The sequence below is a fragment of the Streptomyces sp. NPDC001700 genome (assembly GCF_053596435.1).
On the sequence record NZ_JBSFGE010000002.1, the window covers coordinates 55,484 to 168,133 of the forward strand.

Here is a 112,650-nt window from a genome sequence, read left to right on the forward strand (position 1 = left end):
CGATGACCGCACCGGCTTCCAGACCGCTGGAGACCAGCGTGACCGTCGCGTAGACCATTCCCGTGGCAAAGGCAATCGAGCCCACCCACTCATACCCAGGGCTCACCCGCTTCACCAGTTCACGAAAAGCCGTCACGAACACGATCAGGAACGCGAGCGCGACAATCCCGATCAGCAGCCTGGTCAGGACGTTCCAATCCGGCGGGGGACCCGAGTAGATGAAGTACAGGGGCACTTCGATGATGATGGCGGCAGCGGTGGAGATGCCTGCGATACCAGTCATACGTCTGGCAAAAGTCTCGTTCATGAGTGCCCCCGGTTGTCGACCTCGTCGGTTCGACTGCTGAGACGGAAGGGCAATCCCGACGCGACCGCTTCCCTGATAATCAGAACGAGATCGCGGCGCCTCGATGACCGGGACAGCGCTGAGTAGTTCACACCTTTCGAGAGGAAGGCCCGCTTTGACGGTTTTTAGAGAAGTGATTGAAATCAAGCACTCGGCGAGATAAAGCCCCAGGTCAGCTCCTGTGGTCCCCGCGCACGCGGGGTTGGTCCCGAAGACCGCTCTTCGGAATGCCGCGGACCCCGGTGGTCCCCGCGCACGCGGGGTTGGTCCCATCATCCGCCCCGTCCCGCAGTCCGGCTACTGGTGGTCCCCGCGCACGCGGGGTCCCTCCCGCCATTCAGCATATCTGGAGCAAGGAAAGTGGTCCCCGCGCACGCGGGGCTGGCCCCCGGGAGGCGCTCAAGGGGTTGCTGCGGCCGGTGTGGGCTCCCGAGCATCGATAGAGCCGTAAGAACAGGCTTACGGCCATGGTCGAAGATGCGCACTAATCATGCGTTCGATTGGCCACTGCGAGACCAAATTCGATCGCCTCTCGACAACCTCGGTCGTTCCATGTCCCCTTTCGGGACATCGCTCACTGTTCAAGGCTCCGTCATGTCAAATACCGCCATGACTCAAGATCGCCCCACCCCCGGGGTGCCATTCGGGCGCTTGTCCCCCGCCGCACGGCGGGCGTGGGGCAAGCACGAACGGACGACCGACGAATGGCTGCCGCTGTGGCGGCATATGTCGGACAGTGCGGCCGTCGCGGGGAAGTTGTGGGACGAGTGGGTTCCGGGGAACGTCAAGGCGCTTGTCGCCGAGGGGTTGCCGCAGGGGGCGGAGGATGCGCGGCGGGTGGTGGTCTTCACGACGGCCGCGCACGACATCGGCAAGGCGACACCGGCCTTCGCCTGCCAGGTGGATGGTCTGGCCCAACGGATGCGTTCGGTGGGGCTGGATATGCCGGACCAGAGGCAGATCACCGTCGACCGGCGCATGGCGCCGCACGGGCTGGCCGGGCAGTTGCTGGTGCAGGAGTGGCTGGCCGAGCGGTTTGGGTGGAGCAGTCGGGCATCCGGGCAATTCGCCGTCGTGGTGGGTGGGCATCATGGGACGCCGCCTGAGCATCAGCAGATCCATGACCTCCGCCTGCACCCGCATCTGCTCCGCACCCCCGGCGCAAGCGAAGCCAAGTGGCGTGCGGCGCAGTACGAGTTGATGGACGCCTGCGCGCAGCTCGCGCAGGTGGAGGACCGGCTCGCCGACTGGCAGGCGGTGCGGTTGCCGCAGCCCGTGCAGGTGGTGCTGACCGCGCTGGTCATCGTCGCCGACTGGATCGCCAGCTCAGCCGAGTTGTTCCCCTACGACCCCGCGTCGTGGGCGCCACCGCACAGCGCGGAGGGAGAGGCGCGGCGGCTGGAGGCCGCGTGGGCGGGGTTGGATCTGCCGGGGCCATGGGCGCTCGCGGAGCCGGATCTGTCGGCGGAAGAGCTGTTCACAGAGCGCTTCGATCTGCCGGACGGCGCCGAGGTCAGGCCGGTGCAGGCGGAGGCCGTGCGGATGGCGCGGCGGATGCCCGCCGCCGGGCTGCTGATCGTCGAGGCGCCCATGGGCGAGGGGAAGACGGAAGCGGCCTTCGCGGCGGCGGAGATCCTGGGCGCCAGAACCGGAGCCGGAGGGTGCCTGGTCGCGCTGCCGACACGGGCGACGAGTGATGCCATGTTCCCCCGCCTGCTGAACTGGCTGGACCACCTGCCGTCCGACGGCCCCCGATCCGTCGTCCTGGCGCACGCCAAGTCGGCGCTCAACGACCTCTGGGCAGGGCTCATACGCGCCGGACATCGCAAGATCATGGCGGTGGAGCCGGACAGCCCGGACCAGATCCCCGCACCGGGCAAGGCCCGCAGGTCCAGCCCAGCCGGGCTCCACGCCCACCAGTGGCTGAGGGGACGCAAGAAGGCCCTGCTCGCGTCGTTCGCCGTGGGCACCATCGACCAGGTGCTTTTCGCGGGGCTGAAGACCAGACATCTGGCACTGCGGCATCTCGCGGTCGCGGGCAAGGTCGTCATCATCGACGAGGTCCACGCGTACGACGCCTATATGAACGCGTATCTCGACCGCGTGCTGGAGTGGCTGGCGGCCTACCGGGTGCCCGTCGTCCTGCTGTCCGCGACCCTGCCCGCGGAGCGCAGACGGGAACTCGCCGCGGCGTACTCCGGAGAGAGCGGACAGCCACCGGACGTACCCGAGGACGCGTACCCACTGATCACCGCCGCGGCGCCCGGTTCGGCGGTTCTGACGGCGCGGCCGCCCGCCGCCTCCGGGCGTCGGACCGACGTACGGCTGGAGAGGCTGGACGACGATCTGCCCCAGCTCGCACAGCGGCTGGAGCGCGAACTGCGCGACGGCGGCTGCGCGTTGGTCGTACGGAACACCGTCGACCGGGTACTGGAGGCGGCCGAGCAGCTACGGGAGCACTTCGGCACGGACGCGGTGACCGTGGCGCACTCCCGGTTCCTGGCCGCCGACCGGGCGCGTAACGACACCGAGCTGCGGCAGCGTTTCGGGCCGACCGGCGACCGTCCCGCCGGGCCGCACATCGTCGTGGCCAGCCAGGTGGTCGAACAGTCGCTGGACATCGACTTCGACCTCCTGGTCACCGACCTCGCCCCGGTCGACCTCATGCTTCAGCGGATGGGACGGCTCCACCGCCACCCGCGCACCCGCCCCGCCCGTCTCGCCCAGGCCCGCTGCCTGGTGACCGGCGTCGGCTGGCAGGCCGACCCTCCCGAGCCCGTGCAGGGATCACTCGGCGTCTACCAGGGGACGCACACCCTGCTCCGGGCGCTCGCCGTCCTCGGTCCCCATCTGGACGGCGAACCGCTGGTGCTGCCGGACCACATCAGTCCGCTGGTCCAGGCCGCGTACGGAGAGCAGACGGTCGGCCCCGCGCACTGGGCCACCGCGCTGGACGACGGCCACCGGGCGTACAAGGCCCAGATGGTCAGAAAGCAGGACCGGGCCGAGACCTTCCGGCTGGGGCCCGTCCGCCGCGCCGGGCGGCCGGTGTTCGGCTGGCTGGACGCCAACGCCGGGGACGTGGACGACACCCTCACCGGGCGTGCCCAGGTGCGGGACAGCGAGGAGAGTCTGGAGGTCCTGGTCGTCCAGCGGCAGCGGGACGGTCGGCTGACCACCGTCGGGTGGCTGGACGGCGGGCGCGGTGGTCTGGATCTGCCGGAACACACGCCTCCGACGCGCCGGGCGGCCGAGGCCGTCGCCGCGAGCGCGCTGACCCTGCCCTGGCAGTTCTGCAAACAGTGGGCGATCGGCCGGACCATCGCCGAGCTGGAACGGTTCGTGGTTCCGGCGTGGCAGGTGAAGGAATGCCCCTGGCTGGCAGGCGAGTTGCTGCTCGTACTCGACGAGGATTGCCGGACCAGGCTAACCGGCTTCGACCTCACCTACAGCCGTACCGATGGGCTCCGCGTAACTCCGATCGGTACGGCAGACGACGCGAAAGCGGAGCGCGCGGAGACGGTAGGGCCCGCCTTCGATCTGGTCTCGCGGCCCTGGATCCCGGCGCAGCGCTTCGACGGGACCACGGTGGAGCTGTCGCTGCTGGAGGTGTTCCGCCAGGCACATGAGCTGTGCCGTCTGGTGGGTGATCTGCCCACCCAGGAGTTCGCCCTGCTCAGACTGCTTCTGGCGATCCTCCACGACGCGGTCGACGGGCCAGTGGAGATGGAGGACTGGGAGAAGCTGTGGCAGACGGAGGGCGCCGACACCTTCGCCGCCGTACCGGACTACCTCGACCGCCACCGTCATCGCTTCGACCTTCTGCACCCCAAGCATCCGTTCTTCCAGGTCGCGGGGCTGCACACGGCGAAGAACGAGGTCGCCTCGCTGAACCGGATCGTCGCCGACGTCCCGAACGGCGAGCAGTTCTTCGCGATGCGCCGACCGGGCGTCGACCGGCTCGGCCTGGCCGAGGCCGCCCGCTGGCTTGTGCATACGCACGCCTTCGACTCGTCCGGGATCAAGTCCGGGATGGTGGACGACGACCGGGCGAAGGGTGGGAAGGTCTATCCGCTGGGCGTCGGCTGGGCGGGCAACCTCGGCGGCGTCTTCGCCGAAGGCAGCACGCTGCGCGAGACGTTGCTGTTGAATCTGATCGCGCTGGACGAGGACATCCTGGTCACCGACCGGAAGAACGACCTGCCGGTCTGGCGCCGTGATCCGCTCGGCCCGGGGCCGGAGGGCCAGGGCTCACGTGGGCCCTCCGGCCCGCGCGACCTGTACACCTGGCAGTCCCGACGGCTGCTGCTGCACACCGAAGGTGACGCCGTCACCGGGGTCGTTCTCGGCTACGGCGACCCCCTCGCGCCACACGACCGCTGGAAGCGGGAGCCGATGACGGGCTGGCGGCGCAGCGCGGCCCAGGAGAAGAAGCAGGGCCGCCCGCTGGTCTATATGCCGCGCCAGCACGACCCCGGCCGCGCCGCCTGGCGCGGCCTGGCGAGCCTGCTCTTCGCCCAGCGGTCGGATACGGACACCACCGGGCGGGGCACCCCGCAGAGCCTGCCCGCCGGGGTGGTGAAGTGGCTGGCCATGCTCACCACCGAGGGAGCGCTCTCGGAGGACGCCCTGATCCGTACGCGCCTGATCGGGGCGGTGTACGGCACCCAGCAGTCCGTCGTGGACGAGGTGATCGATGACGGGGTCACGCTGCCGGTCATCCTGCTGCACGAGGAACATCCGCTGCACGGCGCGATGGCAGTCGCCGCGGTCGCCGACGCCGAGCGGGGCGTGACCGCGCTGGGGCACCTCGCCGGGAATCTGGCGCGCGCCGCGGGACAGGACCCGGCGCCGGGCACGGCGGCCGCCCGCGACCTGGGATTCGGGGAACTGGACGGTCCGTACCGGCAGTGGCTTCAAAGGCTCAGAACGAGCGATGACCCGGTGGCGGCGCGCGCCGAGTGGCGGTCCACGGCGCGCGGCATCCTCCGCCGCCTCGGTCGGCGCCTGCTCGACGCGGCGGGCCCGGCCGCGGCGGAGGGGCGGGTGGTCGAGGTCCCCCGGGTCGGCAAGCGCTGGGTCGACGACTCCCGCGCCGACCTGTGGTTCCGGAGCAGCCTCAACAAGGTGCTGCCCGCCGCCCCGTCCTCCCAGGGGCCCGGGGACGCGCCCCCGCCCGCTGATCCCGACGACTCGACGGAGCCCACGGCATGACGACGACCGCTGAACGGCCCGAGCCCGCGCAGCCCACCCCCCAGTCGTCCGCGCCCGGTCCCCGCCATACCCCCGGCCCGGCCGGACGGGCCGCGGCCCGCTGCATCTCACGTCTCCAGCGCCGTTACCGCCAGGACAATCCCGCAGCCGTGGCCCAAGTGGCCAGGCTGCGGCGCGGCGCCGGGCGCACAGCGCACGCGGTCCAGGACCACTGGGGGCTCGGCGGTCTGGACGAACTGGCCGACATCCTGGCCGATGGCGCCACGCGGGTGCGGCGCGAGCACGCCGAGGAGGCGGTGTATCTGGCGGTGACGCTCTGGGCCCTGCACCAGCAGTCCGTTCGCGACCACGATATGCACCACCCCGAGGGCACGCTGGGCCGCGCGGTCCGAGGTCTGATGCGGAAGAAGAACGAAGGGACGTCGCGGGCCGATGACGACCCGAACGGACCGGTCCGCAAGCGCCTCGTACGGGTGGGCACCGCCACCTCGCTCGAGTCGGTCGCCGTGCGGCTACGGGAGATCGTGCTGCTCCTCCGGGACGTCAAGCTGCCGCTCGACTACGCACGGCTCGCGGATCAGCTCTACCGCTGGCAGTCGCTCCCGGAACGGGCCGCCGTGCGACGGGAGTGGGGGCGGGAGTTCCATCTCGCCGCCCCTCGCGGCGCGCACGCCGACGACGCGTACGACGACGTGTCGGGCGAGTGACCCTCGCCCCGTGAGCCCCCGTAGGCTCGTCGGCCCCGTCAGCCGCGTCAGCCCCGTCACCTTATGACCACGACAAGGAACTGAGTCTTCGTGACCAAGACCATCCTCGACATCCACATCCTGCAGACCGTCCCGCCGAGCAACCTCAACCGCGATGACACCGGCACGCCGAAGTCCGCCGTCTACGGCGGCGTGCGACGGGCGCGCGTCTCCAGCCAGGCCTGGAAGCGCGCCACCCGCAAGGCGTTCTCCGGTCTGCTGGACGATTCCGAGCTGGGCGTGCGGACGAAGAAGGTCGCCGAGGTGCTGGCCGGGCGGATCGCCGCCCTGGATGCGTCCCTGACTCCCGGGGTGGCGTACGAACTGGCCGCGGAGACCATGCGGGCGGCGACCGGCTCCAAGATCGAGGTCCCGAAGCGCAAGGCCAAGGGCGACGAGGACGACCAGAGCAAGGCCGCTCCGGAGTCCGCCTACCTGATGTTCCTGAGCGCGCGCCAGCTCCGGGGGCTCGCCGAGCTGGCGGTCGAGGGCGGCAAGGGCGGCGACCTCGCAGCGCTCAAGGACTTCCTGAAGGCCAAGGAGAACAAGTCCCGCGCCCGGCAACTGGTCGACACCCAGCACTCCGTGGACATCGCGCTCTTCGGCCGCATGGTGGCGGACGCGACCGACCTCAACGTGGATGCGGCCGCACAGGTGGCCCACGCCCTCAGCGTGCACGCGGTGGAAGTCGAGTCGGACTACTTCACCGCCGTCGATGACAAGAACACCGACGCCGAAATGGGCGCCGGAATGATCGGCTCGGTCGACTTCAACTCCGCCACGCTCTACCGCTATGCCGCGGTCGATGTCGACCGGCTCCAGGAAAACCTGGGCACCGGTCTGCGCGACGGCCAGTCGCCCGCCGAGCCCACCCGGCGGGCCGTGGCCGCCTTCCTCGAAGGCTTCATCACCTCCCTGCCCACCGGAAAGATCAACACCTTCGGCAACCACACTCTCCCCTCCGCGGTGATCGTCAAGCTCCGCGCACGGCGCCCGATCAGCTTCGTCGGCGCGTTCGAGCGGCCGGTGCCCGCCGCGGAGTCGGGAGGCTTTCTGCTCCAGAGCTGCGAACAGCTCGCGCGGTACGTGCCCGACCTGGAAAACACGTACGGGCTGACCGGCGAAGCGCACAGCTGGGTGCTCCGGGTAGGCGAAGAGACGAAGGCCCTCGCCGCGCTGGGCGAGGAGGTGGGGCTCGCCGAGCTGGTGACGGCCGTAGGAGATGCCGTAGCCGCGCGGCTGGAACCCGACCCGGAGGACGCGCCGGAGTCCGTGGCATGAGTGTGCTGCTGCTGCGGCTCGCGGGCCCCCTTCAGGCATGGGGATCCGCGGCCCGCTTCACCCGCCGCACCACCGAACGGGCCCCCACCAAGAGCGGTGTCGTCGGACTCCTCGCCGGAGCCCTCGGGCGTGACCGGGACGCGGACCTGTCCGACCTGGCCGCGCTGGAATTCGGCGTACGCATCGACCAGCCCGGCACCCGGCTACGGGACTTCCAGACCGCACACCACGCCGACACCGGCAAGGCCATGCCGCTGTCGGAGCGCTTCTATCTCGCGGACGCCGTGTTCGTGGCCGGGGTGAAGGGTGAGACCCGGCTGATCCACCGGCTGCACGAGGCGCTGCACGACCCCGTGTTCCTGCCGTACCTCGGGCGCCGCTCCTGCCCTCCCGCCCGGCCGGTCACGATGGGTCCGCCCCGGGAGACCGGCCTCGAACAGGCACTGGTCGAGGCCGACTGGCAGGCGTCCGAGTGGTATCGCGAGCGACATCGGCCGGATCGGCTGGAGCTGCTGCTCGACTGTCCTCCCGGACACGCCCCGGAGATGACGCTGCGCGATATCCCGCTGAGCTTCGACCCGCGCCATCGGCAGTACGGGCTACGGGGCGTCCGCAGCTATCACACTCCGCTGCCCCAGCCCCATGATCCGACCACCCTGCTTCGGCCCGCCGCACCGAGGAACCCCTGATGTATCTGACCCGCTTCCGCCTCAACACCGGGCGCTCCGACACCCGGCGGCTGCTCGGTTCGCCCCACATGCTGCACGGCGCCGTGAACATGTCCTTCCCCGAGCCGCCGTCCCGCGACGGATCGGGCCCCCGGGTGCTGTGGCGTGTCGACCGCAACGGTCCGGCGGAGACGCTGCTGTTCATCGTCAGCCCGGCCAAGCCCGATCTGACCCATCTCGTCGACCAGGCGGGCTGGCCTGCCGCGGACGAGCCGTGCTGGACGACCTTCGCGTACGGCGACTTCCTCGACGCCCTCGCCAAAGGGGACACCTGGGCGTTCAGGCTCACCGCGAACCCCGTCCACCACATCCGCCGCGAGGACGACAAGGAAGGCGAGCGCACCAAGCGCGCCGCGCACCAGACGCCGTACCACCAGATGCGGTGGCTGCTGCAGCGGCAGCACCGTGCGGGGTTCGAGGTCGTCCAGAAGCCGGTGGAGCGCCGTCTGCTGGAGCGGGGCGACGAGCACGAGCTGATCGTCCGGGACCAGCGTCCGCTGCAGTTCCGCAGGCCCCCGGCGAAGGCGGGCCGCGACGACGTACGGTTCACCAGGGTCACCTTCGACGGCCGTCTGCGCGTCACCGACCCCGATGATTTCCGCCGCACCCTCACCTGCGGCCTGGGTAAGTCCAAGGCGTACGGCTGCGGGCTGATGACACTCGCCCCGTCAGGCTCGGGTTCGGGTTCGACCTCGGGCTCGGGTGTGCGATGAGCACCGTCAGCCGCCGCGGCGCCTCGTCACCGCGCGAACTCACCCGGATCGGAGACCGGCTCTCCTTCGTCTACCTGGAGCGGTGCACCGTGCACCGCGATTCCAACGCGATCACGGCCGAGGACACGGACGGGGTCACCCACATTCCCTCCGCCACCATCGGCACCCTGCTCCTCGGCCCCGGCACCCGGATCACCCACCAGGCGATGTCCGTCCTGGGCGACTCGGGGGCAGGTGTGGCGTGGGTCGGCGAATACGGAGTCCGCTACTACGCCGGTGGGCGGGCCCTCACCCGTTCCTCCGGCCTGGTCGAGGCGCAGGCCACCGCGTGGGCGAACCGGCGCACCCGGCTGGAGGTCGCCCGCGCCATGTACCGGCTGCGCTTCCCGGACGACGACCCCGCCGAGCGCACCCGGCAGCAGCTGCTCTCCATGGAGGGCAAGCGCCTCAAGGATTGCTACCGCCGCGAGTCCGCCCGCACCGGCGTGCCGTGGCGCCGCCGCGAATACCACCGCGCCGACTTCTCGGCCGGGGACGCCCCCAACCAGGGCATCACGGCGGCCGCGCAATGCATGTACGGCATCGCGCACGCCGTCGTCGCGGCCCTCGGCTGCTCCCCCGGCCTCGGCTTCGTCCACTCCGGCCATGAGCGGTCCTTCGTCCTGGACGTGGCCGACTTCTACAAGACCGACGTCGCCATCCCGGCGGCCTTCGACGCGGCGGCCGAGGGGGAGGCGGATGTCGCCACCCGCACCCGCCGGATGTTCCGGGATCGCATCAACGAGACGAACCTGCTGGACCGTTGTGTACGCGACATCAAAGACCTGCTCGGCTACGACGGCACCCGCGACACCACGGACGCGGCCTCTGCCGCTGTCGCTGACGCTGACGCGCAGGACCGCGTAACCCTCCAGTCCGACGGCGACCTCCACGTCGAGGGAGGCCGCAACTACGGCGACGAGATCATCTGGTGACCGTCATCGTCCTGACGAACTGCCCGGCCGGACTCCGCGGTTTCCTCACCCGCTGGCTCCTGGAGATCTCCCCCGGCGTGTTCCTCGGCTCGCCTTCAGCCCGCGTACGCCAAGCCCTCTGGGACGAGGTGCGCCAGTACGCGGGCCAGGGCCGCGCGCTGCTCGCCTACCAGACCAACAACGAGCAGGGCTACACGTTCGAAACCCACGACCACACGTGGCACCCCACCGACCACGAGGGCCTGACCCTCATCCACCGCCCCAACCCCAACGCCCCGCGCACCCCGCAGCGACGCTCGGAAGTCCCGCGCCAAGGCTGGAGCAAGGCGTCCAAGCGGCGGAGGTACGGCGGCCGATAGCTGCGGGAACTGCCCGAGGGGGCGGTCAGAGGTCTACTACGAGGCGGGGGGACTGGGCTCGGGATACGCAGGGGTATATGCGGTTCGCGGGGGCGCCTATGTCGTCGCGGTGGTCGGGGGCGCCGTCGATGACGGTGAGTTCGCAGCTTCCGCAGACGCCCTCGCGGCAGCCGGACGGCACCGGGTATCCGGCGTGGGTCAGGGCGTCCAGCAGGGTTTCGTCGGGGGGTACTTGGACCGTGCGTCCGGACCGGGCGCATACGGCCTCGAACGGGGTGTTGGGGGCGAACGTCCTGGTCAGCGGGTGGAATCGCTCCACGTGGAGGCGTTCGGCGGGGAACGTGGCCTCCACCTCGGCGAGCAGCGGCGCGGGGCCGCAGCAGTAGATCAGGGTGTCGGGGGCCAGCGCGGCACGCAGGGCGGTGAGGTCCGGTCTGCCGTGGTGGCGGGTGGCGACGATCCGTACGCGGTCGCCGTGGAGGGTGCGCAGTTCGTCGGCGAAGGGCATGGTGGCGGGCGACTGGCCTACGTACACGAGGGACGCCGGGACGCCCGTCGCGGCCGCCGCGCGCAGCATCGGCAGGATGGGGGTGATGCCGATGCCGCCCGCGAGGAAGAGGTATTCCGGGGCGGGTACGAGCGGGAAGTGGTTCCGTGGCAGCGACACCTCCAGGGTGCGGCCCGGGCGCAGGAAGCGGTGGATGTACTCGGAGCCGCCCCGGCTGAGGGGGTCGTACCGTACGGCGACCCGGTAGGTGTCACGGTCCGCCGGGTCCCCGCACAGCGAGTACTGCCGGGTCAGCCAGTTCGGGAGGGCCAGGTCGATGTGGGCTCCCGGTTCCCAGGGCGCGAGCGGGCCGGTGGCGCCGCGCAGGACGAGGGTGACGACGCCCTCGGCTGCCTGCTCGATGTGGTCGAGGGTGGTGTGTTGGGTCTGGTGTGTCTGCTGGGTCTGTTGCATCGGTGTTCACCTTGTGGCGTGGTCAGTAGAGCTTCCGGTAGCCGTCCTGGAGCATGCCGTCGAGGACTTCCGTGTCGATGGCGAGTCCGAACTGCGCGGCGGCGATCTCGCCGAACGACGGCATCTCGTCGGCGAGGGTCTGGCTCGCGGGGTCCCACAGGCGGGAGCGGATGAGCGCGCGGCCGCAGTGGAAGTAGGCCTCCTCGACCTCGACGACGATCGCCAGGTCCGGTGCCTTGGCCTCGGTCCGCATCCGGGCCAGGACATCGGGCTCGTCGGTGGGATAGCCGCGGCCGTTGACGCGCAGCGTCTCCCGCATTCCGGGGATGAGGAAGAGCAGCCCGACGCCGTCGTTCTCGGCGAGGTTGCGGAACGAGTCGGCGATCTTGTTGCCGGGCCGGTCGGGGAGCGCGAGGGTGTGGTCGTCGAGGACCTTCACGAACCCCGGGTAGTCACCGCGGGGTGAGCAGTCGGCGCGCCCGGCCGCGTTCGCGGTGGCGAGGGTCAGGAAGGGCGAATGGGCGATGAAGCGGCGGAAGTGGTCGTCGATACGGTCGAGGATCTTGGCCTCGGTCATGGCATCGGGTTCCCCGAGCCGGGCGCGGACCTCGGCGGGTGACACCCGCCGGGGGCGGGCAGGGGCTTGCGTCATGGCGGCTCCTTCCGGAATGGGTGGGCAGGGCACAGCGGGTGCGTTTCCGGTGGCGTCGTCCGGTGGCGTTCTCCGGTGGCGTCGTCCGGTGACGTTCTCCGGTGACGTCCTCGGGTGGCGTTCTCCGGTGGCGACGTCCGGCTACGGACCCGGCGCGCGTCCGCAGGGCCGCCGTTGGCGGTCGTCACCGCTCAGCCGCAGCTCATGGCATCATTGTGAGTAATCATTCAGGTTCTGCGCCACTCGCTTTCGCGGGGTCGTCCAGGAGGTGTCATGACGTCAGGCCGCCGTGGACTTCAGCCACGTAAACAGCCACGCCAGGCCCGAGCCGAACTCACCCGGCAGCGCATCCTCGCCGCCGCTGCTCACGTTTTCGCCGAGTACGGCTACGCCGCCGGGACCACCAATCGCATCGCCGAGCAGGCCCGGATCTCGATCGGCTCGCTGTATCAGTACTACCCGAACAAGGACGCGATCCTGGTCGAGTTGGCGTCCCGTCACCTCGACGCCGGGGAGGCCGCCACCCGGCACCGTCTGGACGAAGAGGAGCCCGAATCCCTTGAGGAGATCATCCGGGGAATCGTGCGCACCGTGATCGAGAACCACGTCGACGACCCGCAACTGCTCCGCGTCATGTACGAACAGGCGCCACGCTCGCCCGAGTTGCTGGAGAGAGTCGCCCAGCACGAGCGGGAACGTATCGACTACACCCGGGAGTTGCTGGAGCGCCACCCCGAGGCCCGGGTCGAGGACACCGACGTCGCCGCCCGGCTCATCGTGGCCTCGGTCGAGCTGCTCATCCACCAGCTCATCGCGTCGCCCCACTCCGTCGATCCCACCCGGCTGGAGAACGAACTCGTCGCGATGATCACCCGCTACCTCACCCTCGGCTAGGCGGCGGGCGCAGTCCGCGCAGCAGTACGGTGAGTCCACCGATGAACTCCCGCTCGGCGCTGACGCTCCGCGCGTGCCGCGCGGTTTCGCTCATGTACGGGAACTCGTCCGGCGGCAGGGCGGCGACGGCGACCGTGCCCTCGCCGGACAGCGGCCCGAGGTGTTCCAGCTGGATTGCCCCGATGACGTAACCGAGCAGGCTGCGCAGCGCGATGACCCGCCGTTCGCCCGTGAAGCCCGCCTCGGTGAGGATGGCGAGCACGGTCTCCGCGTGGCGCAGCACACTGGGGGAACGGTGGCGGTGGGCGAGCGTCAGCGGGACGACCTCCGGATGGGCGCCCACGGCGTTGCGCAGGCGCCGCATCATGACCTCGACGCGCTCGCGCCATGGCTCGTCCGGTGGCGGCGGCTCGGTGTCGACGGCGCCGAGCACCAACTCGACGACCAGCCGCTCCAGCTCATCGCGGTCCTGAACGTACCGGTAGAGGGCCATCGTGCTCAGCCCGAGCTCCTTGGCGACCGTACGCATCGACAGCCCGGCGAGCCCGTCGCGGTCGATGACGGTCAGCGCGGCGGCGGAGATCTGCCCAGGGGTGAGGGAGCGGGGTCGTGGCATGAGGGTTGACAGCGTACGGCATACGCCTACGCTCTTAGGTGTACGGCATACGCCTACGGAGGGGGGAACCGCATGTCCCAGTCCCGCACGCCCCGACAATGCACACCCCTGCAACGCACGTCCCGGCCACGCACGGTCCTGCGCCCCGGCGACCAGGTCACCGCCCGCGAGCTGAGCCCCGTCACCGGACCCGCGCTCACCGTCCCCGCGCCCGACGGACGCCTCACCCACCTGCAGTTCCGCCGCTTCTCGGGCTGCCCCGTCTGCAATCTGCACCTGCGTTCGATAGCCGTCCGGCATGCCGAGATCGAGGCTGCGGGCATCCGCGAGGTCGCCGTCTTCCACTCCCCCGCCGACGAGCTGCGGCCGTACGCGGACACGCTTCCGTTCGCCCTGATCGCCGATCCCGGCAAGCGCCTGTACGCCGAGTTCGGCGTCGAGTCGGCGCCCCGCGCGCTGCTGGACCCCCGGGCGTGGCTTCCCGTACTGCGGGCGCTTCTGCGCAGTACGGCGATGCTGGCGCGCGGGCGCGAAGGCCTGCCGTCCCGGCGCCAGCCACACGGCCGCCTCGGCCTCCCCGCGGACTTCCTCATCGCCCCCGACGGGACCGTCCTGGCCGCGAAGTACGGCGAGCACGCGTACGACCAGTGGTCGGTGGACGAGCTGCTGGCGTCGCGGATCCTGCCATAGTGAGCCCATGACCGACGCGTACGAGCGGATGATGCGGGCCAACCAGGCGAACTGGGATGCCCGGACCCCCGTCCACCTCGCCAGCCGGTTCTACGGGCTGGACGGGGCCGACGCGGCCGACGGGACCGAAGACGTCGGCGAGGCGCCCGACCCGTCCCGCTGGTTCGCCCCCTGGGAGTGGGACGACCTCGGCGAGCTGGCCGATCGCGACGTACTGCATCTGCAGTGCCACCTCGGCACGGACACGATCGCCTTCGCACAGCGCGGGGCCCGGACCGCCGGCCTCGACTTCTCCGCGGCGTCCGTGGCGGCGGCGACCGGCATCGCGGCGCGCGCGGGCCTCGACGTGACGTACGTACGGGCCAATGTGTACGACGCCGTGGAAGCCCTCGGCGGACGGCGCTTCGACGTCGTCTACACCGGCAAGGGCGCCCTGTGCTACCTGCCCGACCTGGACCGCTGGGCCGGTGTCATCGCCGAGCTGCTGCGCCCCGGCGGCCGCCTGTACGTCGTGGAGTTCCACCCGCTCCTCAACGCCCTGGGCCCGAAGCCCGCCCCCGGAGAGGGCCCCGAACTCCTGCTCCGCCACGACTACTTGGGCGGCTCCGGCCCCGTACACCGCGACGCGACCCACACCTACACCGACGGCCCGGCCGTCGAGGGCGCCACCGACAGCTACGAGTGGATGCACGGCCTGGACGATGTCGTCAACGCCCTGACCGGAGCGGGTCTGAGCATCCGCCGCCTCCGCGAAAGCCCCGAACTCCCCTGGCCCCGCTGGCCCCAGATGACCCGCACCCCCTCCGGCTGGTGGCAGCTCCCGGAGCCCCGGATCCCCCTGCTGTACGGGCTCCTGGCGTCCCGCTAGAGCGACCGCTGCAGAAGCAGCGTGTCGATCCACCGGCCGTGCTTGTGGCCGACGGCGGTCAGCCGCCCGGCGTCGGTGAAGCCGAAGCGCCGGTGCAGCGCGGCCGAGACATCGCTCCCGGTGTCGGCGATGACCGCGATCATCCGCTGCTTCCCGGCCCGGGTGGTTTCGGCGATGAGGGACTCCAGCAGGGCGCTGCCCAGCCCCCGGCCGGTGGCGTCGGGGGCCAGGTAGATCGTGTCCTCCACCGTGTACTGGTACGCGGGCTTCGGCCGCCAGGGACTGGCGTACGCGTACCCGGCCACGGCCCCGGCCCCGCCCCCGGACACGTCGGCGACCAGGAAGGGCAGGCCCCGACCGGTGAAGGCGTCCAGCCGCTGTTCCCAGTCGGCGACGGTGGGCGGAGTGCTGTCGAAGGTGATCACGGTCTGCTGGACGTAGTGGGCGTAGATGTCGGCCACGGCCCTCAGGTCGGCGCGGGTCGCCGGACGGATGAGGGTGCTGTGGGCCCGTTCGGGGTCCGGGCCCACGGACGGGTTCTCAGGCATCGCAGACAAGAGGAGAGTCACCTTCGGCTCGGGCGCGGGGGCTCAGGCCGCGGCCGGGATGCGGTGGGGCTGCGGCTCGGCTTCGACCTCTTCGCGGATCGTACGGCAGCTGCGCGAGATGAGGCGGGAGACGTGCATCTGGGAGATGCCCAGCTCCTCGCCGATGTCGGCCTGGGTCATGTCGCGGAAGAACCGCAGGTAGAGGATGTGCTGTTCGCGCTCCGGGAGCCGGTGCAGACAGGGCTTGACCGCTTCGCGGGCGATGACCGTCTCGTAGCGGGCCTCGGGGCTGCCGAGGGTGTCGGCCAGCGAGTAGCCGTCGTCCGAACCGGCCAGCTCGACGTCCAGGGACAGGGAACGGAAGCTGTCCATGGCCTCCATGCCGGCGAGCACGTCCTCCTCGTCCAGACCGGCGGCCTCGGCGATCCGCGCCACCGTCGGGGAACGGTCGGCGCCCGCCGTGGCGGCCAGTTCCTGGAGGGTGGCGCGGACCTTGTTCCGCAGCTCCTGCACCCGCCGGGGAACGTGCACATCCCAGCTGCAGTCGCGGAAGTACCGCCTCAGCTCCCCCACGATCGTGGGGATCGCGTACGGCTCGAACGGGCCGCCGCGCTGCGGGTCGTAGCGGTCTACGGCCTTGACCAGGCCCATCGCCGCGACCTGCTTCAGGTCGTCCAGGTTCTCGCCCCGGTTGCGGTAGCGACCGGCGAGGCGGTGGGCCATCGGCAGCCAGACCGCGACCAGTTCCTCGGCCAGGAGGTCCCGCTCGGGACCCTCGGGGGCCGCGGCCAGCCGTTCGAAGTCGGCCGCGGTGTCGGGGGCGTCGTCGTGACGATGACGGGTGCGCGCGGGTGTGGTGCTCGTCAGTGTCATCTGTCCTGCTCCCTGCTCGTCGCTGTTCAGCAGAGCGGGAAGCCAACACGGCACATCTGGGGCCCACTGCGCGTACGCGCGGCTCCCGCCAGGTGTGCCTGCTTTCCGAAGCACCTCGATCACTGACTCTTCTAGCCCGGCGCGCTGACGTCAAACCGTTCCCGCGCGGAAGACCTGGCCGACTTCTCCGGCTACCGGGTCTGATCAGCGGGTTGTGTGGGCACCTCCGTTCACGTTCAGCACCTGGCCCGTGATGTGGCGGGCCGCCGGGGAGGTGAGGAAGGCGACCGCTCCCGCGATGTCCTCGGGCGAGCCCGGGCGGCCCGTGGCGGTGGAGGCGATCAGCCGCTCGCGGGTCTCGTTCGCCAGCTGGTCGCGGAAGAACTCGGTGTCGGCTATGTAGCCGGGGGAAACGACGTTGGCGGTGATGCCGCGCGGGCCGAGCCGCGCGGCCAGGTCGAGGTTCCAGGTGGCGAGTCCGGCCTTGGACGCGCCGTAGGCACCGGCTCCCTGGTCGGCGGCGATCGACCCGATGTGCACGACCGCGCCGCCGGAGGCGAGCCGGTCGTCCACGCACCGTGTCGTCAGCGCGGCGGTGACGAGGTTCGCGTCGAGGTTGGCGCGGAAGTCACGGGCGTAGGAGGCGAGGTCCGACTTTCCGTCGGCGTCGAAGTCGGTGTTGCCTCCGGCGTTGTTGACGAGCACGTCGAGCCGGTCGGGCAGCTCGGCCAGCAGCTCGGTGAGGGCCGAGGGTTCCGTGTGATCGCAGACCAGGGCGCGGACGCCCGTCTCGTCCGCCAGCTCCTTGAGCGGGCCCGGGCGGCGACCGGTGACGATGACCCGCTCCCCCTGCTCCGCGAAGTGCCGGGCGATCGCGCGGCCGATGCCCGTACCGCCGCCGGTGATCAGAACGTCGCGTGACATAAGCTGGACTCCCATCGCATGTTCAGGCCTAAATTTAGACCTAAAAACGTTAACTCGGGAGAGGCACCATGGCAAACGAACCCAAGGTGGAGGGCGACGACGGGCAGCGGGCGGACGACACCGGGCCCGACCTCGCGCGGGACATCGCCGAGGCCTGGGAGCGGGAGCGGCCCGGGACCCCGGTCTCCTCGATCCAAATCGTCACGCCGGTCTGGCAGCTGGCCAAGCTCTTCGGCGACGACCGGCGCCGGGTCCTCAATCGGGCCGGGGTGGACGCCGCCACCCTCGACCTGCTCAGCGTCCTGCGCCGCAGCGGACCTCCGTACACGCTCACCACCCGCGAGTTGAGCCGCCGTTCCCTGGTCACGGCAGGCGCCGTCTCGCAACGCACCACCCGCGCCGAACGCGAGGGGCTGGTCACCCGGCGGGCCGTCCCCGGCCGCCTCCGTACAGTCGAGGTCACGCTGACCCGGGCGGGCCACGACCTGGTCGAGGCGACCGTCGACCAAGTGCTCGGCCGCGAGGCCGAGTTGATCGACGGTCTGACCCCTGACGAGCAGGCCCACCTCACCTCGCTGCTGCGCCGCCTCCTCCAGGACGTACAGCACCGCCTCGGCGACAGCCGGATCACCCATGTCGGCGAGGAGTGACGCCGAACCGCTACGGCGCCGCCACCGGCTCCTCGGTGTTCTCCGTACGGTCGGCGAGCTTGAGCCAGACCACTCCGGTGATGATGACGCCCAGCCACAGGGCCTTGGCCCCGGTGAGCGTCTCGTCGAAGAAGGCCGGGCCGAGGACCGCCGCGTCGACCGCGCCGATGCCCGCCCAGACGGCGTAGCCGATGCCGACGTCGATGGTGCGCAGCGCCACGCTCAGCGCGTAGAGGGTCAGCAGGAAGAACACGACAGCGACCAGCGACCACGTCAGACGGGTGAAGCCCTCGCTGCCGCCGACGGAGAGCGCGTAGCCGACCTCGAACCCTCCGGCGAGGAGGAGCATGAGCCAGGCCTGAGCCGGGTTGTTACTGGGGTTGGGCATGTCCGTGAGTGTCCTTTCGCGGGAATTCGCGGGAGTTGGCGGGAATTCGCGGGGATGGGTCAGGTGGTGGCGGGAGGCTCAGGCGCCACCGCTGAGCTGGAGGCCGACGACCCCGGCGATGACGACGGCGATGCCCAGCGCCTTCCGCCAGTTCAGGCGCTGGCGGAAGTAGGTCGCGATGGCACCGCTGACCAGGGTCGCGATGGTCCACTGACGGTTGGTGAAGCCCGCGGCCTTACCGGCCGCGATGGCGACGGTGATCTCGAAGATGACGGCGACGGCGAGGTAGAGCCAGTGCGCGGGGAGGTCCTTTCAGAGGAACGACGGTCGGCGCGGTCCGGGCGTCGAGGCTCCGCCCCATCGGAAGACGGTCTCCTACGCGTCGGCCGCCTCGTCCGACCAGGCCATGTGGGGCCGGATCCTCACCCTGCACGCACAGGTGGAGCATCAGCTCACCCAGGCCCTGCAGCGCAAGCACGGCATGGGGCTCTCCGAGTTCCGCGCCCTGGAGTGTCTCGTCCAAGCCAGCGACGGCGAGCTGCGCATGCAGGAACTCGCCGACAAAGTCGGCCTCGGACAAAGCTCGGTGACCCGGCTGGTCGGCCGCCTCTTCTCGGCCGGGTTCGCCTTCCGCGACCTGTGCCCCGACGACAAACGCGGTGTCTACGCGGTCATCACCGACGACGGCAGGCAGCGCTACGCCGACGCGCGCGGCACCTACTCCGAGGTCCTCAGCGCGGCACTGAACACCGCTGGAGCCACCCCGGAGCTGGCCGGTACCGTACAGGCGCTGCGCAGCGCCCTCTGAGCCGCGCCGCGCACGCCACCGCGCGGCGGGCCAACTCCGCCAGGCCGGGGCCTACTCCGCGGGCCGCCGCCACAGGGGCTGACGGCGCAGGGCGGGCAGCCACTGGGAGGGCAGTGCGCTGTGCTCCCGGAACACCGCTGCCAGCTCGGTGACGCTCATGGTCGGGAGGTCGCGGGCCCGGGCGTCCTTCCAGGCCCGGGTGAGCGTGTCGAAGAGTTCGAGGACCGCGGGTGGCCGTACCCAGTACACGTTCTCCTCCGCGACGGTGTACGCACCGGCGTTCACCTTCGTCTTCGGGGAGGCGAGAACGCAGAGGGAGTCACCTGGGGCGGCGGCGCCTTCCGTCTTCTCCGTCGTGCGCAGGTGGCCTCCGGCCTGCCGGGCCTGCTCGGCGCCGATCTCGCCCGTCTCCTTGGCCTGATTCTTCGCTTCCCAGATGACCCACCGGGCGCTGCCGAAGATCCAGACGGCGTCCGGCCGGGCCGCCGATCCGTCCCGGGGGTCTCCATAGCTCTTGCTGGCCCCGGCCAGGTGCCCGAGGTGGACCAGCCCGTCCTCGTACGGGTCGGGATCCGTCTGCTGGAGCCCCGCCCTGGCGGCGAGCGCCGCGTGGAAGGCGTCCGGGCCCCACATGTCCTTCGCGGCCAGGATGGCGGTCATGGCCGCCTCGTCGGTGGGGTCGAGTTCCTCGGTCGCGGCCGCGGGCGGCGCGGCGACCGAAGCGACGCGATCGAACCACGTCGTGCCACGGCTGTTGCGCCGCGCCTCACGGAAGTATCCGGCCGCCGTCTGCCGGAGCTGCGGCTCCCCGGTGGCCTCGGCCATGCGGTGGGCCACGCAGAACCCCAGATAGCTCCAGAGCGAGCTGTACCGCTTGGGCGTCTGCGCGTTGCGGAGCTGATCGGTCACGTTCTTGATGGCGGTGAGTGCGAACCGGTGGTCCTTGGACCAGAGAGCGTTCGCGGCGGCTATCTCGTGACGGACGGCCCGCTGCAGCGCCGCGGCGCCGGGGCTGTCCTGACGGACGTACGTTTCCCGGTTCCTGACGATGTCCTCTTCGACCACGTCCCAGTCGGGGCCCTGAGCGTTGAATACGGCCAGGTTCTCCCACACGTCGTCCGTGGTCTGGTCGAGCGAGGCGTCGAAGCCGACCTCCAGCTCGGCGTGAATCTCCGGGTGCATCGACGCCTGGATGTCCCGGCGGGCCAGGTGGGACGTCAGATCGCGGTCGAGGACGAGCACGACGGCGTGGTCGCGAAGATTGCGAGTCGCCCGGCCGGCGCCTTGCTGGATACGGGCGCGGATGCGCTCGTGGAGCACTTCTTCGGCGCCGACGGAGTCGTAGAGGAAGCGCTCCTGGAGGTCTCCGTTGGCCGGAAGGCCCATGAGCACCACCAGTCGGCAGTCCTCGTCCGGGAGGTCGACGCCGTCGTAACGGTTCGTCAGAAGCAGGGCGGCGGCGGGTTCCGAGGTGAAGGCGGACAGGCCGTCCTCGACCTCCTGCGCGGTGAAGGTCCGGTAGAAGTCCGGGAGACAGTGCTCACGGAAGCTGTTGGCCACGCGGGTCTCCGGCGTGAGGACGACGGCACGCCCGGCCTCCTTGATGGCCCGCTGGACGAAGGGTCCGACGTCCTCCGGCGCCGAGGCCAGGTCCTGGGTCAACTCCGGGAAGATGAACAGCCTTCGCCCGGTACCTTCCTTGTCCCATCCCGCGGGAACGGGAATGCGGTGAATCCTGGGCCGCCCGAAAGCCCGCTCCAGCTCACCGCCGGACCCCAGCGTGGCGCTCATGTAGACGCGCCGCTTGGGGCTGTCGAACGCGCGGTGCTGGAAGGTGGGCGCGATCAGCGGACGGATGAGGATCTCGCGGTAGGACACGTACGCCAGGCAGTCCGCCACATGGGTCTCGAGGAACTTCCAGGCGTGCGTCGCGTCACCGCTGACCTTGTCCTGGGCAACGGCCTCCCGGAGGACCGATTCCACGTGGCCCGCATGGGCGGCGACGGCGGCCGGAGAGGCCAGGTAGATCGCCTTGAGGTACTGGCTCCCCGGGGTCTCGGACCGCAGATGTGACAGCAGCAGAGGGTCCAGCGCGGGGCTCAGCGCGGTGAGCACGTCCATGTAGGCGCTCTCGTGCGAACCGCGGCTTATTCGCAGCCTCCAGGGCTTGGAAACGTACCCCTCGGCCGCGTGCGCGTCGTCCAGGATCAGCGCGTCGGCGGCGTCGATCCTCGGCCGCGAGTTGAACACATGGCTGTACGTGCTGACGGCTATCGCCCCACCGGCCTCATAGCGCGCCAGGTCGGCCTGGTCCCAGGAGCGTGACCGGCCGATCAGGAGCGACTTCGGGATGCCGTAGTCGTCCAGCTTCTGCGCGGTCTGCACGGCGAGCTGCCGCGTGGGACACAGATAGGCGACGCGGTGTCCCTCGGCCCGGCGCAGATACTCCGCGATCAGCCCGCCGACCAGGGTCTTCCCCGCTCCGGTCGGCAGCTCCAGCGCGACATCGCCCTTGTCGCGGAAGTCCGTATGCCAGCGCTCCATGACCTTCGACTGGTGCCCCCAGACGGAATCAGGCCCCCGGTTCCCCCGGGCCAGCAGCCGGTACAGCTGCTCCGGATCGCCTGGAACTCCGACCGGGTCCGCCTGCCTGCGCTTGAACGCCATGCCACCCCTCTCTCCCCGCAACCCTCATGCGTCGCACTCATCGTAAGAACGATGCCCTCCGGCCGCGCGGGCCGGAGGGCAGGGAGCAACGACCGGAGCTAGAACAGGCGGTTCAGGCGGAGCGAGAGATAACAGCCCCCGGCGCGGCCGTCGGTGTCGTCGCTCACCGTCACGGGGTGGCCCTCATAGGCCGTGTCGTAGGTGTCCTTGGGGCGGTAGTTCTTGCACTGTCCCCCCGCGTCGGCGCCGCCGTCGCCGTAGAACTGCACATCGAGGCCGATGTCCGAGCGACCGGACAGGGTGAAGGTGAGGTTGCACCAGCCCGCGCGGCCGTCGGTGTCGACCCGGATGAGGTCGCCGAACGTCTTGAACGGCTTGATCGGGATCGTCTTCGTGCCCCCGTTCTGGCACTGGCTGTCGTCGCTGCCGGGCTCCGCCTCCCAGGTGTAGGTGGCGTTCAGGCCCGCGAGCGAGTTCGACGGATCGTAGATGCCGAAGGCCAGCTGACAGCCGCCCGCGCGATTGTCGGTGTCCAGACGGATGGCGGTGGTCCAGTCGGGCGCGGTGACCCACCGCTCCGGCGGATTCGTCGGCCCGTCGCACTGGCCGTTCCCGTCGGGGTAGAACCGAACGCCCAGTTCGGGCGCGGCACTGGCCGAGGACGACGCCGCGTTGGCCGACGTGGCCGACGTGGCCGACAGGCCGGTCACCATCAGCAGACCGACCGCCAGCGCGGACGCCATCCGGGCGGGTCTTCTGCCCAGCTTCAGCTTTCTCACGTATGTCTCCCAGGATGTCTTCGCTTGATCAGGAAAGGGTGCAGAACCGTTCCATGAGCGTGAATGGCCATCTCTGAGTGCAATGAAGCGCAGCGCCGACAGCGCGCGACGACGATGGCAGAAATTATCCAGGGCACATCAGGACAAGCAGCAGTCCGATATCAGCCACGTAGAAGACCCCTGAACTCTTGGCCAGGGAGCGGTGCGCACCATGCCCCAGGGGCCGTGCCGGCGGGGGAACCGTCCGGCGCACTCGCTATAGCGCACGCTAACGCGTGCTTGACGCGTTGTCATTCCCCCTTGCTATCCCCCTATGTGACCCTTGTGATGGCAGCCATATCAATTGCTGGTGTAGGCGCGCTCGGGCCCGTGCTAGAAAGGGCACTTCCCCAGGTCCCGTAATGGGCAAAGTGCGCTTTGAGCAGGCTCCTGTTGTTGAACGGGCCGAATCTCGATTGTGGAAGCGATTCGACAACACGGAGCCGCCCGCGCGACTTCGCAGCGGACCGACCCGATGGAAAGCCGAGGACAGGACACTATGCCCCAGGGACAGACAGCGGAATCCATACTGACCGCACACCGCGACCGGCTGCGCCCCGTCGACCGGTGGATTCCGGAGGCCGCCCCGCTGCCGGAGCCCGCCGACGGCCAGGAACTGCTGGAGGCCGACGGCGCGTACGGGCTGCTGACCCACACCCAGGTCGAGGTCGACTCGCTGGAGGCGGTGCTCGGCCCGCTGGACCGCTGGGAGCTGGAGCCCCGGGTCTCCGGGCCCGACGAGATGGCCGCCCTGCTGACGCGGTGCAACCAGCACATGAAGGACCACGCGGAGCGCCCCGGCGCGGACTCCATGGCCGCCGTCGAGTGGCCCAGCCGGGACGTCGCCATGACCCGGGTCCTCCGTGCCTTCGGCTTCGTCCCCGAGTTCGTGATGATCGGGCAGCTCAAGGACACCGCGCTGATGCCCGAGCCGGGCAACGTCCGGGTGCGCCGGGCCACCGTCGAGGACACCGAGGAGGTCTGCGAGCTGCAGATGGTGGAGACCCGGTACGACGCCGCCGTCAGCGGCGCCGTCGAGCGCCCCAACACCGAGGCACTGCTGCGCGCCGAGATCGTCGAGCAGATGGCGGGCCCCGATCCGCTGGTCTGGGTCGCCGAGTACCAGGACAAGATCGTCGGGGTGCACCGGGGCCAGGAGCCCTCCGAACCGCAACAGGCCTGGCTCGCGACGAAGATCGCCACCTCGCCGGTCGCCCACCTGGTCGGCACGGCCGTCAAGGAGGAGTACCGCAGCCTGGGCATCGGCACCTCCATGTCCAACCACGCGCACACCGAGATGAACGCCATGGGCATCGGCGCGGCGGTCGGCTACCACGCGATGTTCAACCCGATCTCCATGCCGTTCTGGCACCGCCACGGCTGGCGGCCGTTCTGGCACCGCTGGATGCGCATTCCGGCCGTCTGACCGGCACCGAGACGAGAATCCATACGACCCTGTGGAGATATGAATGCTGGTCAAGGCGCTGGAGGAGCGGGCCGACGCGGTCGCGGACCGCCCCGCCCTCGAATGCGAGGGGGAGGAGCTGACGTACCAGGAGGCGCACGAGCGGGCCAACCGGCTCGCCCGTCACCTGGTCGCCCGGGGGGTGGGGCCCGACCGCGTCGTCGCGGTGATGCTGCCCCGTTCCACGGACCTGCTGGTGACGCTGCTGGCGGTGCTCAAGGCGGGCGGAGCCTACCTCGCGCTCGACCCGGAGTACCCCCACGAGCGGCTGGCCTTCCAGGTCCGCGACGCCGCCGCGGTCGCCCTGGTGACGTCGTCACACATCGACGCGGACCGCTCCGACCTGGGCGTTCCGCGCATCGTGCTGGACGACCCCGCGACGGCCGACACGCTGGCCGCACTGCCCGCCGGGCATCTGACGGACGACGAGCGGACCGCCCCGCCGAACCCCGAGGACCTCGCGTACGTCATCTACACGTCGGGTTCCACCGGCACTCCCAAGGGCGTCGAGATCCCCGTACGCGCTCTGCACAACCTGATGGAGGCGATGCGGGAACTGTTCTCCCTGGGGCCCGGTGACCGCATGCTGTCGGTCACCACCGCCACCTTCGACATGTCCGTGCCCGAGCTGTTCTTCCCGTACTACACCGGTGCCTGCGCGGTCATCGCGCCCCGGGCCACCGGGCAGGACCCGAGGGAACTGGGCGATCTGATCGTCCGCCGGAAGATCGACCTGGCCCAGGCCACCCCGACCCACTGGCACATGCTGGCCACGGTCAGCCCCGAGGCGCTGCGCGGCCTGCGCATCGTCATCGGCGGAGAGGCGTTCTCGGAGAAGCTGGCGGCGACGCTGCTGGACCTGGGCGCCGAGATGGTCCAGGGGTACGCGCCCACGGAGACCACCGTGTGGTCGACGATGCATCCGATCACCGCGCCCGAGGACGCGCCCGTCATCGGCAGTCCGTTGCGCAACACCCGCCTGTACGTCCTCGACGAGGAGCTGGCGCCCGTCGAGACCGGCGCCGAGGGCGAGCTGTTCATCGCGGGCGACGGTGTCGGCCGCGGCTACCTCAACCGGCCGGAACTGACCGCCGAACGCTTCCTGCCCGACCGGTTCGGTGGCGGCCAAGGCGACGGCAGCGGTAAGGCCCTGATGTACCGCACGGGCGACCTGGTGCGGATGCGCCCGGACGGCTCCGTGGTGTACATCGGCCGTACGGACCACCAGGTCAAGCTGCACGGCTTCCGGCTGGAACTCGGCGAGGTCGAGGCCGCCCTGGAACGCTCCGAGGACGTCGCCCAGGCGGTCGCGGCGGTCCGCGAGGACCGGCCGGGCGACCGGCGCCTGGTGGCCTATGTGACGCCCGCTCCCGGCCGCGTGCCCGACACCGCGACGTTGCGGACGTCCGTGGCGGACACGCTGCCGCTGTACATGGTGCCGTCCGCCGTCGTCGCCCTGGAAGAGTTCCCGCTCACCCCGCACGCGAAGATCGACCGCAAGGCCCTCCCGGCCCCCGTCGTCGAGCAGACCGCCATGGTCGAGACCCACCTCACGCAGTCGGAGCTGATGCTCAGCCGGCTCTTCGCCGAGGTGCTCGGAGTCGAGCAAGTGGGCCCGCGCGACAGCTTCTTCGACCTCGGCGGCTCCTCGGTGCTCGCGGCACGGCTGCTGGCGCGGGTGCGCTCCGAAATGGACCTGGACCTCCCGATCCGGATGCTCGTGGAGTCCCCGACTCCTGCCGAGCTGTCCCGGCGGCTGACCGGCGAGGAGCCGCAGGACTCCTTCGACGTCCTGCTGCCGCTGATGACCAAGGGCGACGCGCGGCCGTTGTTCTGCATGCGCCATCTCGGCGGCACGGCCTGGTGCTATGGCGTCCTCGCCCAGCACTTCAGCCTGGACTACCCGATCTACGGCCTCCAGTCGCACACCTTCCAGGAGTTCGACACCCCCGTCGACACCATCGCGGCCATGGCGGCGGACTACGCCGACCGCATCAGCGGCGTGCAGGCCAGCGGCCCGTACCGCCTCCTGGGCTGGTCCTTCGGCGGCATCCTGGCCCACGCCGTCGCCGCCGAGTTCCAGAAGCGCGGTGAGGAGGTCGAGTTCCTCGGGGTCTTCAACATCGACCCGTACCTCACGGAGAAGGAGGACCGGGACGAGCAGGGCCTCATCGAACTGATCCTCCGGATCAACGGCAAGGACCTCGCCGACTACGAGCGTCCCCTCCGGTACGAGGACGTCGCCGAGTTCGCCGACATGGCCACGAACTACGCCTGGCGGGGCCGGAAGAGCGCGGCCGAGACGTTCGTCGGGACCATGCTGACGGACCTCGGCGCGTGGCGGGAGCACCGGCCCGAGAAGTACAGCGGCACCATGCATTTCTTCGCCGCCGACCCCAGTCCGGTGGCCGAGGCGGCCTCCAGCGAGGCCTGGGAGCCGTACGTCGCGGGCGAGATCGTCCGCCACGAACTGGGCTGCGTACACGAGGAGATGCTCAGCAGTCCGCGCGTGCTCCGCCAGGTCGCCGAGATCGTCAGCGGCCATCTGAAGGACTGACCGGACCGGGACCCACCGCATCCCGTTTCCACCTGGGCGGTGCTCGGCGGCAGGCTGCCGCCGAGCCCGTCCCGCCCGGATCCGGGTGTGTGCCGAGTGCCTAATTCGTCATGCCCGTGGGCGGCCCCTTTTTCCTGCCGACCACCGCTGCCGGAAAACCGCCGGACGGCTGCCGGGAAACCGCCGGGAAAGTGAATCCCGCTCCCCGGGCATTCACGGGAATCGTTCGCGGACCCTTTACCCGAACCCTTCTCACCCCCTAGCCGTTTCGAGGATCCGTGTATGTGTCCCAACGCCAGAAAATCCGGAGCTGATCGTGAGAAAGCCGTTGGAGCTCAAGACCTGGACGTAGAGCTCCGGCGCAAGGAGACGCCCGGGGTCGAGAGCGTGACCCACCTCAACAACGCCGGTGCCGCGCTCATGCCCGCCCCCGTAGTGCGGGCGATGACGGAGCACTTGGAGCTGGAGGCGCGGCGCGGCGGGTACGAGGCCGCCGAGATCCAGGAGGAGGCGCTGAACCTGCCCTATGCCGCCGCCGCGGAGATCCTGGGCTGCGAGCCGGGCGACATCGCCATCACCGACAGCGCCACCCGCGCCTGGAGCCTGGCCTTCTACTCCATTCCCTTCCAGCCGGGGGACCGCATACTCGCGTCCTCCGTCGAGTACGGGAGCAACTACCTCTCCCTGCTGCACGTGGCGCGCCGCGCCGGGGCCGTCGTCGAGGTGCTGCCGAACGACGAGTTCGGCCGCGTCGACGTGGCCGCCCTGCGGGCGATGCTGGACGACCGGGTGAAGGCCGTGGTGATGACCCACGTGCCGAGCCATTCCGGCATCGTCAACCCGATCGCCGAGATCGGCGCCGCGGTCCGGGAGACCGGCGCCCTGTACCTGGTGGACGCCTGCCAGTCGATCGGGCACTTACCGATCGACGTGAAGGAGGTGGGCTGCGACTTCCTCTCCGCCTGCGGCCGCAAGTATCTGCGGGGCCCGCGCGGCACCGGGCTGCTGTACATGAGCCCTCGGGCCGCTGAGAACGTCGATCCGCTGATGGTCGGCCTGGACGGCGCGTGCTGGCTCGGCGGCGGCCGCTACGCGATCGCCCCGGGCGCCAAGCGGTTCGAGACCTGGGAAGTGAACGCCGTGGCCCGGGTCGGCCTCGGCGCCGCCCTCAACTACGCGCTGGAGACCGGGATCGAGGCGAGCTGGGCGCGTATCGCCGAACTGGGCCGGACACTCCGCCGCGAACTGCACGCCCTCCCCGGCGTCCAGCTGCTCGAGCGGGTGGACGCCGGGGAGGGGGAGCTGGCCGGCATCGTCGGCTTCACCGTCGACGGCCATGAGCCCGACGAGATCCGACAGGCGATGCACCGCTCCGACGTCAACCTGTGGGTGTCGAGATCGAACACGGCCTGCGTGGACATGGAGGACCGCAAGCTGGAGCAGACGCTGCGGGCGTCCGTCCACTACTACAACACGCACGCGGAGATCCAGCAGCTCAGCTCCGCCCTCGGGGCCTTCCTCGGCGACCCCCGCACGTCCGACGAGATCGCGGCCGCGACCGCGGCGGGCAGAGCCTGCGACGTCCTATGACGTCCTATTCGGTGCGCAGGGCCGTGGCGGTTCGGGTCCTGGCGGCCCACCCGGCGGGCAGGAGCGCGCCCAGGGTGGCGATGAGCAGGCCGCCGAGAGCGAGCGGGAGCAGCTCGGCCCCGTGGTAGACGGCGATGACGGAACGGGGGAAGCGGAGCCCCACGCTGTCGCCCATCGCGGGGAGGACCCAGCCGTGCAGGGCGACACCGAGCGGCACGCCCAGAGCGCCCGCGACGAGTCCGGTCACGGCGACCGAGGTGAGGACCATCGCGACGGTCTGCCGGGGAGTCATGCCGAGCGCCTTGTGGACACCGATCTCCCGGACGCGCTCGCGGGTATCGAGCAGCACGCTGTTCAGTACGCCGAGCGCGGCGACGGCGACGAGCATCAGCGTGAGGATCCCGGACAGCGCGATGAGCGTGGCGACCATGTCTCCCCCGGCGCCGGGCCCGCCAACCTGAGCGGTGGCGCCCAGGGGCGCCAGGTCCCTGTTCAGCGCGTTGACGTAGCCGGTCACGTCGGTGCCTGACGTGACCGCGATGTGATGGCTCGTCTCCGTCAGGTCGGGATGTGCGGCCGTGAGGGTCGAGGCGCCGGTGAAGACCTGCATGCCGTCGTTACGGGGGTCGAGGACCTCGCCGACGATCCGGACCGTGACCGGCTCGGCCAGGCCGCCCAGCGTGACGGTGTCGCCGACGCGGGTGCCGGTGGCGGCCAGGAAGGGGGTCGGGACCACGGCCTCGCCGGGCCTGTCGAACCAGCGGCCCGAGACCATCGTGTAGCCGCCCCAGGAGGCCTCGCCGGTGAAGGCGTTCACGTCGATGGTGCCGGTCAGGCCGGACACGGTCGCCCGTACCGTCGCGGCGCGGTAGTACTTCCCGGTTCCGGCGGCGGCCTTGATGGCCGCGGCGACTGCGGCGGGGTCGGCCTCGGGCCGCTTCTCCAGAGCACGCCCCGGGGGCCCGAAGTCCGGCAGCGGCGCGGGCACCGTGACATCGGCGGCGTCATGGGCCTTGGCCTTCATCACCTGGCCGAGCGAGGCGCCCATCCCCACGGTGAACGTGACGGCGATGGCGCCGAACAGGATCGCCGTGCCCATGGCCAGCGCGCGGGCGGGCCGCGCGAAGGGCCGGGCCAGGCCCAGGGCGACCGGCTGCGGCAGCGGCAGCCGTCCGGCCAGGCGGGCCGCCCACCGGCCGCGCCCCGCCGAGGCGGTACGCCCGACGGCGAGCGCGTCGACCGTACGCAGCCGGCCGGCCCGCCAGGCACTCGCCCACGCGGTCACCGCCACCAGGCCGAGCACCCCGGCGATCACCGCCAGATCGACCCAGGGGGCGACGGCCAGGGACGAGGTGCCGTAGACCTCCTCGGTCTCGGCCATGACGGGGACGGCGAGCAGATGACCGGCGAGGACACCGAGGACCGTACCGGCGGCGGCCGGGAGCAGCGCCTGGCCCACGTAGGCCCGCACGACCTGGGCCGGGGTGAAGCCGACGGCCTTGAGGACGCCGATGCGGCGCGTCGCCGTGCCGACGGCCGACGCGACGACGTTGCCGACGATGAGCGCCGACATGACCAGGCCCAGGGCGCCGAACGCGATGAGGAACGGGACGTAGACGGCGGTGTCACGCTCGGCGCTCTTCCTGACGGTGAGCCAGGACTGTTCGCCGACGGCCCCTCCCGGCGGCAGGGACTCCGTCACGGCCTCGCCGCCTTCGGTGATCTGCCCGGCGGTGCCCGCGTCGGTGAAGCGGTAGAGCATCTGGTAGCCGCCGCTGCCGGGTGCGGTGAGCGCGGGCATCTGCGACGGAACCACCCAGGCGTCGGCGGTCTGGGTGACCGATCGGGCCACACCGACCACCGTCAGGGCCGGAGCGCCGGGCAGATCGGGGAAGGCGAGCCTCATGCCCATCCTCGGGAAGAGCGAGGAGCTGGCGGACAGCACGATCTCGCCGGAGCGCGTGGGCCACCGCCCGTCGAGCAGTGCCACCTCGTCCACGTCCCGGCCGGGATCGCCCCGGCCGACCACGGTCATCGGCCACTCGGGACCCCCGTCCGACCGTGGGGTGACCGTCGCCGTACGGAACGGCCCGGCGGCGGCGCTCACCCCTTCGGCGTCCTTGGACCTCGACAGCTGCCCGGCGCCCACCTTGCCCGCGTCGAACTCCACTGACAGATGCGCGCCGTGCTGCTCCGCGAAGGCGTCGTCGAAGGGCGCGCCGGACACCACGAGCAGCGACCCGCCGAGGACGGAGGCGGCCACCGCCATCATCGTGGCGAGCCCGATCACCAGCGTCTGCACCCGGCGTCGTCCCACGCCCGAGCGCACCACCTTGCCGAGCGCGCTCATCGGACGGCCTCCGAAGCGGTGGCCTCCGGGCCGACGGCCTCCGACCGGACGACGTCTTCGGTGATCCGGCCGTCGGCGATCCGGACCGTACGGTTCGTGCAGGACCGGGCCAACTCCAGGTCGTGGGTGACCACGACGATGGTCTGGCCCTCGGCGTTGAGGGCGGTGAGCAGCCTGCTGACGTCCTGTCCTGCGGCCGTGTCCAGGGCCCCGGTCGGCTCGTCGGCCAGCAGCAGCGCGGGCCGGTTCATCAACGCCCGGGCCACCGCCACGCGCTGCCGCTCGCCGCCGGACAGCCGCCCCGGGTAGGCGCGGGCGTGCCGGTCGATGCCCAGCAGTTCCAGGAGTACCGCCGCCCGGCGGTCCGCCACGCCACGTGCCATACCCGCGAGGCGCGCGGGCAGGGCCACATTGTCGGTGACGGTCAGATCGTCGAGCAGGTTGAAGAACTGGAAGACCATGCCGATCTTCGACCGCCGGTAGAGCGCCAATGCGGCTTCGCCCAGCCGGTCCACCCGTAACCCGTCCACGGTGACGGTCCCCGTATCGGGCCGGTCCAGGCCCGCGATCAGATGGAGCAGCGTGGACTTGCCGCTGCCGGAAGGGCCGAGGATCGCGACGGCCTCGCCGGGCCGCACGGTCAGCGACGCCCCGTGCAGGGCGGGCGGGCCGTCGTCGTATCGTCGGCTCACCTCGCGCAGTTCGATCACCGGCATGGCCATGAGAAGGCTCCTCGGGTACGGGCGGTTGGCTTGCGAGAACGCTAGGAGCGGGCCCGGCCCGCGCGCGTCGCCCGCCCGGACCCCTTGCGGTACCGCGCCGGGATGAGCCCCGAGAACGTCATCCCTGCGATGTAGTCGGGCGATGTATCCGGGGCGCCGGGAATGACCACCGGGACGGACTCCGCGGGTCCGCGCGGCGGCGACAATGAACCGGTGACGGCCTTACGTACGACGCTGGAGCGGCTACCGGAAGCCGCCCGCCGGACGGTCCGCGACGCCGGGCTGCCGAGCGGTCCGCCGCTGCGGCCCACCCGGCGCGCCTGGCAGTTCGACGCGCTGGTGGCGCTGGCACTCGGCATCGCCACCGTCCACTACGGCGTCGACAACGTCGGTGTGGTCGTGAGGCGGGAGATCGCACCCGGCGTGGAGCACCTGGCGCCGCGCCCCTCCGGCCCCGGCGGCCTGGCCTTCATGGTGTCCCTCGCGGTCATCGCCTCGGGTGCCCTGGCGCTGCGCCGCCGTTACCCGCTCGCCGTGCTGTGCGTGGTGACGGCCGCGACCCTGGCGACACCGCAGAGCGTCATGCGGCTGACCTTCTACGCGTTCGTCATCGCCGTCTACAGCGCCGCCGTGTACAGCCCGTACCGGGTGGCGACCCTGGCGGCGCTGCCGGTGTCGGTCGTCCTGGTCGGCACCTCGGGGAACTCGGTGACCCCGATCGTCCCCAACAACTACATCGCCCTGCTGATCCTGGTCCCGATGGCCGTGGCCGCCGTCGGCCTGCGCACCTGGAAACTCCGCACCGACGAGGGCCGCACCCGGCTCTCCGCCCTGGAGCGCGAACAGGCCGAGGCGCTGCGCCGGGCCGTCGAGCACGAGCGGGCCAGGATCGCCCGCGAACTGCACGATGTCGTCACCCACAACGTCAGCGTGATGATCATTCAGGCGGGCGCCGCCCGCAAGATCATGAAAACCTCCCCCGAGCAGGCCGGTGAGGCGCTCCTCGCCGTCGAGGCGGGCGGGCGAGCGGCCATGACCGAGCTGCGCCACGTCATGGGCCTGCTCACCATGGCCGACCACGGCGAGGGGACGGAGGCAGACGCGGACCTGGCCGGTGCGGCGGCGGAGCTGGCCCCGCAACCCGGCCTGGACCAGCTCGAAACGCTGGTCGGACGGGTCCGGGACACCGGACTGCCCGTCGGCCTGACCGTGACCGGCCCGCCCCGCCCCCTCCCGCCCGGCCTCGAACTCGCCGCCTACCGCGTGGTCCAGGAAGCCCTGACCAACACCGTGAAGCACGCCGTGGGCGCCACCGCCGCCGTGACCGTCGAATACGGTCCGGAACGGCTCCGGGTGGAAGTCACCGACACCGGTGGGCGCCCGGGCGCGGGCACCGGAAGCGGCCGGGGCCTGATCGGCCTGCGCGAGCGCCTCGCCGTCTACGACGGAACCCTGACCACCGGACAGCGCCTGACCGGCGGCTTCCGTGTGGAGGCCCTGATCCCCTTGGAGACACCGTGACCGAGCCGCCGCCGCGTGTGCTCCTCGCCGATGACCAGACCCTGGTCCGCACCGGATTCCGGATGATCCTCAGCGCCGATGGCATCGACGTCGTCGCCGAGGCGACCAACGGGACCGAAGCGGTCGAAGCGGTCCGCCGCACCCGGCCCGACGTGGTCCTGATGGACATCCGGATGCCCGAGATGGACGGCCTGGAGGCCACTCGCCGCATCCTCACCGGCGCCCCCGCCCCCGCCCGCTCCCCCTCCCCTTCCCCCGGCACACCCCGCGTCATCATCCTGACCACCTTCGACCTCGACCGGTACGTCTACGCGGCACTGTCCGCCGGGGCCAGCGGCTTCCTCCTCAAGGACGTCACGCCCGAGCAACTGACCGCGGCCGTCCGCACGGTCCGTACCGGTGACGCCCTCCTCGCGCCCGCCATCACCCGCCGCCTCGTGCAGAGGTTCGCCCAGCGCGGCGGCGACACCGCCGCCCTCCACCGCGACCTCGCCTCGCTCACGCCGCGCGAGCTGGAGGTCCTCGGCCTGCTGGCGCGAGGACTGAGCAACGCCGAACTCGCCACCCGCCTCCACCTGGCCGAGACGACCGTCAAGACCCACATCGCCCGTATCCTCGCCAAACTCGGCCTCCGCGACCGCGTCCAGGCCGTCATCGCCGCCTACGAAACGGCTGGTCAGCGCAGGCGCGCACGAGGCCGCCCAGCAGCCCACCGAGCAGCCGTAGACCGTTGCCGAGGGCGGGGCGGGTCAGCGGAGCCCGGCGAAGAGATCGTTCTCGGGTACGGCGGCGCCGGTGGCGTCCTTGACCCGCAGGTAGGTCTCCATGCCCATCAACTCGCCGAACCTCTCCTTACCCATCTTGAGGAAGAAGATGTTCTCGCCCTGACTGGCGTGCGCGGCCAGCGCGTCGAACTTCTGACCGCTGAACGCGGTGGTGTCCACCCACGTGGTGATCTCGTCGTCGGGGAGGCCGATCTCGGCCATCGCGGCGGCCTCGGCCGGATCCGGCTCCGACATGTCCTCATCGAACTCGCGCATGGTCTCACCGAACCGCCGCATCATCGAGTGCGGCATCGTGGTCCAGTACACCTTCGGGGTCAGCGTGGTCATCTCCAGCGCCGCCATCGTGATGCGGTGGGCCTGAATGTGGTCGGGGTGGCCGTAGAAGCCGTTCTCGTCATAGGTGACGACCACATCGGGGCGGTAGTGCCGCATGAGTTCCGCGAGCCGGGCGGCGCCTTCCTCCACGGGGGTCTGCCAGAAGGACCCGGGGTCTTCGTTGCTCGGCCAGCCCGTCATCCCGGAGTCGGGATAGTCCAGCATCTCCAGATCGCTGATCTTCAGAACGTCACAGCTGGCCTTGAGTTCTTGACGGCGCATCAAGGCGACGGCCGCCGGATCGTGCCCGGGATCGCCCGGCTTGATACCCCCCGGTCCGTCACCGCAGCCGCCGTCGGTACACGTCACGAGAACCGTGCGGATGCCCTCCGCCGCGTACCGCGCGAGGACCCCTCCGGTTCCGGTGGCCTCGTCGTCGGGGTGGGCGTGTACGGCCATGAGCGTCAAGGGCCGGTCAGTCATGAAACAGTCCTCCTGCGGAAATACGTCGTGGTCCAGGTGCTCGATGCAACCGTGCCGCCGTGACAACTGTTCCCTTCGCGGGAACGCCGCCAAGATCGCTGCGATGTGGAAAGCCCCGAACCCGCCCTCGCCGCCCCGGATCTGCACGTGGTGATGTGCCGTGCGATGTGCACCTTTACCTGTACGCGGTACTGAGCTGCGCTGTTGATGGGGAGTCGAACCCCGCGTTGCTCTTCACGCGCCAGGAGTGGGCTGGAAGACCGCCAGCCCTCGGTGTGTGCACGCCTCCGAAACCGCTACCTGCTCCACATGCCCAGCTTGCTGGACCACTCAGTCCAGCAGATCGACTTCCCAGTTCGTGCGCTGGATCCGCACATCGACCTCGCGGATCTCCCGGGCGAGTACATCCGCCTGCCCGCGCAGTTCCGCGACCGGAAGCGCGGAAAGCATCATCAGCTCGGACCGAAGCTGCCGGCCGTACCCCCGCTCGCCCTTACCCGCCGCCGCGTCGGCCGCCGCGGTGACCACGGAGTGACGCAGCCGCAGGACATCCCGGCGTGCGAGGGCATCGGTGAGCGTGCCGTCCGGACCCATCTCCACGGCGGCATTGGTCCGGTTGATCCGCCGGATCAACGTTTCCAGCGCGTCCAGCACCGCACCGGCCTCGGCCAACAGCTGAGCCGCGTCCTCGGCGGGCGTCTCACCCTCCTGGTGCCGCGCACTGCTGACAACGCGCGCTCGCAGCTGCTCTACGCGGCGGGTCGCCTCCGCACGTTCCGCCAGTGCCTCAGCAAGCTTCACTGTCTCCACTTCCCCCTCCATGAACTCGCACGAGTATACGAGTGGGACCCAGCTCATACGCACCTGGATTTTGATCCGCCGGAGCCCCCGCAGGAGTCCCAGGACGAGTTCTGATACACCCCGCCCGTACGGACGGGGAGGGCGCGCATCAAGCGTGCATGGGGTGGACAGCGCTCGGCATGGGACAACGTCACATGCAGCGTGGTGAGGATGCGCGGTGTCCGTCCGGTGCTCCTTCTCGAACCCGCGCGTCTCTTCCGCCTGGACAAGCCGCGTGGGAACGTCCAAAGCAGGCCACGTAGCAGCATGGCCGAGAGGCCAGATCTGAGTCAGACGGGCGATCGCCAGCGTGTCCGAAGCGAAGGTCCTCACTGCTGCGGGAGCTCGGGAGGCGACATGGCCACGGTTGGCGCCGAGCTGCCGGATGCGGACGCCGTGCGCAGCCGGGTGAACGGCTGGCTGGACGGTTTCCTGGAGGGAAAGGCCCAAACCGCCGTGGGACTGCGGATGCCCGCCGAGGCACACCAGTGCCTGCGCGACTTCCTGGCGGCCGGCGGGAAACGCCTGCGCCCCCTGGTGTGCGTGAGTGGCTGGCAGGCCGCAGGCGGCCGCGGTGAGCTTGGTCCGGTCGTGGCGGTGGCGGCGGCGTTGGAGATGTTTCACGCGTTCTGCCTTGTCCACGACGATGTCATGGACGATTCCGCTACCCGACGCGGCGCCCCCACTGTCCACCGCCGCCTCGCGCGACACCACCACGACGGGCGGAGCACGGCGGCAGCCCGTCGTCTAGGTGCCAGCGCTGCGGTCCTCGTCGGGGACCTCGCTCTGGCCTGGTCCGACGAACTCCTGAGCACCGCTGACCTGACTTCTCACCAGCTTCAGGCGGTGCTGCCGCTGATCCATGTCATGCGCGACGAGGTGATGTACGGCCAGTACCTGGACGTCACCTCTGCCGGCCGCCCCACTGCGGATGTGGAGAAGGCACTGCGGATCGTGCGATACAAGACCGCCAAATACACCATTGAGCGGCCCCTGCACATCGGAGCCGCCCTCGTCGACGCCCCGCCCACAGTGCTGGATGCACTGAGTGCCTATGCCTTGCCCGTCGGCGAAGCCTTCCAGCTCCGCGACGACATCCTGGGTGCCTTCGGCGATCCGACAACGACAGGCAAGTCGTCCTGGGAAGACCTGCGGGACGGCAAGCAAACCGCGCTGATGGCCTTGGCCCTTCAGCGCGCCGACGCTGTCCAACGCCGAGTCCTGCTCACCCGGGTTGGCGATCCTGCCCTGGACGAGGACGGCGCCACCCGTATTCGGGACATTCTCACCGCCACCGGCGCCCTCAGGGCGACCGAGGACATGATCAGCCACCGCCGCCAGCAGGCCCAACGCACCCTGGACCACGGCCCGTTCCCGCCCACCGCGACCGCCGCCCTGCGTCAGGTCGCCGACGCCGCCGCCGCACGAACCACATGACCGCACCGAAGGTTCCGACACGTGGGTGGTGGCGTCGCGGCACCACCCACGGCCCGCGTGTAGTCAGCCCTCAGGGAGAGGAAAGGGACGCCCATGGCGCTCATCCCCAATGCTGCCAGTTCGTCGTCGCTGAAGGCCAAGGCCGACCAGATCCTCGCTGACAGTCTTGCCGACCCGTTGGGTTCGATGACCGCAACCTGCTACGACACAGCACATCTTGTCCGACTTTGGACTCGCTCGGCCGATCCCCGTATCGGGGCACTGGCCATGCCTGCTGCGGCCTGGCTGCTGCGGAGCCAGAATCCCGACGGAAGCTGGGGCGCTGGCCCTGCCCCGGCCGGCTACCGCTTCGTCCCCACGTTGGCTGCGGTCTCCAGCCTGCTCGCTGTCTCGGCCACACGCACCGCCGGGCAACTGGCAGCACCGGCTGGTGATGCCGCGCGCCGGGGGCTGCTGTTCCTCACCGCCGATCCGCACCGATTCGGCCCAGCCGGTCTGCCGGACACCGTTGCCATCGAACTGATCGTCCCCTCACTGCTGGAAGAGATCTACGAAGCACTGGAAGCGGAGCCGATCTGCCGAGAGGCCACCGGAGCGGCCAGGACTCCCACGGCACCCATGGTCACCCGCACTGGCATAGGCGGTCTGCTGGCCGACCACGGTCCATGGCGAACCCGCCTGGACTTCCTGCGACAGGCAGCGCGCCAAGGACTGGAGTACCCTCCCCAACTCGCCTGCAGCCTTGAGATCTTCGATACCCCGCCGGCCACCGTTCCGGCATTCACCGACGGACACATCGGCTGCTCACCATCAGCAACCGCAGCAGCCTTGGAATGGACTGACACAGCACCCGAGGCCGCCGCGGTCGACTATCTGGAACGCGCCGCGGACCGCCACAAGAACGGATCGCTGCAACACCTGATGCCCCTGGCCACCTTCGAACGCGCTTGGATCGCGAGCACCATGTTGCGGCTGGGCATCGCGGTACCGAAACGGACGGCCGACCAGTTGGCCGCCTACTTCACCGGAAAGCTGGCATCCGGTGGTGTCGCCATGGGACCGGGGCTTCCGGAGGACGCGGACATCACGTCCACGATGATCTTCAGCACGCACAAGCTCGGCTTGGGCGCCGATCCCGCCTGCCTGTTCACCTTCGAGCGCGAGGACTGCTTCACCAACTACCCCCAGGAACGCACCCCGTCTGTCACCACCAATGCGCACATCCTCGAAGCCCTCGGCAGCTGGTGCGAGCGGACGCCGGCTCCCGCCCGGCGCTACGCCGCCGGCCTGGACAAGGCGCGCGCCTTCCTGCTGGCTACCCAACGGGCGGACGGCGCGTGGGACGACAAGTGGCACAGCTCCCCCTGCTACGCCACGTACTGCGCCGCACTCGCCCTGCACACCCATGGTGGAACCGATGCCCGTCCCGCCGTAGAGCGTGCTGCTCAGTGGATCACCGCCACCCAGCATGACGACGGATCGTGGGGCGTTTGGTGCCCCACCCTGGATGAGACCGCTCACGCCCTGCACCTGCTGCTCAGCCTCGGTCGCCCCGCTCACCGGGAAGCAATCCACCGCGCCGCGGCCTTCCTGGCCCAAGCCCGCGATGCCGGCCCGGCCGATCCGGTCCGCACTCCCCTGTGGCACGGCAAGGAACTCTACGAGCCCCCACGCATCATCGACGCCCTCATCGCCAGCGTCCTGCACCGCTACCACAGCACATGGACCACGCGATGACCCGATGCCCGACCCTACGGGAGCATGGATGACCGCCTCACATGGCGACGCACCGGGAGCCCTGCCGCTGATCGGCCACCTCCTGCGACTGGTACGCGATCCGCTGCGATTCGTCTGCTCCTTGCCGCACTGTGCCGATCTCGTCCAGGTGCGGGTCGGCCCCTGGAAAATGATCGCAGTCTGCGACCCGGGCCTGACCCGTCAGCTCCTCGTCGATGACCGCACCTTCGACCATGGCGGCCCGTTCATGAACCGTAGTCGCCAGCTCCTGGGCAACGGCCTGGCCACCTGCCCGCACGCCGATCACCGGCAGCAGCGGCGCCTGATCCAGCCGGCCTTTCACCGCACCCGCGAAGCCGGATACGCCAGGGTGATGAGTCAGCAGGCCGCCGAATTGATCGGCTCCTGGCACGACGGACAGATGATCGACGTCTTCCCCGCACTCCAGCGGTTCACCGCTCGAACCACGCTCACCGCCCTGTTCGGCCGGACGCTGCCGCCCTCCACGCTCCGCGGAATGATGGGCGACCTCGCGATGATCGCATCCGGCCTCTTCCGGCAGATGCTCACCCCGCCGCCTCTGGACAGACTCCCCACTCCGGCAAACCGCCGCTACGAGCGAGCCCGCACGAGCCTGCGGCGTACCGTGGCACAGCTCGTCGCCGACCGCCGGAGGACCGGCATCGACCACGACGACCTCTTGTCAATCCTCATGGGAATCAAGGGCCAAAACCGTGGCGGCTCCCCTGCACCGTCGGACGCCGACATCGCCGACCAGGTCCTGACGTTCTACTTCGCCGCAGTGGATACCCCGGCCACCGTCCTGTCCTGGTCCCTGCACCTCCTGGCCCAGCACCCGCATATTCGACAGGCCCTGTGCGCGGAGGTCGACACGGCCCTGCACGGACGCGTCGCAGCCTACGAAGACCTGCCGAACCTGCCACTCACCAGGAGGATCATCACCGAGACGCTCCGCCTGTACCCACCCGGCTGGCTCCTGACCAGGGTCACCACCACCGACACCGGACTCGGCGGGATCCCCATCCCCGCAGGGACCACCGTGCTGTTCAGCGCCTATCTCATCCACCGCCGCGCTGACCTCTACTGTGATCCTGACCGATTCGATCCTGACCGGTGGCTCGAAAATCCCCGGACACAGCTGCCTCGCGGCGCCTTCATCCCCTTCGGCAGCGGCCCGCGCAAGTGCGTCGGCGAGGACTTCAGCTGGATCGAGACCACTCTCACGCTCGCCTCCATCACCGCTCACTGGACTCTCGCCCATCTCCAGGGATCCAGTGTCCGCCCAGCGCCCCGCGGCATGCTCTACCCCGAGAACCTGCACATGTGCCTCACCCGACGGCAAGGAGTCCGGTGATGCCCGAAGTCCGCATTCACCCCGTCGAGCTGCCGTTCCCGCCCCCCTCACACAACCCGCTCCAAGACCGGATTCTGCCCCCCACCCTGGAGTGGGGCCGCCGGGTCGCACTGATCGGATCCACCGCCGCTGAGAACCGGCTACGCCGCGGTGGCTACGCCGCCATGATCGCGCTCTGGGCACCCACCATCGACGACCTGCCCCGCCTGAGCCTGCTGACCGACTGGACCCTTTGGTACGGCGTACTCGACGACCAGATCGACGAGGCGTCGGCCGGCCTGCACCCAGACCGGCTCGCCGAACTCTTCCAAACCCTCCGCCGCATCACCCACCACGACAATCCCGAACCCGCACCCGCCGGCCCAACCACCACAGCGCTCGCCGACCTCTGGCACCGCACCACACCCGGTACGCCCTTCTTCTGGCAACAGCGCCTGCGCGAGGACCTCTCCAGCATCCTCACCGGCTCACTGCGCGCCGCGACCCACCGCGCCACCCAAGCCCCCATGGACATCGCCACATGCGTACAGGTCGGCAATGCCACCCGAGGCATGCGCCTGCTCCACGACCTGCAGCACCGCATACACAACCTGTACCTGCCCGACATAGTCCACGCCACCACCCCGTACCAGACCATGCTGACCGCCGTTGAGAACTACACCTCCATCAACAACGATCTCGTCAGCTACGAGCGGGAAGCCGCATTCGGAGAACTGCAGAACCTGGCGATCATCCTCCAGCGAACCCATCGCTGGACACCCCAACAAGCGATAGACCACCTCACTGAACAAAGCGGCCAGCAGATCCAGGACTACCTGGCCGCCGAAAGGGCCCTGATCTCACTCACGCGTGCCCTACGCCTCCCGGCCGACGTCATCGACTCAACCGAGCAAGCCATCCATCTGATGCGTGCCCTGCTTCACGGGGGCCACGCATGGCACTGGGGAAGCGATCGTTACCAGCACGGCACCGACATCACCGCCAACCTCCACTCGCTGGAGGACTCCTTCTGCCTCGGTCTCCCCGGAACACCATCACCCGCACCAAGGCCGCAGCCTCAGCGAACCGGTGAGATACGAGATTCCCGCGACTGAACCCCGGACCGCCCCAACTGAAGCCCGGCAACGCGACTCTTGGTCTGGCACACCATCCGTGAGTGCCTGGAATGACATGCCGACGAGCAGCACACGGTGAGCCACCACAGGTCGGGCGATCGAAGTTCGAGTCGAATGGGGTACCTGGCCGGCACGAAGTTCAGGAGGTGGCCGTAGCAGTCGACGGTGGTGGTGATGGACTCGTGCCCGAGCCTTCGTATTCGCAGGCCAGAAGGATCATTCTGAGGTGGGGCGGGTGGGACTCGGACCCACGGCCGACGGATTATGAGTCCTTTGAGGATCTTGGCGGACCTTGGCGATCAACGGCCGTTCGTGACGTCGGATCCACTCACGTCGGCTCAGACCGTGAACTCCCGGATCACCGTGTTCCGGAACACCGCCTGCCCGTCGATCGTGAAGAGGGCCAGCCCTGTATCGGACGGGTCGGGGAAGGCCTCGGTCGAGTGCACGTAGCGGCCGTCGCCTACGAACATCTCGACGGACGTGCGGTCGACGAGGATCCGCAGGCGGACCGTCCGGGCGGACAGGTCGAAGGGCGTACGGCTCTCCTGCCAGCGGCCGGAGGTGTCGGGGCTGATGGTGTAACCGCGGTTGACGAAGGCGTAGCCGCCGTAGATCCCCGCGTCGATGTGCCGCCCACCGTCCGGAGACCGCCGCAACTGGATCCCGGCACCGGCCAGTTGATCCCAGGTGATCTCGCAGGTCAGCTCGTACGCGGTACCCGTGTAGTCGAGCAGTCGCGTGCCGTCGACGGTGATGTCGCCGAGGTCCACCGTACGCGACACACGGTCGTCCAGGGCCGCCACCGGCTGGGACGCCAGGTAGTACGTACCCGACGACGTACGCTTCAGCCGCACCTCGCGGACGATCGAGTCGGTGCCGTTGAAGCCGTCGCACTCGATCGTGGGCGTGGTGTTCGCGTAGTCCCAGTGGTTCATCCAGCCGATCGCGTACCGTGCGGCCGGGTCCAGGGCCCCGTTCGCGTCGCGTTTGTCGAAGGTGACCGCCGCGTACCAGTCCCAGCCGTGGTCCAGCCACTGGGGATCGGCCCCGTCGGCGGTGAAGGTCGTGCCGTCGAAGGAACCCGTCCAGTACGCGAAAGTGCTCGGCAGCCCGGAGCCCTTGCCATTGGCGCTGACGCCCAGTACCCACTTCCAGGCCCCGTCCTCCGCCCTGATGCGGAACAGGTCGGGGCACTCCAGGACGCCGATGCCACCCTTGATGAAGCCGCCGGCGTACGTCCACGCTTTGAGGTCGGCGGAGTGGTAGAAGCCCACTTTGTCGTTCTCGGCGAGCGCCATCATCCACCGCCCGCGCTCCTCGTCGCGAATCACCTTGGGGTCGCGGAAGTCCCGTACGCCGGGGTTGGGGAGGACCGGGGCGGTGCCGTGGTTCGTGAAGGTGCGGCCGCCGTCCGTCGAGTAGTACAGGTACTGCGCCTGGGTGATCTCGTCGGGCGCCATGGTGGCGATGACGATCACCGCGCCCGCGCCGAAGCCCGCCGTACCGTCCGTGTCGACCACCGCCGAGCCGGACCAGACATCGCCATTGGGGGTCGTGTCCTTGGGCACGGCGACGCCCCGGTCGGTGAAGGAGACGAGGTCGGTGCTGGTGGCCAGGCGCCAGGCGGTGCCGGCTGTCGTGCCGCCCGTCGAGTAGTCGGGGTTGTAGAGGTAGTAGTAGTGGTACTCGCCGTTGATCCAGATCGGGCGCTGGGGGTCGTTCATCCACTGGTCGGGGACCGTGAAGTGGTACTCGGCGCGGTAGCTGCCCGTGCACGCGGCCGCCGCCGCACGGGGCACCGCCACCGCCGGTCTCCCGAGGTCCGGCAGCAGAGCACCGGCGGCGCCGGCGGCCGAGGCCGCCAGCAGCGACCGCCTGGACAGCGTCCCCCCCTGGACCCGGCGAACCCCTCTTCATGCCATGCATCATGCGGCTCCCTTCCCCGACGTCGTCGGGACGCGGCTCATGTGGCCGGAACCGTACACCTAACTCGTTAAAGGTCAAGCCCTCGCGCACCGTCCCTTCACGTAGCTTCCGACCCGCCCACATCCCTTGACAGAGCCGCGACGGGGTTCTCATCATCATGGAATCCCCCTTCGACTAACACGAGTTAGGTTCGTCGATGACCGACTCACTCCTCTCCCGCCGGGCCCTGGTGCGCTACGGCGCGTACGGCGCCGGAGCCGCCGCTCTCGCCGGTGTCGCGGCCGGCTGGGACCGGCTCACCGCCGCCGACATCCCCGGCCGGGACGACGGCTCGCTCGTCATCGCCACCCTGGGCTCCGCCTTGACCCCCGAGGCACAACGCGCCCTGCGCGACGGATTCCGCGAGGTCCACCCCGACATCAAGATCCGTATCAACCCCGTACAGGCCTACGACTGGTCGGACTTCTTCTCCAAGATCCTCACCCAGATCGCCGCGGGCACGGCACCCGACCTCGTGTACGTCGCCACCGAGGGCGTGCAGCTCTTCGCCCGGCGGCTCGGCGTACCGCTGGACCGGTGGGCGAGGCGGGACGCGGCCGAACTGCGCGAGTACTTCGCCGACGTCCACCCCGCGCTGGTCGAGTCGATGATGTGCGAGGGAAGCCTCTACCAGCTGCCGGTCGAGTTCAACGCGGCCGACATCTACCTCAACAACCGGGTCCTCGAACGCGCGGGCGCCGACCTCCCCGACGACGACTGGAGCCGTGACGACTTCACGGCGCTGCTGCGTGCGATGAAACGCAGCAACGGATCCCGGTTCACCCCGTACTTCTGGACCAACCGTCTGTGGGGCGGAGTGGTCCCCTGGCTCTTCGCCAACGGCACCAACCTCCTCTCCGAGTCCAAGGCTCCCGGGGGCGACTGGCTCTGGAACTCCTTCTATCCCGAGGCGGAGCGGCGCGGCCGGGGCGGCGGTTACCGGTGGACAACCCCCCAGGCCGACTCCGACCGCGTCGCGGAGGTCTACGACTACCTCTCCTCCCTCATCCAGGAGGACCTGTGCACCCGGCCCGAGGGCGGCGACGGCCGGAACCTCGTCGGCGTGTTCTCCACCGGCCGCGTCGGTGTCACACCAGCGGGCGGCTTCTGGTCGGGCGGCCTGCATGACGCCGGCATGAAACCCGGCGACTACGACGTCCGGTACTTCCCGCGCTGGCGCACACGGCGTCACCAGTTCGGCGCCGCCGGGTACGCCATGCTGCGCACGTCGAAGATGCGGGACGAGGCCTGGGAGTTCATCAAGTACACCGCCCGCAAAGACGTGATGACCCAGCTCTTCGCAGCCAACCAGACCACTCCGGCCCGCCGCTCCATGGTCGACGCGGCCCGCTACCGGGAGACCGGCCCGGCCCACTGGCAGGTCTTCTACGACACCCTCGACAAGATCCCCACCACCGGCCCGATCCCGGCCCCGCCGCAGGTCAACGAGGTCGAGCAGCTGCTGATCAAGCACACCGGAACCGCCCTCGCGAGCCCCGGCGCGGTGCGTCCCGCGCTGCGCCGGCTGCAGGAGGACCTGGAGCAGGCAATGGAGCGTGGAGTGTGACGAACACCGAGATCAGACCCCTGCGACCGGAGTCCGCCCGTACCCGCGAGAGCCGCAGGACCCGTCGGAGTCGTGAGGCGTCCGAGTCCACGGCCACCACCGCCCGCACCCGGGGCGCCCGCCTGCTCGCCGTACTGTTCCTCGCGCCCACGGTCGTCGGCATCGTCGTCTTCACGGTCGTACCGATCGTCGGCTCGGTCGCCCTCAGCCTCTTCCAGTGGGACGTGATCGAGGACCCGCGCTGGGCCGGAGCGGCCAACTACCGCGACATCCTCACCGACTCGACGGTCCTCGTCTCCTTCCGCAACACGCTCGTCTTCATGGTGCTCGCGGTCGCGCTGCAGCTGCTGATCGCGCTCGCGCTGGCGATCGCGGTGAACGGCCGGATGCCCAAGTGGCTGCGGTCCGTGTTCCGTTCGGCGTTCTTCTTCCCGCTGGTGCTGTCCGCCGCGTCCATCTCGGTGGTGATGAAGTACCTGTTCAACCAGGACTTCGGTCCCGTGAACTGGTTCCTCGGCACCGTCGGTATCCCCTCGGTCCCGTGGCTGACCTCGGAGAACGGGGCGATGGCGGCCGTGGTCCTGGCGTACGTCTGGCAGCAGTTCGGCTTCTCGTTCCTGCTGTTCGTCGGCGGCCTGAACAACATCCCGAAGGAGGTGCACGAGGCGGCTTCGCTGGACGGCGCGAGCGGGGTTCGCAAGCACCTCGCCATCACCCTGCCGCTGCTGTCGCCCACGCTGCTGGTGGCGTCCGTGGTCGGCATCATCAACGCCCTCCAGGTCTTCGAGCAGCCTTACGTTCTCACGGCCGGTGGTCCTGGCGACTCCACACGCACAGTCGTGATGGTCATCTACGAGACGGCCTTCGAGCAGCTCCGCTTCGGCGAGGCGTCCGCCGTGGGCGTCCTGCTCTTCGTCTTGATCATGGCTGTCACCGCTCTCCAGTTCCGGCTCAGCCGGCGTTACGTCCACTACCAGTGAGCCGGGTGAGTCAGATGAGTACGAGTTCCCTCTCGGGTCCGGCACCGGCTCCGACGCCTGGTTCCCGCACGAGCCCCACCGCATCGCGCGTACGGCGCGGCCTGGCACCCTGGGCCCGGATCGCCGGCCTGGCGCTGTGCGCCCTGTTGACGCTCGGCCCGGTCATCTGGACGGTGTCGACGTCGCTGCGCACGCCGGCGGAGTCCTTCGACCTGCCGCCGAAGATCATCCCCGCGGACCCCACCCTCGACGCCTACCGCGGGGTCTTCGACCAGATCGACGTGTGGCTGTACGCGCTGAACTCCACCCTGGTGACCGCGCTGATCGCGGTCGGTCAGATGATCACCGCAGGGCTGGCGGGCTATGCCTTCGCCCGCCTCGAATTCCGCTTCAAGAAGCCGCTGTTCGCGCTGGTCCTGGCCACGATGATGGTGCCCTTGCAGGTCACGATGGTCCCGGTCTTCCTGGAGCTGAAGACGATGGGTCTGACCGACACCCTGCTCGGCCTCATCGTCCCGGCCTTCCCGACGGCCTTCGGCACCTTCCTGATGCGCCAGTACTTCCTGGGCATGCCGAAGGACCTGGGCGAGGCGGCGATGATCGACGGCGCGAGCCCATGGCGTGTCTTCCGCTCCGTGTACGCCCCCTTGGCGGCCCCCGGCCTCGCCATCGTCGGCGTACTGGCTTTCAACTACCACTGGAACGAGTTCTTCCGGCCGCTGATCCTCGAAACCTCCACCGAGAACCTCACGCTGCCCCTGGGCCTGGTCTCCCTCCAGGGCAACCTCGGCACCGGCTCGATCTCCGTCGTCCTCGCCGGGGTCGTCCTCTCCATGATCCCCGCCGTCCTCGTGTTCGTCGTCGGCCAGCGCCCTCTGCGCGAGGGCATCACATCCGCAGGAGTCAACCGTTGAGTTCCGTGAGCCGGTCGACCGACGCCCACAGCCCGCGCTTCAGGGTCCGCCCGCCGGCCAACTGGATGAACGACCCGAACGGGCCGTTCCGCTGGGGCGGTCGATACCACCTCTTCTACCAGCACAACCCCGACGTCCCCGTCCACGCGAACGTCCACTGGGGCCACGCCTCCAGCTCCGACCTCGCCTACTGGGACGACCACGGGATCGCCCTGCGGCCGACGCCCGGCGGCCCGGACGAAGCGGGCTGCTGGTCAGGCTGCGTGGTGGACGACGGTGGTGTACCGACAGCGGTGTACTCCGGGATCGGCCACGACCACCAGGGCCTGAGCGCGATCTGTCTCGCCGTGGCCGAGGACGATGACCTGGAGGAGTGGAAGCAACTGCCGGTGCCGGTGGTCGCCGGCCCGCCACCGGGCCTGGCCGTGACCATGTTCCGGGACCCCTTCGTCTTCCGCTTCGCCGGACGCCGCTGGGCGCTGGTGGGCGCCGGCCACGCCGACGGCACCCCGTCCGTCCTGGTGTACGACTGCGAGGACCTGTACGCGTGGCGGTTCGCCGGGGTCCTGCTGGACGGCCGGGACCCGGCGGCGGCCCGCACCTTCGGTACGCGGGCGATCGGCTGGGAGTGCCCGCAGCTGTGGGAGACCCCCGGGGGCGACTGGGTGCTGGCGGTGGCGCTGTGGGACGGCGACCCGCTGAGCACCGCGTACCTCACGGGGCATCTGGTGGAGGCGGGAGACGGTGGACCGAGGTTCGTCGCCGGTACGGGCGGCGGTCCCCTCGACCTCGGCCGTGACTTCTACGCCCCCTCCGTCCTCCAGGACGCGGAGTCCGGCCGCGCCCTGCTCTGGGGCTGGTCCTGGGAGTCCCGCCCTCGCGAGGAGGTGGACCGCGCGGGCTGGTCCGGCGTCCTCACGGCACCACGCGTGGTGGACACCGACGAGAACGGCACGCTGCGGGTCGTACCGGCCGCGGAGCTCGAACTGCTCCGGGCGGCCGTCCCGTTCACGGCCACACCCGGACCGCGTCGACCGCTCCCCCTCTCCTACGACCTGCTGGTGACCGCCCGGTCGGCGGCGACGGTGAGTCTGCTGCGGGCCGCGTCCGGAGCCGAGCTGACCGTGCGACTCGACCCGGCGTCCGGCGCGGTGACCCTGGACCGCACGGCCTGGCCACGCGCCCGCCCGGACGGCACGGCCCCCCTGGTCCTGCCCACCCCGCCGGGCGGGACCCTCACCGTACGGATCCTCGTGGACGGCTCCCTGCTGGAACTGTTCGCGGGCGGCCGGGCGATGGCCACGGAACGGGTGTACCGACGCGGCGACGACGTCGCGGAGCTGGCCGTGTCGGGGACGGCCGTCGAGGTCACGGGCTGGGAGTTGGTCCCACCGAGCCCCGCATGACGACCGGGCACTCCAGCCGCCGGGTCGTGACGGGCGGCGCGGTCCCGCTGTCGATGGCGTCCAGGAGCAGGCGGGCGGCCGTCTCGCCCATCGCACGGTGCGGCAGAGCGACCGTGGTGAGGGGCGGGCTGAGGAAGGCAGCCATGTGCTCCTGGTCGTCGTAGCCGACGACGGACAGATCGGCGGGCACGTCGAGGCCCAGGCGCGCGGCGGCGTGGAGGACACCGGCGGCGACCCGGTCGTTGTAACAGACGATCCCCGTGGGCCGCCGGTCGGCGGGAACACGGTCCAGCAACCGCGACGCTCCCTCGTACCCGGCGGAGATCTCCCCTCCCGTCCGCAGGAGCCAGTCCTTCTCGGCGGTCAGCCCCACCGCCCGCAGCGCGTCACGGAAGCCGCGCAGCCGCTCCGTGGTCGCGATGTCCTCCAGACCACCCACCAGGGCGACACGGCGGTGGCCCGCGTCGAGGAGGACGCGCGCGGCGCTGCGGCCACCGACCCTCTCGGCGGGGATGACGGCGGGGAGGGAGCCGTCCTCGGGGAGGCAGTTGGCGAGCACGGCGAACGTGCGGTGCAGCCCTTCCGGGACTCGGGCGCGGCGCAACGACAGCGCGGCGTAGATGATCCCGTCGACCCTCCGGTCGAGCAGTTCGGCGACGGCCGCGTCCTCGGTGACCGGGTCCTGCCCGGAGTCGACGGTGAGCACCAGATGCTCACTGTTCCACGCCGTGTCCATGGCCCCGCGCAGCAGCTGCCCGGCGAACGGCGATGTGGCGATCTCGTCCGTCACCAGACCGATCACTGCGGTACGACGTCGGCGCAGGCCGCGGGCGACCGCGTTCGGCCGGTAGCCGAGCTGTGCGGCTGCCTTGCGGATCTTCTCCTGCGTCTCGGCGGAGAGGTTGCCCTCGGCACGCCCGTTGAAGACGAAGGACACGGCCGTGTGCGACACCCCGGCAAGCCGGGCGACATCCCGCGAGGTCGCCCGCTCAGCCCCGCCACCCCGCGTCTTCTCCACCCCGCCCATGCCCCGTCTCCGCAGACTTTGCCTGATCAGGCAAATCCTACCCGCAGGAGATGTCGCGGAGCCCGCAGCGGACCGAATGGGACACCGCGGTGGGACAGCCGCTGACCTCGGCACGCCGGGGTGCGGGTCGTCGCGCGACCGTGGCCGTCCGACCGCCGAATTTGGCTGTTCCCCGCCGACCAAGCGTCGCCCGTACGGGCACGGTGGACGTTCCGCCGTCTGCTGCAACGTGCCGACGCCGCCTACGGCGCCCAGCGGAGGGTCGTGCTGTCCCGTCGGTGCACGGCGCACAGCAGGCGCTGGACACCACGCGACGCGCGAGAGAAGTCAGTCACGGCTCGCTACCCGCGTCTGCGCGCGCTCGAAGAAGCCCGCACCCTGGCGGCCGACGGCGCACTGGACGTGGGCCTCCTCCTGGACAAGAGCAAGTACCGGCCCACGAGCGCGGCAGACGACGTCCGCGACGGTGGAGTGGATGGGTAACCCTCGCCGACTACCCCATCGACACCTCCGCCCTCGCCCGCGTCCTGCATCTTCTTGTGGCTGCCGCCGCCGAGGGAGCGGGGCTTACGCTGCTCCGCTGCGACCGCGATGTCGAAACCATCGCCCGCACGACAGGGCAGCCGGTGCGCATGATCGACCTCAGGCGGTAGTACTCCGCGAAAGCACAGCGGGTCCTGAATCCCCGGCTGGTGATGATCAGTAGACACCAACAACCTCGTACGATATCTTGTACAAGTCAAGAGAGGAGGCAGCCATGCCCATCACCGCCAGCGAGGCGCGCCAGAACCTGTTCCCGCTGATCGAGCAGGTCAACGAGGACCACGCCCCGGTTCACATCACCTCCCGCAAGGGGAACGCCATCCTGATGTCCGAAGAGGACTTCACCTCCTGGACGGAGACGGTGCACCTCCTGCGCTCCCCCAAGAACGCCCGCCGCCTGCTCGACTCCATCGCCGAGACGGAGGACGGTAAGGCTCAGCGGCGTGAGCTGATCGACCCCGACGCGGGACAGGCGTGAAGGTCTCGTTCACCTCACACGCCTGGGAGGACTACACCTACTGGGCCGAGAACGATCGCAAGATCGTAAAGCGCATCAACAAGCTGGTCGACGACACGATGCGCGACCCCTTCAAGGGCATCGGCAAGCCAGAGCCACTGAAGGGCGACCTCTCAGGTTATTGGTCCCGGCGGATCGACGACACGCACCGGCTCGTGTACAAGCCGGCCGACGACGAGTTGATCATCGTCCAGGCCCGGTACCACTACTGATCACGCGCTCCGCCGTAGCAGGGCAGACGCAGTCGGCTGGCTCAATCTCCGTTTGAGGACGACGCCCAGCCGGCTTTCAGACGACCAGGACCCGGCGCCCGCGCGTGTGCCCAGCACGGCTGTCGACGTGCGCCGCTGCGGCCTCGGCGAGCGTGTACGACTTCTCTACCGGGATGTGGAGCTTCCCCCGCGAGATGAGGCCGACGGCCTCGGCGAGCGCATCCGGCACGCTCCCGGCCACGCCGGAGAACCGGACACCGAGCCCCGGCGCACCGAGATCGGCGATGGAGATCACCTTCTGGGGATCCCCGGTCAGCTCGACGAGCTCGCGGATCACGCCCGAGCCGGCCAGATCGAGAGCCGCGTCGACATGGCCGAGCCGCCGCACCCGCTCGACCCAGCCCTCGCCGTACGTCGTGGCGAGGGCACCCAGGCTCCGCAGATAGTCCTGGTTCGCGGCCCCAGCCGTGCCGATCACCGCGATGCCGCGGTCGCGGGCGATTTGCAACACCGCCGATCCGACTCCCCCGGACGCACCGCTGACCAGCAGCGTCTGCCCGGACCGCACACCGACCTCCCGGATGACGCGCAGCGCGGTCTCCACCACGGAGGGGTATCCGGCCGCCTCTTCGAACGTCAGCCCCTCGGGCATACGGACCCAGGCCGACAGCACGGCGAACTCGGCATAGGTACTTGAGCCCTCGCCGAACACGCGGTCGCCGGCCTCGACCCCTTCGACACCCTCGCCGATCTCGTCCACCACACCGGAGGCGTCCAGCCCGACTCCGGAGGGCAACTCGATCGGATGGGCCCCCAGGACCTGGCCTTCACGAACCCTCCAGTCGACGGGGTTCACGCCCGCCGCCCGCACGGCGATGCGTACCTGACCGGGGCCCGCGTGGGGCTCCTCGGCGTCCATGAGTCGCAGAACGTCCGGACCGCCGAACTCGGCAAAGCTCACTTTCTTCATGTGACGGACCGTAACACTAACCGTTAGGTTTTAGAAACTGCTTCACTTTCATATCTGATAGCGTTTGGGCATGACCGTGCCGACTGGACGCCGTGAGCGCAAGAAGGCCGCGACCCGCCAGAAGATCGCCGACACCGCCCTGCGACTCTTCCTGGAACGCGGGTACGACGCGGTGGGCATCCGTGACGTGGCCGCCGAGGCCGACGTGGCCGTCACCACGCTCTTCTCCCACTTCGCCTCGAAAGAGGCCCTGGTGTTCGAGCAGGACGATGACTTCGAGCAACGCCTCACGCAGGCGGTCACCGGCCGGGCGCCACACGAGCCGCTCATCCCGGCGCTGCGCCGCGAGATCCTGGCCCTGGTGCGACATTGCACGACGGACAGGGCCGCCCCGGTCTGGCGCATGATCGACGCATCACCCGCCCTGCGGGAGTACGAGGAGTCGATGAGGCTGCGCCACGCGGAGACGCTGGCAACGGCCATCGCCGCCGGTCCCGATCTACCACAGACCACTACGGCCTGCCGGACGATCGCGAGGTTCGTGATCGACGCCTATTCACTGGCCCGCGAGGCGGCCGATCCGGATACCGCGGTGGACGAGATCTTCCGGATGATCGAGGCTGCCTGGGAGGTCGCCCAACCCTCCAGCGATCAGCTGCCTGCGGAGAGGTCCCCGGCAAGGAGCTGTGCCGTGAGTTCCATGCACCGCGTCCGGGCCGCGGAGAAGTCGTAGGGCATCTTGGTGACCGCTTCGAAGGCGCTCATCCGGGCGTCCTCCTCGCCGCTCGCCTCGGCGTCGTCGATCTCGAAGAGCTTCTCCTCGGCCGCGTCCAGTCCGGCCGCTTCAATGGCCTGGAGCAGGGCCTTGTGGTGGGCGCAGTGCCGCGCGGCGAGTTCCTCGACCTGCGGGTCGTGGGGGTCGACGGTGTCATCGAGGGCGGCGTCGGCCGCGTCGAGGCGGTCTGCCTCGGCCCGTAGGTCGGGGTGGGTGGCCAGGGTGATGAACACGCTGGCCTGAATCGCGGCTCCCAGCGGCCCGAAGATCCGTTCCGTGACCAGCAGGGCGTCCAGGTCGGAGGGGCGCAGTGCGCCAGATGGCAGGTGGCTGAGCCGGTCCGTGACCAAGGGGGAGAGCAAGCCCAGTGGGTTGCCCACGGCCCGCAGGCGCTGGACTGCCGCACGCTGACGCTTGATGTCGGCCTCCTGGGCGGCCAGGGTCTCCTCCAGCTGGCCCAGGACGTCCTCGATGTCCCGGGCTCGGGCTTCGTCGAAGGCGGCCCGCATGTCGTCCAGGCTGATGCCAGCCTCGGACATCTTGCGGATCCACAGCAGGCGGATCATGTCCTCGTAGCCGTAGCGGCGGCGTCCGTCTCCGCCTCGCTCGGGCTCCGGCAGCAGACCGATCTGGTGGTAGTGGCGAATGGCGCGCGGGGTGGTCCCGGCGAAGGCGGCGGCATCACCGATCTTGACCTCGCGGGGAGGCATGACGGAGGGGTACATCGCAGACAGGGCCTTTCGTGCCGTGGTGCCCTCGACAACACCACATGCCGCTACGGCACATGCAACTCCACAACACCCAGATCCTGACGGACTATCGGACGGTCCCTCGCGGCGGAGGGCGACCGCCTGTACGCCCTCTCGGGCCGGGCACCTCGCTGGTTCTGGTGGAGCACCGGGTACGGCCGCCGACAGGGTGAGCGCGGAGTGCGCCGACGGAGCGGCGATCCACTGCGCAGCAGGTCAGAAGGATTCTGCCCGCGTAGCGCGGAGTGGGGCGGGTGGGACTCGAACCCACGGCCGACGGATTATGAGTCCGCTGCTCTAACCGGCTGAGCTACCGCCCCGTAACGGCGCGTCGTGCACATCTGTGCGCGCCGTCTGCCGCAGCATAGCCGCTCATACGATCTGTTGCTTCGGCGGGCCGGTCTTGGGTGCCCGCATGCCGTGGATCAGGGCTGGATCAAGGGGTGAGCACGGCGTGAACAGGGGATGAGGGCATGAAAAAGGACCCCATCAGGGGTCCTCTCCCGTGTTGCTCCCCCGACTGGACTCGAACCAGTAACCCTCCGGTTAACAGCCGAATGCTCTGCCAATTGAGCTACAGGGGATCGCGCTCCCCCGACTGGACTCGAACCAGTAACCTGCCGGTTAACAGCCGGCTGCTCTGCCAATTGAGCTACAGGGGATTGCTCCGGGTGCCTCGACCGCGCCCCCGTCCGGGGCTCCCGGACGGCGTGCGCTCGCTGCGACACATACATTAGCGCAAGCAGGGGGGTGCTCCGCCAATCGGTATGCCCGTGGGTGATCGGAGGGTGATCTGCGGCGCCTGCGGGTAGACGTGCGGCACGGCTCCGGGGTCCGACGGATGGGACAACCAGAAGGGCAGGTCGATGCGCTACCGGCTGACGTTCATGACCGGATTGGCTGTTGGTTACGTGTTCGGCACACGGGCCGGCCGCGAGCGGTACGACCAGCTGCGCGCCTGCGCGCAGCGGTTTGCGCAGAACCCGGCGGTCCGTAATACCGCCGAGTCCGCCGCGCTGGGTGGCCGGGAGGCCGCCACGAAGGCGCTCGGCAAGGTGCGGCCGCTGCGGGACAAGATCGCGCAGCGGGAGTCGCGCTCCACGGCGGAGGAGGACGACTGGGGCACCAGCAACACCTAGCTGCCTCGGTGGCATGATCTGGTCCATGGGGATAGTCGCCGGGTTGGACAGTTCGTCCGAGAGCACACGGATCGTCGTCTGCGATACGGATACGGGTGCCGTACTCAAGCAGGGGTACGCGCCGCACCCGGAGCCGTCCTCCGGCGGTTCGCCCAATGACGTGGACCCGCAGGCATGGCTGCTCTCCCTCGGGGAGGCCGCCGAGGGCGGGCTGCTGGAGGGGGTCCAGGCCATCGGCGTCTCGGCGCAGCAGCACGGGCTGCTGACGCTGGACGGGAGCGGGGCGCTGGTGCGCCCCGCGCAGATGGGCAACGACCGGCGGGTGCAGTCCGCGGCCGCCGATCTGATCGAGACGCTGGGCGGGCGCGCGGCGTGGGCCCAGGCCGTGGGCGCGGTGCCGACCGCCGCCCAGTCGGTGGCGAAGCTGCGCTGGATGGCACGGTCCGAGCCGGACGCCGCGCGCCGGGTGGCCGAGGTGCTGCAGCCGCACGACTGGCTGGTGTGGCAGCTGCTCGGGCGCCCGCTGCGGCGTACGACGGACCGTGGCACGGCCTCCAGCACCGGCTACTGGTCGGCGGCGACCGGCGGCTGGCGGCCGGATCTGGCCGAGCTGGCGCTCGGGCACCAGGTGCGGCTGCCGGAGGTCATCGGACCGGCCCAGCCCGCCGGGCAGACGCCGGAGGGGCTGCTGATATCGGCCGGTACGGGCGAAACCATGGCCGCCGCCTTCGGGCTCGGCGTGGGGGTCGGCGACGCGGTGATCTCGCTCGGGGCCTCGGGTTCGGTCTTCTCCATCCACCACGAGGCGCTGGCCGACCACACCGGCACGATCCTCTCGTACGCCGACGCCACCGGGATGCACCTGCCCGTCGTGCACACGCTCAACGCGGTGCGGGCGCTGCGCGGTACGGCTGAGCTGCTGGGCACGGACCTGGAGGGGCTGTCCGCGCTCGCGCTGAACTCCACCCCCGGGTCGTACGGCATGGTGATGCTGCCGTATCTGGAGGGCGAGCGGACCCCGTACCTGCCGCACACCGCCGGGACGCTGACCGGGCTGCGGCGCGAGTCCATGAAGCCGGAGCATCTGGCGCGGGCCGCGTTCGAGGGCATGCTGTGCGGGCTCGCCGACGCGCTCGACATCCTGCGGGGGCGCGGGGTCGGGGTGCGCCGGGTGTTCCTGCTGGGCCCCGCGGCCGACCTCCAGGCGGTACGGGCGATCGCGCCCGCGCTGCTGGGCGCCCAGATCGTGGTGCCGCAGCCCGCCGACTACGCCGCGCTGGGCGCCGCCCGGCAGGCCGCGTGGGCGCTGGGCGCCGCGCAGGGGGCGCTGTCCCCGCACGAGCCGCCGCGCTGGCCCGCTGCCGCCAGCCAGGTGTTCGAGCCGGGCGACGACCTGGCGGTGGGGCAGGCGGTGCGGCAGCAGTACGTGGCGGTACGGGAGCAGACGCACCCGGGGGCGTTCGAGGCCGGAGCCGGGGGCTGAAGCGTGCGCGGCTAGTCCAGGTAGCCGCGGAGCTGGTCGGCGAAGGCGTGGTCGCGGAGCTTGTTGAGGGTCTTGGACTCGATCTGGCGGATGCGTTCCCGGGTCACGCCGAAGATCCGGCCGATCTCCTCCAGGGTGCGGGGGCGGCCGTCGGCCAGTCCGTACCGCAGCTGGACGACCTTGCGCTCGCGCTCGCCGAGCGTCGACAGCACGGCCTCCAGATGCTCGCGGAGCAGCAGGAACGCCGCCGACTCGACCGGTGAGGCGGCGTCGCCGTCCTCGATGAGGTCGCCGAGCGCGACATCGTCCTCCTCCCCCACCGGCGCGTGCAGCGACACCGGCTCCTGGGCGAGGCGCAGCACCTCGCTCACCCGCTCCGGGGTGAGGTCGAGGTGGACCGCGACCTCCTCGGGGGTGGGCTCGTAGCCGCGCTCCTGGAGCATCCGGCGCTGCACCCGGACGACCCGGTTGATCAGCTCGACGACATGCACCGGGACCCGGATGGTCCGGGCCTGGTCGGCGAGGGCGCGGGACATGGCCTGGCGGATCCACCAGGTCGCGTACGTCGAGAACTTGTACCCGCGGGCGTAGTCGAACTTCTCGACCGCCCGGATCAGGCCGAGGTTGCCCTCCTGGACGAGGTCCAGCATGGTCAGGCCGCGGCCCACGTAGCGCTTGGCGACGGAGACGACGAGGCGCAGGTTGGCCTCGATCAGGCGGCGCTTGGCCATCCGGCCCAGGACGACCAACCGGTCGAGGTCGAGGGCGAGTTGGCTGTCGAGGTCGGGGGCGTTCGCGAGCTTCTCCTCGGCGAACAGGCCCGCCTCGACCCGGCGGGCCAGCTCGACCTCCTCGGCGGCGGAGAGGAGCGGGATCCGGCCGATTTCGCGCAGGTATTGGCGGAAGAGGTCGGAGGAGGGGCCGGTGGTCTCGGCGCGTGCGGGGCGTTCGGCGGGGCCGTCGTCCGGTTCGGGGGCGTCGTCGGCTCCGGGGCCGTCGTCGGGTTCGGTGGCGCCTTCCGGTTCGCTGTCGGGTTCCGGTTCGGTGCCGGGCGCGGGGGCGGGTTCTGTGGCCTGCTCGGCGTCCGCTGCGGTGCGCTGGGCCCCGGCGGCGCCCGGGGCGTCCGGGGGCAGGGCCGCACCGGGCAGCGTGGGCGGTTCCGGGGGCTCCACGGCCGCCGGTGCCCGGGACTGCGGCGACGCGGCGGGGGCCGCGTCGGTGAGGATCTGGGTCTGCACGGGGGCGACCTCCAGGGTGATCGCTGCTGAGGCGGCAGAACGATCGGGTACGGACGCGCCGGTTACGCCGCCGTCCGTCCCGTACATCTTGAGCGGATCTGCGGGGGATCCCGGCCTACCCGGCCAACACCGCCGCGCTCCGAGGACTCAGGCACCACACCCAGTGTGGAGTACGACACACGCCCGCCACGAGGGGCGTGCGGGCACTTTTTGCACAGCGGCCGGTGACCGGCCGATTACGCGACGTTCCGCGCGGCCCGGCTACGGCCCGGCTGCGGCCCGGTCAGAGTGCCGCCGCGCCCTGGGTCTGGAGGGACACGGCGTACTGCTGGAGGACCCACAGCTCGTTCTGGACGGCGGCCAGATGGGCCGGGTCGGCGTGCTGGCCCAGGCGCTGCAGGGTGCCCTGGACCTCCCTGATGCGGTGGTTGACGGCGGCCTGGCGGACCCGCACCAGCTGCTCGCCCGCGTACGCCTCGTCGGCCTCGCGGCGGGTGTGGAGGGGTTCCACGGCCAGTTCGGTGACCATGGCGCGGACCGTGTCGTCGGGGGCGACCTCGCGGACGCGGCGCAGATAGTCGGCGTCGGCGCGCTCCGCGCCGCCCGCGTCCTCGACGGCGCGGCGCACGGCGGCGTAGGGCGGGGCGGTGAACTCGTCCTCGCCGTAGGCGTCGAAGGCCGGGGAGACCAGCTCGGGGCGCTGGAGGGCCAGCTTCAGCAGCTCCCGCTCGACCCGGTGGGCCGGGCTGCGGAGGTTCAGGGCGGGGCCACGGGGGCCTGCCGGGGCCTGGGCCCCGGAGCCCTGGGGTCCGCCCGGTCCGCCGGGTCCGCCCGGTCCGCCGGGCCGGTGCTGCGCGCGGCCCCGCTGGTCGGGGCGCTGGTCGCCGCCCCGGCCGCGGTCCCGCGCCCACCGGGCGAGCTGGCTGACGCGCTGGACGACGAACTGGGTGTCGAGGATGCCCAGCAGCCCCGCGAGGTGGACGGCCGACTCGTGCTGGATGGAGCTGTTCTTGATGCCCGCGACGACCGGCGCGGCCTCGTCCAGGGCGGCGGCGCGGCCGACCGCCGTGTCGAGGTTGTGGCGGGCGATGATCTGCCGGATGGCGAACTCGAAGAGCTGGGTGCGGCTCTCGACCAGCGCCTTGACCGCGTCGTCGCCGTGCGCGAGCCGCAGATCGCAGGGGTCCATACCGCCCGGGGTGATCGCGATATAGGTCTCGGCGGCGAACTTCTGGTCGTCCTCGAAGGCGCGCAGGGCGGCCTTCTGGCCCGCCGCGTCGCCGTCGAAGGTGAAGACGACCTCGGCGCCGGAGTTGTCCATCAGCAGCCGCCGCAGGATCTTGATGTGGTCGCCGCCGAAGGAGGTGCCGCAGGTGGCGATGGCGGTGGTGACCCCGGCCAGATGGCAGGCCATGACGTCGGTGTACCCCTCGACGACCACGGCGCGGCTGGTCTTGGCGATGTCCTTCTTGGCGAGGTCGATCCCGTACAGGACGTGGGACTTCTTGTAGAGCGGGGTCTCGGGGGTGTTGAGGTACTTGGGGCCGTTGTCGTCGTCGCGCAGCTTGCGTGCGCCGAAGCCGACGACCTCGCCGGTGATGTCGCGGATGGGCCACATGAGGCGGCCGCGGAAGCGGTCGATGGGGTTGCGGCGGCTCTCCTGGGCGAGGCCGGAGAGGATCAGCTCCTGGTCGGTGAAGCCGCGGCCGCGCAGGAAGCGGACGAGGTGGTCCCAGCCCGCCGGGCTGTAGCCGACGCCGAAGTGCTGGGCGGCGGCCTGGTCGAAGCCGCGCTCGGCGAGGAACTTGCGGCCGATCTCCGCCTCGGGACTGTCCAGCTGCTCGACGTAGAACTGCGCGGCCGCCCGGTGGGCCTCGACCAGGCGGGTGCGCTCGCCCTGCTGGCGGCCGGGGGTGGCGCTGCCCTGCTCGTACCGCAGGGTGATCCCGGCCTGGGAGGCGAGCCGCTCGATCGTCTCGGAGAAGGAGAGATGGTCGATCTTCATGACGAAGTCGACGGTGTCGCCGCCCTCCTGGCAGCCGAAGCAGTAATACAGCCCCTTGCTGGGGCTGATCTGGAAGGACGGTGACTTCTCGTCGTGGAAGGGACAGAGCCCCTTGAGATTGCCACCGCCCGCGTTCCGCAGCTGGAGATACTCGGATACGACGGCGTCGATCGGGACCGCGTCCCGCACCGCCTTCACGTCGTCATCGTTGATCCGTCCAGCCACGCGTGAATTCTACGGCCGGGGTCCGACAGCGATGTCCGGCACGGGTGTCCGGCACCGGTCGGGCCCCGGCCCGGGGCCCGGGGTGCGTTACGGCACGAGGGAGGTGAGCGGGACGGACGGGTCGGCCAGGGCGCCCGGGTCGGGCTGGGCGCCGCCGCGGATGAGCTGCTGGATGGGCCCGGTGACGTCCCACACGTTCACGTTCATCCCCGCCAGCAGGCGGCCGTCGCTCAGCCAGAAGGCGATGAACTGCCGCTTGCCGACGTCGCCGCGGATCAGCACCTGGTCGTACGAGCCGGGCGGCGCGTACCCGGAGTACTCCAGCCCGACGTCGTACTGGTCGGAGAAGAAGTACGGCACCCGGTCGTACGTGACGTCCTGGCCGAGCATCGCGCGGGCCGCCGCCGGGCCGCCGTTCAGCGCGTTGGCCCAGTGCTCGACGCGCAGCCGGGAGCCGGGCGCGAGGGCGGTGCGCACCGGGGTGCCCTCCAGGAAGGCGAGCGGGGCGGAGGCGGCGTCGCCCGTCGCGAAGATGTCCGGGTCGCTGGTGCGCAGCGCGGCGTCGACGGCGATGCCGCCGCCCGACGCCCGGTCCACCACGTCCAGCCCAGCGGCCTCGGCGAGGGCGGTGCGCGGGGCGGCGCCGATGGCCGCCAGCACGCTGTGGCAGGGGTGCTCCTCGCCGTCGTCGGTGAGGGCGGCGAGCACCATGCCGTCCTGGCCGGTGATCTCGGTGAGCGTCGCCCCGAAGTGGAAGCGGACGCCGTGCTCGCTGTGGAGGTCGGCGAAGAGGGCGCCCAGTTCGGGGCCGAGGACGGAGTGGAGCGGGGTCGGCTCGCGCTCGACGATCGTCACCTCGGCGCCGTAGCCACGGGCGGCGGCCGCGACCTCCAGGCCGATCCAGCCCCCGCCCGCGATGACCAGCTGGCCGTTGTCCCGGCCGAGGGTGGTGAGGACGCCCTTCAGCCGCTCGGCGTGGGCCAGGCGGCGCAGATGGTGCACGCCCGCCAGGCCGGTGCCCGGGATGTCGAGGCGGCGCGGCTCGGCGCCGGTGGCCAGCAGCAGCCGGTCGTAGTGGATGCGGGTGCCGTCGCCGAGGGTCACCGCCTTGGCGGTGCGGTCCAGGTGGGTGGCGGGCTGGCCGAGGTGGAGTTCGATGTCGGCCTGCGCGTACCAGGCGGGTTCGTGGACGAAGACGCTGTCGCGCTCCTGGCTGCCGGTGAGGAAGCCCTTGGAGAGCGGGGGACGCTCATAGGGGTGGTCGCGCTCGTCACAGATCAGGATCACCCGGCCGGTGAAGCCCTCCGAACGGAGGGTTTCCGCGGCTTTCGCCCCGGCCAGACCCCCTCCGACGATGACGAACGTCTGGTGTGCGTCGACCACTTGTTTTCCTCCTCGCTGCCGGGCGGTGCCTCTGCGTTTGCTTCTACCCCGGTCGCGTCGACCAGTCGCATCAGCCGGAGCTTTGGCCATAGGGAGCCACCGGGGAGCCTCCCGCACCAAGCGGGGCGGGGGAAGGGGGCCGTGCGGAGTGGCGGGAACGGGCCGGGTAGGGCGCGATTCCGGAGCGGTGACGGTCGTACGCGATCATGCATGACCACATGCGGTCAGGTGCGGTCATACGTGGCGCGTCGCGCGCGGGGTCGTGAGGCGGGCGTGGAGAGCGCGGGCCGAGACGTCCGTCAAGGCGGCGATCTGGTCCACGATCGCGCGCAGCCGCCCCTTCTCGTCGCCCGCCGCGTCGGCCGCGTCGAACAGGGCGCGGAACTGCGGGTCGAGCCCGTCCGGGGCGCGGGCGATCAGCGCCTCGCCCAGTTCGGCGATCACCACGCGCTGGTCGGCGCGGACCAGCTCCTGGTCGGCGCGCTGGATGACGTAACGGTCCGCGACCGCCTTGAGCACCGCGCACTCCAGCCGGGCCGGGCGCGGCACCACCAGCTCGGCGCGGTAGCGGGTGAACCGGCCCGTCCCGTACGCCGCCCGGGTCGCGGACTCGGCGGCGAGGCAGAACCGGCCGATGAGCTGGCTCGTGGCGTCCTTGAGGCGGGCTTGGGCGACGGACGTGCCGTCATAGCCATGCGGCCACCACTCCTGGTCGAGCAGCCGGTCCAGCGCCTCGGCCAGCTCGTCCGCCTCGGCGCCCGGCGCGTAACGGGCCGCCGCGACCGCGAACACCTCGCGCCGCTCGGGCTCGGCGAGCAGGCTGTTCGGGTCGAGATGGCCCGCGTGCAGGCCGTCCTCGACGTCGTGCACCGAATACGCCACATCGTCCGCCCAGTCCATGACCTGGGCCTCGAACGGCGTGCGGTCCTCGGGCGCGCCGCGCCGGAACCAGGCGAAGACCGGCAGGTCGTCCTCGTACACCCCGAACTTCGGCGAATCCGGGTCGCGGGGGTGTCCGCCGCGCGGCCAGGGGTATTTGGTGGCCGCGTCCAGGGCCGCCCGGGTGAGGTTGAGGCCGACGCTGAGCGGTTCGCCGGTCTCCTCGTCGGGGACGAACCGCTTCGGTTCAAGCCGGGCCAGCAGCCGCAGCGACTGGGCGTTCCCCTCGAAACCGCCGCAGTCGCGGGCCACCTCGTTGAGGGCCTGTTCGCCGTTGTGGCCGAACGGCGGGTGGCCGAGGTCATGGGCGAGGCACGCCATCTCCACCAGGTCCGGATCGCAGCCGAGGGCCGCCCCCAGCTCCCGGCCCACCTGGGCGCACTCGAGGGAGTGGGTCAGGCGGGTGCGGGGCGTGGCGTCCCAGGCCGGGGTGCGGGCGGAGGCGCCGAGGTCCGTGTCGGTGGCCGGGGCTGCGGGCACGACCTGCGTCTTTCCGGCCAGTCGGCGCAGCGCGGCGGAGTGCAGCACCCGCGCCCGGTCCCGCTGGAACGCGGTCCGGCCGGGGCGCTTGTCGGGCTCCTGGACCCAGCGCTCCAGGTCCGCCGCGTCATAGCCGGGGGTCGTCGGTGGTGCGGCGCTGGTGTTGGTGCCGTGGTTCGTGGTGTGACGTGTCGTACGACCTGCTCGACCTGCTCTGCGGCTCATACACCGACGGTAACCGCCCGGTACGACAGCGGAGCACTGGAGAGGGCCTGTTCGTAGCGGTGCAGCACCAGCCGGGCGACGGCCGGGTGGGCGCCGAGCGGGGCCGCGGCGATGCCGGGGGCGGCGTCCGCGCACTGGGTGGCGAAGCGGCCGGGGGCGGTGAAGTACGAGGCCACGGCGATGTGGCGGCGGCCTTCCCGGTGCGGGGCGAGGGCGCGTACGGCGTCGGCCACGGTGGGCGTGGCGGCGGAGGCGTACGCGGGGACGACCGGTATGCCGCCGAGCCGGGCGCTGAGCAGGGTGGCGGTGGCGCTGGCGTCCACGGCCGCGTCGTGGTCGCGGGAACCGGCGGCGGCGAGGACGACGGCGTGGGGGGCCTGCGTGTGCCGTTGGCTCGCCTCGCTGAGGCGGGCGTGCAGGGCCTCGGCGAGGAGCGGGTGGGGGCCTAGGGGTGCGGCGATGCGCGTGGTGAGGTGTCCGGCGGCTGCGGCTGCCGCCGGGAGGTCTTCCTTGACGTGATAGCCGCGGCCGAGGAGGAGCGGTACGAGGACGGCTTCGCCGCGGAGCGCGGCGAGGGTGTCCGCGAGGAGCGGACGGTTCAGCTCGATGTGCCCGAGGCGTACGGGCACGTCGGGGCGCAGGGCCCGGACCGCGTTCAGGAGGGCCGTCACGGTGCGCAGCGCCGCCGGGTCGCGGCTGCCGTGTGCCACGGCGACCAGGGTCGGCGGGGCGGGGCGGGGGCGGGGTGACACTGCTGTCATGCCGTGCATGACGTGACTGTGGCAGGGGCGTGTTGCGCCGCCGTTGCGCGGCCGTGACGGGTGATTGCGGCGAGTTCACGGTGCGGGTGGGGGGTGGGTGCGCTGCCGGTTTGGCGTGGGTGCCGGGGGCGGGGCCTCCGGGGCAGGGGCCTGGACGCGTATATTTTTGGCGCCACCGCCCGGAAACGTGGGGTGCGCCGGAAATAGGCGCCACAAATACACGTCGTCGTCCAGGCCCCCACCCCTGCGACCCCGCCCCCTCCGTCTCGTCGGCGACTCCCCGACACTGGCCCCGGCCCCCGGCCCGGCCCGTGGCGGGCGGCCGGGCGGGGTGGGTCGCGATCCCGCCCCCGCGTGCCGGGCGATCGGTACCCCCGGTTGTGGGCAATCGTTCCGCCGGGGCGGAACGGGTGGGCACAACCCGGCCACCGGGCCGCACTCGGCAGCGAGACCCGACCGGGCAGGAGTCAGTGGTGCCAGGCTTGGCCGTTGGTGTTGTGGATCATGCGCTGGAGGATCTTGAGGGTGGCGACGTAGTCCTCGTCGGGGATGCCGTCGTGGATACGTTCCCGCATCGCCACCTGGCGTTCCGCCGCGCGGGCGCGGAGGTCGCGGCCCTCGGGGGTCAGGCGGAGGCGCTGGGCGGTGGTGGTCAGGAGGCCACGGGACAGGAGGGCGTCGATCTCGGGTTCCAGGGCGGTGCCCACGTCCAGGTAGCCCTGGAGGACGGCCCGCACCTCGTCGCGGGTGCGGCCGTCCTCGCCGCCGTCGAAGACCTGGTTCAGGACCCACCACTGGGGCTGGCTGAGGCCGAACTCCGAGAGCCCTGCCCGGATGTAGGTCACGACCGCCTTGGAGGCGGCCCAGCTCCAGTAGCCGATGGGCTGACGGATCAGTTCGGTGTCGCTGTGTGAGTACTCCATGGCGACGAACGTAGAAGTTGAACCAAGGTTGAGGTCAAGACGCGTCGAGTTCCCGGAGGTAGGACGCGCGCGTCTCCTCGTCCAGGAACGAGGCCTGGAAGGAGTTGCGGGCCAGGGTGCGCAGCGCGGTCTGATCGAGGCCGAGGGCGTCCCGTACGGCGGTGAAGTTGTCCTCCGCGTAGCCGCCGAAGTAGGAGGGGTCGTCGGAGTTGACGGTCACCAGGAGGCCCGCGTCCAGCATGGCGGGGAGGGGGTGGTCGGAGAGGTGGTCGACGACGCGGAGGCGGACGTTGGACAGGGGGCAGACGGTGAGCGGAATCTGGTCCGCGACCAGGCGTTCCACCAGGGCCTTGTCCTCCAGGCAGCGCACGCCGTGGTCGACGCGGTCGACGCCGAGGATGTCCAGGGCCTCCCAGACGTACGCGGGCGGGCCCTCCTCGCCCGCGTGGGCGACGCACTTCAGCCCGGCCTCACGGGCCAGCGCGTAGACCTCGCGGAACTTCGACGGCGGGTGGCCGACCTCGGCCGAGTCGAGGCCGACGGCGGTGATCCGGTCGAGGTAGGGGCGGGCGGACTCGAAGGTGGCCAGGGCCGATTCGGCGGTCTCGTCCCGCAGGAAGCACATGATGAGGCGGGTGGTGATGCCGTACGTCTCGGGCGCGGCGTCGAGGGCGCGGGTGAGGCCGCGGATGACGGTGCCGATGTCGACGCCTCGGGCGGTGTGCGCCTGGGGGTCGAAGAAGATCTCGGCGTGCCGGACGCCCTGCTCGCGGGCGCGGGCGAGGTACGCGTTGGTGAGGTCGGCGAAGTCGTCCTCGGTACGGAGGACGGCCATCAGCGCGTAGTAGAGGTTGAGGAAGTCCTGGAGGTCGGTGAAGGAGTACGCGTCGCGCAGCTCGTCCTGGGTGGCGTAGGGCAGCTCGATGCCGTTGCGCTCGGCGAGCGCGAAGGCGAGTTCGGGCTCCAGGGTGCCCTCGATGTGGAGGTGGAGTTCTGCTTTGGGGAGCGGCGGCACGGCTGGGATCACCTGCTGGTTTCGCTGACGGGGAGAGTCTCACAGCCTAACGGGGCAGCGGCCCGTGGCTGAGCGGTAGGCTCGCGTCGGGAGCGCACTCAGGGACACAGGAGGTCACCGTGAGCAGTCAGCCGACCGAGGCGAGCGGCCCGCTGATTCCCATGCCGCAACTGACCCCGGACGCGCTTCGGGCCGCGGTCGCACAGATCGTTCCCAGCCGTCTGCCCGAATTGAACGAGCACCTGGCGAACGCGGCGACGAGCGCTCAGCGCACCAGCAGCGTCGGGCCGTTGCTGGCGTTCACCACGCACTGGGGAACGATCATCAACATCGAGCGCTGGCCGCAGCGCGCCGCCCGCTTCCACGCGTGCGAGGAGCTGACGGCCGACCCCCAGGCAGACGCGGACGAGGCCCGCGCCGCGGCGGGTGAGATCGGCCGCATCCTGCGGGCCGCGGGCGAGGAGATCGGTGCGTGAGCGATGTCTGGAAGTGGGAGTACGACCCGGACGCGGAACACGTCGTCGGGGGCCTTCCGCCCCATGTCGTCGCCGAGGTGGAACGGCTCGCCCATGAGCTGGCCGTCCTGGGACGCGACGCGGCCGAAGTGGGTGCCGGACACATGCTCCGGAACCTGACCTTCCTCGATGTGGGCCTGCTGTACTTCCTGCCCGTGCCCAGTCAGCAGTTGATCGCGGTGGTGCGCGTTACCTGGGCCGGATGAGGCAACCGCGCCCGTCTCCGTAGCGTCAGTGCGGGCAAGGACGGCGGGCGGAGGGAGCGGCGGGCATGCGCGGGGGACGGCGGCTACGCGCGGCGACAGGCAGCCTGAGGCTGCCGCGGACGCGGCGGGGGTGGCGGGGGGTTTTTCAGCTTGCTGTGGTCGTCAGTGTGGTGGCGCTGCTGCCCGCGACGTGGCTGCGGCTGAGTACGGAGGGGCGGGTGCGGGCGGCGGGTGGGGACGTGCCGTCGGCGCCGGTGGGGGTGGTGTTCGGGGCCGGGCTGTGGGACGGGGAGCCGTCGCCGTATCTGGCGCACCGGCTGGACGCGGCCGTCACGCTGTACCGGGCCGGGAAGGTACGGGCGCTGCTGGTCACCGGGGACAACAGCCGGGACGACTACGACGAGCCGAACGCGATGCGCGCCTACCTGGTGAAGCGGGGCGTGCCGGACCGGCGGATCGTGAGTGACTTCGCGGGCTTCGACACCTGGGACTCGTGCAGCCGGGCGCGGCGGGTGTTCGGGGTGCACCGGGCGGTGCTGGTGAGCCAGGGGTTCCACATCCGGCGGGCGGTGGCTCTGTGCGGGGCGGCGGGGGTCGACGCGTACGGGGTCGCGGTGGACGAGCCGCACGACGCGACATGGGGCTTCGGCGGGCTGCGGGAGACCGTGGCGGCGAGCAAGGCGGTGCTCGACGCCACGTTCCGGCCCGATCCTCAGTTCCTGGGGCCCCGGGAGCGGGGTATCAGCGAGGCGTTGGCGGATAACGGATAGCGGATGACAGGTGACAGATGTTGTTTTCTGTCAGCCGATTGTTGTTTCCGCTACCACCCACGCCAGATAGTCCTCATTGCCCTGCGTGATCGGCGTCGCGATCACTTCCGGCGTCTCGTAGTCGTGCGCCTCGCGGAGGTGCGCCTCCAGCTCGTCGTAGCGCGCGGCGGTGGTCTTGAACAGCACCTGCCACTCGGCGGCGGTCTCGATGGCGTCCTGCCACCGGTAGACGGAGGTCACCGGCTGGCTGATCTGCGCGCAGGCCGCCAGCCGCGCTTCCACGGCGCCGCGCGCCAGGGCCTCCGCCTTCTCGGGGGTGTCGGTGGTCGTCAGGACGGTCAGGTAGTCGGCCACGGATGCCTCTCTCCATGTCGCGGGGGTGCGAACTGGCGCGCATCACGCTAGCCGGTGACGATTGAGGGAACCCGGCGACGATCAGATCAGGCCGATCGAGGGGCACTCATGGATGACCTCACCGCGCTCGCGCGCCACCATCTGGATCAGGCGAAGGCCGATCCGCACGGGCGCAGCGCACATCTGTTCCTGCATGACGGGCCGCTGCGGCAGAGCGTGATCGCGATGGTCTCCGGTTGTCAGCTGGACGAGCACAACGCTCCCCCGGCGGCGAGTCTGCACGTACTGCACGGTCATGTGCGGCTGACCGGGAGCGGGGTGCGCACGGATCTCATCGCCGGGCAGGTGGAGCGCGTTCCGCACGAGCGGCACGGGATGGTCGCGCTGGAGGACTCCGTGGTGCTGCTGACCGCCGTGACCGCCACCGTGGGCTGCCCCACTCCCGGTGAGGACGCGGCGACCGCCTGACGGCGATCACCTTAAAGCGCGCCGCTCCGGGGTCCTCCGCGCTGACACCGGAAGCGGTGCCCCACGCCCCGGTGCGGCTGCACGGCCGCACCGGGGCGCATCACGCGAAGGGGATCAGCCGATGACCGGGGCCAGGTCGATCCGGTCGAGGTTGGGGGCGTACGCGCCCGGGTTGGCGAAGGTGACCGTGTTGGCGCCCTTGGCGAGGTCGACGGGGACGGCCAGGGTCCAGTAGTCGTTCCAGCCCCAGGTGTTCTTGAACATCACGCGTCGGGGCTTGCCCTGGCCGACCGTGATGTCCGCGCCGCGCGAGACGATGTCCGTGTTGTACGCGTGGCCGTTGTCGCGCCGCTCGTTGTTGGCGTAGCGGACCGCCATCAGGTAGCGGCCCGCCGCCGGGGCCTGGACGGTGAGGGTGGCGGTGTTGGACGCGCCGTTGCCGAGCCAGCCGACGTAAGCGCCGCCCGAGGCGTGCGTGCCGGACTCGGGCTTGGCGGTGCCGGACAGCGCGGCGCTCTCCGCCTCGTATCCGCGCACGCCCGCCGTGTCGTCACCCGCGCCCGTGACGTCCAGGGAGCGCAGCCGGACGGGGGCGGCTCCGGCCGGTGCGGCGGTGACGCGGTTGTTCCCGGCGGTCAGGTAGAGCCGCTGGGACGTCGTCGTGGTCGCGCCGTGCGCGGTGAGCTTCAGCGGGCCGCCCGAGGCGCGCGGGGTCACCGCGTAGTAGCCCTCGCGGGGCGCGTAGACGTCGAAGACGGCGGTGTCCCGGGAGCCGAGGACGAGCGCGCCGGTGCCGGTTCCGCTCGCCGAGCCGTAGTCGTAGGACGGGCTGCCGGTGGTGTCCGCGAGCGTGGCCTCGTACGCGGCGGAGGGCTGCGTGGCGGCGGTGAGGTCGACGCGGTCGAGGGTCACCTCGGCGGTGTCATGGGCCAGGGCGATCTCGTGGCGGCCCGCGGACAGGCGGACGGTGGTGTTCTTGAGGCCGCGGTAGGTCCAGTTCTCGGTGGAGGGGTAGGTGAGGGTGCGGGCCGCGCCGCCGTCGACCGTGAGCCGCTGGGTGGCCGGGCCGCCGCTCTGGTTGCCGTAGAGGACGGAGAGGTCGTAGTCCCCGGTGCGGGGCACGTCCACGGTGAACGCGACCTCACTGGTGTCCTGGTTGAGGGAACCGACGTCCTTGGTGCCAGAGGCGGCGTAGCCGTTGGCGTTGGCGACGGTGCCCTGGGTGTAGACCTTGCCCGCGGTGATCGCCGCCTCCTCCGCCTCGTACGCCGCGTGCCACGGCGCCCGCGCGGGCTGCGGGGTGCCGCTGCCCGCCGGGGTGAGCACGATCCGGTACGCGGACATGCGGTCCATGCCGGTGAGCGGCACGGTGACCGAGCCGTCCGGGCGGACGGTCAGCTTCTTCCGGGCCAGGGTGCGGGGTGCGGCGTGGGCGCCCTCGTAGCCGGACCAGGCGGCCTCCGAGACGGCGGCGGTGACCTGGCCGCCGAACACCTTCGGGTCGACATGGCCGACCGTCACGTCCGCGTCGCCCGCCGCCCCGCCGACCAGCACCTGGGCCTGGCGCTTGGCGGTGTCGTAGGAGGCGAGGCCCTGGAGGGTGTCGACGGCGTTCGCGGTGGGCGGGGTGACCTTGACGGTCCGGCCGGTCATGGTGGCGTACCAGCGGAAGAACCACCACGCGCCGTTGGGGATGTTGGCCTGGGCGACGCTGCCGGAGAGGTTGCCCGCGGCATCCCAGTACGCCTGGTCGGCGTAGACCTTGTTGCGCTCGAAGAGGGAGACCCACTGGACGAGTTGCCCGGGGACGGACAGATCGCGGCGGTTGGCGTACTCATCGATGTTGATCGGGCGAGGTGCGATCCCCGCGCGCTTCTCCCGGGCGCGGTAGTCGTCGTAGTGGCCCTGGAAGTCGCGCAGGGAGTCCGGGCCCAGCTCATGCCAGGTGGTGACGTCGGGCAGGACCTTCTCCTGCTTCGCCCAGGTCAGGAAGTCGCCCATCAGGCGGGAGTGGTACGAGGACTCGTTGGGGCCCGCGATGCGGGCGTCCGGGTCGAGGGCGCGGATGCGGTGATAGACGGTCTTCCAGTCGCGGAAGAAGCGGTCCCGGTTCTTCTCGTACGTGGCCTGGTCGGCGACGCCGAGGTTGTACCAGATCTGGTCGGGCTCGTTGAACGGGACGTAGACGAAGTGCTCGCTGCCCGGGGCGTCGGCGACGTCGGGCACGATCTTGTCGACCTTGGTGAGGTAGTCCTCGATGCCCAGGTCTTCGTACGGCCACTTGGCGTAGATGTCCTGCATCATCACCAGGACGTCGCCGCCGCCGTTGCGGAAGAACGACTTCGAGACGGTGACGGCGTCGCCGTTCGGGTGCTGGGCGCCGCCCTCCGGCTTCTGGGTGACGGTGGTGAGCTTCAGCGGCGCGAGGGCGGCGTCGGTCGGCACGCCGTCGTCGCTCAGGCCGTAGAGCGAACCGTTGGCGCCGCGCAGGACGGGGCCCTCGGGGGCGGCGAGGTCGACGGCGAGGTTCGGGGCGGCTTTAGCAGTAGCTGTGGGGGTGGTGGCGTCGGCGGGGACGGCCGCCGCCAGGAGTGCGGCGGCGAGGGCCGTGGCGGTGGCGGCCGTTCGTATGCGGCGGCTGAGGCGCCTGTTGGGCCTGCTGGATGTGCTGGATCTGCTCATGCGCGGGGGACCTCCGAGGGTGGGGTCGGCGGTAACGGGGCCGGCGGTGGGCCGGAGCTTTCGCGGACGATCAGCAGCGGTACGGAGACGGGGCGCGGCGCGACCGGTGCGGCCGCCTCCAACAGGCCGTGCAACCGGCCGAAGGCGGCCCGGCCCAGGCCCGTGAAGTCGAGCCGTACGGTCGTCAGGGAGGGCGTGAGGAACGCCGAGTGCGGGGCGTCGTCGAAACCGGCCACGCTCACCTCGCCCGGGATCGCCCGGCCCGCCTCGTGCAGCGCCCGGATCACCCCGAGCGCGAGGTCGTCGTTGCCGCACAGGATCGCGGTGACGGACGGATCGCGGGCCAGCCGCAGCCCCGCCTGGTAGCCACCGGCCGGATCCCAGCTCCCGGCCAGCGGGCGCGGCAGCGGCGCCCCGGCCGCGCGCAGCGCGTCCCGCCAGCCCGCGGTGCGCTGGCCGGTGCGGCGGGTGCTGGACGGGATGGCGACGTAGTGCACGGTCCGGTGGCCGAGGTCCAGCAGGTGGCGGGTGACGGTGCGGGCCGCCTCGCGGTCGTCCGTCCACACCCAGGGGCGGTGCCCGGCGGGCGGCCGGGACGGGGTCTCCACGACGCCCACGACCGGGAGTTCGGCGGGTACGGCGGCCAGGGCGCGGACCCCGGCGGTGTCGTACGCCATCACGATCAGCCCGCCGCCGGTGTCGGCGGCCCGCCGCACCTCGGTCCGGACGTCGGCCACGGTGTCGGATTCCAGGACGCCGATGGCGACCGTGTAACCGGCGGCGCGGGCGGCCTCCTCGATGCCCTGGAGCGTGGCGGCGTAGCCGTAGTGGGTGGTGTTCGCGGTCAGCACGGTGACCGAGCGGGCGCGTCCGCTGGCCAGGGCGAGCGCGGTGGCGCTGCGGCGGAAGCCAAGGGCCTGGATCGCGGCGAGGACGCGTTCCCGGGTGGCCGGTTTGACGCTCGGATGGTCGTTGATCACGCGGGAGACGGTCTGGTACGAGACGCCCGCGGCGGTGGCGACGTCGCGGATGCCGGGCCGCTTGCCGCCTCTTGTGTGACCGGTCACATGCACGCCAGGATTGTGACCGGTCACACAGGGGCCGTCAAGGGACTCGTCAAGCAACCGGAGTTGGGGAAGGGGCTGGCGTGCGGGAGACGTTCACATGGGGCCATACGGCGCTCACGGCGGAGTTCGCGACCGGGGCGGACGGGGTGCTCCGGCTCGTACGGCTGGGCCCGCCGGGCGATACCGCGCCGCCGGATCCCGAGGGCACGCCGGTCGTGGAGGTGCTGGCGCTCGGCCACGGCAGCGAGTGGTCCGGGCAGCGCGGCATCGAGACGGTGCTCGGCGCGCGGCTGCGATACCGGGGCCACCAGACCGGGACGGACGACGACGGCCGCTGGCACCGGCTGACGCTCGACCTCCACGACCCCGGCTCCGGCCTCACCGCCGAGGTCCGCCTCTCCTCCCCCGACGGCCTGCCGGTGCTGCGCTCCGAGGTGCGGCTGACGAACGAGGGCACCGGCCCGCTCGTCGTCCAGGCCGTCCCCCACCTCGTCCTCGGCGGCCTCCCCTCTCCCGATGCGCTCGATGTGCACTGGGCGCGCAACGAGTGGCTGGCCGAGTGCCGCTGGACCGCCGTACCGCTGCGCGACCGGATCGTGGACCTGTCGCGCGAAGCCCACGGAAACGCCAGCCGCGTCGCCCTCGTCCTCAGCAGCGTCGGCAGCTGGCCCACCGATGGCCAGCTGCCGATGGGCGCCCTCACGGAGCGCGCCACCGGCCGGGCCTGGCTCTGGCAGGTCGAGTCGCCGGTGGGGTGGCGGTGGGAGGCCGGGGAGCGGGGCGACGGTACGTACGTCGCGCTCAGCGGGCCGACCGACGCCGAGCACCAGTGGCGCGAACGGCTCGCGCCCGGCGCCTCGTTCACCACCGTCCCGGCCGCCCTCGCGCTCGCCGCGCGGGGCGGGTTCGACGCGGCGGTGGCCCATCTCACCGCGTACCGCCGGGCGATCCGGCGACCGCACCCCGACCACACCGCCCTGCCCATCGTGTTCAACGACTACATGAACACCCTGATGGGCGACCCCACCACCGAGCGGCTGCTGCCGCTGATCGACGCCGCCGCCCGGGCTGGGGCGGAATACTTCTGCATCGACGCGGGCTGGTACGACGACACCGACGGCTGGTGGGACAGCGTCGGCGCGTGGCAGCCCTCCACCCGGCGCTTCCCCGGCGGGCTGCAACTCATTCTCGACCGTATCCGTTCCCTCGGCATGGTCCCCGGGCTGTGGCTGGAGCCCGAAGTCGTCGGCGTCCGCAGCCCGGTGGCCGCCGAGCTGCCCGACGACGCGTTCTTCCAGCGCGACGGCGTACGGCTCACCGAGAACGGCCGCCACCACCTCGACCTGCGCCACCCCGCCGCGCGCCGCCACCTCGACGCGACGATCGACCGCATCGTCGGCGACTGGGGCGTCGGCTACCTCAAGCTCGACTACAACATCAGCATCGCCCCCGGTACGGACTGGGATCCGGAGCACGGCCACGCCGCCCCCGGCGCGGGCCTGCTCGGCCACGCGCGCGCCCATGAGCGCTGGCTGGCCGCCGTGCTCGACCGCCACCCCGCGCTCGTCATCGAGAACTGCGCCTCGGGCGGTATGCGCATGGACGGCTCCTCGCTCGCCCTCGCCCAGCTCCAGTCCACCAGCGACCAGCAGGACCCGCTGCGCTACCCGCCCATCGCCGCCGCCGCGCCCAGCGCGGTGCCGCCGGAACAGGGCGCGGTGTGGGCGTACCCGCAGCCCGGCTTCACCGACGACGAGATCCGCTACACGCTGGCCGGTGCGCTGCTGGGCCGGGTCCATCTCTCGGGCCACCTCGACCGGATGGCCCCGGCCCAACTGGACCTCGTCCGCGACGCCCTGGCGGTGTACCGGCGGGTGCGCGCCGATCTGCCCTCGGCCGTCCCCTTCTGGCCGCTGGGGCTGCCGGGCTGGACGGACGCGTGGGTGGCGCTGGGGCTGCGTACGGGCGATGGCCGGACGTACGTAACGGTCTGGCGCCGGGGAGGCGACCAGCCCGAACGGGCCCTCTCCCTCACCCACTTGGCGGGGCGCGCGCTGCGGATCGAACACCTCCACCCGGCGGAGTCCATCTCCGGAGCCACCTGGGCGGCGGACCGCGCCGAACTTACCGTCACCCTGCCCCACACCCCCACGGCACTCCTGCTGTGCCTGACCGCCGCCCCGCACCAACCGGCGCGCTAGGCTCGCGACATGTCTTCTGTGCTCCTTCTGGGACTCGATCCTCGGCTGGCACCCGGCATGGACGCGGACGCCGTTCTCGCGCTCATCGACACGGACATGGCCCGCCTCCGCGAGTACGGCGCCGACACCTCCACGGTGTTGCTCCCGCTCGACGAGTCGACTGACGGTGTTCGAGAAGGTCGTGAATCTGATCCGGCAGCACGCGCCCCAGGCGGCCATCGCGTTCAACACCAGCCCGGGCGACAGCGCCGAGGCCGCGCTGCGCTGGCTGTGAGCGCGGTCCGGTCAGGCGGCGGGACGTCGCAGCGCGTGGAGCACCTCGGCGTCGCTGGCCGGGCGGGCGGTGCGCAGCATGCGGCGTAGCTCGTCCCGGTCGGCCGGGCCGCTCGGGCCGCGTGCGGTCACCGTGAGCCGCATGCCGTCGCGGTGCGCCGACAGGACGATTTCGACGTTCCCGCCGCCGAGGGTGCGGGTCGCCTCGGTGATGCCGTCGGCGTCCCGCATGGTGGTGCGGCTCGCCATGAACGCCACATCGGGACGCCCGCCGCCCACCGTGCTCGGCGCGTACGGGACGTAGTGGACCCCGAAGCCATCGGCCGTCAGCAGGCCGTTGCCCTCGTCCACGCGGTATCCGGCGGGCGGATCGGGGAGCAGGAGGTCCTGGCGGGCCAGTGACGTACCGGCCATGAGGCCCCGCATCTCCTTCTCCTGCTGCGACTTGTGGGTGACGGCCGTGCCGTACGCCACCACGCCGAGCACCGCCACACCGGATATCAGACGGACCGTCACGCCCGCGATGAACAGCGCCGCCACCAGCGCGTACGGCACCCCGCACAGCGCGGCGCGCTGTGCGGGCCCGCCCACGTGCAGCGCGCCGGAGCGGTAGGCGCCGATTCCGGCCGCGAGGCCGACCGTGCCGCCGAGGAAGACCGTCACGGCCCAGCCGAGCCGCCCGCCCGCCGTGCGGCACGGCCGCACCACATGGCCCACCGGGGCCACGCCGACCGCGAGCACACTGACCATGGCGGCCGCGCCGATCCCGATCGCGGGCAGCCGCTCGACGTCGATTCCGAGCCCGTGGCTGAAGCCGATGCGGTAGGCGCGCGGCACCACCAGTGCCCCGGCCGCCCACACCAGCCCCAGGTAGAGGGCGAGGTGCGTCCATCGTTTCCCCGTGGCCTTCACGTTCCGATCATGTCAGGGCGCGTTCCCCGAACGCCTGAGTACCCCCACCCATGTCAGTCGCTACCGCCGCCACCGCCACCGCAGGAGTGGCCGCCGCTGTCGCTGTCGCCGCCGTGCTCCGACGCCCAATCGCCGAGGGCGTCGCCCAGCCGGATCAGACGGCGGCCGAGGCCGGGCGTCGACGGCGTCACCCCGCCGACGTTCCGCCGCAGCACGCCTTCCGGCAGGGCGGCGGGGCCGTTGAAGACGTACGCGGGGTACGCGCCGCTCCGCTCGGCCGCCTCCAGGTGCTGCCCGCCCGCGTAGGTGAGCCGCCGCTTGCGGGTGAGCAGGCCGCAGGAGACCAGGCGGCGCTCGATCTCCTCCACTTCGGGCGCGATCCGCACCTCGCTGAACAGGGAGTATGTCTCGCGCGACCGGCGTCGGCACAGGTCGACGACCGCGCACTCGAAGGGGTGGGCGTCGGGCTGGTCGACCGCTCCGTCGACGGCGCGCACCCGCGAGACGCGGACGCGGACCATGCCGCGCTCATGCAGCGCGACGAGGGCGACTTCCATCATGCGCCGCGCCCCGCCCGCCAGACAGGCGACGTCGTAGAGATCCAGTGTCTGCGGCACGGGCTCGGTGGTGCGCCGGAAAATGCTCCTCATCGGAATGTCCCCCTCCATCCATTCCTGCCTCCTTGTGTTCAGTTTTGTCCGGACGACAAGGTCACGAACCGTGATCACGCCAGTTCAGAGGGGAATTTGAGGTTGACGAACCACTCGCCACATCGCCTAAAGTCTTTAGGCATAGACTTAAGCACTTACGGCAAAAGGAAGGACGACCATGGCAACCGAGACGACCCCCATCACCGCGCAACTCCTGCGCGGCGCCCTCGATGTGGAGCGCACCGAGCGCGGGGTGCTGCCGCACCGGCTGCCCGCCTGGGCCCGCGCGCAGTGTGCCGACGGGCAGTTGGCCCTGGCGGAGGCTCAGCCCTCCGGGGTACGGCTGACGTTCCGTACCCGGGCCACCGCCGTCGAACTGGACGCGCTGCGCACCAAGATGGCGTACCGGGGTGCCCCGCCCCGTCCGGACGGGGTGTATGACCTGCACGTCGACGGCCGTCTGGCCGGGCGGGCGAGTGTGACCGGGGGCAACGTCCGGATGGTCGACATGACCACTTGGTCCTCGGAGATCCAGCCCGGTCCGGTCGGCACCGTACGGTTCTCCGGGCTGCCCGACCGGATGAAGGACGTCGAGATCTGGCTGCCGTACAACGAGGTCACCGAGCTGGTCGCCCTGCGCACGGACGCCCCCGTCGAGGCCGTGCCGGACGGCGAGCGCAGGGTGTGGCTGCACCACGGGAGTTCGATCAGCCATGGCTCCGACGCCGAGAGCCCCAGCACCACATGGCCCGCGCTGGCGGCCTCGCACGGTGGCGTGGAGCTGATCAACCTGGGTCTGGGGGGCAGTGCCCTGCTCGACCCGTTCACGGCCCGCGCGATGCGGGACACCCCCGCCGACCTGCTCAGCGTCAAGATCGGCATCAATCTGGTCAACGCCGATCTGATGCGGCTGCGCGCGTTCACCCCGGCGGTGCACGGCTTCCTCGACACCCTCCGCGAGGGGCATCCCACAGCGCCACTGCTGGTCGTCTCCGCCACGTACTGCCCCATCCACGAGGACACACCGGGCCCCGCCGCGCCGGACTTCTCCGGTCTCAGTGAAGGGAGGCTCCAGTTCCGGGCCACGGGCGACCCCGCCGAGCGCGCCGCCGGGAAGCTGACGCTCACCGTCATACGGGACGAGCTGGCCCGCATCGTGCGGCAGCGGGCGGCCGACGATCCGTTTCTGCACTACCTCGACGGACGCGACCTCTACGGCGAGGCCGACTTCGCCGAACTGCCGCTGCCCGACCAGCTCCACCCGGACGCGGCCACCCATCGCCGCATCGGCGAGCGCTTCGCCGATGCGGCGTTCGGGAACGGCGGCCCGTTCGGCGCCGCCGCTACGCGGACGGAGCCGTGACGAACGCGGTGGCCGCCGGGCCGGTGCCGGTGGCGGTGGCCGGGCGCAGGCCGTCGTCGGCGGTCTGGCGCGGGGCGCGCTCGCGCACGAGGTCGCGGGCGCGTACGAGGGCGGCGCGGGTGCCGGGGGCGTGGTCGTCCGGCAGGTCCCTTCAGCTGTCGCGCAGGACGGCGAACCGGTCGCGCGCCTCGCCGCCGTCCGGCAGCCGCCAGCCCGCGCTGACCTGGGCCAGGGCCGCCGCCTGCTCGGCCCCGTCCTCGTCTCGCCGGAGGACACGCGTCACGTCGAGCGTCAAGGGCCCGACCGCGAGACACGTACCGCCAGGGCTGTCGGTGACATCCGGCGCGCCGGAGGCCCTTCCCGGGATCGCCTCCGCGCCCTCCACCGCGACGGAGGGGTCGGGAGTGTCCGACTCACTCTGCATCTGCGGTGTGGCGCGGCCCTGGAGGAGTGCGAGGAGCTGGGCGACGAGCACCGGGTCATGGGTCCCGTCGTAGATCCACCGCTGCCCCAGCACCCCGTGCTCGGACGTGCCGATCACGGCGTGCTCGGCGCCGTCGAGCGGGGCGGCACGGTAGCTGAGCGGCAGGTGGTACCAGACCGGCCGCTCCCCCGACGCGTCCTCGACCACCATGAACTCGATGCCCACCTCCCCCGCCGGATCATCGAGCCGGAACCCCCCGACCCGGGACAGCTCCGGCGCGCGCCCCGCGCCCAGGTACCAGGGCCGAGCGGGGAGCCAGGGCGCCAGAAGCTCCAGCTTGGTGGGGCGCATGGTGGTTTTGTGGATGACAGCCATGCCTCATGAACGCCTTCCGTCGGCGGGGTCTTCCCCGTGGCGTCCACCTTTCCCATGACATCCACCGGCAACGCCGGTCATCACATGTAGTCCGGCATCTCGATGCCCCGGCGGCGGCGGACATGGCCACGGCGACCCGCCAGGACCGTGATCAGGGTCCAGGCCACGGTGCCGCCGATCAGACCGCCCATCCGGCCCCCGGCGTCCACGTCCTCCGCCTGCTCCATCGGCACGGTGCCCTCCGGGTCGCGGATGACATCGAGCCGTTCGCCCACCTTGGGGTCCCAGGTGTCGCCGTCGTACTCCAGCTTCTCCTTGAGCGTGCTTCCGTCCGTACGGCGGAGGGTGAAGCGATGGTTGTCGCCGCCCGTCCCGGCCGCGCTGTCCGCCACGATCACCACGCTCTCGCGTACACCGCGCCGCTCCAGGGCCGCCTCGGGCGCGTACTGGACGGCCCCGACGAGGACGAACAGCGCGGGCACCACGGCCAGTACGGCCAGCCAGGCAGCGCGGTGGAGAAGCATCAGCAGCACGGCGAAGGCCAGGCAGAGGACCACCCCGAGCGCGATGGGGACCACCTCCGAGCCCAGCGTCAGATACGCGGCGCAGGTGATGGCCGCCGCGGCGGCCCACACGAACACCACCAGCGCGAGCGTGCGCCGCGCCGATTTCCACGGACTGATGTCCTCCGGGACCAGCCCGTTCCGCGCCGCGATCCGCCAGTCCCGTATCCCCGTTGCCATCCCCGCTCCTTGTGCCGACTGCGGCCCGGGCTCTGTGCCGCCCGAGGTCTCGGGTACCTGTCTACAGCCAGTCGCGCTTGCGGGCGTACCGGGCCGCCTCGTGGTGAAGAGGCAAGTGAAGGCGGGGCGCCTCAGGCCACCCACTGGTCGTAGCCGAGCTTGACCACCAGCGAGACCACGACCACCACCAGCACCCCGCGCACGAAGCCGGTCCCGCGCTTCAGCGCCATCCGCGCGCCCACCATGGCGCCCGTCAGGTTGAAACAGGCCAGCAGCGCGGCCAGGCCCCACAGCACCCTGCCCTGGGAGCCGAAGGTCACCAGCGCGCCCAGGTTCGTGCAGACGTTGACGACCTTCGCGGTGGCCGAGGACGTCACCAGGTCCGTGCCCAGCGTCGCGGCCAGCGCGATGACCAGGAACGTGCCGGTGCCCGGGCCGAACAGGCCGTCGTAGAAGCCGATGCCAAGACCCACGCCCAGCACCGCCGTGAGGACGCGGTGGCGGGAGAGCGGACCCGCCAGGGCGGGGGCGGCGCCGAAGGCGGGGCGGAGCAGGACGAACGCGAGCACCGCCAGCAGGACGACCATGATGAGGGGGCGCAGGACGGCACTGTCGATACCGGAGGCGAGAACGGCCCCCGCGAGCGAGCCGATGGCGGCCGCGACGCCGATGCGTACGGCCATCCGGACGTCCACCGGGGTCTTGCGGGTATAGGTGACGGCGGCGCCCGTCGTACCGCAGATGGCGATCGCCTTGTTGGTGCCGAGGATGAACGTGGGCGGGAAGCCCGGCAGCCCGACCAGCAGGGCGGGGAGCAGCAGCAGTCCCCCGCCGCCCACCACGGCGTCGATCCAGCCCGCCGCTCCCGCCGCCAGGCAGAGCAGGAGCAACGTCATCAGCGGTATGTCAGGCATGACGGGGAGCCTACGAGGCGGGCTCGGGCGGGCCCCGGACGGGCCTGGAGGCGGTCGCGCCTACCGCAACTTCGGGCCGCTGTGAAGGCGTCATCCGTCACGGGTGAGAGTTTGGCAACTACCAGACGCAACTGATCAGTTGATGAGTAGTATCTGCCCGGTTCATGGCCGTGTCCCGGATGGAGGTGTCAAAGGTGCTGTCGGGGACGGTGGCCGTCATCGTGGCCTTGTCGGTCACTCTGGTGCTGGTGTTGCTCCTGGGGCTGCTGTGGGTCTCCAGACTGCGCAGAGCCGTCACCCGGGCCGAGGCCGCGACACTGCGGGAGCGCGAGGTCGCCGGGCAGGAGCGCGCGACCGCCGAGCGGGAGCGGGCCCGCGCCGCCGAGCGCGCCGAGGAGATCACCCGGCTGGCGGCCGTACGGGCGGAGCTGGACGAGGCGGCCCGCCGCGAGCGGATGCTGCGCGACTCCGTCCAGGCGTCGTTCGAGTCCGTCGCCCGCAACATGCACGCCATGTCGACCGTGCAGCAGCAGGTCCTCGACGGCCTGGAGCAGCACGTGGCCGACGCGCGGCTGATGGCCGAGGTGATGAAGGCCGACCACGCCGCCGCCCAGATGACCCGCAAGGCGCAGACCCTGCTGGTGATGTGCGGGATCTGGCCCGCCCGGCGGGAGACCCGGCCGGTGACGCTCTTCGACTGCGTGCGCGGCGCCCAGTCGAGGATCGTGGAGTTCGGGCGGGTGGAGGTGCACGGCGGGCAGTCGCTGTACGCGGTGGCACCGGCCGTCGAGGGGCTGATGCACGCGGTCGCCGAACTGCTGGAGAACGCGACGGTGTTCTCGCCGTCCCGCACCCAGGTGGCCGTCTCCGTCCGGGAGGTGGCGGCGGGCGCGGTCATCGAGATCGACGACGCGGGGCTCGGCATGCCGCTGGACGTGCTGGAGCAGGCCACCGGGCAGCTGCGCGAGGGACTGGATCTCGCCCAATTGGGAGCGGTCCCACGACTGGGGCTCGCGTGTGTCGGGCGCTGGTCGCGGGAGCTGGGGTTCGGCGTCGAGCTGTCGACGGCCTCGGCGTACGGCGGGACCCGGGTCGTGGTCTTCGTACCGCACCGGCTGCTGACCGAGCCGCTGGACAGCGCCCCCAGGGCGGACGCCGAGCAGGTGGTCATCGAGCCGGTGGCGGCGGAGCGCGCCGACCGGGACCCGGCCGGGGACGCCCCCGCGCCAGCCGCCGGCGGCCTTCCGCAGCGCCGCAACCGGCGCCGTACGACACCGCGCGACGCCTCTCGTACAGCCGCCCCGGACTCCGGCGCCCCGGGCTCCGGCGCCCCCGACCCCGGCACCCCGGGCCCCGGCGCGTGGTCCCCCGATGCCGCGCGGGCCTCCATCGCGAGCGTGGTGTCCGGCACCCGCCGCGGGCGGGCCGAGGCGGCGCAGGCCGGGGAGGACGGGGGCCATGACCGGGTGCGCGTCCCGGAGCACGACCGGGACCGGGACCAGGACCGGGACCGGGAAGATCACGAGGATCGAGAAGGAGGCCGGTAGTGGCCGGAACCATATCCAGACTGCCCGACGTTGGATGGATGCTGCGTCCCCTGACCCAGATCGCGGGGGTGCGGCACGCCGTCGTCGTCTCGGAGGACGGTCTGCGCATGGGGCACGGCTCCGCCGAGGGACTGACGGGAGAGGTCCCCGAACTGGGCGTCGCCGAGGCCGAGTCGCTGGCCGCGGCCTGCGCGGCGCTGACGGTGACCAGCCAGTCCACGGTGTCGCTGCTGTTCGGCGAGGAGGCGGGGGTGAGACAGCTGATGATCGAGTCGGACGGCGGATTCGTGCTGTTCACCTCGGCCGGTCAGGGCGCCTCGCTCGGGGTGGCCACCGGCACCGAGGCGGATGTCGGGCTGGTGGCCCAGCAGATGCAAGTGCTGGTGGCGAGAATCGGCGCCCATCTGAGCAGTCGGCCACGGGAGCAGATCAGCGCGCCATGACCGACCCCGGGGAGGAACGAACCACCGCTGCGGTGCGCCCATACGTGATCACACGGGGGCGCGCGGGTTCCTCACGGGATGCTCTGCCGCTGGAGACGCTGGTGAAGGCCTCCGGAAGCGCGCTGCCCCCGACTCTCCAGCCCGAGTACCGGCGGATCGTCCGCTGCTGTCAGGGGCTGCTGTCGGTGGCGGAGGTCGCCGCTCACCTCGGCCAGCCACCGGCCGTGGTGCAGGTGCTGCTCGCCGATCTCATCGACTGGGGGCACATCGTGGCGCGCCCGCCCATCCGGGTGGCCGAGCGCGCCGATATGGACTTGCTGAGGAAGGTGCTCGATGGGCTTGAAAGCAAGCTCTGAGATCGTGGACGACAACATGGATGACACCCACGACATGGACGACGCGACGGTCATGTACGTGCAGCCCAGCGTGTCCGGCGCGGCGAAGATCCTGGTCGTCGGGCCGATGGGAGTCGGCAAGACCACGCTGATCGGCACGGTCTCGGAGATCAAGCCGCTGTCCACCGAGGCGACCATGAGCCGGGCGGGCGCCCGGCTGGACATGCCGGTGCGGCCGACGAAGTCCACCACGACCGTCGCGCTGGACTTCGGACGGATCACGCTGGGCGGCGAGTTGGTCCTGTACCTCTTCGGCACCCCCGGCCAGCAGCGCTTCCTCCCCGCGTGGAAGGACCTGGCGCGCGGCGCCCTGGGCGCGCTGGCGCTGGTCGACACCCGCGATCTGGAGGCGTCGTTCGACGCCATCGGCCACCTGGAGGACCTGGACGTCCCGTTCTCGGTGGCCGTCAACTCCTTCCCGGACAGCGTGCTGCACAGCGAGGACGATCTGCGCTCGGCGCTCGATCTGCTCCCCCACACCCCGCTGGTCATCTGTGACGCGCGCGAGCACACCTCGTCGGTCAAGGCGCTGATCTCGCTGGTGAGCCATCTCATCGAGTCCGTCACGGAGGCGCCGTGACGACCGCGCGCCCCACCGGTACGGCCACCACCCGCGTGCCGCTGTACGGGACGGCGCTGGACGGGCCGCTGACCGACCTGTACGAGCGGATGCGCCGCGACCACGGCAATGTGGTGCCGGTCGAGATCGCGCCCGGGATCGAGGCGTGGCTCGTCATCGGCCACCGTGAGCTGCTCCATCTCACCCGCGACGAGCAGTACTTCTCGCACGATCCGCGCCGCTGGACGCCGCTGCGCGACGGCCGGGTGCCACCTGATTCGCCGCTGATGCCGCTGGTGGGCTGGCGGCCCGCGCTGCTGTTCGCGGACGGCGCGCAGCACCGCCGGATGCGCTCGGCGGTGGCCGACGCGCTGGGCCGGGTGAACGGGCACGAGCTGATCCGTACGGTGCGGGCCACCGCGGAGCGGCTGGTCGCCGGGTTCGCCGATCAGCACCGGGCCGACCTGGTCGCGCAGTACGCGCGCGTCCTGCCGCTGCAGGTGGTCACCGAGCTGCTGGGTCTTGACGCGGAGAGCGGGCCGCGACTGGTCGACGCGATCGCCACCATCGTCGCGCCCACCGTGGCCGCCACCGGCGCCAACAAGCGGATGGGCCGCATCCTGCTGGACCTGATCGCCTGGAAGAAACAGCGGCCGGGCGCGGACCTCACCTCCTGGCTGCTGGAGCACCCGGTCGGGCTGAGCGACGAGGAGGTGCTGCACAACCTGGTGGTGATCATCGTCGCGGGCAACCAGACCACCGTGAACTGGATCGCCTCCACCACGCAGATCCTGCTCACCGATCCCGCGTTCCGCTCCTCGCTGGCCCGGGGCCATCTCACCGTGGACGACGCGCTCGACCTGGTGCTGTGGCGCCAGCCGCCCACCCAGAACTTCCCCGGCCGCTACGCCACCCGGGATCTACGCCTCAGCGGACAGGACGTCCGCGCCGGGGACATGCTGATCCTGGGGCTGGCCGGGGCGAACGCCGATCCGGAGGTGCTGCCCGAGGACGGGCGGCCGGTGGTGGGCAACCGCTCGCACCTGGCGTTCGGCGCGGGACCGCACACCTGCCCGGCGCGCGATCCGGCCCGGCTGATCACGCGTACCGCCGTGGACACGCTCCGCCACCGGCTGCCCGATCTGGAGATCGCGGTGCCGGAGGAGGAGCTTCCGTGGGTCACCTCGCCCTGGTCCAAGGGGCTGGCCGGGCTGCCCGTGCGGTTCTCCGCACCGCAGCTCGCCGCCGAGGCCCCGGCGCCATCGCCCCGCAGACCCGACTCGCCCGCAGGAGACCGCAGATGACCGACAGCCGCTGCCCCGTAGCGCACGACGCCCCTGGACGGCAGGACGACCCCGCGACGCCGCACCGGCTGGAGCCCGACGACCAGCACGCGGTCAACACCGGGTTACGTGCCCGGGGGGCCGCGGTCCCGGTCCTGCTGCCCGGTGACGTACCGGCGTACGCCGTCACCCGGCACGAGGAGCTGAAGGGCTTCCTCGCCCACCCCGACGTGGCCAAGAACGCCTGCCACTTCGCCGCCCTGCAGAGCGGCGGGATCCCGGCCGGGTGGCCGATGCTGACCTTCGCCACCGTGCCCGGCATGACCACCGCCGACGGCGACGACCACAAGCGGCTGCGGTCGCTGGTGACCCGGGCGTTCACCCCGCGCCGGATGGAGGCGCTGCGTCCGGTCGTCCACGAGCTGACGGGCACGCTGCTGGACCGGCTCGCCGAAGCCGCCGACGCGGACCCGGACGGGGTGGCCGATCTGCGCCGCCACTTCGCGCTGCCGCTGCCGATGAGCGTGATCTCCCAGCTGCTGGGTGTCGACGCGGCGCACCAGGACCGGCTGCACGAGCTGTCCAACGAGATCGTCTCCACCGCCACCGCCCCCGAGCGGGTCCCGGCGGCCAACCGCGAGATGGTGGCGATTCTCGGCCAGGTGGCGGCGGCCCGGATGGAGGACCCGGGGGACGACCTGACCAGCGCGCTGATAGCGACCCGCGCGGAGGACGGGGACCGGCTCAGCGAGCAGGAGCTGATCGGCACCCTGATGCTGACGATCATCGCCGGGCACGAGACCACCCTCAATCTGATCACCAACGCGGTGCGGGCCCTGTGCAACCACCGCGATCAGCTGGAGCTGGTCCGCTCCGGGGCCGCGAGCTGGGACGACGTGGTCGAGGAGACGCTGCGGTACGACAGCCCGGTGAGCTACTTCCCGTTCCGCTACCCCACCCGGGACCTCCCCGTCGGCGACGCGGTGATCCCGAAGGGCGCGCCCGTGCTCGTCTCGTACACCGCCGCCGGGCGCGACGAGCGGGAGTACGGACCGGACGCGGACCGGTTCGTGGTGACCCGGGCGGCGCGCCATCTGTCCTTCGGCCACGGCGCCCACTTCTGCCTGGGCGCCCCGCTGGCCCGGATGGAGGCCGTGATCGCCCTCGAAGCGCTCTTCACCCGCTTCCCCGGCCTCGACCTGGCGGTCCCGGACGATGAGCTGGTGCCGCACCGGAGCTTCGTCGGCAACAGCCCGCAGAAGCTGCCGATCACGCTGGGGTAGGGGCTCACAGTCACTGCGGGGGCGCGCTGAGGGCAGCGTTGCGTCCGGGAAACGATGGTGATGCGGTCGGGAAACAGCACTCCCGCACGCTTCCTGGCATGACGAAGAGCGCACCGAAGACCGAGACCGCCCCCACGATCGTGCTCGTCGGGCACGGCATGGTCGGCCAGCGCTTCCTGGAGGCCCTGGCCGACCGGGGCGTGACGACGCGCGCCCGGGTCGTCGTGCTGTGCGAGGAGCCCCGGCCCGCGTACGACCGGGTGCAGCTGACCTCGTACTTCTCCGGCCGGACGGCGGACGATCTGTCCATGGTCGAGGACGGCTTCATGGAGCGGCACGGCATCGAGCTGCACCTGGGCGACCCGGCCGAGACCATCGACCGGGCGGCGCGCACGGTCACCGCGCGCTCCGGGCTGACCGTCCCGTACGACACGCTCGTGCTGGCCACCGGCTCGTACCCGTTCGTCCCGCCGGTGCCCGGCAAGGACAGCGAGGGCTGCTTCGTCTACCGCACCGTCGACGATCTGCTGGCCATCGAGGAGTACGCCAAGGACCGGGCGACCGGCACCGTGGTCGGCGGCGGGCTGCTCGGCCTGGAGGCGGCGGGCGCGCTCAAGGGGCTCGGGCTGACCACGCACATCGTGGAGTTCAACGCGCGGCTGATGGCGCTCCAGGTGGACGACGGCGGTGGCGCGGCGCTGCGCCGCACCGTCGAGGACATGGGGCTGATCGTGCACACCGGCGTCGGCGGCAAGGAGATCACCGCCGACACGAACGGCGCGGTGACCGCCATGGCGCTCTCGGACGGCTCGTCCATCGACACCGACCTGGTGATCTTCTCGGCCGGGGTGCGCCCCCGCGACCAGCTCGCCCGCGACTGCGGCCTGACCGTCGGCGAGCGCGGCGGCATCGCGGTCGACGAGCGGTGCCGCACCAGCGATCCGGCGGTGTACGCGATCGGCGAATGCGCGCTGACCGCCGACGGCAAGGTCTACGGGCTGGTCGCGCCCGGGTACGAGATGGCGCAGACCGTCGCCGACGACCTCGCCGCTGTGAACTGTGAGGGCTTCACCGGCGCCGACACCTCCACCAAGCTCAAGCTGCTCGGCGTCGACGTGGCGTCCTTCGGCGACGCGCACGGCACCGCCGAGGGCTGTCTCGACGTCGTCTACTCCGACTCCCGCGCGGGCGTCTACAAGAAGCTGGTGGTCGGCGCGGGCGGCGAACTGCTCGGCGGGGTGCTGGTCGGCGACGCCGACTCGTACGGCATGCTGCGGCCGCTGACCGGTTCCGTGCCGCCCGTCGCGCCCGAGCAGCTGGTGCTGCCCGCCGGGCTCGGCGCGCCCGCCGCGCTCGGCCCGTCCGCGCTGCCCGACGAGGCGGTCATCTGCAGCTGCCACAACGTCACCAAGGGCTCGATCCGCTCGGCGGTCACCGAGCACGAGTGCGTCACCGTGCCCGAGGTGAAGAAGTGCACCAAGGCGGGCACCGGCTGCGGCAGTTGCGTCAAGACGCTCACCACGCTCGTCAACGACGAGCTGGAGGCGAGCGGGGTCAGCGTCGACAAGGGGCTGTGCGGCTGCTTCGGATACACCCGCGCCGAGCTGTACGAGATCGTCCGCACCCTGCGCATCACCACCTACGCGCAGCTGCTGGAGGGCCACGGCCGCGAGGAGGCGCGCAGCGGCGACGGGTGCGAGGTGTGCAAACCGGCCGTCGGCTCGATCATCGCCTCGCTCGCCCCGACGCTCGGCGCCAGCGGCTACGTCCTGGACGGCGAACAGGCCGCGTTGCAGGACACCAACGACCACTTCCTGGCCAACCTCCAGCGCAACGGGTCGTATTCGATCGTGCCGCGCATCCCCGGCGGTGAGATCACCCCCGAGAAGCTGATCGTGATCGGCGAGATCGCCCGGGACTTCGGCCTCTACACGAAGATCACCGGCGGTCAGCGGATCGACCTGTTCGGCGCCCGGGTGGACCAGCTGCCGGTCATCTGGTCCAAGCTGGTGGACGCCGGGTTCGAATCCGGCCACGCGTACGGCAAGGCGCTGCGCACCGTGAAGTCGTGCGTGGGCCAGACCTGGTGCCGCTACGGCGTCCAGGACTCGGTGCGCATGGCCATCGACCTGGAGCTGCGCTACCGGGGCCTGCGCTCCCCGCACAAGCTGAAGTCGGCCGTCTCCGGGTGCGCCCGCGAATGCGCGGAGGCGCGCGGCAAGGACTTCGGGATCATCGCCACGTCGAACGGCTGGAACCTGTACGTCGGCGGCAACGGCGGCGCCGAGCCGCGCCACGCCGATCTGCTCGCCCAGGACCTGGACGACGAGGGCCTGATCCGGCTCATCGACCGCTTCCTGATGTTCTACATCCGCACCGCGGACCGGCTGGAGCGCACCTCGGCCTGGCTGGAGCGGATCGAGGGCGGCCTCGACCACGTACGGGATGTGGTGGTCCACGACTCGCTGGGGCTGTGCGCCGAGCTGGAGGCGCTGATGGCCGACCATGTGGCGGGCTACCGCGACGAATGGGCCGAGACCATCAACGACCCGGAGCGGCTGCGGCGGTTCGTCTCCTTCGTCAACGCGCCCGAATCGCCCGACCCGACGGTCGCCTTCGTGCCCGAGCGCGACCAGGTCAAGCCGGATCTGACGCTGCTGTCCGGCCCCACCATCCCCGTCCGTACCGCCCGCACTCTCGAAGGGACCTCGAGCCGATGACGATGACAACGACCCTGGCACCTGAGCGGATCGACCTGCGCGTGGAACTCCTCGTCGACCAGCGGTGGTTCGCGGTCTGCGACCTCTCCGACCTCATTCCCGGCCGTGGCGTGGCCGCTCTGCTGCCGGACGGCAGCCAGGTGGCGGTCTTCCTGGACCGGGCGGGCAGCCCGTACGCGATCGACAACCGCGACCCGTTCACCGGCGCGTACGTCCTCTCCCGGGGGCTGCTGGGCTCGGCGGACGGGCGGCCGTTCGTGGCCTCGCCGCTGCTCAAGCAGCGCTTCGACCTGGAGACGGGGCGGTGCCTGGACGATGAGACGGTCACCGTCCAGGCCTACGCCACGCGGACGTGTGACGCGGTGTCAGCGCAGGTCGCGTGAGACGAGCAGGCCGCACTGGACGGGGTCGCTCGCGCATCCGGCCAGCCCCGTGGCGAACACGCCGTTCGTCCCGGGGACACCGGCGATGCCGGTCACCGAGGACATCTCGCTGTGCTCGGTGACGTCGGCGGGCAGCTCCTCCGCCGACCACTCCGTACCGGTCCAGCGGGCCAGGGTGGAGTGGCGGTCGCCCGCGCTCCAGCCGCCGGTCCACAGCCGCCCGGCGCCGTCCGCGCCCGCGGCGTTGATCTGGCCGAGGGGCGGCGCGGGGAGCTGCTGCCAGCGGCCGCCGGTCCAGCGGGCGGCCATGGTGGCCCGGGGCGTGTCCTCGTTGGTGCCGCCCACCACGGAGACCGCGTTACGGCCGGTGGCCACGGGGATCCCGGCCGCCCAGCCGGTCGGGGACGGGGCCGGGACGGGCACCTCGCGGACCGTCCAGCCGCTGCCGTTCCAGTGGTGGAGCAGCGGCTTCGTCACCCCGCCGGTGGAGGTGTCGGAGGTGACCCACACGTCGTCCGGGCCGGTGCCGGTGATGCCCGAGGGGCGCACGGTCCCGCCGCCGGGTGCGGCGGGGAGGGACACCCGCTGCCACCGGGAGCCGGTCCAGCGCTCCAGGTAGGAGACCTCGGCGCCGCTCTCCGGGTTCCAGTCGAAGCCGGTCAGCCACGCCGACTTCGGGCCGAACGCGGCGATGTCGAGGGCGAAGCTCAGCGAGCCCTCGGGGGCGGGCGCGTGATCGGCCTTCCGCCACTTCTCGCCGTCCCAGTGCTGGACGACGACCGAGGTGTTGTCGTCCAGCGAGCCCGCGGCCCAGGCGTCGTCGGGCGCGGCCGCGGCGACCTCCTCCAGCCGCGCGGGCTTGCCGCCGGTGGTGGCGGGCGGCACGTCCTTCCAGGTGGTGCCGTTCCAGTGCCGGATGAGCGGGGTGGGCCCGGCGGCGCCGTCCGTGGTCCGGCCCACCACCCACGCGTCGTTGGCGCCGGTCGAGGCGACGTCCCAGAACTCGCGGGAGGCGGTTTCGCTCATCGGCGTCCGCAGCTTCCACGGGGTGGTTGCTTCTGAAGCGGCGTTCGCGGGGGTGCTCAAGGTGCTGAGGGCGAGCGCGCACAGCGCGACCACCGTGCGCGGCTTCACGGCGTCCTCAGCTGCTGGTCGGTCCACTCGGCCGTGACGGTGGCGTTGTAGCCGACCACCGTGCCCGCCGTCAGCCCCGCCTCGGCGGCCTGCGCGTTCGGCTTGACCACCCTCTGCTGGTCGGCCAGCAGGGCCCCGGTCGCCGGGTCCACGATCAGCTCCGAGCGCGCCGTCCCGTAGTCGGTCCCCTCGGTCGCGGGCAGGGCGAAGCCGATGCCCTTGCGGCCCGTCGGGTCGGTCACCTCGCCGAGCGACGCGATGCCCGGCAGCTCCGCGATGACGCGGTACGCGGCGGCCCGCACCTCGGGCTTGACCGGCAGCCGGATCAGCCCGGCCGCCTGCTGCCACATCCACTCGGTGCGGCCCTTGATCTCGCTCCCCCGGTCCTCCTCGTACAGGTCGGCCAGCGTCGCCTTCAGCTTGGCGCTGTCGCCGGGGAGTTTCCGCAGGTCCTCGTAGGTCACATTGCGCGCGCCGAGCGAGGCGATCCGGTCGCCCTGGTTGGTCCGGGTCACCGTGGGTTGCTTCTTCTTCGACCCGGTGTCCATCCGCAAGCCCAGCTTGCCGCCCGACTCGGCGGCGAGCGTCACGTCCTTCGGCGACCCGGCGGCCCGCCAGCGCGCCGCGTCGCGCTCGGTGCGCGGTACGACGCGGTCCTTGAGCCCGGAGATCCACAGGCTCTCCGTACCGGGGCGTACGCCGATGGACTGCTGGTCCGTCGCGGAGGTGAGGACCGCGAAGGCCGTTCCGGAGTGGTCGACGACGCCGGTCCAGGCCGAGCGCGTGGTCGTCTGCCAGTACGTGCCCTCGTGCGCGGCGCGGTCCGCCCGGGCGGCCACGTTCAGCAGCGCGAGACGGCCGTTCTCCGGGGTGTGCCGGGGAGAGTCGTCCGTGGCGGGGGTGGCGGAGGCGCGGGCTCCGTCGGGGCTCCGGGCGCCCTCGGGCAGGGCCACCACCACCCCGACGACGGCCGCAGTCACCGCGACGGGAAGCGCCCAGCGCCAGGTGAACGGCCGGGCGGGGCGGCGGGCTTGGGGCGCGTCCGTCGCATCCGGCGCACTGGCCAGGATGGCGATCAGGTCGTGCCGGGCGCGCGCGGAACCGGCCAGCTGGTCGGGGTCCAGTTCCGGGGGACGCGCGTCCGCCAGGGTCTTCATGACATCGGGCCGCTTGCGTGCCATGTCAGTGCTCCTTCACTGTCACTGTCGGGTGGGCGTCACGAGAGAGCCCGACCGCGGCCACGGCCCGCTCCAGCCGCCGCCGGGCCCGGTGCAGCCGCACCGAGAAGGTGGCGGTAGTGCAGCCGAGGACGCGCGCGGCCTGCCGGGGGCCGAGCCCCTGCCAGGCGACCAGCGTCAGCAGCTCGCGGTCGGCGGCGGACAGCCCGGCGAGGGCCTGCAGCGCCGCCGCGCGTTCGGTCACATCGGCGGCCACGTCGCCGACCTGGGCGCCCGCACTGATCAGGCGCTGCGCCTCCTCGGCGGCCAGCGCGTACTGTCTGCCGTCGCGGCGGCGCAGCTCGCGGGTCAGATTGCGGGCCACGCCGAGCAGCCACGGCAGCGGCGGCGCGGGGATGTCCCGCATCCGGCGCCAGGCGACGGTGAAGGTCTCACTGGTGATGTCCTCACCGACCTGCCGTCCCACCAGGCTGGATGCGTAGGCCAGTACGCGGGGGTGGCACTCCTCGTACAGGTCCCGGAAGCGTTGGGCGTCGGTCACGCGCCGTCTCCTCATCTTGGCTCTCTCACCTGGGAATGGCCGGGAGCCGCGACTTCTTACAGCGTTGTTCTCAGAAACAGCGTTGTTCGCAGAAGAGGAGAGGGATTTTCGGGGCGGCGCGGTGCCTGGACGGCGGAGGCTCGCACCGTCCAGGCGTCTGCGCGAGCGCTCAACTCGTGGTGCAGGTGAACGCGGCGGGCGCGGTGTTGGCGCCGGACCAGGTGCCGTTGAAGCCGAACGACACCGAGCCACCGGCCCCGATGGTGCCGTTGTACGCGGCGTTCGCGGCCGTCACCTGGGCGCCGGACTGGGTGACGGTGGCGTTCCACGCGGAGGTCACCCGCTGGCCGGAGGGGTAGGTCCAGGCCACCTGCCAGCCGCTCACCGGGCTCGATCCGGTGTTCTTGACGGTGACGTTCGCGGTGAAGCCGGTGTTCCACTGGCTGGTGACGGTGTAGCCAACCGCGCAGCTGCCGGTAGGCCCGGGATCGCCGTCGCCGGTCCAGCCGAGGGATTCGGCGATGCCGTAGTAGGCGGGTTTGGGGCGGTAGTTCTCGTCGTACGGGGTCGCGGCGCCCTGGCCCTCGAACACGTCCGGGATCCAGGAGTCGGAGTCGGTGAAGCCCCAGGCGGTGACGCCCTCGCAGCGGGATACGGCCACGCAGGCGTCGGTGACCGCCCGGTAGTCGGCCTTCTGCTGGGCCAGCTTGGCGTCGGTGACCGGGAGCGTCATCCGGATGTCGAGTTCGGTGACGGCCACGTCGACGCCGAGGTCGGCGAAGCGCTGCAGATTGGCCTTCATCGTGGACGGCACCTGGCCGAGGATGAGATGGCCCTGGAAGCCGACGCCGTCGATCGGCACGCCCTGCGCCTTCAGCGACTTGACCAGGTTGTACATCCCGTCGCTCTTCGCGCCGAGACCGTCGGTGTTGTAGTCGTTGAGGTACAGCTTGGCGTCCGGGTCGGCGGCTCGGGCGGCGCGCAGCGCGTCCGCGATGTACGACGGGCCGAGCTTGGTGTGGAAGAGCGACTGGCGGAAGGTGCCGTCCTCGTTGAACGGCTCGTTGACCACGTCCCAGTGGCTGATCCGGCCCTTGTAGCGACCGGCCTCGGTGGCGATGTGGTCGGTCATGAGGGTGCGCAGCTGATCGGCGGTCCAGGAGCCGTTCGTCAGCCAGCCCGGCAGCTGGCTGTGCCAGACCAGGGTGTGGCCGCGTACCTCCATGTCGTGCGCCTCGGCGAAGTCGACGATCCTGTCCGCGCCGGACCAGTTGTACGTGCCGCGGCTCGGCTCGACGGACTCCCACTTCATCTCGTTGCCGGGGGTGATGGAGTTGAACTGCGAGCCCGCGATGTCGGCGTAGGTGCCGGTCAGCTTGGACGCGGTGACGGCGGTGCCGTAGTACTTCCCCTTGGCCTCGGCGAGGTCGCGGAGCACGGGGTCGGCGGCTTGGGCCAGGGCGCTGGGGGTGGCGAGGCCCAGCAGGAGGGCGCCCGCGGTGGCGAGGCCCAGGGCGGTTCTGCGTAATACCTGCGGGTGAAGTCTCATGGCGTACGCGTCCTCCCTACGATCCGGCGAGTCCGTCGCGGAAGGCGTTGTAGGCGGGCTTGGGCTGGTAGTTGGTGTCGTACAGATTCGCCGCGCCCTGGCCCGGGAAGGTGCCCGGCACCCAGGAGTCCCGGTCGCCGAAGCCCCACACCGTGATGCCGGTGCAGCGGGCGACCGCCAGGCAGGTCCTGGCCACCGTCTTGTAGTCGGTGGCCTGCTGCTGGAGCTTGGTGGCGTCGGCGGGGGTGGTCATCCGGATGTCCAGCTCGCTGATCACGACCTCCACGCCGAGGTCGGCGAAGCGCTGCAGATTGGCCTTCATCGTGGACGGCACCTGGCCCACGATGAGGTGGGCCTGGAAGCCGACGCCGTCGATCGGCACGCCCTGCGACTTGAGCGACTTGACCAGGTTGTAGAGGGCGTCGCTCTTGGCGTTCGTGCCCTCGGTGTTGAAGTCGTTGATGAAGAGCTTGGCGCTCGGGTCGGCGGCGCGGGCGGCCCGGAAGGAGTCGGCGATGTACGACTGGCCGAGCTGGGTGTAGAACTTGGACGCGCGGAGGGTGCCGTTCTCGTTGAACGCCTCGTTGACCACGTCCCAGCGCTGGACCTTGCCCTTGTAGCGGGCGACCTGGGTGGTGACGTGGCCGGTCATGATGGTGCGCAGCTCGGTGTTGGAGAACGAGCCGTTGGCCAGCCAGTTCGGCATCTGGCTGTGCCAGACCAGGGTGTGGCCGTACACCTTCTGCTGGTTGGCCTGGGCGAACGAGACGAGGCGGTCGGCGGCGGCCCAGTTGAACTGGCCGCGGTTCGGCTCGACCGATCCCCACTTCATGGCGTTCTCGGCGGTGACGCTGGAGAACTCGCTCTTGGCGATGTTCGCGTAGGTGCCGTCGCCGAGGCGGCCGTCGTTGACGGCGGTGCCGACGAAGCGGCCGGTGCGGTCGGCGACTTCGCGGAGGGTGGGGTTGGCGGCGGCCTGGGCTGGCGCCGCCAGGCCGAAGGCGAGCGCCGCCACCGTAGCGCCAAGTGCGGCGCTGCGGGCGCTGCGTAAGCTCAGAAGCTTCATGGGAGTGTCCCTCTCTTCTCTTCACGTCTGATCCGGTTTTCCGGAAGACTTCTGCAAGGTTCCGAGGGTGCGACCGGAAAGCTAGAGGCGGGCGTGATGCCCGTCAACGGAGGAGGCGGAAATGGCTACGGAGAGCGCGGGCCCCGACGGCGGCACCAGGCCCAAGGTGACGATCACCGCCATCGCCCAGGAGGCCGGAGTGTCCGTGCCCACGGTCTCGCGGGTCGTCAACGGACGGTCGGACGTCTCCCCCGAGACCCGGGCCCGGGTCGAGGACCTGCTACGCCTCCATGGCTACCGCCGCCGCCAGACCGCCCCCGGCGACCGCGCCGCCCTCCTCGACCTGGTCTTCAACGACCTCGACAGCCCCTGGGCCGTGGAGATCATCCGTGGCGTGGAGGAGATCGCGCACCAGGACGGGGTCGGTACGGTCGTCTCCGCCATCCACGGGCGGGCGGGCTCGGCCCGGCAGTGGATGAAGAACCTGCGGGCCCGCGCCTCGGACGGGGTGATCCTGGTGACGTCCGTCCTGGAGCCGGTGGTCCACGCCGAGCTGCGGCGGCTGAACGTCCCCATCGTGGTCGTCGACCCGGCCGGTTCCCCCGCCCTCGACGCCCCCACGGTCGGGGCCACCAACTGGGCGGGTGGCATGGCCGCCACCGAACACCTGCTGAGCCTGGGCCACCGCCGGATCGGTCTCATCGCCGGACCGCCCCGGCTGCTGTGCAGCCGGGCGCGGCTGGACGGACACCGGGCGGCCCTGGAGGCGGCGGGGGTTCCGTTCGATCAAGCTCTGGTCGCACAGGGGGACTTCTACCACGAATCCGGTTTCCACGGCTGCGACCAGCTGATGGCCTCCCCCACCCCGCCCACCGCCGTCTTCGCCTCCAGCGACCAGATGGCCCTGGGCGCCATCGAGGCCCTGCGGCGGCGGGGGCTGCGGGTGCCGGAGGATGTGAGCGTGGTCGGCTTCGACGACCTCCCCGAGGTCCGCTGGTCGGCCCCGCCCCTGACGACGGTCCGCCAGCCCCTGGCCGACATGGGCAAGCTGGCGGCCCGCACGGTGCTGCGGCAGGCGCGCGGCGAGGAGATCGACTCCCCTCGCGTGGAGCTGGCCACGCAACTGGTGATCCGTGCCAGCACCGCTCCCCCGACCGGGACGTAAGCCCCCACCCCGCCCCTCCCCGCAGTATCGACATGCGGCTCCGCCGCGTGGCGGGCTCCACCCCGGCCCCCGGTCCTCAATCGCCGGACGGGCTGGATTTTCCAGCCCCCGCTGGCGAGCAGGGGACAGAACCCCGGCAGGCCGGGAGCAACGTGGCGGAGCCGCAATGACCGAGAGTCAGCCGAAGCGGAGCCCAGGAGCGCACCCCGACGGCGAGGCCCGGGAGCGGAACTCCGACGCGGGGCCAGGGGCGGGGCCCAGGAGCGCAGCCCTCACACGGCCCGCGGCATCACCCCGGTGCGGCCCGGGAGCGGAGACCCGAAGCGGGGTCCAGGGGCGCAGCCCCGGTGGTGCCCGGGGGTGTCCCCGGGTTTCGGAAAGGGGCGGGGTGGGGGACAAACGGCGGGGCCCCGGGGGGGCGGAACCTCGATGGCGGGCGTGGAGGCAGGGCCCGGGGGCGCAGCCCCGGCGGGGGCCGGGGGCGCAGCCCCGGCGGGGGCCGAGGGCGGAGCCCCGGCGGGGGCCGAGGGCGCAGCCCCCGCAGGGCCCGAGGGCGCAGCCCCCGCAGGGCCCGAGGGCGCAGCCCCGGCGGGGGTTCGGGGCGCAGCCCCGATGCGGGGCCCGGGGGTGTCCCCCGGTTTCGGGAAGGGGCGGGGTGGGGGCAGAACCCCGGGCGGCGCCGGAGGTATTGACACCGTGTCAGGGCCCCCATACCGTCCACGCAACCGCTTCCGAGAATTATCGGGCTACTTCCGGAAGGCACGCGATGCGCATACCTCGGTCAAGGTCATCTCTCCGTGCGACGGGCCTCGCGGCGGCAGCCGCGCTCGCCCTCGGGGGAACGCTCAGCGGCTGCGGGAGCAGTGGGCCCGGGGGGTCAGGGGAGGGGGAGATCAGCGTCTGGGTCTACCAGGACCCCTCGACCAAGGTGCAGCGCGACGTCGTCGCACGCTTCAACAAGACCTCGAAGGTGAAGGTCAAGCTCACCCAGGTACCCGGCGACGGGTATTCGGACAAGCTGCGCACCTCGATGGGCACGCCCAACGCCCCCGAGGTGTTCTTCAACTGGGGCGGCGGCAGCATCAGCGAGTTCGTCGAGAAGGACATGCTGCTCGACCTCGGCCCCGCGATGAAGAAGGACCCGTCGCTGCGGAAGGGGTTCATCCCCTCGATCCTCGACGCGGGCGCGATCAACGGAAAGCATTACGGCGTCCCCATGCGCGGCATGCAGCCGGTGATCCTCTTCTACAACAAGGACGTGTTCAAGGAGGCGGGGGCCCAGCCCCCGAAGTCCTGGAACGACATCATCAAGCTCATCGGCACGTTCAAGGGCAAGGGCGTCACCCCCTTCGTCGTAGCCGGTACCGACCCATGGACCGAGATGATGTGGGTGGAGTACCTGGTGGACCGCTACGGCGGGGCCGGGGTCTTCAAGAAGATCCAGAGCGAGGGCAACGACGCCTGGGACGACCCCGCGGTGCTGAAGACGGCGCAGACGATCAAGGACCTGGTGGACCGCGGCGCGTTCGGCAAGAACTACAAGTCGGTCAACTACACGGCGGACGGCGCGTCCACGTACTTCGCCAAGGGCAAGGCCGCGATGCACCTCATGGGCAGCTGGGAGTACGCCAACCAGAAGGCCAATCAGCCCGAGTTCGCCAAGTCGGGCCTCGGCTGGACCACCTTCCCGGCCGTCCCCGGCGGCACCGGCGACCCCAAGAACGTCGTCGGCAACCCGACCAACTACTGGTCGATCAGCGGAAAGCTGAAGGGCAAGAAGCAGCAGGCGGCGATCGACTTCGTGAAGTTCGCGGCCAAACAGGACTACGCCAAGGCGCTGATCGCCAACGGTGACGTCCCCACCACCTCCGACGCGTCCTCGCTGCTGAACGGCCACGAGAACCCCACGTACGCGAAGTTCCAGTACGACATGGTGCGCGAGGCCCCGGACTTCACGCTCTCCTGGGACCAGGCGCTGCCCGCGAAGTACACGCCGCCCCTGCACACCAACATCCAGAAGCTGTTCAACGGACAGCTCAGCCCGACCGCGTTCGTCGATGCCCTGAAGGGCATGTGATGGCGAACGCCGCCACCGAACCCAAGGCCGCCACCGGGCACAAGAGCGTGGGGCGGCCGAGCGCCGCCTGGGCCCTGCCCGGCGCCCTGTTCTTCGTCTTCTTCGCCGTCGCCCCCATGATCCTCGTCGGCGCGCTGGCCTTCACCGACTGGGACGGCATCGGCACCCCGCAGTGGACCGGTGTCAGCAACTGGACCCGGCTGTGGGACGACCCCGACACCCACCAGGCCATCCGCCTCAGCCTCGTCCTCACCGTACTGACCTGGCTGGTCCAGACCCCGCTGGCGCTGCTGCTCGGGGTCTGGGCGGCCGGGCGGCAGCGCAACCGGGCCGTGCTGTCCGCGATCTTCTTCCTGCCGCTGCTGGGGTCGTCCGTCGCGCTCGCGCTGGTCTGGAAGTCGCTGCTGGACCCGAACTTCGGCCTGATCGCGGACATCGGCCCGGCGATCGGCTTCGCGGACGGCGATCTGCTGGGCAGCTCCACGGGCGCGTTCGGCGCGATCCTCTTCGTCACCGCGTGGCAGTTCATCCCACTGCACACGCTGATCTACCAGGGCGGCGCCCGCGCCGTCCCGCGCTCGCTCTACGACGCGGCGGCGATCGACGGCGCCGGCACCGTACGCCAGTTCTTCTCGATCACCCTCCCGCAGCTGCGGAACACCATCGTCACCTCGTCAGTGATCATGGTGGTGGGCGCGCTGACCTTCTTCGACACCGTCCTGATCCTCACCAAGGGCGGCCCCGGCACGGACACCACGATCCTGCCGTACCTGATGTACAGCAACGGCTTCAAGGCGTTCGACCTCGGCTACGCCAGCGCCCTCGCGACCATCCTGGTGATCGTCGCCACCACCGTCTCCCTGCTGCTGGTACGGCTCACCGGCTTCGCCGCGATGCGCAGCACGCGGGAGGGAATGTGAGCGACGTCCTGCACCGGCACCCCCAAGACGGCGTCCATGCGCCGAAGAGGACTCCGGCGGCGGTTCACCCCCGCCCCCGCCGCCGGGGTCTGCCCCGCTGGAACTACGCCGCCGGGCTCGGCTCGCTCATCTGGCTGGGCATCGTCGGACTGCCGCTGTACGTGCTGGTCGCGGCCACCTTCCAGAGCCGCGACGGCTATATCGACGACGGCCCGCTGGCCCTGCCCGACCGCCCCACCCTCACCAACTACCGGCGGGTGCTGGACTCCGGCTTCCCCCAGTACCTCCTCAACACCGCGCTGGTCACGGCCGTCTGCGCGGCCCTCGTGATCGTGCTGTCGGTGACCGTCGGCTACAGCGTCGTCCGCACCCGCAGCCGCGCCTCCCGCCGGATCTTCCAGATCTTCCTGCTCGGGCTCGCGATCCCCTCCCAAGCGGTGATCATCCCGATCTATCTGGTCATCACCAAGCTGCAGCTGTACGACACCCTCCTCGCCGTCATCCTGCCGACGGCCGCGTTCTCCCTCCCCGTCAGCGTGCTGATCCTGGTCGGCACGATGCGCGACATCGACGAGGAGCTGTACGAGTCGATGGCGCTGGACGGCGCGAGCCCGACCCGGGTGCTGCTCCAGCTGGTCGTACCGCTGTCCCGGTCCGGGATCTCCACGGTCGGGGTGATGTCCGCGCTGCACGCCTGGAACGGGTTCCTCTTCCCGCTGATCCTCACCCAGTCCAAGAGCAACCGGATGCTGACGCTGGGACTGTACGACTACGTCGGCGAGTTCCGGATGGACGCCCCGGCGGTGCTCACCGCGGTCGTACTGTCCATCCTCCCGATCTTCCTCGTGTATCTGTTCGCGCGGCGCCAGCTGATCAACGGTCTGATGGGCATGGGCGGCAAGTAGACCGCCTTCCACTTCGCCGCTCACCACAAGGAGCTTCATGCCTCACCCCTGGCAGGACACCTCCCTCCCCGCCGAGGACCGCGCGAACGATCTGCTCGCCCGGATGACGCTGGAGGAGAAGCTCGCCCAGCTCTACAGCGTGTGGCCGGGTTCGGAGAGCGAGGAGGGCGAGGACGTCGCCCCGCTCCAGCACGAGGTGGCGGAGGACGTGGACCTCGACGGCCTCCTCCCGCACGGCCTCGGCCAGCTGACCCGCCCCTTCGGCACCGCCCCCGTCGACCCCGCCGAGGGCGCCGCCGCGCTCGCCCGCACCCAGGCCCGTATCGCCGCCGCGAACCGCTTCGGGATTCCGGCGCTCGTCCACGAGGAGTGCCTGACCGGGTTCACCGCCTGGCGCGCCACCGTCTTCCCGACGCCGCTCGCCTGGGGTGCCTCGTTCGACCCGGCGCTGGTGGAGCGGGCCGCCGGGCAGATCGGCGGCTCGATGCGGTCGGTCGGCGTCCACCAGGGGCTCTCGCCCGTGCTGGACGTGGTGCGGGACGCGCGCTGGGGGCGTACGGAGGAGTCGATCGGCGAGGACCCGTACCTGGTGGCGACGGTGGGCACCGCGTACGTACGCGGCCTCGAATCCGCCGGGATCATCGCCACGCTCAAGCACTTCGCGGGCTACTCGGCCTCGCGGGGCGGCCGTAACCACGCGCCGGTCTCGATCGGCCCGCGCGAACTGGCGGAGATGATCCTGCCGCCGTTCGAGATGGCGCTGCGGGACGGCGGGGCCCGCTCCGTGATGCACTCCTACAACGACCTCGACGGCGTCCCCTCCGCCGCCAACCCGTGGCTGCTGACCGAACTGCTGCGGGAGCGGTGGGGCTTCACCGGCACCGTCGTCGCCGACTACTTCGGCGTCTCCTTCCTGGAGCTGGCCCACCGCGTCGCCGACTCCCCCGGGCGCGCCGCCGCCCTGGCGCTGGCGGCGGGCGTGGACGTCGAACTCCCCGCCGTCCGCTGCTACGGCACCCCGCTGCGGGACGCCGTACGGGCCGGGGAGGTGCCGGAGCGGCTGGTCGACCGGGCGCTGCGCCGGGTGCTCACCCAGAAGGCTGAACTGGGGCTGCTGGACCCGGACTGGTCCCAGGAGGCTCCGCGCCGCGTCGACCTCGACCCGCCCGCGATGCGGGCCGTCGCGCGGCAGCTGGCCGAGGAGTCCGTGGTGCTGCTCGCCAACGACGGCGATGTGCTGCCGCTGGCGCCCGACGCCCGCGTCGCCGTCGTCGGACCGCTCGCCGACGACCCGGCCGCCATGCTCGGCTGCTACACGTTCCCCCGCCACGTCGGCATCGAACACCCCGATCTGCCCATGGGTGTCGACGTGCCGACGCTGCTCGCCGCGCTCCGTGCCGAGCTGCCCGGCGCCCGGATCAGCCACGCCGAGGGGTGCGCCGCGCCCGGCCCGGCGCCCGCCGCGCAGGCCGGACCTGGTTCGGGGGGCGCGGCGGCGCTCACCGCCGAGAGCCGCCTGGCGCAGGCGGCGCGGATGGCGGCGGACGCCGAGGTGTGCGTGGCCGTGCTCGGCGACCGCTCCGGGCTCTTCGGGCGCGGCACCTCGGGCGAGGGGTGCGACGCCGCCGACCTCGAACTCCCCGGTGATCAGGGCGCGTTGCTCGACACACTGCTGGCCACCGGGACGCCCGTGGTGCTAGTGCTGCTCACCGGCCGCCCGTACGCCCTCGGCCGCTGGTCGGGGCTGCTGGCCGCCGCCGTGCAGGCGTTCTTCCCCGGCGAGGAGGGCGGTCCTGCGGTGGCCGGGGTGCTGGGCGGGCGGGTCGGCCCGTCCGGGCGGCTGCCGGTGAGCGTGCCGTACGCGCCCGGCGGCCAGCCGTGGACGTATCTGCAGCCCCCGCTCGGCCGCCTCGGCGAGGCCAGCACCGTCGACCCGACCCCGCTGTTCCCCTTCGGCCACGGGCTGACGTACACCTCGTTCGCCTGGGAGCGGCCGGAGGCGGACGCCGCCGAGGTGCCGACGGACGGCGAGACGACGGTACGGCTGACCGTGCGCAACACCGGCGAGCGGGCCGGGACCGAGGTCGTGCAGCTGTATCTGCACGATCCGGTGGCCCGCACCGCCCGCCCGGTGGCGCGGCTGGTCGGCTACACCCGGGTGCCGCTCGGGCCGGGCGAGTCGGCCGAGGTGCACTTCACCTTCCACGCCGACCTCGCCTCGTACCCGGCGGATCAGGACGGCACCCGGATCGTCGAACCGGGCGCGCTGGAGCTGCGGTTGGCGTCCTCCAGCGCCGACGCCGACGTACGCCACACCGTGCCGCTGACGCTGACCGGGCCGGAGCGCCGGGTGGACCACCGGCGGCGGCTGGTGTGCGAGGCGCGCGTGAAGTGACCGGTGGCCGGTGGGTGTCAGCTGGGCCGGTGGGTGTCAGCGCGGGCCCTCCCCCGCCTCCACCCGCGCCCAGCCTTCCGCGAACAGCTCGGGCAGCGTGCGGGTGGGCAGCGGAAGGGAGTCCTCCACGCGTCCGTCGTAGCCCAGCCGCAGACCGTGGAGGTCCGCCTTCCACACCTCGACCGGCTGGTAGGACTTCTTGGGCGCGGGCGCCCAATCGCCGGGCAGGAAGACCTGGCGACCGGCCCGGGCCCGCTTGTCCGCGACAGCGAGCCCCCGGTCGACCAGCGCGGCGGCGGCCTCCTGGTGCCGGGCGGACGTCCATCCGTTCCAGACGCGGACGCCACGGTCGGTCGGCCGGGGCAGGACCAGCAGCTGCAGATAGAGGACCGCCGGGTCCTGGTCGAGCCCCAGCTTCCCGGCGACCGACGCCACCACGCCGGGCGCCGAGGCCGCCGGATCGCTCTCGTACGCCCCGGCGGGCAGCGCCCCGGAGACGATCCGCTCGACCATGCGGGCGCAGACCGGGCCGCGCAGCCACTCCACGGCCTCCAGCTCACGGCGGCCGACCCCGGGCGCGGACGCCGCCGACAGCCGCTTGGAGCGCTCGTCGTCCCCGTAGAACGCCGGGCGGAAGTAGAGGCGGGTGTTGTCCCGGTAGCCACGGCGGTCGATCATGCCCTCGGCGCCGACCGTGAGCCCGTCGTCCACCGTGGCGACATCCAGCCGCTCCGGTCCGGCGTACGGGCTTCCGCCGAACACCTCGCGCAGCTCCGCGATCGGTTCGTCGGTCTGATGGCGGAAGTAGCCCGCGTCCAGCAGCAGTTCGGGGTGGTTGAGCCGGTCCTTCATGAGGCCGACGAAGCCGGGCACCCCGTCCCGGACCGGGTCCCCGGCGGGCAGCTCGGCGCTGGCCCAGGGAAGGTTGCGGACGGCGCCGCTCAGCAGCTCGTCGAACCGCACGATGTCGTACCGCTCGTCGGCCGCGGTGCATCCGTAGTCGGTCCTGCGGATCCAGGTGTCGAGGTCGGCGCGGAGCGTGGGCTCCCCGGCGGGGTCGGTGAACGCGGCGCAGAAGCGGCCCGCGGACAGCGGGAACGTCCCCCGCTCCACGACCGCGCTCAGCGTGCGCTCCGGGACGACGGTCCGCCGCCCGTACCGCGCCCGCCACGCCTCGGCGATCCGCTCGGCCACCGGCCGCATCCCGCCCGGCTCCCACAGCTCGGCGGGGTCCTCCGGCAGGACGCCCGCCAGCAGCTCCAGCCGCTCCGCCGCGCCGATCCCCGCCAACTCGCTGTTCGCGTCCTCGGCTTCGGCCGTCTTCAGCCGCAGCGTCGCCCGCTCGTCGGCGTCGAGGGTCGGGCGGTAGCTCAGGCTGACCATCCCGGCCAGCGCGAGCGACGCCGCCGCCCGGCCCAGCCCCGTACCGTCCCTGAGCAGGTCCACCGCCGCCCGGTCCCACGGCACGGGCCCCCGCTCCCGCACCAGCGCCACCAGCCGCCGCACCTGCTCCGCGCTGCCCCAGCCGCGCGGCGCCTCGGTGACCTCCGCGATCTCGCCGAGGCTCGGCGGCTCCGCGCCCCCGGTGCGCAGATCGACGAACCGGCTCCGCCGGTCCCTGCCCCACCCGACGCTGACGGCCGCCCCGCGCTCGTCACGCACCGCCGCCCGCTCGGTGACCACGATCCCGGTGCGCAGCCGGGCCGCCGGATCGGCGAACGGCGTCTCCGCCCACATCTCCAGCAGCGCCAGCTGCCGCTGCCGCCGCTCGTCCCGCGTGGGCGCGACGGCCGCCCGCAGCGCGACGGCCCCGATCCGCCCGATGAACCGCGCCCAGGACCCCTCACCGGCCTTCCCGGGCCCCTCCCCCGGCTCCACCCCTGTCTCCGCCGGATCCGCCGGATCCCACGCGCCCCGCAGATACGCCCCGGTCCGCTCGATGCCACCGAGCGCCCCGGGCCCCCAGTACCCCGTGCCGTCGATGAGCCCCGCCAGCGCGTGCACCAGCCAGCGGTCGTCCAGAGCGGCCCACGCGCGCGCGTCCGTCATCGACCCTCCCCCGTTCGATCGCGTCATGGGGAGATCCTCGCTCATGGGTACGACAACGGCGCTCGCAGTCCCCCTCGCACCTTCACCGCCGCGCGCTTAAGCTGTCGCCCCGCGCAACAGCTACCGGCGCGTACCGCAGGCCGCAGACCGCTGACCGCTGACCGCTGACGGCGAAGGAGTGCGTGATGAAGGGCTGGACCGCGAGCGACATCCCCGACCAGACCGGCCGCACCGCCGTGGTGACCGGCGCCAACAGCGGCCTCGGCTACGCCACCGCCCTCGAACTCGCCCGGCACGGCGCCCAGGTGGTGCTGGCCTGCCGGGACGCGGGGCGCGGCAAGGACGCCGAGGAACGCGTCCGTTCCGAGGTGCCGGGCGCGGCCGTCCGGGTGGCGCCGCTGGATCTGGCCGACCTGGCGTCCGTACGGGCCTTCGCCGCCGACCTCCCGGGCGACCGGCTCGATCTGCTGATCAACAACGCGGGCGTGATGGCCATCCCCTACCGCAGGACCGCCGACGGCTTCGAGACACAGTTCGGCGTCAACCACCTCGGTCACTTCGCACTCACCGGACTGCTGCTCCCGAAGCTGCTGGCGGCCGGGCCGGGCGCCCGCGTGGTCACCGTGTCCAGCTTCATGCACCTGCTGGGCACGGTCGATCCGGCCGACCTCTCCATGCAGCGCAGATACCGGCGTTGGGCCGCCTACGCGCGCTCCAAGAGCGCCAACCTCCTCTTCACCCACGAACTGGCCCACCGCCTGCGCACCGCGAACGCCCTCTTGGTGGCGGCCGCCGCGCACCCCGGTTACGCCGCCACCAACCTCATGTCCGTCGCACCGAGGATGCGGGGCCGCCGGGCCACCGAACGCTTCATGGCCATCGGCAACCGCTACTTCGCCCAGCCCGCACACCGAGGCGCCCTCCCCACCCTCTACGCGGCCACCGCCCCCGACGTCCACCAGGACGACTACTTCGGCCCACCCCTCCAGGGCCTCCGCCCCGGCTCCCCCACCCACGCGACCCGCGCCAAGTGGACCCTCAGCGACAAGGCCTCCCGCCAGCTGTGGGCAGCCTCGGAGCAACTGACGGGCGTGCGGTACGCGGCCCTCACATAAGCCGCTGCGGGCAGGGGATCTCGGGCCGCATCCGGTGCGGCCCGCACGCGACCAGGCAGACGGACAGAAACCGCTGCCCCGTCAGATACCACCCCCCGACGACATCCTCCCCGGCCTTAACGGCACCGACCGCGCGAGCCGCCGCGCCCGCTACCGCTCCGTGCGCGTGCGCCTGGCTTTCGAACCAGTCGACTGCCTCGGCGGGGTCGGTCCAGGTCCCTTGGATGAACGACGGCGGCTTCAGCAGCCAATGCGCCACCTCCAGCGGAACGACCTTGCTGGACGTGAACTCGGGGTGGATGGGCCGCCGCGGCCCGTCCTTCGACAACTCATGACCGGAGCCGAGCCAGGTGTAGCCGTGGTGATGGTGCACATGCGCCGCCTTCGCTGACCGCGCGGGCAGTCCCGGCACGCCGACCGGGACTGCCGCGCCTACCGGAGTTACTGACGGCCGCAGCCGTCACCGCCACCGCAGCCGCCGCCCGAAGGGGGTGACGGCGCGTCGGTGTCGGGCATGGTGTCGCCGTCGTCCGGGTCCTGCCGTAAGACGGTCTTGTGTCCTGCCAGCCGCATCGGGATGATTCCCTCCTGTGCTGTCGGCGCGTGGGCTCTCCGCACGCCGTCGTGCACGTGCACCCGTTCCGGCTGGGCTCGACCTGCCAGGGCTCCGGTCCAGTCGGTACGGGGGTCTGAGCGCCGTCTACGGCGAGGTGGCGTTCTTCGTCTGCTCCTCCAGCGCCGCCCGCATCAGGACCTCGGCGAGCCGGTTCGCGCTGTCGAGCGGAATGCGGCCGAGGGCCACCAACGGATAGCCGGACACGGTGAGTTCGCCGCGCAGGGTGGGCCAGTACAGCTCCCCGCCTTTGGCGCCGTGCGGCTCGTCAGGGGTGAAGCCGAGGCGCCCCAATGCCTGGCGTAGCAATTCGGCCACGGCCTGGGCTTCGGCTCTGGGCGTGGCGCACTCATCGGCACCCATCGCCTCGATGTCCTGTTCGCGGATTCTCATCGGTCACCTCTCCCGCCGTTTCTGCGTGAACGGGACGTTAGGGACAAGGGACCGGGGAGCGCGGGCGATGTTCTCGAATGTTCTCGCCTACCGGCGGGATGTTCTTGATTGATCTCACGTAGGGTCATGAAAGGCATACCGAGCGCACGCATAGGTGCGGCATGCTCGTGGCGTCCAGATCAACCAGGGAGGACGTGATCATGGCGCGACGACTGCGCTTCAACGGCACGGACAGCAAGAGCGGTTCGTGCCCTGCCGTTCACGAGGACCTTGACACTGGTGAAATCATCGTCCAGGGAACACCGCTCACCGATCTCGAGGACATCGCCCAGCTTCAGCACCTGGGCACTGGGGACGCAGCGGTGATCGTCCCGCGCGAACTGCTCGTCAACCACGGCCCCAAGGAGATCGACCGCGTGCCCAAGCTGATCGACTCGGAAGAGTTCAGGAAGCTCTTCGAGACCTTCGAGCACTCGGCCTGGCACCTTGAGACGCGACACGGCTACGCGTCCGACCGCGAGGACGACTCCTATGTGGCTTTCGTCGAGACAGGCATCGCCACATGGGACCTCGATAGCGAGTGGTGCACGAACATGCGGCGCCAGACGTCACAGGGCAAGCACGTCGGCCGGGTCCGCGTCGTCGACGACCCGCCGACCACTGGACAGCTCTTCCTGCTCGACTACGCGAAATGCAACGCCGCCACAGGTGAGGACGTACGCAATCTCTGGCGCGGCGAGGCCGACCGACTGCGACTGCCCGCCGAGGACTTCTGGATCTTCGACTCCCGGCTCGTCGCTCTCCTCAACTTCGATGACGACGACACACTGCTCAATGTCGAGGTGATCACGGAACCCGCAGAGGTCCTGCGGTACTGCCAGGTGCGTGACGCGGCAATGCATCGCGCCATCCCATACGACCAGTTCGCGGCAGAGGTGGCCGCGAACAGCTAGCGAGCGGTATCGGTGAGCACTGACTTTCAACAGGCACGGGTAGCCCTGGGAGCGCGGCTTCGGGAGCTGCGTGCGTCATGTCCTGGAGGCCGACTCACCGGTACACAACTCGCCGAGCGCCTGGGCTGGCCGCACTCCAAGATCTACAAGCTGGAGAACGGGCGCCAGACCGCGTCGGCGGACGACCTGCGTGCCTGGGCGGCCGCGACCGATCAGCCGGAGACCGCACAGGAGCTGCAGTCCCGGCTGAGCGGCCTCGAGTCCCAGATCCGATCGTGGCGCCGCCAACTCGCCGCCGGGCACAAGCCCGTACAGGACACGATCAACGCCGAGCACCAACGCTCCACCACACTGCACGGCTGGGAAAACTGTCTCGTGGTGGGCTTGCTCCAGACGCCCGACTACGCACGATCCGTCTTCACCCAGAACGCAGACCTGCACAAGTCTCCACGCGACACCGAATCCGCGGTACGCGGTCGGCTGCAGCGCCAGCAAGGGCTGTACGACTCGCGCAAGCGGTACCACATCCTCATGTGGGAAGGAGCGCTCCGCGCTCGCGTCTGCCCGCCCTCGGTGCTCGCAGCCCAGCTCGATCGACTCATGAGCGTCATCGGACTGGACACGGTAGAGCTGGGCATCGTGCCGTTCACGGCAGCTCTGAAGATCCAACCCGCTAACGGATTCTGGGTTCACGACGAAAGACTGGTCCTCGTCGAGGACTGGCACGCCGAGCTATGGATCAACGACGCCGACAGCATCGCCCTCTACCTCCGCGCCTGGAACGCCCTCCGCGAATCCGCCGTCTTCGGCGCCGACGCCCACCGCCTCATCCACGAGGCCCGGCGGACACTGATCGGGTAATGTGGCGTCACCCGTACGCACCAAGGAGGTGAGACCCATCAACGCCAGTTCAGGCTGGGTACTCCCTCAAGGATTCGCGGGATAGCTGACCGTCGGGAGCGCCCTCGGGGATTCCGAAAGGCTTCCATGTCGGCACCTTCCATCATCGCCTTTTCCGACGTCGTCGCCCGGCTCCGCGCCGCCGGGTGTGTGTTCGCCGAGGACGAGGCGCGGCTGATCCTTTCCACGGCTCGCACCGCCGACGAAACAGACGGCATGGTGGAGCGGCGCGCCGCCGGGTTGCCGCTGGAGCATGTGCTCGGCTGGGCGGAGTTCCGGGGGCTGCGGTTTTCCGTCGACGCCGGGGTGTTCGTACCACGGCGGCGTACGGAGTTCCTGGTCGAGCGGGCGGCCGCGCTGGCGCGGCCCGGGGCGGTGGTGGTCGATCTGTGCTGCGGGTCGGGCGCGCTCGGGGCCGCGCTGGTGGCGGCGCTGGGCGGGCGGGCCGAGTGGTACGCGGCCGACATCGACCCGGCCGCGGTGCGCTGTGCCCGCCGCAATGTGGAGCCCGCGGGGGGCACCGTATACGAGGGCGATCTGTACGAGCCGCTGCCCGCCACCGCACTGCGCGGCCGGGTCGATGTGCTGCTGGCGAATGTGCCGTACGTCCCCACCCGGGAGGTCGGGCTGCTGCCGCCCGAGGCGCGCGTCCATGAGGCGCGGGTGGCGCTGGACGGGGGCGCGGACGGGCTGGACGTACTGCGCCGGGTGACCGCCGGGGCACCGGGGTGGCTGGCACCGGGCGGCAGTCTGCTGTTCGAGACGAGCGAGCGGCAGGCGTCGCGCGCGCTCGACATCGTCAGGGGCGATGGGCTGGTCCCGCGCGTGGAGGTGTGTGAGGAGCGGGAGGCCACGGTGGTGATCGGGACCGTCAGCCGCTGAGAGGTTCAGATCTCCAGGTCGGCTTCGATCTTTCTCAGCTGGTGGCGGGCCATCGCGAGGTTCGCGCGTCCGGAGTCCAGGACGAGGTAGAGGAAGAGGCCGTTGCCGCCGCGGCTCTTGAGCAGCCGTATCAGGTGGTACTGGGTGCCCAGGGTGATGAGGATGTCCTCGATCTCGTCCTGGATGCCGAGGTGTTCCATGGTGCGCAGCTTGGCGCGGACGACGTCGGTGTTACCGGCGGCCGCCACGTTCAGGTCGAAGTTCGCGCTGCCTCCGAGGGTGCCCAGCGCCATCCCGCTGGTGTAGTCGACGAGCGCGGCTCCGGTGGCGCCCTCGATCGACGAGAGCGCGTCCTTCAGTGCTGCTTCGGTGTTCGACATGACGGGTGTCGTTCCCTTCGTGTTGCGGTGTGGTGCGGTGCGGTGGGCTGCGGTCAGCGGGTGCGGGACCCGCCGCCGCGTCGGGAGGTGGGCCGTACGGGCAAGGGAGGGGCATCGGTGGCGGCGGGTGGCTGTTCGCGGGGGCGGTCCGGCTGCTGGGCGGTGGCCTGGAGCAGTTCGCTGACGCGGCGGCTGGAGCGGCGTCCTTCCAGGTGCAGTCGGCCGACGTTCACCTGTCCCTCGGCCAGCAGGGTCAGCACGGCGGACGGTCCGGCGGCGTAGGTGGCCAGATAGCCGCGGTCGCTGCGGATGAGGAGTTCGCGGAAGCCGCCCTGCCCGGTGGCGTCGGTGAGCCGTAGGGCGATGCCCAGCGCGGCCGCGGTGAGGGCGGCCACTCCTTCCGGCTCGACACCCCGGGTGTCCTGCGCCAGTACGAGGCCGTCGGCGCTGGCCGCGAGCGCGCCGGTCAGCTGCGGCATGCGCGACCGGAGCCGGTGGAGTTCGTCGAGGATTTCGGCCTCGGCCGACATGAGCTGTCTCCTTTCGGCACGCTGTCTGAGCGCGCGGATCACAGGCCCTCCAGCGCGTTCCTGAGGCGGCGCAGGAGGCTGATGTCGGGGCCGGTGGTGGATGTGGCAGCAGTGCGGGGCTGCGGGGCGGCCACGGGGCCGGGCCGCCGCGGAGGCCGCCGGGTCGGTGGCTGCCGGGCCGGTGGCTGCCGGGTCGGTGGCTGCCGGGTCGGTGCCTGCCGGGTCGGCGTCACGATCCCGGCGGCGACGAGACGGCGTACGTCCACGAGCGTGTGGAAGGCGGGGCGGCCCAGGAGGCGGGAGATGTCGGCCGCGGTGCACACCCCGTCGACGTGGTCGAGGACCGCGCGCTGCCGCGACGGCACGTTCGCGTCGAGGGCGCGAGGGGTCCGTACGAGCGGTTCGGTGTCCGCTTCCCCCTCCGGCCAGATCTCGCGCAGCAGCTCCCGTCGCCGCGAGGCCTCCCGCTGCACCGCGCCGACCGGCACGGGGCGCACGGCTCCCATCCAGTGGGCGGCCCCGGACCGGAAGCGGGCCGGGCCACCGCCGGGGGCGAGGACGAAGAACGCCGCGTCGTACAGCGCCCCGAGGTGGCACAGCTCCAGCGCCCCTTCGGGGAAGCGGCCGCTGTCCACCAGAAACCGCCCGACCCGCTGTTCGGGTCCGGCCTCGGCAAGGGCCTGCCGCCACTCCTCGGTGGACAGGGCGCCGCCCGCCGTGAGCAGCAGCCCGAGATCGGGGGTCTCCGGGCTCTCCGCGTGGATGACGTGTCCGCCCGCGAGATGGAGCGTGCCCCGCTCCCGCATGAACGTGCCGGTGGCCTTCTCGGCGGCGAGCCGGTGCAGCAAGGCGCTCACCCCAGAACCAGTTGCCGCGCCATCTCGCCCAGCCGGATGCGGGCGAGGGCGAGATTGCCCTCCGTACGGCCGAGCCACAGATGCAGGAACACACTGCTGTCGAAGGTGGTGCGGACGAACTGGAGGACGTGGTAGCTGTCCCGATTGCTGACGATCACGTCGTGCACAGGCGTGCCGTCATCGGGCCCGTCGGGCCCACCGGATCCCTCGGACCAGTCGGAGCCGTCGGCCGGGGCGAAGGACGGGTATTCCGCCGCCATCCGCGCGAGTTCCGCCGTCTCGGCCGCCGTGGCCTCGTGGTCGCCGCTCGGCGACTCCCCGACCGTGCCCAGCGCCAGACCGCTGGTCCAGTCGACCACGGCGGCACCCCGGGCACCGGGCAGTTTCATGGCCTCCAGCAGACACTCATCGATTCCGGGCACCGTGACATCCCTCCCCGTGGGCGTCGAATGAATATGGAGAACCTAGACTCCGCATGTGGGGAAGTTGTGAAGGCACGGGTAAATTTCCGTGGAACCTGTGACTAATGAGTAGCCGATGTAGTTGTTCTGAAATTCCGTCAGGGAATTCCGTCAATCATTGACGAACCGGGCCATATTGATGGCCGATACGGCGGTCCAGCGCGCGGCGGGCGCCCTCGAGGGCGGGGCCGGTGGCCCGCCGGGCGGACGCGGCGTCGGGGTGGCCGAGCGCGTCCGCGATGTCGCCCCAGGTGCGGCCCGAGGCGAGCAGCGCGTGAACGGCGGCGCCGAGCGCGTGGTCGGTGGCTCGGCTGGCCTCACCGATCCGGCTCAGGGTGGCGAGCAGATCGGGTGCGGTGTGGGCGGCGTCGGTGTGGTGGCCGACGAGGGCGAGCGACTGGTCCGCGGTCACCCACCAGTCGGCGGGAGTGGGGTGTTCTGGAGTCACGGTCACCCGGCCATCGTAGGCTCAGAGGACCGCTGAGTGGGTCACGTGGTCCGAACAGCGGACCTTCCATGACGAGGCTCACGCCTCGATGCGTTCCACCCGGTCGATGAGCAGCGCGTACGCCACCAGACCCACGGCGACGACGATGGCGATGTAGCCGAGCGCCCAGGTGAAGGAGCCGGTCGCGTCGACGATGAAGCCGATGACGAGCGGGGTGAGCACACCGCCCGCGTTGGCCATGAAGTTGAAGACGCCGCCGCCGGTGCCGGTGAGCCGCCGTGGGACGGAGTCCGCGAACAGCGCCCAGCTGTTCTGCATCAGCCCCTGCGCGAAGAACGCGATCGACATGAAGGTGATGACAAGCGGGGCGGAGTCGGTGAAGTTCGCGCAGACGATGATCGAGGCGAGTACGAAGCCGATCATCACCGGAAGCTTGCGGGCGACCGTACGGGACCGGCCGTTGTTCAGCATCCGGTCCGACCAGGCGCCGCCCGCCAGCGTGCCGACGAGCGCCGCGAGATAGGGAGCGGAGGCCCAGAACCCGGCCTTGATGATGCCCATCCCCTTCTCCTCCACCAGATAGCTGGGGAACCAGGTGAGGAAGAAGAAGAGGACGGAGGCGCTGGCGAACTGGCCGATGTACATGCCCCACAGCCGCTTGTTGGTGAGCAGCACCCGCAGATCGGCGCGCAGGGTGGAGAGTTCCGCCTCGGACGCGTTCTCCACGGCGGCCGCCGACTCCTGCTCGTCGGGCTGCTGGATGTGGGCCAGTTCCTCGACGCTCACCTTCGGGCTCTGCTCGGGACGGTCGTACACCCGGCGGAACCAGACGACGGAGAAGAGCAGCCCGACCGCCCCGGTGACCAGGAACACCGAGCGCCAGCCGAAGTGGACGGTGAGCAGCGACAGCGCGGGCGCGGCGACCGCGAGCCCGATGTACTCGCCGGAGGTGTACGTGGCGGTGGCCCGCCCGCGCTCGCTGCCCGGGAACCAGTTGACGACCAGGCGGTTGTTGGACGGGAACGCCGGTGCCTCGAAGGCGCCGAGCGCGACCCGGATCCCGACGAGCGAGCCGAAACCGCGCGAGAGGACGACGGCGGCGGTGGCGAGGGACCAGCCGATCAGGGCGTATCCGAAGGCCAGCTTGGCGCCGATCTTGTCGATGAGACGGCCGGTGGGGATCTGCAGCAGCAGATAGGCCCAGCCGAAGGAGGAGAGCAGGATGCCCTGCTGGGTGGCGGTGAGGTGGAGGTCGTCCTTGATGTGCGGGAGGGCGACCGAAAGGTTCGTGCGGTCCAGGTAGTTGATCGCGGTGATGATGAAGAGGGAGGTGAGCAGCCCGTAGCGGGCCCGGCTGACGGCCGGGCGGGCGGAGTCGGGGACGAGGGGCGGGGGCGCGGCGGTGGCGGGCGTGCCGGTGGTGCTCATGATGAGACTCCTTCGTCTCAGAAAGAGGCGCGGGGAGGGGAGTTCAGTCGGCGGGGGTGAGCGAGATCCAGGTCTTGCCCGCGCGTTCGCGGGCCCCGGCGAACGCCTCCTGCGCGCGCTCCAGCGGGAAGCATGCGTCGATCGAGTCGCCGGGCCGTACCGCGCCCGAGGCGATGTCGGCCAGGGCGTCGGTGAAGTCGCCGGGATGGTCGTAGATGAGCGAGCCGCGCAGGGTGAGCTGCGCGCGGACGACCTGGTTGAGGGTGAGCGGCAACGGGTCGGCGCCCAGCCCGACCAGGACGTACGTGGCGCCCGGCGCCGTACGTTCCAGCGCGGCGCGCAGCGCGGCCTGGGCGCCGGACGACTCGAAGACGTACCCGAAGCCGCCCTCGCCCTCGGCCGCCGCGCGGGCGCCCAGCTCCACGGCGCGCGCCAGCCGCGACGGATGGGGTTCGACGACGGCCGGGCGTACGCCGATGGCCAGCAGCGCCTGGCAGAGCAGCAGCCCCTGGGCGCCCGCGCCGACGACGAGGGTCTTGTCGTCGGCGGTGACACCGCCACGCCGTACGGCGGTACGAGCCACCGTGTACGGCTCGGCGCAGGCCAGGTCGATGGCGCGGGCGGAGTCGGGGACGGGGTGGGCGAAGTGCGCGGGGACGGCGACGCGCTCGGCGAGGAGGCCGGGGGCGTTCATGCCGACGATGGTGCGCTTGGCGCAGGCGGAGGTGAGCCCACGGGCGCAGTCGGGGCACTGGAGGCAGGCGTAGTTGGGCTCGATGACGACCCGCGTCCCGGGGGCTGTCGTGACATGGGCACCGGCCGCGACGACGCGGCCGAAGCCCTCGTGGCCGACCACCCAGGGGAGGGCGGGAGGCTGCCGCGCACCGTCGAAAACAGCCAGGTCGGAACCGCAGATCCCCATCCCGTCGAGCTGGACGAGGACATCGTGGGGGCCGCATACGGGTTCCGGCCAGTCATCGGCGATCTGGAGGCGGCGGGGTGCGGCGAGAACGGCTGCTTTCACCGTGACTCCTGACATTGGTCCGCTGAATGGACCCGGAGGTCCGAGTGACGGTGACGATAGGACGTATGCTGAGCATCGACAAGAGGTTGCGGGCGAGTATCCGCGATGTGACACGACCCGCGCCCCCGGGTACCGCTCTGACGTGCCCGGACGCCCCCGCCGCCACTGAGGCGTTGGTCCGCGCAGCGGACCCGGGCCCATACTGGGGCCGTCGGTGGACCAGCCGGCGGACCGGTGCGAGGAGTGGCGGCATGGGCAAGGGCGGGGCGTCGGACGACACGGGGACCGGCGACGGCAGCCATGTGAGTGACGGTGGCGGCGGCAATGGCGGCATGCGGACGGTCCAGCGGGCCATCGACATCCTCGGCCTCTTCAGCGAGCACCGCCCCGCCCTGTCCATCCGCGAGATCGTCGAGGCCAGCGGGCTGCCGAAGACGACCGTCCTGCGCATCCTGCAGACCCTGCGCCTCAACGGGCTGCTCTGGCTCGACGAACACGGCCGCTACACCGCCGGGCCCACCTTCCTGCGCTGGGTCCGCATGGCGGACCAGGGCTGGCGGCTGCCCGCCCCGGCCCGGCGGGCCCTGCGCGAACTGGCCGCCGAGCACCGGGAGACGGTGCATCTGTACGTACGGCGCGATGTGCACCGCGTCTGCGTCGCCCAGGAGGAAGGGCCGCAGGCGCTGCGCCACATCGTGCAGGT

At 71.2% G+C, this 112,650-nt stretch carries 103 protein-coding genes, 3 tRNA genes and 1 pseudogene (2 of these 107 only partly in view); 54 read left to right on the plus strand and 53 right to left on the minus strand.

Annotated features, from left to right (window positions below; translation table 11 throughout):
- Positions 1–307, minus strand: the 5' end (the start) of a protein-coding gene (locus ACWC5C_RS03690; protein WP_450873366.1) for a hypothetical protein. 359 nt of this gene lie to the left of the window's left edge; only the first 307 of its 666 coding nucleotides appear in the window; its start codon is at positions 305–307; its stop codon lies off the left edge, out of view.
- 633 nt (positions 308–940) lie between these two features.
- Here ACWC5C_RS03690 and casA point away from each other — a divergent pair.
- The 7 genes from casA to cas2e all read left to right on the plus strand — a co-directional run bounded on the left by casA (position 941) and on the right by cas2e (position 10,361).
- Positions 941–5,560, plus strand: coding sequence for a type I-E CRISPR-associated protein Cse1/CasA (casA, locus tag ACWC5C_RS03695; protein ID WP_450873368.1), 4,620 nt, complete (start codon positions 941–943; stop codon positions 5,558–5,560).
- Positions 5,557–6,267, plus strand: a complete 711-nt coding sequence (gene casB / locus ACWC5C_RS03700; protein ID WP_450873370.1) for a type I-E CRISPR-associated protein Cse2/CasB — start codon at positions 5,557–5,559, stop codon at positions 6,265–6,267. Before casA ends, casB begins: the two co-directional genes overlap by 4 nt.
- A 90-nt stretch (positions 6,268–6,357) precedes the next feature.
- Positions 6,358–7,587 (plus strand): type I-E CRISPR-associated protein Cas7/Cse4/CasC, encoded by a 1,230-nt coding sequence (cas7e, locus tag ACWC5C_RS03705; protein WP_450873372.1) that lies wholly within the window; start codon positions 6,358–6,360, stop codon positions 7,585–7,587.
- Complete coding sequence (gene cas5e, locus ACWC5C_RS03710) at positions 7,584–8,276, plus strand: type I-E CRISPR-associated protein Cas5/CasD (RefSeq protein ID WP_450873374.1); 693 nt, start codon at positions 7,584–7,586, stop codon at positions 8,274–8,276. Before cas7e ends, cas5e begins: the two co-directional genes overlap by 4 nt.
- A complete protein-coding gene (gene cas6e / locus ACWC5C_RS03715) occupies positions 8,276–9,028 on the plus strand; it encodes a type I-E CRISPR-associated protein Cas6/Cse3/CasE (RefSeq protein ID WP_450873376.1) in 753 nt (250 codons plus the stop codon). The genes cas5e and cas6e overlap by 1 nt, the downstream gene beginning before the upstream one ends.
- Positions 9,025–10,002, plus strand: coding sequence for a type I-E CRISPR-associated endonuclease Cas1e (gene cas1e, locus ACWC5C_RS03720; RefSeq protein ID WP_450873378.1), 978 nt, complete (start codon positions 9,025–9,027; stop codon positions 10,000–10,002). Before cas6e ends, cas1e begins: the two co-directional genes overlap by 4 nt.
- The gene (cas2e, locus tag ACWC5C_RS03725) at positions 9,999–10,361 is read left to right on the plus strand and encodes a type I-E CRISPR-associated endoribonuclease Cas2e (RefSeq protein WP_450873380.1); all 363 of its coding nucleotides are present in this window, start codon (positions 9,999–10,001) and stop codon (positions 10,359–10,361) included. Before cas1e ends, cas2e begins: the two co-directional genes overlap by 4 nt.
- A 25-nt stretch (positions 10,362–10,386) precedes the next feature.
- Here the strand turns inward: cas2e and ACWC5C_RS03730 are convergent, their stop codons facing one another.
- Together ACWC5C_RS03730 and ACWC5C_RS03735 are read right to left on the minus strand one after the other, a co-directional pair.
- Complete coding sequence (locus ACWC5C_RS03730; RefSeq protein ID WP_450873382.1) at positions 10,387–11,322, minus strand: PDR/VanB family oxidoreductase; 936 nt, start codon at positions 11,320–11,322, stop codon at positions 10,387–10,389.
- A 22-nt stretch (positions 11,323–11,344) separates the two neighbouring features.
- The gene (locus ACWC5C_RS03735; RefSeq protein ID WP_450873384.1) at positions 11,345–11,974 is read right to left on the minus strand and encodes an MSMEG_1061 family FMN-dependent PPOX-type flavoprotein; all 630 of its coding nucleotides are present in this window, start codon (positions 11,972–11,974) and stop codon (positions 11,345–11,347) included.
- Between the two features lie 273 nt (positions 11,975–12,247).
- Between ACWC5C_RS03735 and ACWC5C_RS03740 the strand changes: the two genes are divergently transcribed.
- Complete coding sequence (locus tag ACWC5C_RS03740) at positions 12,248–12,868, plus strand: TetR/AcrR family transcriptional regulator (RefSeq protein ID WP_450873386.1); 621 nt, start codon at positions 12,248–12,250, stop codon at positions 12,866–12,868.
- Here ACWC5C_RS03740 and ACWC5C_RS03745 read toward each other — a convergent pair.
- Positions 12,855–13,484, minus strand: a complete 630-nt coding sequence (locus tag ACWC5C_RS03745; protein WP_450873388.1) for a TetR/AcrR family transcriptional regulator — start codon at positions 13,482–13,484, stop codon at positions 12,855–12,857. The two genes, ACWC5C_RS03740 and ACWC5C_RS03745, sit on opposite strands and share 14 nt — an antisense overlap.
- A gap of 138 nt (positions 13,485–13,622) precedes the next feature.
- On the opposite strand from ACWC5C_RS03745, the gene ACWC5C_RS03750 reads away from it, so the two are divergent.
- Complete coding sequence (locus ACWC5C_RS03750; protein ID WP_450873980.1) at positions 13,623–14,174, plus strand: peroxiredoxin-like family protein; 552 nt, start codon at positions 13,623–13,625, stop codon at positions 14,172–14,174.
- Between the two features lie 7 nt (positions 14,175–14,181).
- On the plus strand, positions 14,182–15,042 hold the full coding sequence (locus ACWC5C_RS03755) for a class I SAM-dependent methyltransferase (protein WP_450873390.1): 861 nt from the start codon (positions 14,182–14,184) through the stop codon (positions 15,040–15,042).
- Here ACWC5C_RS03755 and ACWC5C_RS03760 read toward each other — a convergent pair.
- The 3 genes from ACWC5C_RS03760 to ACWC5C_RS03770 all read right to left on the minus strand — a co-directional run bounded on the left by ACWC5C_RS03760 (position 15,039) and on the right by ACWC5C_RS03770 (position 17,387).
- The gene (locus ACWC5C_RS03760; RefSeq protein ID WP_450873982.1) at positions 15,039–15,590 is read right to left on the minus strand and encodes an N-acetyltransferase family protein; all 552 of its coding nucleotides are present in this window, start codon (positions 15,588–15,590) and stop codon (positions 15,039–15,041) included. The two genes, ACWC5C_RS03755 and ACWC5C_RS03760, sit on opposite strands and share 4 nt — an antisense overlap.
- Before the next feature lie 42 nt (positions 15,591–15,632).
- Positions 15,633–16,463 (minus strand): SigB/SigF/SigG family RNA polymerase sigma factor, encoded by an 831-nt coding sequence (locus ACWC5C_RS03765; protein WP_450873391.1) that lies wholly within the window; start codon positions 16,461–16,463, stop codon positions 15,633–15,635.
- Between the two features lie 204 nt (positions 16,464–16,667).
- Positions 16,668–17,387 carry an SDR family NAD(P)-dependent oxidoreductase gene (locus ACWC5C_RS03770; protein ID WP_450873393.1) on the minus strand — a complete coding sequence of 240 codons (720 nt, stop codon included), beginning with the start codon at positions 17,385–17,387 and terminating at the stop codon, positions 16,668–16,670.
- A 68-nt stretch (positions 17,388–17,455) separates the two neighbouring features.
- On the opposite strand from ACWC5C_RS03770, the gene ACWC5C_RS03775 reads away from it, so the two are divergent.
- Positions 17,456–18,037: a MarR family winged helix-turn-helix transcriptional regulator gene (locus ACWC5C_RS03775; protein WP_450873395.1), complete on the plus strand. Its 582-nt coding sequence runs from the start codon at positions 17,456–17,458 to the stop codon at positions 18,035–18,037.
- Between the two features lie 10 nt (positions 18,038–18,047).
- On the opposite strand, the gene ACWC5C_RS03780 is transcribed toward ACWC5C_RS03775, so the two are convergent.
- Positions 18,048–18,425, minus strand: a complete 378-nt coding sequence (locus tag ACWC5C_RS03780; RefSeq protein ID WP_450873397.1) for a DMT family transporter — start codon at positions 18,423–18,425, stop codon at positions 18,048–18,050.
- A gap of 78 nt (positions 18,426–18,503) precedes the next feature.
- The gene (locus ACWC5C_RS03785) at positions 18,504–18,695 is read right to left on the minus strand and encodes a hypothetical protein (RefSeq protein ID WP_450873984.1); all 192 of its coding nucleotides are present in this window, start codon (positions 18,693–18,695) and stop codon (positions 18,504–18,506) included.
- A gap of 136 nt (positions 18,696–18,831) precedes the next feature.
- Between ACWC5C_RS03785 and ACWC5C_RS03790 the strand changes: the two genes are divergently transcribed.
- Complete coding sequence (locus tag ACWC5C_RS03790; RefSeq protein ID WP_450873399.1) at positions 18,832–19,233, plus strand: MarR family winged helix-turn-helix transcriptional regulator; 402 nt, start codon at positions 18,832–18,834, stop codon at positions 19,231–19,233.
- 51 nt (positions 19,234–19,284) lie between these two features.
- Here the strand turns inward: ACWC5C_RS03790 and ACWC5C_RS03795 are convergent, their stop codons facing one another.
- A complete protein-coding gene (locus tag ACWC5C_RS03795; RefSeq protein WP_450873401.1) occupies positions 19,285–21,900 on the minus strand; it encodes a DEAD/DEAH box helicase in 2,616 nt (871 codons plus the stop codon).
- 98 nt (positions 21,901–21,998) lie between these two features.
- On the minus strand, positions 21,999–22,679 hold the full coding sequence (locus ACWC5C_RS03800) for a hypothetical protein (protein ID WP_450873403.1): 681 nt from the start codon (positions 22,677–22,679) through the stop codon (positions 21,999–22,001).
- A gap of 538 nt (positions 22,680–23,217) precedes the next feature.
- Here ACWC5C_RS03800 and ACWC5C_RS03805 point away from each other — a divergent pair.
- The 3 genes from ACWC5C_RS03805 (at position 23,218) to ACWC5C_RS03815 (ending at position 28,330) form a co-directional block, all read left to right on the plus strand.
- Positions 23,218–24,144, plus strand: a complete 927-nt coding sequence (locus tag ACWC5C_RS03805) for a GNAT family N-acetyltransferase (RefSeq protein ID WP_450873405.1) — start codon at positions 23,218–23,220, stop codon at positions 24,142–24,144.
- 43 nt (positions 24,145–24,187) lie between these two features.
- The gene (locus tag ACWC5C_RS03810) at positions 24,188–26,740 is read left to right on the plus strand and encodes a non-ribosomal peptide synthetase (RefSeq protein ID WP_450873407.1); all 2,553 of its coding nucleotides are present in this window, start codon (positions 24,188–24,190) and stop codon (positions 26,738–26,740) included.
- Positions 26,741–27,127: 387 nt separating this feature from the next.
- Positions 27,128–28,330, plus strand: coding sequence for an aminotransferase class V-fold PLP-dependent enzyme (locus ACWC5C_RS03815; protein ID WP_450873409.1), 1,203 nt, complete (start codon positions 27,128–27,130; stop codon positions 28,328–28,330).
- Positions 28,331–28,334: 4 nt separating this feature from the next.
- Here ACWC5C_RS03815 and ACWC5C_RS03820 read toward each other — a convergent pair whose 3' ends face one another.
- On the minus strand, positions 28,335–30,680 hold the full coding sequence (locus ACWC5C_RS03820) for an ABC transporter permease (protein WP_450873411.1): 2,346 nt from the start codon (positions 30,678–30,680) through the stop codon (positions 28,335–28,337).
- Positions 30,677–31,402, minus strand: coding sequence for an ABC transporter ATP-binding protein (locus tag ACWC5C_RS03825; protein WP_450873413.1), 726 nt, complete (start codon positions 31,400–31,402; stop codon positions 30,677–30,679). The genes ACWC5C_RS03820 and ACWC5C_RS03825 overlap by 4 nt, the downstream gene beginning before the upstream one ends.
- A 213-nt stretch (positions 31,403–31,615) precedes the next feature.
- On the opposite strand from ACWC5C_RS03825, the gene ACWC5C_RS03830 reads away from it, so the two are divergent.
- Together ACWC5C_RS03830 and ACWC5C_RS03835 are read left to right on the plus strand one after the other, a co-directional pair.
- The gene (locus ACWC5C_RS03830; RefSeq protein ID WP_450873415.1) at positions 31,616–32,923 is read left to right on the plus strand and encodes a sensor histidine kinase; all 1,308 of its coding nucleotides are present in this window, start codon (positions 31,616–31,618) and stop codon (positions 32,921–32,923) included.
- Positions 32,920–33,649: pseudogene (locus ACWC5C_RS03835) on the plus strand (response regulator). Before ACWC5C_RS03830 ends, ACWC5C_RS03835 begins: the two are co-directional and overlap by 4 nt.
- 23 nt (positions 33,650–33,672) lie before the next feature.
- Here the strand turns inward: ACWC5C_RS03835 and ACWC5C_RS03840 are convergent.
- Together ACWC5C_RS03840 and ACWC5C_RS03845 are read right to left on the minus strand one after the other, a co-directional pair.
- Positions 33,673–34,506, minus strand: a complete 834-nt coding sequence (locus ACWC5C_RS03840) for a PIG-L family deacetylase (protein WP_450873416.1) — start codon at positions 34,504–34,506, stop codon at positions 33,673–33,675.
- Positions 34,507–34,836: 330 nt separating this feature from the next.
- Positions 34,837–35,307, minus strand: coding sequence for a DIP1984 family protein (locus ACWC5C_RS03845; protein WP_450873986.1), 471 nt, complete (start codon positions 35,305–35,307; stop codon positions 34,837–34,839).
- A 396-nt stretch (positions 35,308–35,703) separates the two neighbouring features.
- Here ACWC5C_RS03845 and ACWC5C_RS03850 point away from each other — a divergent pair, with 396 nt between their 5' ends.
- The 4 genes from ACWC5C_RS03850 to ACWC5C_RS03865 all read left to right on the plus strand — a co-directional run bounded on the left by ACWC5C_RS03850 (position 35,704) and on the right by ACWC5C_RS03865 (position 40,989).
- Positions 35,704–36,783, plus strand: a complete 1,080-nt coding sequence (locus tag ACWC5C_RS03850) for a polyprenyl synthetase family protein (RefSeq protein WP_450873418.1) — start codon at positions 35,704–35,706, stop codon at positions 36,781–36,783.
- Between the two features lie 93 nt (positions 36,784–36,876).
- The gene (locus ACWC5C_RS03855; protein ID WP_450873419.1) at positions 36,877–38,520 is read left to right on the plus strand and encodes a hypothetical protein; all 1,644 of its coding nucleotides are present in this window, start codon (positions 36,877–36,879) and stop codon (positions 38,518–38,520) included.
- Between the two features lie 4 nt (positions 38,521–38,524).
- Positions 38,525–39,895 carry a cytochrome P450 gene (locus ACWC5C_RS03860; RefSeq protein WP_450873420.1) on the plus strand — a complete coding sequence of 457 codons (1,371 nt, stop codon included), beginning with the start codon at positions 38,525–38,527 and terminating at the stop codon, positions 39,893–39,895.
- Complete coding sequence (locus ACWC5C_RS03865) at positions 39,895–40,989, plus strand: terpene synthase family protein (RefSeq protein WP_450873422.1); 1,095 nt, start codon at positions 39,895–39,897, stop codon at positions 40,987–40,989. The genes ACWC5C_RS03860 and ACWC5C_RS03865 overlap by 1 nt, the downstream gene beginning before the upstream one ends.
- Before the next feature lie 359 nt (positions 40,990–41,348).
- On the opposite strand, the gene ACWC5C_RS03870 is transcribed toward ACWC5C_RS03865, so the two are convergent.
- Positions 41,349–42,842, minus strand: a complete 1,494-nt coding sequence (locus tag ACWC5C_RS03870; RefSeq protein WP_450873988.1) for a glycoside hydrolase family 32 protein — start codon at positions 42,840–42,842, stop codon at positions 41,349–41,351.
- A gap of 293 nt (positions 42,843–43,135) precedes the next feature.
- Between ACWC5C_RS03870 and ACWC5C_RS03875 the strand changes: the two genes are divergently transcribed.
- The 4 genes from ACWC5C_RS03875 to ACWC5C_RS03890 are packed head-to-tail and all read left to right on the plus strand — an operon-like array spanning position 43,136 to position 47,845.
- Positions 43,136–44,545 carry an extracellular solute-binding protein gene (locus tag ACWC5C_RS03875; RefSeq protein ID WP_385435858.1) on the plus strand — a complete coding sequence of 470 codons (1,410 nt, stop codon included), beginning with the start codon at positions 43,136–43,138 and terminating at the stop codon, positions 44,543–44,545.
- Positions 44,542–45,525 (plus strand): carbohydrate ABC transporter permease, encoded by a 984-nt coding sequence (locus ACWC5C_RS03880; RefSeq protein WP_450873424.1) that lies wholly within the window; start codon positions 44,542–44,544, stop codon positions 45,523–45,525. Before ACWC5C_RS03875 ends, ACWC5C_RS03880 begins: the two co-directional genes overlap by 4 nt.
- A 14-nt stretch (positions 45,526–45,539) precedes the next feature.
- Positions 45,540–46,439: a carbohydrate ABC transporter permease gene (locus tag ACWC5C_RS03885; RefSeq protein ID WP_450873426.1), complete on the plus strand. Its 900-nt coding sequence runs from the start codon at positions 45,540–45,542 to the stop codon at positions 46,437–46,439.
- A gap of 5 nt (positions 46,440–46,444) precedes the next feature.
- Complete coding sequence (locus ACWC5C_RS03890; protein ID WP_450873428.1) at positions 46,445–47,845, plus strand: glycoside hydrolase family 32 protein; 1,401 nt, start codon at positions 46,445–46,447, stop codon at positions 47,843–47,845.
- Here ACWC5C_RS03890 and ACWC5C_RS03895 read toward each other — a convergent pair.
- Positions 47,808–48,872, minus strand: coding sequence for a LacI family DNA-binding transcriptional regulator (locus tag ACWC5C_RS03895; protein ID WP_450873429.1), 1,065 nt, complete (start codon positions 48,870–48,872; stop codon positions 47,808–47,810). The genes ACWC5C_RS03890 and ACWC5C_RS03895 overlap by 38 nt on opposite strands.
- Positions 48,873–49,629: 757 nt before the next feature.
- On the opposite strand from ACWC5C_RS03895, the gene ACWC5C_RS03900 reads away from it, so the two are divergent.
- Complete coding sequence (locus ACWC5C_RS03900) at positions 49,630–49,893, plus strand: type II toxin-antitoxin system Phd/YefM family antitoxin (RefSeq protein WP_385435864.1); 264 nt, start codon at positions 49,630–49,632, stop codon at positions 49,891–49,893.
- Positions 49,890–50,144 (plus strand): Txe/YoeB family addiction module toxin, encoded by a 255-nt coding sequence (locus tag ACWC5C_RS03905; RefSeq protein WP_385435865.1) that lies wholly within the window; start codon positions 49,890–49,892, stop codon positions 50,142–50,144. Before ACWC5C_RS03900 ends, ACWC5C_RS03905 begins: the two co-directional genes overlap by 4 nt.
- A gap of 76 nt (positions 50,145–50,220) precedes the next feature.
- Here ACWC5C_RS03905 and ACWC5C_RS03910 read toward each other — a convergent pair whose 3' ends face one another.
- The gene (locus tag ACWC5C_RS03910; protein ID WP_450873432.1) at positions 50,221–51,114 is read right to left on the minus strand and encodes an NADP-dependent oxidoreductase; all 894 of its coding nucleotides are present in this window, start codon (positions 51,112–51,114) and stop codon (positions 50,221–50,223) included.
- 70 nt (positions 51,115–51,184) lie between these two features.
- On the opposite strand from ACWC5C_RS03910, the gene ACWC5C_RS03915 reads away from it, so the two are divergent.
- A complete protein-coding gene (locus tag ACWC5C_RS03915) occupies positions 51,185–51,847 on the plus strand; it encodes a TetR/AcrR family transcriptional regulator (protein ID WP_450873434.1) in 663 nt (220 codons plus the stop codon).
- Here ACWC5C_RS03915 and ACWC5C_RS03920 read toward each other — a convergent pair.
- The 4 genes from ACWC5C_RS03920 to ACWC5C_RS03935 all read right to left on the minus strand — a co-directional run bounded on the left by ACWC5C_RS03920 (position 51,766) and on the right by ACWC5C_RS03935 (position 53,300).
- On the minus strand, positions 51,766–52,614 hold the full coding sequence (locus ACWC5C_RS03920; protein ID WP_450873436.1) for a MerR family transcriptional regulator: 849 nt from the start codon (positions 52,612–52,614) through the stop codon (positions 51,766–51,768). The genes ACWC5C_RS03915 and ACWC5C_RS03920 overlap by 82 nt on opposite strands.
- Positions 52,615–52,884: 270 nt before the next feature.
- A tRNA-Ile gene (locus ACWC5C_RS03925) sits at positions 52,885–52,958 on the minus strand.
- A 191-nt stretch (positions 52,959–53,149) separates the two neighbouring features.
- A tRNA-Asn gene (locus tag ACWC5C_RS03930) sits at positions 53,150–53,222 on the minus strand.
- A gap of 5 nt (positions 53,223–53,227) precedes the next feature.
- Positions 53,228–53,300: transfer RNA gene (locus tag ACWC5C_RS03935), tRNA-Asn, on the minus strand.
- Positions 53,301–53,504: 204 nt separating this feature from the next.
- Between ACWC5C_RS03935 and ACWC5C_RS03940 the strand changes: the two genes are divergently transcribed.
- On the plus strand, positions 53,505–53,777 hold the full coding sequence (locus ACWC5C_RS03940) for a YtxH domain-containing protein (RefSeq protein ID WP_450873438.1): 273 nt from the start codon (positions 53,505–53,507) through the stop codon (positions 53,775–53,777).
- A gap of 25 nt (positions 53,778–53,802) precedes the next feature.
- Complete coding sequence (locus ACWC5C_RS03945) at positions 53,803–55,260, plus strand: FGGY family carbohydrate kinase (RefSeq protein WP_450873439.1); 1,458 nt, start codon at positions 53,803–53,805, stop codon at positions 55,258–55,260.
- Positions 55,261–55,271: 11 nt separating this feature from the next.
- Here ACWC5C_RS03945 and ACWC5C_RS03950 read toward each other — a convergent pair whose 3' ends face one another.
- The 7 genes from ACWC5C_RS03950 to ACWC5C_RS03980 form a co-directional block, all read right to left on the minus strand.
- Entirely contained in the window at positions 55,272–56,585 is a 1,314-nt protein-coding gene (locus tag ACWC5C_RS03950) for a sigma-70 family RNA polymerase sigma factor (protein ID WP_450873441.1), read from the minus strand.
- Between the two features lie 196 nt (positions 56,586–56,781).
- On the minus strand, positions 56,782–58,728 hold the full coding sequence (gene dnaG / locus ACWC5C_RS03955) for a DNA primase (RefSeq protein WP_450873443.1): 1,947 nt from the start codon (positions 58,726–58,728) through the stop codon (positions 56,782–56,784).
- 87 nt (positions 58,729–58,815) lie between these two features.
- The gene (locus ACWC5C_RS03960; RefSeq protein WP_450873445.1) at positions 58,816–60,111 is read right to left on the minus strand and encodes an NAD(P)/FAD-dependent oxidoreductase; all 1,296 of its coding nucleotides are present in this window, start codon (positions 60,109–60,111) and stop codon (positions 58,816–58,818) included.
- Positions 60,112–60,345: 234 nt separating this feature from the next.
- A complete protein-coding gene (locus ACWC5C_RS03965; protein WP_450873447.1) occupies positions 60,346–61,755 on the minus strand; it encodes a deoxyguanosinetriphosphate triphosphohydrolase in 1,410 nt (469 codons plus the stop codon).
- Positions 61,752–62,525 carry a sirohydrochlorin chelatase gene (locus ACWC5C_RS03970; protein ID WP_450873449.1) on the minus strand — a complete coding sequence of 258 codons (774 nt, stop codon included), beginning with the start codon at positions 62,523–62,525 and terminating at the stop codon, positions 61,752–61,754. Before ACWC5C_RS03970 ends, ACWC5C_RS03965 begins: the two co-directional genes overlap by 4 nt.
- A gap of 458 nt (positions 62,526–62,983) precedes the next feature.
- On the minus strand, positions 62,984–63,439 hold the full coding sequence (locus ACWC5C_RS03975; RefSeq protein WP_450873451.1) for a MarR family winged helix-turn-helix transcriptional regulator: 456 nt from the start codon (positions 63,437–63,439) through the stop codon (positions 62,984–62,986).
- A 34-nt stretch (positions 63,440–63,473) separates the two neighbouring features.
- Positions 63,474–64,454: an adenosine deaminase gene (locus tag ACWC5C_RS03980; RefSeq protein WP_450873453.1), complete on the minus strand. Its 981-nt coding sequence runs from the start codon at positions 64,452–64,454 to the stop codon at positions 63,474–63,476.
- 119 nt (positions 64,455–64,573) lie between these two features.
- On the opposite strand from ACWC5C_RS03980, the gene ACWC5C_RS03985 reads away from it, so the two are divergent.
- From ACWC5C_RS03985 to ACWC5C_RS03995, 3 genes are all read left to right on the plus strand, one after another.
- Positions 64,574–64,930 (plus strand): hypothetical protein, encoded by a 357-nt coding sequence (locus ACWC5C_RS03985; protein ID WP_450873455.1) that lies wholly within the window; start codon positions 64,574–64,576, stop codon positions 64,928–64,930.
- Complete coding sequence (locus ACWC5C_RS03990; RefSeq protein ID WP_450873456.1) at positions 64,927–65,175, plus strand: hypothetical protein; 249 nt, start codon at positions 64,927–64,929, stop codon at positions 65,173–65,175. Before ACWC5C_RS03985 ends, ACWC5C_RS03990 begins: the two co-directional genes overlap by 4 nt.
- A 65-nt stretch (positions 65,176–65,240) precedes the next feature.
- Complete coding sequence (locus tag ACWC5C_RS03995) at positions 65,241–65,945, plus strand: SanA/YdcF family protein (RefSeq protein ID WP_450873457.1); 705 nt, start codon at positions 65,241–65,243, stop codon at positions 65,943–65,945.
- A 30-nt stretch (positions 65,946–65,975) separates the two neighbouring features.
- Here the strand turns inward: ACWC5C_RS03995 and cutA are convergent, their stop codons facing one another.
- Positions 65,976–66,299 carry a divalent-cation tolerance protein CutA gene (gene cutA, locus ACWC5C_RS04000; protein ID WP_450873458.1) on the minus strand — a complete coding sequence of 108 codons (324 nt, stop codon included), beginning with the start codon at positions 66,297–66,299 and terminating at the stop codon, positions 65,976–65,978.
- Positions 66,300–66,407: 108 nt separating this feature from the next.
- Between cutA and ACWC5C_RS04005 the strand changes: the two genes are divergently transcribed.
- The gene (locus ACWC5C_RS04005; RefSeq protein WP_385435949.1) at positions 66,408–66,767 is read left to right on the plus strand and encodes a cupin domain-containing protein; all 360 of its coding nucleotides are present in this window, start codon (positions 66,408–66,410) and stop codon (positions 66,765–66,767) included.
- A gap of 114 nt (positions 66,768–66,881) precedes the next feature.
- Here the strand turns inward: ACWC5C_RS04005 and ACWC5C_RS04010 are convergent, their stop codons facing one another.
- Both ACWC5C_RS04010 and ACWC5C_RS04015 read right to left on the minus strand, forming a co-directional pair.
- Entirely contained in the window at positions 66,882–69,449 is a 2,568-nt protein-coding gene (locus ACWC5C_RS04010; protein ID WP_450873460.1) for a CBM35 domain-containing protein, read from the minus strand.
- A complete protein-coding gene (locus ACWC5C_RS04015; protein ID WP_450873462.1) occupies positions 69,446–70,522 on the minus strand; it encodes a LacI family DNA-binding transcriptional regulator in 1,077 nt (358 codons plus the stop codon). The genes ACWC5C_RS04010 and ACWC5C_RS04015 overlap by 4 nt, the downstream gene beginning before the upstream one ends.
- A gap of 74 nt (positions 70,523–70,596) precedes the next feature.
- On the opposite strand from ACWC5C_RS04015, the gene ACWC5C_RS04020 reads away from it, so the two are divergent.
- Positions 70,597–72,717 carry an alpha-galactosidase gene (locus ACWC5C_RS04020; RefSeq protein ID WP_450873464.1) on the plus strand — a complete coding sequence of 707 codons (2,121 nt, stop codon included), beginning with the start codon at positions 70,597–70,599 and terminating at the stop codon, positions 72,715–72,717.
- A gap of 285 nt (positions 72,718–73,002) precedes the next feature.
- Here ACWC5C_RS04020 and ACWC5C_RS04025 read toward each other — a convergent pair whose 3' ends face one another.
- Together ACWC5C_RS04025 and ACWC5C_RS04030 are read right to left on the minus strand one after the other, a co-directional pair.
- Positions 73,003–73,902, minus strand: coding sequence for a hypothetical protein (locus tag ACWC5C_RS04025; RefSeq protein ID WP_450873466.1), 900 nt, complete (start codon positions 73,900–73,902; stop codon positions 73,003–73,005).
- 53 nt (positions 73,903–73,955) lie between these two features.
- Positions 73,956–74,552 carry a TIGR04222 domain-containing membrane protein gene (locus ACWC5C_RS04030; protein ID WP_450873468.1) on the minus strand — a complete coding sequence of 199 codons (597 nt, stop codon included), beginning with the start codon at positions 74,550–74,552 and terminating at the stop codon, positions 73,956–73,958.
- 178 nt (positions 74,553–74,730) lie between these two features.
- On the opposite strand from ACWC5C_RS04030, the gene ACWC5C_RS04035 reads away from it, so the two are divergent.
- A complete protein-coding gene (locus tag ACWC5C_RS04035) occupies positions 74,731–75,915 on the plus strand; it encodes a GDSL-type esterase/lipase family protein (RefSeq protein WP_450873470.1) in 1,185 nt (394 codons plus the stop codon).
- 151 nt (positions 75,916–76,066) lie between these two features.
- On the opposite strand, the gene ACWC5C_RS04040 is transcribed toward ACWC5C_RS04035, so the two are convergent.
- The 3 genes from ACWC5C_RS04040 to ACWC5C_RS04050 all read right to left on the minus strand — a co-directional run bounded on the left by ACWC5C_RS04040 (position 76,067) and on the right by ACWC5C_RS04050 (position 78,371).
- Positions 76,067–76,714 (minus strand): maltokinase N-terminal cap-like domain-containing protein, encoded by a 648-nt coding sequence (locus ACWC5C_RS04040; RefSeq protein WP_450873472.1) that lies wholly within the window; start codon positions 76,712–76,714, stop codon positions 76,067–76,069.
- Positions 76,715–76,794: 80 nt separating this feature from the next.
- A complete protein-coding gene (locus ACWC5C_RS04045) occupies positions 76,795–77,457 on the minus strand; it encodes a hypothetical protein (RefSeq protein ID WP_450873474.1) in 663 nt (220 codons plus the stop codon).
- A gap of 131 nt (positions 77,458–77,588) precedes the next feature.
- Positions 77,589–78,371, minus strand: a complete 783-nt coding sequence (locus ACWC5C_RS04050) for a sulfite exporter TauE/SafE family protein (protein WP_450873476.1) — start codon at positions 78,369–78,371, stop codon at positions 77,589–77,591.
- 194 nt (positions 78,372–78,565) lie between these two features.
- Between ACWC5C_RS04050 and ACWC5C_RS04055 the strand changes: the two genes are divergently transcribed.
- From ACWC5C_RS04055 to nirD, 8 genes are all read left to right on the plus strand, one after another.
- Positions 78,566–79,918, plus strand: a complete 1,353-nt coding sequence (locus tag ACWC5C_RS04055; protein WP_450873478.1) for an ATP-binding protein — start codon at positions 78,566–78,568, stop codon at positions 79,916–79,918.
- Entirely contained in the window at positions 79,918–80,361 is a 444-nt protein-coding gene (locus tag ACWC5C_RS04060; protein ID WP_385435965.1) for a roadblock/LC7 domain-containing protein, read from the plus strand. The genes ACWC5C_RS04055 and ACWC5C_RS04060 overlap by 1 nt, the downstream gene beginning before the upstream one ends.
- Positions 80,358–80,717, plus strand: a complete 360-nt coding sequence (locus ACWC5C_RS04065; RefSeq protein WP_385435966.1) for a DUF742 domain-containing protein — start codon at positions 80,358–80,360, stop codon at positions 80,715–80,717. Before ACWC5C_RS04060 ends, ACWC5C_RS04065 begins: the two co-directional genes overlap by 4 nt.
- Positions 80,701–81,336 carry a GTP-binding protein gene (locus tag ACWC5C_RS04070; RefSeq protein WP_450873481.1) on the plus strand — a complete coding sequence of 212 codons (636 nt, stop codon included), beginning with the start codon at positions 80,701–80,703 and terminating at the stop codon, positions 81,334–81,336. The genes ACWC5C_RS04065 and ACWC5C_RS04070 overlap by 17 nt, the downstream gene beginning before the upstream one ends.
- On the plus strand, positions 81,333–82,619 hold the full coding sequence (locus ACWC5C_RS04075) for a cytochrome P450 (RefSeq protein ID WP_450873483.1): 1,287 nt from the start codon (positions 81,333–81,335) through the stop codon (positions 82,617–82,619). Before ACWC5C_RS04070 ends, ACWC5C_RS04075 begins: the two co-directional genes overlap by 4 nt.
- Complete coding sequence (locus ACWC5C_RS04080; RefSeq protein WP_450873485.1) at positions 82,616–83,881, plus strand: cytochrome P450 family protein; 1,266 nt, start codon at positions 82,616–82,618, stop codon at positions 83,879–83,881. The genes ACWC5C_RS04075 and ACWC5C_RS04080 overlap by 4 nt, the downstream gene beginning before the upstream one ends.
- A 98-nt stretch (positions 83,882–83,979) precedes the next feature.
- The gene (nirB, locus tag ACWC5C_RS04085) at positions 83,980–86,601 is read left to right on the plus strand and encodes a nitrite reductase large subunit NirB (protein ID WP_450873487.1); all 2,622 of its coding nucleotides are present in this window, start codon (positions 83,980–83,982) and stop codon (positions 86,599–86,601) included.
- Entirely contained in the window at positions 86,598–86,984 is a 387-nt protein-coding gene (gene nirD / locus ACWC5C_RS04090; protein WP_450873488.1) for a nitrite reductase small subunit NirD, read from the plus strand. The genes nirB and nirD overlap by 4 nt, the downstream gene beginning before the upstream one ends.
- Here nirD and ACWC5C_RS04095 read toward each other — a convergent pair.
- From ACWC5C_RS04095 to ACWC5C_RS04115, 5 genes are all read right to left on the minus strand, one after another.
- Complete coding sequence (locus ACWC5C_RS04095) at positions 86,967–88,118, minus strand: hypothetical protein (protein WP_450873490.1); 1,152 nt, start codon at positions 88,116–88,118, stop codon at positions 86,967–86,969. The two genes, nirD and ACWC5C_RS04095, sit on opposite strands and share 18 nt — an antisense overlap.
- Positions 88,115–89,299, minus strand: a complete 1,185-nt coding sequence (locus tag ACWC5C_RS04100) for a CU044_5270 family protein (RefSeq protein ID WP_450873492.1) — start codon at positions 89,297–89,299, stop codon at positions 88,115–88,117. Before ACWC5C_RS04100 ends, ACWC5C_RS04095 begins: the two co-directional genes overlap by 4 nt.
- A 1-nt stretch (position 89,300) precedes the next feature.
- Complete coding sequence (locus ACWC5C_RS04105; RefSeq protein ID WP_450873494.1) at positions 89,301–89,837, minus strand: RNA polymerase sigma factor; 537 nt, start codon at positions 89,835–89,837, stop codon at positions 89,301–89,303.
- Between the two features lie 169 nt (positions 89,838–90,006).
- Positions 90,007–91,386: an endo-1,4-beta-xylanase gene (locus ACWC5C_RS04110; RefSeq protein WP_450873496.1), complete on the minus strand. Its 1,380-nt coding sequence runs from the start codon at positions 91,384–91,386 to the stop codon at positions 90,007–90,009.
- A gap of 16 nt (positions 91,387–91,402) precedes the next feature.
- On the minus strand, positions 91,403–92,452 hold the full coding sequence (locus ACWC5C_RS04115) for an endo-1,4-beta-xylanase (RefSeq protein ID WP_450873498.1): 1,050 nt from the start codon (positions 92,450–92,452) through the stop codon (positions 91,403–91,405).
- Positions 92,453–92,573: 121 nt separating this feature from the next.
- Between ACWC5C_RS04115 and ACWC5C_RS04120 the strand changes: the two genes are divergently transcribed.
- The 5 genes from ACWC5C_RS04120 to ACWC5C_RS04140 all read left to right on the plus strand — a co-directional run bounded on the left by ACWC5C_RS04120 (position 92,574) and on the right by ACWC5C_RS04140 (position 99,914).
- Positions 92,574–93,617 carry a LacI family DNA-binding transcriptional regulator gene (locus ACWC5C_RS04120; protein ID WP_450873500.1) on the plus strand — a complete coding sequence of 348 codons (1,044 nt, stop codon included), beginning with the start codon at positions 92,574–92,576 and terminating at the stop codon, positions 93,615–93,617.
- 766 nt (positions 93,618–94,383) lie between these two features.
- On the plus strand, positions 94,384–95,694 hold the full coding sequence (locus ACWC5C_RS04125) for an ABC transporter substrate-binding protein (protein ID WP_450873502.1): 1,311 nt from the start codon (positions 94,384–94,386) through the stop codon (positions 95,692–95,694).
- The gene (locus ACWC5C_RS04130) at positions 95,694–96,614 is read left to right on the plus strand and encodes a carbohydrate ABC transporter permease (protein WP_450873504.1); all 921 of its coding nucleotides are present in this window, start codon (positions 95,694–95,696) and stop codon (positions 96,612–96,614) included. The genes ACWC5C_RS04125 and ACWC5C_RS04130 overlap by 1 nt, the downstream gene beginning before the upstream one ends.
- On the plus strand, positions 96,611–97,519 hold the full coding sequence (locus ACWC5C_RS04135; RefSeq protein WP_450873506.1) for a carbohydrate ABC transporter permease: 909 nt from the start codon (positions 96,611–96,613) through the stop codon (positions 97,517–97,519). Before ACWC5C_RS04130 ends, ACWC5C_RS04135 begins: the two co-directional genes overlap by 4 nt.
- A gap of 37 nt (positions 97,520–97,556) precedes the next feature.
- Positions 97,557–99,914, plus strand: a complete 2,358-nt coding sequence (locus tag ACWC5C_RS04140) for a beta-xylosidase/alpha-l-arabinosidase (RefSeq protein ID WP_450873508.1) — start codon at positions 97,557–97,559, stop codon at positions 99,912–99,914.
- 36 nt (positions 99,915–99,950) lie between these two features.
- Here the strand turns inward: ACWC5C_RS04140 and ACWC5C_RS04145 are convergent, their stop codons facing one another.
- Entirely contained in the window at positions 99,951–101,963 is a 2,013-nt protein-coding gene (locus tag ACWC5C_RS04145) for a hypothetical protein (RefSeq protein WP_450873509.1), read from the minus strand.
- Between the two features lie 185 nt (positions 101,964–102,148).
- Between ACWC5C_RS04145 and ACWC5C_RS04150 the strand changes: the two genes are divergently transcribed.
- Positions 102,149–103,078: an oxidoreductase gene (locus ACWC5C_RS04150; RefSeq protein WP_450873511.1), complete on the plus strand. Its 930-nt coding sequence runs from the start codon at positions 102,149–102,151 to the stop codon at positions 103,076–103,078.
- Here the strand turns inward: ACWC5C_RS04150 and ACWC5C_RS04155 are convergent.
- The 3 genes from ACWC5C_RS04155 to ACWC5C_RS04165 form a co-directional block, all read right to left on the minus strand.
- Positions 103,071–103,451: a hypothetical protein gene (locus ACWC5C_RS04155; protein ID WP_450873512.1), complete on the minus strand. Its 381-nt coding sequence runs from the start codon at positions 103,449–103,451 to the stop codon at positions 103,071–103,073. The two genes, ACWC5C_RS04150 and ACWC5C_RS04155, sit on opposite strands and share 8 nt — an antisense overlap.
- Before the next feature lie 68 nt (positions 103,452–103,519).
- Entirely contained in the window at positions 103,520–103,651 is a 132-nt protein-coding gene (locus ACWC5C_RS04160; RefSeq protein ID WP_385435985.1) for a hypothetical protein, read from the minus strand.
- Positions 103,652–103,778: 127 nt separating this feature from the next.
- Complete coding sequence (locus ACWC5C_RS04165; RefSeq protein WP_450873514.1) at positions 103,779–104,084, minus strand: hypothetical protein; 306 nt, start codon at positions 104,082–104,084, stop codon at positions 103,779–103,781.
- Positions 104,085–104,284: 200 nt separating this feature from the next.
- Here ACWC5C_RS04165 and ACWC5C_RS04170 point away from each other — a divergent pair, with 200 nt between their 5' ends.
- The 3 genes from ACWC5C_RS04170 (at position 104,285) to ACWC5C_RS04180 (ending at position 106,819) form a co-directional block, all read left to right on the plus strand.
- On the plus strand, positions 104,285–105,037 hold the full coding sequence (locus tag ACWC5C_RS04170) for a DUF6879 family protein (protein ID WP_450873516.1): 753 nt from the start codon (positions 104,285–104,287) through the stop codon (positions 105,035–105,037).
- A gap of 12 nt (positions 105,038–105,049) precedes the next feature.
- Positions 105,050–105,898: a helix-turn-helix domain-containing protein gene (locus ACWC5C_RS04175; RefSeq protein WP_450873517.1), complete on the plus strand. Its 849-nt coding sequence runs from the start codon at positions 105,050–105,052 to the stop codon at positions 105,896–105,898.
- Positions 105,899–106,024: 126 nt separating this feature from the next.
- The gene (locus ACWC5C_RS04180; protein WP_450873519.1) at positions 106,025–106,819 is read left to right on the plus strand and encodes a putative protein N(5)-glutamine methyltransferase; all 795 of its coding nucleotides are present in this window, start codon (positions 106,025–106,027) and stop codon (positions 106,817–106,819) included.
- Positions 106,820–106,824: 5 nt separating this feature from the next.
- Here the strand turns inward: ACWC5C_RS04180 and ACWC5C_RS04185 are convergent, their stop codons facing one another.
- The 7 genes from ACWC5C_RS04185 to ACWC5C_RS04215 form a co-directional block, all read right to left on the minus strand.
- The gene (locus ACWC5C_RS04185) at positions 106,825–107,199 is read right to left on the minus strand and encodes a hypothetical protein (protein WP_450873521.1); all 375 of its coding nucleotides are present in this window, start codon (positions 107,197–107,199) and stop codon (positions 106,825–106,827) included.
- Positions 107,200–107,252: 53 nt separating this feature from the next.
- A complete protein-coding gene (locus ACWC5C_RS04190; RefSeq protein WP_450873523.1) occupies positions 107,253–107,729 on the minus strand; it encodes a roadblock/LC7 domain-containing protein in 477 nt (158 codons plus the stop codon).
- Positions 107,730–107,767: 38 nt separating this feature from the next.
- Positions 107,768–108,577 (minus strand): transcriptional regulator, encoded by an 810-nt coding sequence (locus ACWC5C_RS04195; RefSeq protein WP_450873990.1) that lies wholly within the window; start codon positions 108,575–108,577, stop codon positions 107,768–107,770.
- Positions 108,578–108,582: 5 nt separating this feature from the next.
- Positions 108,583–109,008 (minus strand): hypothetical protein, encoded by a 426-nt coding sequence (locus ACWC5C_RS04200; protein ID WP_450873525.1) that lies wholly within the window; start codon positions 109,006–109,008, stop codon positions 108,583–108,585.
- Positions 109,009–109,162: 154 nt separating this feature from the next.
- Positions 109,163–109,501 (minus strand): hypothetical protein, encoded by a 339-nt coding sequence (locus tag ACWC5C_RS04205; RefSeq protein ID WP_450873527.1) that lies wholly within the window; start codon positions 109,499–109,501, stop codon positions 109,163–109,165.
- Between the two features lie 72 nt (positions 109,502–109,573).
- A complete protein-coding gene (locus ACWC5C_RS04210; RefSeq protein WP_450873529.1) occupies positions 109,574–110,923 on the minus strand; it encodes an MFS transporter in 1,350 nt (449 codons plus the stop codon).
- 43 nt (positions 110,924–110,966) lie between these two features.
- Positions 110,967–111,947 (minus strand): zinc-dependent alcohol dehydrogenase, encoded by a 981-nt coding sequence (locus ACWC5C_RS04215; protein WP_450873531.1) that lies wholly within the window; start codon positions 111,945–111,947, stop codon positions 110,967–110,969.
- Positions 111,948–112,198: 251 nt separating this feature from the next.
- Here ACWC5C_RS04215 and ACWC5C_RS04220 point away from each other — a divergent pair, with 251 nt between their 5' ends.
- Positions 112,199–112,650, plus strand: partial view of an IclR family transcriptional regulator gene (locus ACWC5C_RS04220; RefSeq protein ID WP_450873532.1) — the 5' portion only. The gene runs 367 nt beyond the window's last position; the window shows 452 of its 819 coding nt (coding positions 1–452); it begins with the start codon at positions 112,199–112,201; the stop codon falls past the right edge of the window.

Excerpts from the sequence above, each read along its gene's own strand:
- casA (WP_450873368.1), top strand. The coding sequence starts at position 941 with ATGTCAAATACCGCCATGACTCAAGATCGCCCCACCCCCGGGGTGCCA.
- casB (WP_450873370.1), top strand. The coding sequence starts at position 5,557 with ATGACGACGACCGCTGAACGGCCCGAGCCCGCGCAGCCCACCCCCCAG.
- cas5e (WP_450873374.1), top strand. The coding sequence starts at position 7,584 with ATGAGTGTGCTGCTGCTGCGGCTCGCGGGCCCCCTTCAGGCATGGGGA.
- cas6e (WP_450873376.1), top strand. The coding sequence starts at position 8,276 with ATGTATCTGACCCGCTTCCGCCTCAACACCGGGCGCTCCGACACCCGG.
- cas1e (WP_450873378.1), top strand. The coding sequence starts at position 9,025 with ATGAGCACCGTCAGCCGCCGCGGCGCCTCGTCACCGCGCGAACTCACC.
- ACWC5C_RS03730 (WP_450873382.1), bottom strand. The coding sequence starts at position 11,322 with ATGCAACAGACCCAGCAGACACACCAGACCCAACACACCACCCTCGAC.
- ACWC5C_RS03735 (WP_450873384.1), bottom strand. The coding sequence starts at position 11,974 with ATGACGCAAGCCCCTGCCCGCCCCCGGCGGGTGTCACCCGCCGAGGTC.
- ACWC5C_RS03740 (WP_450873386.1), top strand. The coding sequence starts at position 12,248 with ATGACGTCAGGCCGCCGTGGACTTCAGCCACGTAAACAGCCACGCCAG.
- ACWC5C_RS03745 (WP_450873388.1), bottom strand. The coding sequence starts at position 13,484 with ATGCCACGACCCCGCTCCCTCACCCCTGGGCAGATCTCCGCCGCCGCG.
- ACWC5C_RS03755 (WP_450873390.1), top strand. The coding sequence starts at position 14,182 with ATGACCGACGCGTACGAGCGGATGATGCGGGCCAACCAGGCGAACTGG.
- ACWC5C_RS03760 (WP_450873982.1), bottom strand. The coding sequence starts at position 15,590 with ATGCCTGAGAACCCGTCCGTGGGCCCGGACCCCGAACGGGCCCACAGC.
- ACWC5C_RS03765 (WP_450873391.1), bottom strand. The coding sequence starts at position 16,463 with ATGACACTGACGAGCACCACACCCGCGCGCACCCGTCATCGTCACGAC.
- ACWC5C_RS03770 (WP_450873393.1), bottom strand. The coding sequence starts at position 17,387 with ATGTCACGCGACGTTCTGATCACCGGCGGCGGTACGGGCATCGGCCGC.
- ACWC5C_RS03775 (WP_450873395.1), top strand. The coding sequence starts at position 17,456 with ATGGCAAACGAACCCAAGGTGGAGGGCGACGACGGGCAGCGGGCGGAC.
- ACWC5C_RS03780 (WP_450873397.1), bottom strand. The coding sequence starts at position 18,425 with ATGCCCAACCCCAGTAACAACCCGGCTCAGGCCTGGCTCATGCTCCTC.
- ACWC5C_RS03790 (WP_450873399.1), top strand. The coding sequence starts at position 18,832 with ATGTGGGGCCGGATCCTCACCCTGCACGCACAGGTGGAGCATCAGCTC.
- ACWC5C_RS03795 (WP_450873401.1), bottom strand. The coding sequence starts at position 21,900 with ATGGCGTTCAAGCGCAGGCAGGCGGACCCGGTCGGAGTTCCAGGCGAT.
- ACWC5C_RS03805 (WP_450873405.1), top strand. The coding sequence starts at position 23,218 with ATGCCCCAGGGACAGACAGCGGAATCCATACTGACCGCACACCGCGAC.
- ACWC5C_RS03810 (WP_450873407.1), top strand. The coding sequence starts at position 24,188 with ATGCTGGTCAAGGCGCTGGAGGAGCGGGCCGACGCGGTCGCGGACCGC.
- ACWC5C_RS03820 (WP_450873411.1), bottom strand. The coding sequence starts at position 30,680 with ATGAGCGCGCTCGGCAAGGTGGTGCGCTCGGGCGTGGGACGACGCCGG.
- ACWC5C_RS03825 (WP_450873413.1), bottom strand. The coding sequence starts at position 31,402 with ATGGCCATGCCGGTGATCGAACTGCGCGAGGTGAGCCGACGATACGAC.
- ACWC5C_RS03840 (WP_450873416.1), bottom strand. The coding sequence starts at position 34,506 with ATGACTGACCGGCCCTTGACGCTCATGGCCGTACACGCCCACCCCGAC.
- ACWC5C_RS03850 (WP_450873418.1), top strand. The coding sequence starts at position 35,704 with ATGGCCACGGTTGGCGCCGAGCTGCCGGATGCGGACGCCGTGCGCAGC.
- ACWC5C_RS03855 (WP_450873419.1), top strand. The coding sequence starts at position 36,877 with ATGGCGCTCATCCCCAATGCTGCCAGTTCGTCGTCGCTGAAGGCCAAG.
- ACWC5C_RS03860 (WP_450873420.1), top strand. The coding sequence starts at position 38,525 with ATGCCCGACCCTACGGGAGCATGGATGACCGCCTCACATGGCGACGCA.
- ACWC5C_RS03865 (WP_450873422.1), top strand. The coding sequence starts at position 39,895 with ATGCCCGAAGTCCGCATTCACCCCGTCGAGCTGCCGTTCCCGCCCCCC.
- ACWC5C_RS03875 (WP_385435858.1), top strand. The coding sequence starts at position 43,136 with ATGACCGACTCACTCCTCTCCCGCCGGGCCCTGGTGCGCTACGGCGCG.
- ACWC5C_RS03885 (WP_450873426.1), top strand. The coding sequence starts at position 45,540 with ATGAGTACGAGTTCCCTCTCGGGTCCGGCACCGGCTCCGACGCCTGGT.
- ACWC5C_RS03895 (WP_450873429.1), bottom strand. The coding sequence starts at position 48,872 with ATGGGCGGGGTGGAGAAGACGCGGGGTGGCGGGGCTGAGCGGGCGACC.
- ACWC5C_RS03900 (WP_385435864.1), top strand. The coding sequence starts at position 49,630 with ATGCCCATCACCGCCAGCGAGGCGCGCCAGAACCTGTTCCCGCTGATC.
- ACWC5C_RS03910 (WP_450873432.1), bottom strand. The coding sequence starts at position 51,114 with ATGAAGAAAGTGAGCTTTGCCGAGTTCGGCGGTCCGGACGTTCTGCGA.
- ACWC5C_RS03915 (WP_450873434.1), top strand. The coding sequence starts at position 51,185 with ATGACCGTGCCGACTGGACGCCGTGAGCGCAAGAAGGCCGCGACCCGC.
- ACWC5C_RS03920 (WP_450873436.1), bottom strand. The coding sequence starts at position 52,614 with ATGTACCCCTCCGTCATGCCTCCCCGCGAGGTCAAGATCGGTGATGCC.
- ACWC5C_RS03940 (WP_450873438.1), top strand. The coding sequence starts at position 53,505 with ATGCGCTACCGGCTGACGTTCATGACCGGATTGGCTGTTGGTTACGTG.
- ACWC5C_RS03945 (WP_450873439.1), top strand. The coding sequence starts at position 53,803 with ATGGGGATAGTCGCCGGGTTGGACAGTTCGTCCGAGAGCACACGGATC.
- ACWC5C_RS03950 (WP_450873441.1), bottom strand. The coding sequence starts at position 56,585 with ATGTACGGGACGGACGGCGGCGTAACCGGCGCGTCCGTACCCGATCGT.
- ACWC5C_RS03965 (WP_450873447.1), bottom strand. The coding sequence starts at position 61,755 with ATGAGCCGCAGAGCAGGTCGAGCAGGTCGTACGACACGTCACACCACG.
- ACWC5C_RS03970 (WP_450873449.1), bottom strand. The coding sequence starts at position 62,525 with ATGCACGGCATGACAGCAGTGTCACCCCGCCCCCGCCCCGCCCCGCCG.
- ACWC5C_RS03975 (WP_450873451.1), bottom strand. The coding sequence starts at position 63,439 with ATGGAGTACTCACACAGCGACACCGAACTGATCCGTCAGCCCATCGGC.
- ACWC5C_RS03995 (WP_450873457.1), top strand. The coding sequence starts at position 65,241 with ATGCGCGGGGGACGGCGGCTACGCGCGGCGACAGGCAGCCTGAGGCTG.
- ACWC5C_RS04005 (WP_385435949.1), top strand. The coding sequence starts at position 66,408 with ATGGATGACCTCACCGCGCTCGCGCGCCACCATCTGGATCAGGCGAAG.
- ACWC5C_RS04010 (WP_450873460.1), bottom strand. The coding sequence starts at position 69,449 with ATGAGCAGATCCAGCACATCCAGCAGGCCCAACAGGCGCCTCAGCCGC.
- ACWC5C_RS04030 (WP_450873468.1), bottom strand. The coding sequence starts at position 74,552 with ATGAGGAGCATTTTCCGGCGCACCACCGAGCCCGTGCCGCAGACACTG.
- ACWC5C_RS04035 (WP_450873470.1), top strand. The coding sequence starts at position 74,731 with ATGGCAACCGAGACGACCCCCATCACCGCGCAACTCCTGCGCGGCGCC.
- ACWC5C_RS04040 (WP_450873472.1), bottom strand. The coding sequence starts at position 76,714 with ATGGCTGTCATCCACAAAACCACCATGCGCCCCACCAAGCTGGAGCTT.
- ACWC5C_RS04045 (WP_450873474.1), bottom strand. The coding sequence starts at position 77,457 with ATGGCAACGGGGATACGGGACTGGCGGATCGCGGCGCGGAACGGGCTG.
- ACWC5C_RS04050 (WP_450873476.1), bottom strand. The coding sequence starts at position 78,371 with ATGCCTGACATACCGCTGATGACGTTGCTCCTGCTCTGCCTGGCGGCG.
- ACWC5C_RS04065 (WP_385435966.1), top strand. The coding sequence starts at position 80,358 with ATGACCGACCCCGGGGAGGAACGAACCACCGCTGCGGTGCGCCCATAC.
- ACWC5C_RS04080 (WP_450873485.1), top strand. The coding sequence starts at position 82,616 with ATGACCGACAGCCGCTGCCCCGTAGCGCACGACGCCCCTGGACGGCAG.
- nirB (WP_450873487.1), top strand. The coding sequence starts at position 83,980 with ATGACGAAGAGCGCACCGAAGACCGAGACCGCCCCCACGATCGTGCTC.
- nirD (WP_450873488.1), top strand. The coding sequence starts at position 86,598 with ATGACGATGACAACGACCCTGGCACCTGAGCGGATCGACCTGCGCGTG.
- ACWC5C_RS04100 (WP_450873492.1), bottom strand. The coding sequence starts at position 89,299 with ATGGCACGCAAGCGGCCCGATGTCATGAAGACCCTGGCGGACGCGCGT.
- ACWC5C_RS04110 (WP_450873496.1), bottom strand. The coding sequence starts at position 91,386 with ATGAGACTTCACCCGCAGGTATTACGCAGAACCGCCCTGGGCCTCGCC.
- ACWC5C_RS04115 (WP_450873498.1), bottom strand. The coding sequence starts at position 92,452 with ATGAAGCTTCTGAGCTTACGCAGCGCCCGCAGCGCCGCACTTGGCGCT.
- ACWC5C_RS04120 (WP_450873500.1), top strand. The coding sequence starts at position 92,574 with ATGGCTACGGAGAGCGCGGGCCCCGACGGCGGCACCAGGCCCAAGGTG.
- ACWC5C_RS04125 (WP_450873502.1), top strand. The coding sequence starts at position 94,384 with ATGCGCATACCTCGGTCAAGGTCATCTCTCCGTGCGACGGGCCTCGCG.
- ACWC5C_RS04130 (WP_450873504.1), top strand. The coding sequence starts at position 95,694 with ATGGCGAACGCCGCCACCGAACCCAAGGCCGCCACCGGGCACAAGAGC.
- ACWC5C_RS04140 (WP_450873508.1), top strand. The coding sequence starts at position 97,557 with ATGCCTCACCCCTGGCAGGACACCTCCCTCCCCGCCGAGGACCGCGCG.
- ACWC5C_RS04145 (WP_450873509.1), bottom strand. The coding sequence starts at position 101,963 with ATGACGGACGCGCGCGCGTGGGCCGCTCTGGACGACCGCTGGCTGGTG.
- ACWC5C_RS04150 (WP_450873511.1), top strand. The coding sequence starts at position 102,149 with ATGAAGGGCTGGACCGCGAGCGACATCCCCGACCAGACCGGCCGCACC.
- ACWC5C_RS04160 (WP_385435985.1), bottom strand. The coding sequence starts at position 103,651 with ATGCGGCTGGCAGGACACAAGACCGTCTTACGGCAGGACCCGGACGAC.
- ACWC5C_RS04165 (WP_450873514.1), bottom strand. The coding sequence starts at position 104,084 with ATGAGAATCCGCGAACAGGACATCGAGGCGATGGGTGCCGATGAGTGC.
- ACWC5C_RS04170 (WP_450873516.1), top strand. The coding sequence starts at position 104,285 with ATGGCGCGACGACTGCGCTTCAACGGCACGGACAGCAAGAGCGGTTCG.
- ACWC5C_RS04180 (WP_450873519.1), top strand. The coding sequence starts at position 106,025 with ATGTCGGCACCTTCCATCATCGCCTTTTCCGACGTCGTCGCCCGGCTC.
- ACWC5C_RS04185 (WP_450873521.1), bottom strand. The coding sequence starts at position 107,199 with ATGTCGAACACCGAAGCAGCACTGAAGGACGCGCTCTCGTCGATCGAG.
- ACWC5C_RS04190 (WP_450873523.1), bottom strand. The coding sequence starts at position 107,729 with ATGTCGGCCGAGGCCGAAATCCTCGACGAACTCCACCGGCTCCGGTCG.
- ACWC5C_RS04210 (WP_450873529.1), bottom strand. The coding sequence starts at position 110,923 with ATGAGCACCACCGGCACGCCCGCCACCGCCGCGCCCCCGCCCCTCGTC.